The 115,094-nt window shown below is 41.8% G+C and carries 110 protein-coding genes, 1 tRNA gene, 1 other RNA gene, 19 pseudogenes and 1 riboswitch (2 of these 132 cut by a window edge); of the genes and pseudogenes, 78 read left to right on the top strand and 53 right to left on the bottom strand.

Features of this window, described 5'->3' with window-relative positions; translation table 11 throughout:
- The 9 genes from ACRWSG_RS06895 to ACRWSG_RS06855 form a co-directional block, all read left to right on the top strand.
- Positions 1-201: the final stretch of a MarC family protein gene (locus ACRWSG_RS06895; protein ID WP_138601917.1), read on the top strand. The gene continues 420 nt to the left of window position 1, outside the view; only the last 201 of its 621 coding nucleotides appear in the window; the start codon falls outside the window, past its left edge; its stop codon occupies positions 199-201.
- Between the two features lie 97 nt (positions 202-298).
- On the top strand, positions 299-778 hold the full coding sequence (locus ACRWSG_RS06890; protein ID WP_138601919.1) for a hypothetical protein: 480 nt from the start codon (positions 299-301) through the stop codon (positions 776-778).
- Between the two features lie 235 nt (positions 779-1,013).
- Positions 1,014-1,991 carry a tRNA dihydrouridine(20/20a) synthase DusA gene (dusA, locus tag ACRWSG_RS06885; RefSeq protein ID WP_082389307.1) on the top strand — a complete coding sequence of 326 codons (978 nt, stop codon included), beginning with the start codon at positions 1,014-1,016 and terminating at the stop codon, positions 1,989-1,991.
- A 249-nt stretch (positions 1,992-2,240) separates the two neighbouring features.
- Complete coding sequence (locus ACRWSG_RS06880) at positions 2,241-2,915, top strand: PspA/IM30 family protein (protein WP_054554144.1); 675 nt, start codon at positions 2,241-2,243, stop codon at positions 2,913-2,915.
- 10 nt (positions 2,916-2,925) lie between these two features.
- Positions 2,926-3,132 carry a PspC domain-containing protein gene (locus ACRWSG_RS06875; protein WP_054554145.1) on the top strand — a complete coding sequence of 69 codons (207 nt, stop codon included), beginning with the start codon at positions 2,926-2,928 and terminating at the stop codon, positions 3,130-3,132.
- Between the two features lie 9 nt (positions 3,133-3,141).
- Complete coding sequence (locus tag ACRWSG_RS06870) at positions 3,142-3,468, top strand: hypothetical protein (RefSeq protein ID WP_462165941.1); 327 nt, start codon at positions 3,142-3,144, stop codon at positions 3,466-3,468.
- 80 nt (positions 3,469-3,548) lie between these two features.
- Positions 3,549-4,055: a copper chaperone PCu(A)C gene (locus tag ACRWSG_RS06865; RefSeq protein ID WP_462165939.1), complete on the top strand. Its 507-nt coding sequence runs from the start codon at positions 3,549-3,551 to the stop codon at positions 4,053-4,055.
- Positions 4,056-4,063: 8 nt separating this feature from the next.
- Positions 4,064-5,050: a DUF2333 family protein gene (locus tag ACRWSG_RS06860; RefSeq protein ID WP_054554148.1), complete on the top strand. Its 987-nt coding sequence runs from the start codon at positions 4,064-4,066 to the stop codon at positions 5,048-5,050.
- A 4-nt stretch (positions 5,051-5,054) separates the two neighbouring features.
- Positions 5,055-5,822, top strand: a complete 768-nt coding sequence (locus tag ACRWSG_RS06855) for a TIGR04219 family outer membrane beta-barrel protein (RefSeq protein WP_138601926.1) — start codon at positions 5,055-5,057, stop codon at positions 5,820-5,822.
- 33 nt (positions 5,823-5,855) lie between these two features.
- On the opposite strand, the gene ACRWSG_RS06850 is transcribed toward ACRWSG_RS06855, so the two are convergent.
- Both ACRWSG_RS06850 and ACRWSG_RS06845 read right to left on the bottom strand, forming a co-directional pair.
- Positions 5,856-6,743: a TIGR03899 family protein gene (locus ACRWSG_RS06850; protein ID WP_187491001.1), complete on the bottom strand. Its 888-nt coding sequence runs from the start codon at positions 6,741-6,743 to the stop codon at positions 5,856-5,858.
- Entirely contained in the window at positions 6,712-7,290 is a 579-nt protein-coding gene (locus tag ACRWSG_RS06845) for an SRPBCC family protein (protein WP_187491002.1), read from the bottom strand. The genes ACRWSG_RS06850 and ACRWSG_RS06845 overlap by 32 nt, the downstream gene beginning before the upstream one ends.
- Positions 7,291-7,487: 197 nt before the next feature.
- On the opposite strand from ACRWSG_RS06845, the gene ACRWSG_RS06840 reads away from it, so the two are divergent.
- Positions 7,488-9,686: a bifunctional diguanylate cyclase/phosphodiesterase gene (locus tag ACRWSG_RS06840; protein ID WP_462165938.1), complete on the top strand. Its 2,199-nt coding sequence runs from the start codon at positions 7,488-7,490 to the stop codon at positions 9,684-9,686.
- Between the two features lie 121 nt (positions 9,687-9,807).
- Positions 9,808-11,985 carry a YgiQ family radical SAM protein gene (locus ACRWSG_RS06835; protein ID WP_462165937.1) on the top strand — a complete coding sequence of 726 codons (2,178 nt, stop codon included), beginning with the start codon at positions 9,808-9,810 and terminating at the stop codon, positions 11,983-11,985.
- Positions 11,986-12,062: 77 nt separating this feature from the next.
- Here ACRWSG_RS06835 and mgtE read toward each other — a convergent pair whose 3' ends face one another.
- The 12 genes and pseudogenes from mgtE to ACRWSG_RS06775 all read right to left on the bottom strand — a co-directional run bounded on the left by mgtE (position 12,063) and on the right by ACRWSG_RS06775 (position 21,416).
- Positions 12,063-13,421 carry a magnesium transporter gene (gene mgtE, locus ACRWSG_RS06830; RefSeq protein ID WP_054561109.1) on the bottom strand — a complete coding sequence of 453 codons (1,359 nt, stop codon included), beginning with the start codon at positions 13,419-13,421 and terminating at the stop codon, positions 12,063-12,065.
- 211 nt (positions 13,422-13,632) lie between these two features.
- Positions 13,633-13,905, bottom strand: a complete 273-nt coding sequence (locus tag ACRWSG_RS06825; protein ID WP_054554155.1) for an HPr family phosphocarrier protein — start codon at positions 13,903-13,905, stop codon at positions 13,633-13,635.
- Positions 13,906-13,918: 13 nt separating this feature from the next.
- Positions 13,919-14,761: pseudogene (rapZ, locus tag ACRWSG_RS06820) on the bottom strand (RNase adapter RapZ).
- Complete coding sequence (ptsN, locus tag ACRWSG_RS06815; RefSeq protein ID WP_054554157.1) at positions 14,762-15,214, bottom strand: PTS IIA-like nitrogen regulatory protein PtsN; 453 nt, start codon at positions 15,212-15,214, stop codon at positions 14,762-14,764. It abuts the pseudogene before it with no gap.
- A 3-nt stretch (positions 15,215-15,217) separates the two neighbouring features.
- Positions 15,218-15,505: a ribosome hibernation promoting factor gene (gene hpf / locus ACRWSG_RS06810; RefSeq protein ID WP_054554158.1), complete on the bottom strand. Its 288-nt coding sequence runs from the start codon at positions 15,503-15,505 to the stop codon at positions 15,218-15,220.
- 26 nt (positions 15,506-15,531) lie between these two features.
- Positions 15,532-17,027, bottom strand: a pseudogene (locus ACRWSG_RS06805) (RNA polymerase factor sigma-54).
- Positions 17,028-17,133: 106 nt separating this feature from the next.
- Entirely contained in the window at positions 17,134-17,859 is a 726-nt protein-coding gene (gene lptB / locus ACRWSG_RS06800; protein ID WP_054554160.1) for an LPS export ABC transporter ATP-binding protein, read from the bottom strand.
- On the bottom strand, positions 17,856-18,377 hold the full coding sequence (gene lptA / locus ACRWSG_RS06795; protein WP_462165935.1) for a lipopolysaccharide transport periplasmic protein LptA: 522 nt from the start codon (positions 18,375-18,377) through the stop codon (positions 17,856-17,858). Before lptA ends, lptB begins: the two co-directional genes overlap by 4 nt.
- Positions 18,367-18,921, bottom strand: coding sequence for an LPS export ABC transporter periplasmic protein LptC (gene lptC, locus ACRWSG_RS06790; RefSeq protein WP_054554162.1), 555 nt, complete (start codon positions 18,919-18,921; stop codon positions 18,367-18,369). Before lptC ends, lptA begins: the two co-directional genes overlap by 11 nt.
- Positions 18,918-19,469 carry a 3-deoxy-manno-octulosonate-8-phosphatase KdsC gene (gene kdsC, locus ACRWSG_RS06785; protein ID WP_235373532.1) on the bottom strand — a complete coding sequence of 184 codons (552 nt, stop codon included), beginning with the start codon at positions 19,467-19,469 and terminating at the stop codon, positions 18,918-18,920. The genes lptC and kdsC overlap by 4 nt, the downstream gene beginning before the upstream one ends.
- 3 nt (positions 19,470-19,472) lie before the next feature.
- Entirely contained in the window at positions 19,473-20,444 is a 972-nt protein-coding gene (locus ACRWSG_RS06780) for a KpsF/GutQ family sugar-phosphate isomerase (protein WP_462165934.1), read from the bottom strand.
- Between the two features lie 3 nt (positions 20,445-20,447).
- A complete protein-coding gene (locus ACRWSG_RS06775) occupies positions 20,448-21,416 on the bottom strand; it encodes a calcium/sodium antiporter (protein ID WP_138616432.1) in 969 nt (322 codons plus the stop codon).
- A gap of 248 nt (positions 21,417-21,664) precedes the next feature.
- Here ACRWSG_RS06775 and ACRWSG_RS06770 point away from each other — a divergent pair, with 248 nt between their 5' ends.
- The 7 genes and pseudogenes from ACRWSG_RS06770 (at position 21,665) to murA (ending at position 26,320) form a co-directional block, all read left to right on the top strand.
- On the top strand, positions 21,665-22,483 hold the full coding sequence (locus ACRWSG_RS06770) for an ATP-binding cassette domain-containing protein (RefSeq protein WP_462166907.1): 819 nt from the start codon (positions 21,665-21,667) through the stop codon (positions 22,481-22,483).
- The gene (mlaE, locus tag ACRWSG_RS06765) at positions 22,476-23,255 is read left to right on the top strand and encodes a lipid asymmetry maintenance ABC transporter permease subunit MlaE (RefSeq protein ID WP_054554167.1); all 780 of its coding nucleotides are present in this window, start codon (positions 22,476-22,478) and stop codon (positions 23,253-23,255) included. The genes ACRWSG_RS06770 and mlaE overlap by 8 nt, the downstream gene beginning before the upstream one ends.
- 13 nt (positions 23,256-23,268) lie before the next feature.
- Positions 23,269-23,817 carry an outer membrane lipid asymmetry maintenance protein MlaD gene (gene mlaD / locus ACRWSG_RS06760; protein ID WP_054554168.1) on the top strand — a complete coding sequence of 183 codons (549 nt, stop codon included), beginning with the start codon at positions 23,269-23,271 and terminating at the stop codon, positions 23,815-23,817.
- A 32-nt stretch (positions 23,818-23,849) separates the two neighbouring features.
- Positions 23,850-24,496 (top strand): annotated as a pseudogene (locus ACRWSG_RS06755) (MlaC/ttg2D family ABC transporter substrate-binding protein).
- Positions 24,489-24,782, top strand: coding sequence for an STAS domain-containing protein (locus tag ACRWSG_RS06750; RefSeq protein WP_054554170.1), 294 nt, complete (start codon positions 24,489-24,491; stop codon positions 24,780-24,782). The pseudogene ACRWSG_RS06755 and the gene ACRWSG_RS06750 overlap by 8 nt, the downstream one beginning before the upstream one ends.
- A gap of 5 nt (positions 24,783-24,787) precedes the next feature.
- Positions 24,788-25,045: a BolA family protein gene (locus tag ACRWSG_RS06745; RefSeq protein WP_054554171.1), complete on the top strand. Its 258-nt coding sequence runs from the start codon at positions 24,788-24,790 to the stop codon at positions 25,043-25,045.
- Positions 25,046-25,060: 15 nt separating this feature from the next.
- The gene (gene murA / locus ACRWSG_RS06740) at positions 25,061-26,320 is read left to right on the top strand and encodes a UDP-N-acetylglucosamine 1-carboxyvinyltransferase (protein WP_138602006.1); all 1,260 of its coding nucleotides are present in this window, start codon (positions 25,061-25,063) and stop codon (positions 26,318-26,320) included.
- A 67-nt stretch (positions 26,321-26,387) separates the two neighbouring features.
- Here murA and ACRWSG_RS06735 read toward each other — a convergent pair whose 3' ends face one another.
- From ACRWSG_RS06735 to ACRWSG_RS06725, 3 genes and pseudogenes are all read right to left on the bottom strand, one after another.
- Positions 26,388-27,470, bottom strand: a complete 1,083-nt coding sequence (locus ACRWSG_RS06735; RefSeq protein ID WP_166339581.1) for a trypsin-like peptidase domain-containing protein — start codon at positions 27,468-27,470, stop codon at positions 26,388-26,390.
- 98 nt (positions 27,471-27,568) lie between these two features.
- Positions 27,569-28,922: pseudogene (locus ACRWSG_RS06730) on the bottom strand (Do family serine endopeptidase).
- 123 nt (positions 28,923-29,045) lie between these two features.
- Positions 29,046-29,490: pseudogene (locus ACRWSG_RS06725) on the bottom strand (Z-ring associated ZapG family protein).
- Positions 29,491-29,668: 178 nt separating this feature from the next.
- Between ACRWSG_RS06725 and zapE the strand changes: the two are divergent.
- The 8 genes and pseudogenes from zapE to ACRWSG_RS06685 all read left to right on the top strand — a co-directional run bounded on the left by zapE (position 29,669) and on the right by ACRWSG_RS06685 (position 36,290).
- Positions 29,669-30,759, top strand: a pseudogene (gene zapE, locus ACRWSG_RS06720) (cell division protein ZapE).
- Between the two features lie 344 nt (positions 30,760-31,103).
- Positions 31,104-31,532: a 50S ribosomal protein L13 gene (gene rplM / locus ACRWSG_RS06715; protein WP_054554177.1), complete on the top strand. Its 429-nt coding sequence runs from the start codon at positions 31,104-31,106 to the stop codon at positions 31,530-31,532.
- Positions 31,533-31,540: 8 nt separating this feature from the next.
- Entirely contained in the window at positions 31,541-31,933 is a 393-nt protein-coding gene (gene rpsI / locus ACRWSG_RS06710; RefSeq protein ID WP_095209788.1) for a 30S ribosomal protein S9, read from the top strand.
- Between the two features lie 620 nt (positions 31,934-32,553).
- Positions 32,554-33,145: pseudogene (petA, locus tag ACRWSG_RS06705) on the top strand (ubiquinol-cytochrome c reductase iron-sulfur subunit).
- Positions 33,145-34,410 (top strand): cytochrome b, encoded by a 1,266-nt coding sequence (locus tag ACRWSG_RS06700; RefSeq protein WP_462165931.1) that lies wholly within the window; start codon positions 33,145-33,147, stop codon positions 34,408-34,410. Before petA ends, ACRWSG_RS06700 begins: the two are co-directional and overlap by 1 nt.
- Positions 34,407-35,144 carry a cytochrome c1 gene (locus tag ACRWSG_RS06695; RefSeq protein ID WP_054554180.1) on the top strand — a complete coding sequence of 246 codons (738 nt, stop codon included), beginning with the start codon at positions 34,407-34,409 and terminating at the stop codon, positions 35,142-35,144. Before ACRWSG_RS06700 ends, ACRWSG_RS06695 begins: the two co-directional genes overlap by 4 nt.
- A 79-nt stretch (positions 35,145-35,223) precedes the next feature.
- Positions 35,224-35,850, top strand: coding sequence for a stringent starvation protein SspA (sspA, locus tag ACRWSG_RS06690; protein WP_054554181.1), 627 nt, complete (start codon positions 35,224-35,226; stop codon positions 35,848-35,850).
- A complete protein-coding gene (locus tag ACRWSG_RS06685; protein WP_054554182.1) occupies positions 35,850-36,290 on the top strand; it encodes a ClpXP protease specificity-enhancing factor in 441 nt (146 codons plus the stop codon). Before sspA ends, ACRWSG_RS06685 begins: the two co-directional genes overlap by 1 nt.
- Before the next feature lie 65 nt (positions 36,291-36,355).
- On the opposite strand, the pseudogene dolP reads toward ACRWSG_RS06685, so the two are convergent.
- From dolP to ACRWSG_RS06665, 4 genes and pseudogenes are all read right to left on the bottom strand, one after another.
- A pseudogene (gene dolP / locus ACRWSG_RS06680) lies at positions 36,356-36,921 on the bottom strand (division/outer membrane stress-associated lipid-binding lipoprotein).
- Positions 36,921-37,508, bottom strand: a complete 588-nt coding sequence (locus ACRWSG_RS06675; RefSeq protein ID WP_138602022.1) for an SIS domain-containing protein — start codon at positions 37,506-37,508, stop codon at positions 36,921-36,923. Before ACRWSG_RS06675 ends, dolP begins: the two are co-directional and overlap by 1 nt.
- Positions 37,509-37,540: 32 nt before the next feature.
- Complete coding sequence (locus ACRWSG_RS06670) at positions 37,541-37,912, bottom strand: YraN family protein (RefSeq protein WP_462165930.1); 372 nt, start codon at positions 37,910-37,912, stop codon at positions 37,541-37,543.
- Positions 37,913-37,949: 37 nt separating this feature from the next.
- Positions 37,950-39,826, bottom strand: a pseudogene (locus tag ACRWSG_RS06665) (penicillin-binding protein activator).
- A gap of 61 nt (positions 39,827-39,887) precedes the next feature.
- On the opposite strand from ACRWSG_RS06665, the gene rsmI reads away from it, so the two are divergent.
- The 3 genes from rsmI to ACRWSG_RS06650 all read left to right on the top strand — a co-directional run bounded on the left by rsmI (position 39,888) and on the right by ACRWSG_RS06650 (position 42,032).
- Complete coding sequence (rsmI, locus tag ACRWSG_RS06660) at positions 39,888-40,745, top strand: 16S rRNA (cytidine(1402)-2'-O)-methyltransferase (protein ID WP_187491034.1); 858 nt, start codon at positions 39,888-39,890, stop codon at positions 40,743-40,745.
- Positions 40,746-40,787: 42 nt separating this feature from the next.
- Positions 40,788-41,152: RNase P RNA component class A (rnpB, locus tag ACRWSG_RS06655), an RNA gene on the top strand.
- A 358-nt stretch (positions 41,153-41,510) separates the two neighbouring features.
- A complete protein-coding gene (locus ACRWSG_RS06650; protein ID WP_054554188.1) occupies positions 41,511-42,032 on the top strand; it encodes a hypothetical protein in 522 nt (173 codons plus the stop codon).
- 42 nt (positions 42,033-42,074) lie between these two features.
- On the opposite strand, the gene slmA is transcribed toward ACRWSG_RS06650, so the two are convergent.
- Both slmA and coaBC read right to left on the bottom strand, forming a co-directional pair.
- Positions 42,075-42,662: a nucleoid occlusion factor SlmA gene (gene slmA, locus ACRWSG_RS06645; RefSeq protein WP_054554189.1), complete on the bottom strand. Its 588-nt coding sequence runs from the start codon at positions 42,660-42,662 to the stop codon at positions 42,075-42,077.
- 112 nt (positions 42,663-42,774) lie between these two features.
- Entirely contained in the window at positions 42,775-43,968 is a 1,194-nt protein-coding gene (gene coaBC, locus ACRWSG_RS06640; RefSeq protein ID WP_462165928.1) for a bifunctional phosphopantothenoylcysteine decarboxylase/phosphopantothenate--cysteine ligase CoaBC, read from the bottom strand.
- A gap of 144 nt (positions 43,969-44,112) precedes the next feature.
- Between coaBC and radC the strand changes: the two genes are divergently transcribed.
- From radC to alr, 17 genes and pseudogenes are all read left to right on the top strand, one after another.
- On the top strand, positions 44,113-44,787 hold the full coding sequence (radC, locus tag ACRWSG_RS06635; RefSeq protein ID WP_138601269.1) for a RadC family protein: 675 nt from the start codon (positions 44,113-44,115) through the stop codon (positions 44,785-44,787).
- A gap of 273 nt (positions 44,788-45,060) precedes the next feature.
- Entirely contained in the window at positions 45,061-45,297 is a 237-nt protein-coding gene (gene rpmB, locus ACRWSG_RS06630) for a 50S ribosomal protein L28 (RefSeq protein WP_036973115.1), read from the top strand.
- An 11-nt stretch (positions 45,298-45,308) separates the two neighbouring features.
- Entirely contained in the window at positions 45,309-45,464 is a 156-nt protein-coding gene (rpmG, locus tag ACRWSG_RS06625; protein WP_022946036.1) for a 50S ribosomal protein L33, read from the top strand.
- 227 nt (positions 45,465-45,691) lie between these two features.
- The gene (gene rpsF / locus ACRWSG_RS06620) at positions 45,692-46,033 is read left to right on the top strand and encodes a 30S ribosomal protein S6 (protein WP_036973113.1); all 342 of its coding nucleotides are present in this window, start codon (positions 45,692-45,694) and stop codon (positions 46,031-46,033) included.
- A gap of 67 nt (positions 46,034-46,100) precedes the next feature.
- Positions 46,101-46,403, top strand: a complete 303-nt coding sequence (gene priB / locus ACRWSG_RS06615) for a primosomal replication protein N (protein ID WP_036973732.1) — start codon at positions 46,101-46,103, stop codon at positions 46,401-46,403.
- 12 nt (positions 46,404-46,415) lie between these two features.
- Entirely contained in the window at positions 46,416-46,643 is a 228-nt protein-coding gene (rpsR, locus tag ACRWSG_RS06610) for a 30S ribosomal protein S18 (protein WP_002962753.1), read from the top strand.
- A 35-nt stretch (positions 46,644-46,678) separates the two neighbouring features.
- Positions 46,679-47,131, top strand: coding sequence for a 50S ribosomal protein L9 (gene rplI, locus ACRWSG_RS06605; RefSeq protein ID WP_054554192.1), 453 nt, complete (start codon positions 46,679-46,681; stop codon positions 47,129-47,131).
- Between the two features lie 303 nt (positions 47,132-47,434).
- Positions 47,435-47,866, top strand: a complete 432-nt coding sequence (locus ACRWSG_RS06600; protein ID WP_327077894.1) for a type IV pilin protein — start codon at positions 47,435-47,437, stop codon at positions 47,864-47,866.
- Between the two features lie 5 nt (positions 47,867-47,871).
- The gene (locus ACRWSG_RS06595; protein ID WP_054554194.1) at positions 47,872-48,324 is read left to right on the top strand and encodes a GspH/FimT family pseudopilin; all 453 of its coding nucleotides are present in this window, start codon (positions 47,872-47,874) and stop codon (positions 48,322-48,324) included.
- Positions 48,321-48,722: a type IV pilus modification PilV family protein gene (locus ACRWSG_RS06590; RefSeq protein WP_054554195.1), complete on the top strand. Its 402-nt coding sequence runs from the start codon at positions 48,321-48,323 to the stop codon at positions 48,720-48,722. The genes ACRWSG_RS06595 and ACRWSG_RS06590 overlap by 4 nt, the downstream gene beginning before the upstream one ends.
- On the top strand, positions 48,719-49,243 hold the full coding sequence (locus ACRWSG_RS06585; RefSeq protein WP_063528379.1) for a prepilin-type N-terminal cleavage/methylation domain-containing protein: 525 nt from the start codon (positions 48,719-48,721) through the stop codon (positions 49,241-49,243). Before ACRWSG_RS06590 ends, ACRWSG_RS06585 begins: the two co-directional genes overlap by 4 nt.
- A complete protein-coding gene (locus tag ACRWSG_RS06580) occupies positions 49,236-50,984 on the top strand; it encodes a DUF7305 domain-containing protein (protein WP_462165927.1) in 1,749 nt (582 codons plus the stop codon). Before ACRWSG_RS06585 ends, ACRWSG_RS06580 begins: the two co-directional genes overlap by 8 nt.
- Positions 50,985-51,126: 142 nt before the next feature.
- Complete coding sequence (locus tag ACRWSG_RS06575) at positions 51,127-51,678, top strand: RNA polymerase sigma factor (protein ID WP_054554197.1); 552 nt, start codon at positions 51,127-51,129, stop codon at positions 51,676-51,678.
- A pseudogene (locus ACRWSG_RS06570) lies at positions 51,665-52,149 on the top strand (hypothetical protein). Before ACRWSG_RS06575 ends, ACRWSG_RS06570 begins: the two are co-directional and overlap by 14 nt.
- A gap of 11 nt (positions 52,150-52,160) precedes the next feature.
- Positions 52,161-53,102, top strand: coding sequence for a DUF4097 family beta strand repeat-containing protein (locus tag ACRWSG_RS06565; protein WP_462165926.1), 942 nt, complete (start codon positions 52,161-52,163; stop codon positions 53,100-53,102).
- Between the two features lie 292 nt (positions 53,103-53,394).
- Positions 53,395-54,773, top strand: a pseudogene (gene dnaB, locus ACRWSG_RS06560) (replicative DNA helicase).
- A pseudogene (alr, locus tag ACRWSG_RS06555) lies at positions 54,773-55,852 on the top strand (alanine racemase). Before dnaB ends, alr begins: the two co-directional pseudogenes overlap by 1 nt.
- A 5-nt stretch (positions 55,853-55,857) precedes the next feature.
- Here alr and ACRWSG_RS06550 read toward each other — a convergent pair.
- Positions 55,858-56,097, bottom strand: a complete 240-nt coding sequence (locus ACRWSG_RS06550) for a DUF2960 domain-containing protein (protein WP_054554201.1) — start codon at positions 56,095-56,097, stop codon at positions 55,858-55,860.
- Positions 56,098-56,212: 115 nt separating this feature from the next.
- Here ACRWSG_RS06550 and ACRWSG_RS06545 point away from each other — a divergent pair, with 115 nt between their 5' ends.
- Genes ACRWSG_RS06545 through ACRWSG_RS06535 form a run of 3 tightly spaced genes read left to right on the top strand, consistent with a single transcriptional unit; the run spans position 56,213 to position 57,921 of the window.
- Positions 56,213-56,470, top strand: a complete 258-nt coding sequence (locus tag ACRWSG_RS06545; protein ID WP_054563401.1) for a YkoF family thiamine/hydroxymethylpyrimidine-binding protein — start codon at positions 56,213-56,215, stop codon at positions 56,468-56,470.
- A gap of 20 nt (positions 56,471-56,490) precedes the next feature.
- Positions 56,491-57,114, top strand: a complete 624-nt coding sequence (pnuC, locus tag ACRWSG_RS06540) for a nicotinamide riboside transporter PnuC (protein ID WP_138616418.1) — start codon at positions 56,491-56,493, stop codon at positions 57,112-57,114.
- Positions 57,115-57,921, top strand: a complete 807-nt coding sequence (locus ACRWSG_RS06535; protein WP_339981795.1) for a phosphotransferase family protein — start codon at positions 57,115-57,117, stop codon at positions 57,919-57,921.
- On the opposite strand, the pseudogene ACRWSG_RS06530 reads toward ACRWSG_RS06535, so the two are convergent.
- Positions 57,918-58,101 (bottom strand): annotated as a pseudogene (locus ACRWSG_RS06530) (helix-turn-helix domain-containing protein). The gene ACRWSG_RS06535 and the pseudogene ACRWSG_RS06530 sit on opposite strands and share 4 nt — an antisense overlap.
- A 219-nt stretch (positions 58,102-58,320) precedes the next feature.
- On the opposite strand from ACRWSG_RS06530, the gene ACRWSG_RS06525 reads away from it, so the two are divergent.
- Both ACRWSG_RS06525 and ACRWSG_RS06520 read left to right on the top strand, forming a co-directional pair.
- Positions 58,321-58,395 (top strand) — tRNA-Arg (locus ACRWSG_RS06525).
- Positions 58,396-58,456: 61 nt separating this feature from the next.
- Positions 58,457-58,678, top strand: a complete 222-nt coding sequence (locus ACRWSG_RS06520) for a Rho-binding antiterminator (RefSeq protein WP_194442935.1) — start codon at positions 58,457-58,459, stop codon at positions 58,676-58,678.
- Here the strand turns inward: ACRWSG_RS06520 and zntB are convergent.
- The gene (gene zntB / locus ACRWSG_RS06515) at positions 58,673-59,644 is read right to left on the bottom strand and encodes a zinc transporter ZntB (protein ID WP_054554207.1); all 972 of its coding nucleotides are present in this window, start codon (positions 59,642-59,644) and stop codon (positions 58,673-58,675) included. The two genes, ACRWSG_RS06520 and zntB, sit on opposite strands and share 6 nt — an antisense overlap.
- A 160-nt stretch (positions 59,645-59,804) precedes the next feature.
- On the opposite strand from zntB, the gene ACRWSG_RS06510 reads away from it, so the two are divergent.
- From ACRWSG_RS06510 to ACRWSG_RS06500, 3 genes are read left to right on the top strand one after another with little or no spacing between them, the layout of a single operon-like run.
- Positions 59,805-60,227, top strand: a complete 423-nt coding sequence (locus ACRWSG_RS06510) for an ATP-dependent zinc protease family protein (RefSeq protein WP_054554208.1) — start codon at positions 59,805-59,807, stop codon at positions 60,225-60,227.
- 58 nt (positions 60,228-60,285) lie between these two features.
- Positions 60,286-61,191 (top strand): 30S ribosomal protein S6--L-glutamate ligase, encoded by a 906-nt coding sequence (gene rimK / locus ACRWSG_RS06505; protein ID WP_054554209.1) that lies wholly within the window; start codon positions 60,286-60,288, stop codon positions 61,189-61,191.
- 46 nt (positions 61,192-61,237) lie between these two features.
- Positions 61,238-62,296, top strand: coding sequence for a succinylglutamate desuccinylase/aspartoacylase family protein (locus ACRWSG_RS06500; RefSeq protein WP_138601134.1), 1,059 nt, complete (start codon positions 61,238-61,240; stop codon positions 62,294-62,296).
- A 342-nt stretch (positions 62,297-62,638) separates the two neighbouring features.
- Here ACRWSG_RS06500 and ACRWSG_RS06495 read toward each other — a convergent pair whose 3' ends face one another.
- The 4 genes from ACRWSG_RS06495 to recQ form a co-directional block, all read right to left on the bottom strand.
- Positions 62,639-63,199 carry a mechanosensitive ion channel domain-containing protein gene (locus ACRWSG_RS06495; RefSeq protein ID WP_095209703.1) on the bottom strand — a complete coding sequence of 187 codons (561 nt, stop codon included), beginning with the start codon at positions 63,197-63,199 and terminating at the stop codon, positions 62,639-62,641.
- 64 nt (positions 63,200-63,263) lie between these two features.
- The gene (locus ACRWSG_RS06490; protein ID WP_462165925.1) at positions 63,264-64,979 is read right to left on the bottom strand and encodes a BamA/TamA family outer membrane protein; all 1,716 of its coding nucleotides are present in this window, start codon (positions 64,977-64,979) and stop codon (positions 63,264-63,266) included.
- A gap of 67 nt (positions 64,980-65,046) precedes the next feature.
- Positions 65,047-65,343 carry a DUF3630 family protein gene (locus ACRWSG_RS06485; RefSeq protein ID WP_462165923.1) on the bottom strand — a complete coding sequence of 99 codons (297 nt, stop codon included), beginning with the start codon at positions 65,341-65,343 and terminating at the stop codon, positions 65,047-65,049.
- A 7-nt stretch (positions 65,344-65,350) separates the two neighbouring features.
- Positions 65,351-67,174, bottom strand: a complete 1,824-nt coding sequence (gene recQ / locus ACRWSG_RS06480) for a DNA helicase RecQ (protein ID WP_138601124.1) — start codon at positions 67,172-67,174, stop codon at positions 65,351-65,353.
- Between the two features lie 225 nt (positions 67,175-67,399).
- Here recQ and rarD point away from each other — a divergent pair, with 225 nt between their 5' ends.
- Positions 67,400-68,323: an EamA family transporter RarD gene (gene rarD / locus ACRWSG_RS06475; RefSeq protein WP_054554213.1), complete on the top strand. Its 924-nt coding sequence runs from the start codon at positions 67,400-67,402 to the stop codon at positions 68,321-68,323.
- Between the two features lie 2 nt (positions 68,324-68,325).
- On the opposite strand, the gene ACRWSG_RS06470 is transcribed toward rarD, so the two are convergent.
- Positions 68,326-69,561 carry a GGDEF domain-containing response regulator gene (locus ACRWSG_RS06470; protein WP_462165922.1) on the bottom strand — a complete coding sequence of 412 codons (1,236 nt, stop codon included), beginning with the start codon at positions 69,559-69,561 and terminating at the stop codon, positions 68,326-68,328.
- Between the two features lie 78 nt (positions 69,562-69,639).
- Complete coding sequence (locus tag ACRWSG_RS06465) at positions 69,640-70,014, bottom strand: MaoP family protein (RefSeq protein WP_138616409.1); 375 nt, start codon at positions 70,012-70,014, stop codon at positions 69,640-69,642.
- Positions 70,015-70,104: 90 nt separating this feature from the next.
- Here ACRWSG_RS06465 and ACRWSG_RS06460 point away from each other — a divergent pair, with 90 nt between their 5' ends.
- Both ACRWSG_RS06460 and ACRWSG_RS06455 read left to right on the top strand, forming a co-directional pair.
- A complete protein-coding gene (locus ACRWSG_RS06460; protein ID WP_054554216.1) occupies positions 70,105-70,959 on the top strand; it encodes a LysR family transcriptional regulator in 855 nt (284 codons plus the stop codon).
- 196 nt (positions 70,960-71,155) lie between these two features.
- Entirely contained in the window at positions 71,156-72,088 is a 933-nt protein-coding gene (locus ACRWSG_RS06455; protein WP_138601117.1) for a porin, read from the top strand.
- An 81-nt stretch (positions 72,089-72,169) separates the two neighbouring features.
- On the opposite strand, the gene recG is transcribed toward ACRWSG_RS06455, so the two are convergent.
- The 3 genes and pseudogenes from recG to asnC all read right to left on the bottom strand — a co-directional run bounded on the left by recG (position 72,170) and on the right by asnC (position 75,510).
- Positions 72,170-74,251: an ATP-dependent DNA helicase RecG gene (recG, locus tag ACRWSG_RS06450; protein WP_462165920.1), complete on the bottom strand. Its 2,082-nt coding sequence runs from the start codon at positions 74,249-74,251 to the stop codon at positions 72,170-72,172.
- Between the two features lie 39 nt (positions 74,252-74,290).
- A pseudogene (trmH, locus tag ACRWSG_RS06445) lies at positions 74,291-75,007 on the bottom strand (tRNA (guanosine(18)-2'-O)-methyltransferase TrmH).
- Between the two features lie 44 nt (positions 75,008-75,051).
- Positions 75,052-75,510 carry a transcriptional regulator AsnC gene (gene asnC / locus ACRWSG_RS06440; protein ID WP_054554220.1) on the bottom strand — a complete coding sequence of 153 codons (459 nt, stop codon included), beginning with the start codon at positions 75,508-75,510 and terminating at the stop codon, positions 75,052-75,054.
- A gap of 197 nt (positions 75,511-75,707) precedes the next feature.
- On the opposite strand from asnC, the gene asnA reads away from it, so the two are divergent.
- Positions 75,708-76,703: an aspartate--ammonia ligase gene (gene asnA, locus ACRWSG_RS06435; protein WP_166339519.1), complete on the top strand. Its 996-nt coding sequence runs from the start codon at positions 75,708-75,710 to the stop codon at positions 76,701-76,703.
- Between the two features lie 48 nt (positions 76,704-76,751).
- Here asnA and ACRWSG_RS06430 read toward each other — a convergent pair whose 3' ends face one another.
- The 10 genes and pseudogenes from ACRWSG_RS06430 to ACRWSG_RS06385 all read right to left on the bottom strand — a co-directional run bounded on the left by ACRWSG_RS06430 (position 76,752) and on the right by ACRWSG_RS06385 (position 89,874).
- Positions 76,752-78,359 carry a DUF342 domain-containing protein gene (locus ACRWSG_RS06430; RefSeq protein WP_462165918.1) on the bottom strand — a complete coding sequence of 536 codons (1,608 nt, stop codon included), beginning with the start codon at positions 78,357-78,359 and terminating at the stop codon, positions 76,752-76,754.
- A gap of 153 nt (positions 78,360-78,512) precedes the next feature.
- The gene (locus ACRWSG_RS06425) at positions 78,513-78,905 is read right to left on the bottom strand and encodes a RidA family protein (RefSeq protein WP_054554223.1); all 393 of its coding nucleotides are present in this window, start codon (positions 78,903-78,905) and stop codon (positions 78,513-78,515) included.
- A gap of 11 nt (positions 78,906-78,916) precedes the next feature.
- Positions 78,917-81,023, bottom strand: a pseudogene (spoT, locus tag ACRWSG_RS06420) (bifunctional GTP diphosphokinase/guanosine-3',5'-bis pyrophosphate 3'-pyrophosphohydrolase).
- A 130-nt stretch (positions 81,024-81,153) separates the two neighbouring features.
- Positions 81,154-81,429, bottom strand: coding sequence for a DNA-directed RNA polymerase subunit omega (rpoZ, locus tag ACRWSG_RS06415; RefSeq protein WP_054554225.1), 276 nt, complete (start codon positions 81,427-81,429; stop codon positions 81,154-81,156).
- A gap of 103 nt (positions 81,430-81,532) precedes the next feature.
- Entirely contained in the window at positions 81,533-82,153 is a 621-nt protein-coding gene (gene gmk / locus ACRWSG_RS06410) for a guanylate kinase (RefSeq protein WP_199529940.1), read from the bottom strand.
- A 183-nt stretch (positions 82,154-82,336) separates the two neighbouring features.
- Positions 82,337-83,119 carry a peptidylprolyl isomerase gene (locus tag ACRWSG_RS06405; RefSeq protein ID WP_199529941.1) on the bottom strand — a complete coding sequence of 261 codons (783 nt, stop codon included), beginning with the start codon at positions 83,117-83,119 and terminating at the stop codon, positions 82,337-82,339.
- 70 nt (positions 83,120-83,189) lie between these two features.
- A complete protein-coding gene (gene narI, locus ACRWSG_RS06400; protein WP_462165916.1) occupies positions 83,190-83,873 on the bottom strand; it encodes a respiratory nitrate reductase subunit gamma in 684 nt (227 codons plus the stop codon).
- Positions 83,874-83,882: 9 nt separating this feature from the next.
- A complete protein-coding gene (gene narJ, locus ACRWSG_RS06395) occupies positions 83,883-84,596 on the bottom strand; it encodes a nitrate reductase molybdenum cofactor assembly chaperone (RefSeq protein ID WP_199529942.1) in 714 nt (237 codons plus the stop codon).
- Between the two features lie 3 nt (positions 84,597-84,599).
- Positions 84,600-86,134: pseudogene (gene narH, locus ACRWSG_RS06390) on the bottom strand (nitrate reductase subunit beta).
- Between the two features lie 14 nt (positions 86,135-86,148).
- Positions 86,149-89,874, bottom strand: a pseudogene (locus ACRWSG_RS06385) (nitrate reductase subunit alpha).
- A 267-nt stretch (positions 89,875-90,141) separates the two neighbouring features.
- Here ACRWSG_RS06385 and ACRWSG_RS06380 point away from each other — a divergent pair.
- The 12 genes and pseudogenes from ACRWSG_RS06380 to ACRWSG_RS06325 all read left to right on the top strand — a co-directional run bounded on the left by ACRWSG_RS06380 (position 90,142) and on the right by ACRWSG_RS06325 (position 98,066).
- A complete protein-coding gene (locus ACRWSG_RS06380; RefSeq protein ID WP_462165915.1) occupies positions 90,142-90,426 on the top strand; it encodes a type IV pili methyl-accepting chemotaxis transducer N-terminal domain-containing protein in 285 nt (94 codons plus the stop codon).
- A gap of 76 nt (positions 90,427-90,502) precedes the next feature.
- A complete protein-coding gene (locus tag ACRWSG_RS06375; RefSeq protein WP_462165914.1) occupies positions 90,503-91,348 on the top strand; it encodes a HAMP domain-containing protein in 846 nt (281 codons plus the stop codon).
- Positions 91,305-91,964 carry a histidine kinase gene (locus tag ACRWSG_RS06370; RefSeq protein WP_462165913.1) on the top strand — a complete coding sequence of 220 codons (660 nt, stop codon included), beginning with the start codon at positions 91,305-91,307 and terminating at the stop codon, positions 91,962-91,964. Before ACRWSG_RS06375 ends, ACRWSG_RS06370 begins: the two co-directional genes overlap by 44 nt.
- A 110-nt stretch (positions 91,965-92,074) precedes the next feature.
- A riboswitch (molybdenum cofactor riboswitch) is annotated at positions 92,075-92,204 on the top strand.
- Entirely contained in the window at positions 92,192-93,163 is a 972-nt protein-coding gene (moaA, locus tag ACRWSG_RS06365) for a GTP 3',8-cyclase MoaA (RefSeq protein WP_199529959.1), read from the top strand. It overlaps the preceding riboswitch by 13 nt.
- Position 93,164: 1 nt before the next feature.
- Entirely contained in the window at positions 93,165-93,761 is a 597-nt protein-coding gene (mobA, locus tag ACRWSG_RS06360; protein ID WP_462165912.1) for a molybdenum cofactor guanylyltransferase, read from the top strand.
- A complete protein-coding gene (moaB, locus tag ACRWSG_RS06355) occupies positions 93,725-94,276 on the top strand; it encodes a molybdenum cofactor biosynthesis protein B (protein ID WP_166339501.1) in 552 nt (183 codons plus the stop codon). The genes mobA and moaB overlap by 37 nt, the downstream gene beginning before the upstream one ends.
- Positions 94,276-94,770: a cyclic pyranopterin monophosphate synthase MoaC gene (gene moaC, locus ACRWSG_RS06350; RefSeq protein ID WP_462165911.1), complete on the top strand. Its 495-nt coding sequence runs from the start codon at positions 94,276-94,278 to the stop codon at positions 94,768-94,770. The genes moaB and moaC overlap by 1 nt, the downstream gene beginning before the upstream one ends.
- Positions 94,763-95,008, top strand: coding sequence for a molybdopterin converting factor subunit 1 (gene moaD / locus ACRWSG_RS06345; protein ID WP_166339497.1), 246 nt, complete (start codon positions 94,763-94,765; stop codon positions 95,006-95,008). The genes moaC and moaD overlap by 8 nt, the downstream gene beginning before the upstream one ends.
- Before the next feature lie 2 nt (positions 95,009-95,010).
- Positions 95,011-95,461 (top strand): annotated as a pseudogene (locus ACRWSG_RS06340) (molybdenum cofactor biosynthesis protein MoaE).
- A gap of 1 nt (position 95,462) precedes the next feature.
- Positions 95,463-96,206 carry a molybdate ABC transporter substrate-binding protein gene (modA, locus tag ACRWSG_RS06335; RefSeq protein WP_462165910.1) on the top strand — a complete coding sequence of 248 codons (744 nt, stop codon included), beginning with the start codon at positions 95,463-95,465 and terminating at the stop codon, positions 96,204-96,206.
- Positions 96,203-96,913 (top strand): molybdate ABC transporter permease subunit, encoded by a 711-nt coding sequence (gene modB, locus ACRWSG_RS06330; RefSeq protein ID WP_462165909.1) that lies wholly within the window; start codon positions 96,203-96,205, stop codon positions 96,911-96,913. Before modA ends, modB begins: the two co-directional genes overlap by 4 nt.
- A complete protein-coding gene (locus ACRWSG_RS06325) occupies positions 96,906-98,066 on the top strand; it encodes an ATP-binding cassette domain-containing protein (RefSeq protein ID WP_462165907.1) in 1,161 nt (386 codons plus the stop codon). The genes modB and ACRWSG_RS06325 overlap by 8 nt, the downstream gene beginning before the upstream one ends.
- Here the strand turns inward: ACRWSG_RS06325 and ACRWSG_RS06320 are convergent.
- The 3 genes from ACRWSG_RS06320 to narL are packed head-to-tail and all read right to left on the bottom strand — an operon-like array spanning position 98,037 to position 100,250.
- Positions 98,037-98,321: a hypothetical protein gene (locus tag ACRWSG_RS06320; protein WP_244664404.1), complete on the bottom strand. Its 285-nt coding sequence runs from the start codon at positions 98,319-98,321 to the stop codon at positions 98,037-98,039. The genes ACRWSG_RS06325 and ACRWSG_RS06320 overlap by 30 nt on opposite strands.
- A 16-nt stretch (positions 98,322-98,337) precedes the next feature.
- A complete protein-coding gene (gene moeA / locus ACRWSG_RS06315) occupies positions 98,338-99,594 on the bottom strand; it encodes a molybdopterin molybdotransferase MoeA (protein ID WP_462165906.1) in 1,257 nt (418 codons plus the stop codon).
- A gap of 2 nt (positions 99,595-99,596) precedes the next feature.
- Complete coding sequence (narL, locus tag ACRWSG_RS06310) at positions 99,597-100,250, bottom strand: two-component system response regulator NarL (RefSeq protein WP_166339483.1); 654 nt, start codon at positions 100,248-100,250, stop codon at positions 99,597-99,599.
- 269 nt (positions 100,251-100,519) lie between these two features.
- On the opposite strand from narL, the gene ACRWSG_RS06305 reads away from it, so the two are divergent.
- Both ACRWSG_RS06305 and ACRWSG_RS06300 read left to right on the top strand, forming a co-directional pair.
- The gene (locus ACRWSG_RS06305) at positions 100,520-102,133 is read left to right on the top strand and encodes an MFS transporter (RefSeq protein WP_166339481.1); all 1,614 of its coding nucleotides are present in this window, start codon (positions 100,520-100,522) and stop codon (positions 102,131-102,133) included.
- 73 nt (positions 102,134-102,206) lie between these two features.
- A complete protein-coding gene (locus ACRWSG_RS06300) occupies positions 102,207-102,578 on the top strand; it encodes a ribonucleotide reductase subunit alpha (protein WP_199529954.1) in 372 nt (123 codons plus the stop codon).
- Between the two features lie 75 nt (positions 102,579-102,653).
- On the opposite strand, the gene ACRWSG_RS06295 is transcribed toward ACRWSG_RS06300, so the two are convergent.
- On the bottom strand, positions 102,654-104,291 hold the full coding sequence (locus ACRWSG_RS06295) for a protein kinase domain-containing protein (RefSeq protein ID WP_462165903.1): 1,638 nt from the start codon (positions 104,289-104,291) through the stop codon (positions 102,654-102,656).
- Between the two features lie 324 nt (positions 104,292-104,615).
- Between ACRWSG_RS06295 and ACRWSG_RS06290 the strand changes: the two genes are divergently transcribed.
- Entirely contained in the window at positions 104,616-105,884 is a 1,269-nt protein-coding gene (locus ACRWSG_RS06290; protein ID WP_462165902.1) for an MFS transporter, read from the top strand.
- A complete protein-coding gene (locus ACRWSG_RS06285) occupies positions 105,881-107,083 on the top strand; it encodes an NnrS family protein (RefSeq protein ID WP_462165901.1) in 1,203 nt (400 codons plus the stop codon). Before ACRWSG_RS06290 ends, ACRWSG_RS06285 begins: the two co-directional genes overlap by 4 nt.
- 21 nt (positions 107,084-107,104) lie before the next feature.
- Here the strand turns inward: ACRWSG_RS06285 and ACRWSG_RS06280 are convergent, their stop codons facing one another.
- Positions 107,105-107,851, bottom strand: a complete 747-nt coding sequence (locus ACRWSG_RS06280) for a HesA/MoeB/ThiF family protein (RefSeq protein WP_462165900.1) — start codon at positions 107,849-107,851, stop codon at positions 107,105-107,107.
- 204 nt (positions 107,852-108,055) lie between these two features.
- Here ACRWSG_RS06280 and ACRWSG_RS06275 point away from each other — a divergent pair, with 204 nt between their 5' ends.
- Complete coding sequence (locus tag ACRWSG_RS06275; protein ID WP_462165899.1) at positions 108,056-109,246, top strand: alginate export family protein; 1,191 nt, start codon at positions 108,056-108,058, stop codon at positions 109,244-109,246.
- A gap of 302 nt (positions 109,247-109,548) precedes the next feature.
- The gene (locus ACRWSG_RS06270) at positions 109,549-111,024 is read left to right on the top strand and encodes a NarK family nitrate/nitrite MFS transporter (protein WP_462165898.1); all 1,476 of its coding nucleotides are present in this window, start codon (positions 109,549-109,551) and stop codon (positions 111,022-111,024) included.
- 91 nt (positions 111,025-111,115) lie between these two features.
- Here the strand turns inward: ACRWSG_RS06270 and mog are convergent, their stop codons facing one another.
- The 3 genes and pseudogenes from mog to ACRWSG_RS06255 all read right to left on the bottom strand — a co-directional run bounded on the left by mog (position 111,116) and on the right by ACRWSG_RS06255 (position 113,601).
- Positions 111,116-111,643, bottom strand: coding sequence for a molybdopterin adenylyltransferase (gene mog, locus ACRWSG_RS06265; protein ID WP_166339465.1), 528 nt, complete (start codon positions 111,641-111,643; stop codon positions 111,116-111,118).
- Positions 111,644-111,820: 177 nt separating this feature from the next.
- Positions 111,821-112,438: a hemerythrin domain-containing protein gene (locus ACRWSG_RS06260; RefSeq protein ID WP_462165897.1), complete on the bottom strand. Its 618-nt coding sequence runs from the start codon at positions 112,436-112,438 to the stop codon at positions 111,821-111,823.
- 300 nt (positions 112,439-112,738) lie between these two features.
- Positions 112,739-113,601 (bottom strand): annotated as a pseudogene (locus ACRWSG_RS06255) (YicC/YloC family endoribonuclease).
- A gap of 181 nt (positions 113,602-113,782) precedes the next feature.
- Here ACRWSG_RS06255 and rph point away from each other — a divergent pair.
- Together rph and pyrE are read left to right on the top strand one after the other, a co-directional pair.
- A complete protein-coding gene (rph, locus tag ACRWSG_RS06250) occupies positions 113,783-114,496 on the top strand; it encodes a ribonuclease PH (protein ID WP_054554228.1) in 714 nt (237 codons plus the stop codon).
- Between the two features lie 22 nt (positions 114,497-114,518).
- Positions 114,519-115,094, top strand: partial view of an orotate phosphoribosyltransferase gene (gene pyrE, locus ACRWSG_RS06245; RefSeq protein WP_054554229.1) — the 5' portion only. It continues 69 nt past the right edge of the window; only the first 576 of its 645 coding nucleotides appear in the window; it begins with the start codon at positions 114,519-114,521; its stop codon lies beyond the right edge, outside the window.

The following is a 115,094-nucleotide window of genomic DNA, read 5'->3' as shown; positions in this document are numbered from 1 at the left end:
CTTATAACTTCCTCAATCATGCTTTTGGTATTAGTAATTGTGTTGGTTTTACTACTACTTGCTACGCATGTTCATAAGTTAATAGGCGATAGTGGCGCAAGTATCATTAGCCGGGTGATGGGTTTAATTCTATCATCAGTGGCGGTGACTAATATCTTAGGTGGTATTGCTCACTATTTTGGTTTAAGTGTCGTCGCGTAGTTTAATTTAAAGTGCATTTTCAGTGATTTAAATTTTGAATAATTGCCTTCTTTTATCTAACTTTAAAGAAGGCAATATAAATTTTAAGGAACAAAGAATGCTAATCAAAAACGTTGTTTTATCTGTCTTTCTGATTTTTAGTTTAGGTGCTTGCATGGAGCCGACCTATGATAGTGGTAAGCTAAAAGTCATCGAAGTAACAGACCATGATTTTAAAATTAATGGTGAAAGCGCCGTAACTGTAATTGTTGGTCATGCCAATGTGGCAGAATATAGCTTCTCACTTCGTAAAAGTGATTTAAAGAAAGGCACGCTCCTGCAGTCTGTGTCTGACAGTAATCCAAATGTCCGTGCTGATGGTACCTTCTTTAGCGAGTATTATGTGCAATCAAAAGATCATGACACGCGAGCATCAATTGAAATTGTAGAAATAGACCCCGTTGAGAAAATCGCACGAATTGCTGTTGGTGCTAAGCTAGTTAACCTGAAAAATGAGGATTACAAAGAGCTCGAAATTACTGTTTTAGAGCTTACGGGCCAAAATCTTGAACATCTTCTAAATGAAGTGAAGATGTAACCTTTCCATTTTTGCTTATTCTTCAAAGAAGTGAGATTGCAGTACACTTCTTCGTCTCTTTTCATCATCTGATCTTCGATTAAGCCATGCCGGGAGTTAGCTTCGGTGGTATAATGGCTGCAATTTTTCATTTCGGTGCATGCCTAAAGGTATGTGTCATCGCTATATTAAGCGTTAATCGTATTAGGTAATTTAAGTTGCAAGTAAATGCATTGATCTTTAAAGGGATCATGTTATGAGCACAACGACATTAAACCGCCGTTTTTCCGTGGCACCCATGTTAGATTGGACAGATCGTCACTGTCGAACCTTTCACCGTAAAATGACTAAGCATGCTGTGCTTTACACCGAGATGGTGACAACCGGCGCTATATTATTTGGTAAGGGCGATTACTTACATTTTAATGAGCATGAAGGCCCAGTGGCATTGCAACTTGGTGGCTCAGATCCTGAAGCGTTGGCTAAGTGTGCAAAGTTAGCAGCAGAGCGCGGTTATCATGAAGTAAATTTAAATGTTGGCTGTCCGTCTGACCGTGTGCAAAATGGTCGTTTTGGTGCTTGTTTAATGGCTGAGCCTAAACTGGTTGCTGACTGCGTTGCTGCAATGAAGGCCGAAGTGACTATTCCTGTTACAGTTAAAACGCGCATTGGTATTGATGAGCAAGACTCGTATGAGTTTTTATGTGCTTTAATTGAAGCGAGTCATGATGTTGGTTGCGATGACTTTATTATTCATGCGCGTAAAGCGTGGTTAAATGGCTTAAGCCCAAAAGAGAATCGTGAGATCCCACCTCTGGATTACCCGCGCGTTTATCAGTTGAAGAAAGATTATCCGCAACTGCACTTAAGCTTAAATGGTGGCGTGAAAACAATTGCTGATAGTGTGGCTCACCTTGATTATGTTGATGGCATCATGATTGGTCGTGAGGCGTATAGTAATCCGTTTATTTTGTCTGAGGTCGACGAAAATATTTATGGTGATGAAGCCTTTACGCTAAGTCGTCATCAGGTTGTACGCTCGATGTATGACTATATTGAAGATGAAATGAGCAAAGGCGCTAACTTTTGGCATATTGCTCGCCATATGTTGGGGATTTTCCAAGGCCAACCTGGTGCGCGTGGTTTCAGACGCCACCTTTCAGAAAAAGGCCATGGTAAAGCGGCCGATTTATCTGTTATGGATAAAGCTTTAAGTTTTGTCCCAGAAGCCTAATCACAAAGCCTATTAAAAATAGCCTATTTAAAAGCCACATTTTGTGGCTTTTTTTGATCCTAAAATTTAGTGAAAAAGTTAATTATTTAGTCAAATTAGTTATTTTTCATTCAGTCACTAGTCAGCCTGAATCTAAATTTAATTAATCTAACTTATTGTATATAAATAATAAATTTATTTTATTCGTTAGTTGGCACAAGAATTGGAATCTCCTAGTTGTATTAACCCAATAATCAACAGGAGAGTCACATGGGTGTATTAAATCGCGTAAATGACATTATTCAGGCAAACCTTTCTGCAGCATTAGACAAAGCTGAAGATCCTGAAAAGTTACTTAATCTACTCGTGCAAGAAATGCAGGATGCCCTGACTGAATGCCGTGCAACTGCTGCGACATTTTTAACGCAAGAAAAACAAATGAAACGTGAAATTGCAGCGAAACAAGCGAAAGTAGCAGACTGGCAAGCGAAAGCAGAAAAAGCGTTGAGTAAAGATCGTGATGATCTTGCCAAAGCAGCATTAGTTGAAAAGCAGCGTTTAACGACAGAAATCGAAGCACAACAAGCTGAAATGGATAAAGTGGCAGAGTCACTCGCTAAATTGACAGAAGATTGTCAGCGTTTACAAAACAAGCTTGCAGATGCAAAAGCCAAACAGCTGACTTACATGCAAAAAGAACGCGTTGTTACAGCACGCTTAAAAGTAAAAGAGCAGCTGCATAGCAGTAAAGTTGAAGATGCATTAGCACGTTTTGACTACTTAGAGCAGCGCGTTGAAAACATTGAGTCGCAAGTTGAAGCGTATGAACTTACACAAGGTGATGCTGCAAATTCAACAGCAGCACAAATCGCAGCCCTTGAGAAAGATGAAGCTATCGATAAAGAGCTTGCAGATTTAAAAGCAACGATGAAGCAGTCGGCTTAGGAGGTTAATGATGAATACTTATCACACATCGACACGTTGGTACCGTGATCTAAGTAACAAAAAGATCTCGGGTGTGTGTAGCGGACTCGCTGCGCGCTTGGGATTCCCGGTATGGTCAACACGCTTGGTCATGATCATATTACTTATTCAAATGCCGCTGTTAATCGGCGTGGGTTATTTAGTGGCTCATTGCACTTTACCAGTGAAAGGTTACTAGGAGTAGAGCATGAAAACGTTAGCTATCATTATTTTGGCAATGTTATTACTATGCACTGATGCAGTTTCATTTGTATCCTTTGACTCATGGCAATTACCATTGTCAATTGCTGACATGAGTTGGGCTGGGCTTGAGGTCATCGGTGCAATTGTTGCTGTGATTGCCGTTGTTGCAGGTGTGGCGCTATTTACCATTATCGTACTTGGTGCGGGTGTTGTTGCTCTGATTGGTGTTGTACTTGCGTTTTTGTTTGGCTCAGTAATGATTGCATGGCCACTTTTACTTATCGCGGCATTATGCTGGTTGATTGCCGATAACAAAAAATCGCCAGCTTAAGGTACGAATAAACTGCCTTAATACATAAAATATGCTAAATTTAGCGGGTAAGTTAATGTCTTAACAAGGATTAAAACATAATGAAACTGTGGCCCGCATTCTCTTTTCTTACCGCAAGCTTATTCTTTAGTACTTTTTCATCTGCCCATAGTGGTCATGACCACAGCGATGTTGCCGAAGTTACTGTAAGTAACGCGCAGGTACGTGAATTTTTACCAGCCAGTAAAGCAAGTGTTGCTTATTTGACCATTACTAACCCAAGTGAACACGCAACAGTGTTAACTAAAGCAGAGCTTGATGGTTTAGGTCGTGTTGAAATTCATCAACATACTCATGTTGATGGCATGGTGAAAATGGAACAGGTTTTATCATTAAAAATTGATGGTCACAGCAGTGTTGAATTTAAACCAGGTGGTTATCACTTAATGGTGTTTGAACCTGAAGAGCAGCTAAAAGCAGGGCAAGAGCGCAAACTCACGCTATATTTTAATGACGGCAATCGAGTTTTTACTCAAGCTAAAGTTGTGTCTTTACAAGAAATGTCTGAACAGGCATCACAAAAAAGTCAAGGGCACTCACATCACTAGGAGATATTATGTCTGAGCATAAAGGAAAAATAGCCAGTGCATTACTTATTATATTAATTATTTTTTACGCGATTGCTGTTTACTGGAGTAGTGAACCAGCTCGTATGGATGTTGTAAGTAAGGCTAAACAAGAAGCGCAGATGCGTGGTGAAAAGTTTGTAACAGGCTATACAACAACCACAACGTTGATCAATGTAGCAAGTACATTATTAAATAAGCCTGGCGGCTATTTATCTAACGATATGATGCCACCGAGCGTAATGATGGATAACATGCCTGCGTGGGAATATGGCGCGCTTGAAATGACCCGCGATTTAGTCTTGTCGATGCGTAAAGATTTCAGCCGTTCGCAGTCTCAATCAACTGAACACGAAGCGTTAAAAAAAGCACAACCGCAATTTAATATTAGCTCGGTAGCATGGGCATGGCCAAGTGCTGAAACTGAGTATCAAAAAGGCATTGATTTACTCGTTGTGTACCGCACTCAAATTGCCGATCAGAACGATCGTGATAGTCAATTTTATGCGCGTGCAGATAACTTACGTGGCTGGCTAAAAGAAGCAGAAAAACGTCTTGGCAGCTTGAGCCAGCGTTTAAGTGCAAGTGTTGGTCAAGATCGTTTGAATACAGATTTAGCAGGTGATACCGCGGCTCATCAAGCAACTTATGCTCCTTTACAGAACCAAGTGAAAACATCTTGGTGGCAAATTGATGATGTGTTTTATGAATCGCGTGGTGCAACGTGGGCATTACTACACTTTTTGCAAGCGGTTGAATATGATTTTGCCGATGTCTTAGAAAAGAAAAACGCTCGTGTTAGTCTGCAACAAATTATTCGTGAATTAGAGGCTACGCAAGAAACAGTGTGGAGCCCAATGATCTTAAATGGCAGTGGCTTTGGCTTTGTAGCTAACCACTCACTGGTCATGGCGAATTATATTTCTCGAGCCAATGCGGCTCTAATTGAACTTAGCGAACTTTTAGCGCAAGGATAAAATGATGAAAAAGTACTGTTTAGCAGCTGCCCTTTCAATGGCCTGTTTAGCTCCAACAGCACAAGCTGATACATTATTAGGTTTATACCTAGGTGTTGATGGTTGGCAATCAGATAACAGTGGTAGTTTTGCTCAAGATGGAAATCTACAAAGCTTTAAATTTGATGATGAAACGTTCACGAGCTACTACGCAGCACTTGAGCACCCAGTGCCGTTAATACCAAACATTAAACTAAAATACACTGAACTTGAGTTAAATGGTGATACAACACTTGATGAAACGTTTAGTTTTGGTGGTTCTGATTACGTTGTAGGCACACAAGTAGGCACTGTGAGTGATTTATCGCATGTCGACTACATTCTATACTACGAAATCTTTGATAATGATTTGGTTTCAATTGATTTAGGTGTAAATGCTAAACAATTTGATGGTGAAATTGTTGTGACTGGTACATCTCAAGAAGGTGGCCAAAACACGACTGAGCGTGTTGATTTTTCTGGTTTCGTACCTTTAGTGTATGGCCGTGCTGAAGTTGGTTTACCATTAACGGGTTTAAGCGTTTTCTTTGAAGGTAGCCTACTGGCTATCGACGATAGTAAAGTCCAAGATTACCAAGCGGGTATTGCATACGCTTTACTTGATAACTTAGCAATCGATATGGATATTAAAGCGGGTTACCGCTCAATGACATTAGAACTTGATGATATTGATGATATCTACACAGATTTAGATGCATCGGGCCCGTTTGCAGGTATTCAAGTTCATTTCTAATCGAATCTTTTGATTTATTTTTAGCTGGCGGCTTTACTTTAAAGCTTGCCAGCTAACTTCAAATTCATCTTCTAATGATGTTGCCAGTATTTGCTTATAAGCTTTGTTTATTGGTGATGCGATTAGCTTTCTTAACTCGTCACCAGTCTGGGTAAATTTATAGTAACTGAGTACTAAGTCATTACTTTTTGCTTTTAAAATCAAGCGTTGATTCATAAAGCTCAGTATTAGTTCTTGACCAGCTTTTAAAACCGCCGATTCGATTTCTTTTCGATACAGTAAGTTAATATCCATTAGGGTCAGAATGTCAGGAAAACTAACAGGGGTTTTTCCTAAGTTAAATGACACCTTATTACCTTTTCTAAGTAAATCAAACAGAGAGGGTTTCTTGTAAAAGCCGAGTAAAATTAAGTGGCTGTTGTCTTTTTCGTTGAATCCACACAATGATGTACAGCGCTGAAGAGCATCTGCTTCACGTTGAGTCATGTGTTTAAGAGTTTGTAGGCTTTTAATCGAAAAGGTGCCTGGCGATACTGTTTCACCTGCTAAAATTTTTGCCCACAGCTTTTGCATTGAGGAATTAGCTGTGTCTTCACATAAACTTATAAATCGCTCTATCCAATCAAAATCGGGCTGTTGTTGACCCGTGACATCCGGGCAAAACGCCATAGCCATCGCCATGATGGTTTCAATATTTTCTTGGCGTTTAATAAATTGAATTTCTTGGCGAGTGTGGGCGCGCTCCAATAAGCTTGCTTGCGCTTTAATCTGATAGGCTAGTTGCTGCTGACCTTGTGCTGAGTAGCTATCATCGCTCGCATGGTTAATCTTAGCCGATGATGCCTTATGAATCGGGTAGCCAAGTTGATTTTCTATAATATTAGCAAGATTAACTCTCGCTTGAGCCGCTTTCACTGTCATTGGGAGCAATAGCCTTGTTTGTTGTTGCTAACTGCGCATGGGTTTTGATGTTATTGAGCGCCAGTTTCACTGTGTTGTTGAGAATATACTGGCTTAATAATGCAAGGTAGCCACCAATGATAGGAGTATTTACTTCACCTTGTAACGAGCACTCAATATTTATTTCATTACCAGCACCTGTAAATAGGATCGTTCCTTGGGCTATATGCTCTTTATTAAATAAAATATTAAAAGTAAGTTGTTCATTATTCTGTTGTGTTATTGTCATTTCGCCATCGCCGAAGCGGCTTTGCCAAAATTGGTGTGCCCCAACGCCTTGGCTTGGCTCTAAAACCGTAAACTTGATGCTGGGATCTACGCTTTTCCATGGTTGCCATTTATGCCATTGATTAAAGTCACCGACTAGTTTCGCTATTTCTGAGCTGCTAGCAGTGACCTGTATTGATTTATGAACCGTATAGCGTTGAGAAAGTAATAGCCCAACGACAAGCATAACTAGCGCACTGAGAAATAGGGCTTTTAGAGTTAAAATAAAAAATTTTATCATTTTACCTCGGGCAATAGTTTTATATCTTTCATAACATTATACGTAACCTAGGCTATAATTTATCTGATATGACTATAATTTATCTGATATGACTATATATGTTCTGATAAATGTATCATAGTTAAGTGACTGAGAGAATTTTATGCATCACTGTAAAATGTTGGTATTTTTACTAGGGTTGCTCTAAGGAATTATTAATGGCATCAGAAAGTAACGACTTTTTGTTTAGTGACCAAGATGAGGAGCAGCTTGTTGAAGAGACTGTCTCTGAGTTTTGGGACGTATTAATAGTCGACGACGATCCTGAGATACATTCAGTGACTAAGTTAGCGCTTTCTGGCGTTGAGTTCTGGGATAAAGGCTTACGATTCCACCACGCCTATTCAGGTTCAGAAGCGCTCGAATTACTTAAAAGTAACCATTCCATTTCGGTAATTTTACTTGATGTGGTTATGGAATCAGATGATGCTGTGCGTTTGCAAGTTGTAAAGCAGGTGCGAGAGTGCCTCAATAATCACAATGTGCGGATTATTTTACGTACCGGTCAACCAGGCTATGCACCTGAAGAAAAAGTGATCCGTGAATACGATATCAACGACTACAAAACAAAAACAGAACTTACTCGTAGTAAACTTATCACAGCCCTAGTAACAGCAATTCGCTCTTATGAACAAGTTTGTCAGCTCGAATTTCAAAGCCGTGCTTTAAATAATATTTTGTATGCATCTAAGGCAATTCTTGGTTTTACTGATATTAAAGCGTTTTCGATGGCGGTTATTAAACAGCTTTCGATTATTTTAGATTGCGAACCACAAGGGCTATTGTGCGGCTCAATTGAAGATGACAATCAGGTTTATGTGCTAGGTGGCTGCGCTGAATACAATGAGTTTATAGGTCAAGGCATTGAACAACTTGATGACGGCCGTATTATCATGCAAGTCAATAACTGCCTAGCCCAAGGTGAACATCAGCATACAGATGTAGACAGTACGTATTTATTAAAAAGCAAAAACCGCCAAGCAGCTATTTACCTTGAAACTGAGCACACGCCAAGTCCTTCACAACTGCAATTTGCAGAGATATTCTTAACGAACGTCAGTGTAGGTCTTGATAATGTTCGATTATTCAACCGTTTACGTGATGCAGCTTATAAAGATGTATTAACTGGTTTATCGAATCGTAACGATTTCATGAATAAGGTGGAGCGCTACTACCAGCCGGGCAAAAATGACTTTGTCTTTTTATTAATTGATGTTTCGCAATTCTCTGATATCAACAATGGCTTAGGGCAAGAAATCGGTAATTTATTACTAAATGCAATTGTTGATAGGCTACAACAAGAATACCCTAATGCAGAGCTTATCTCGCGCATTGGTGCAGATGTTTTCGGTTTGTTGTTGGCTGCTGATAAATGCGATATTGAGTTACTTCGTGAGCATTTAAGTTTACCATTTAATGCTGGCGAGCATATTTTGCCAATCAACTTTAACATTGGCTTATGTTATCAAGGTGACTTTCAGCAAGCAGGGATCGAGACTTTAAAACTAGGTTACATTGCTTTAAACCAAGCTAAAAAACAATCTGCTGAAACGGTGGTGACTTATACCCCAGACATGGAAGAGAAAATGGCTTGGCGTTTAGGGATCATTAGACAGCTTCGTCAAGACTTCGAACAACGTAAATTAGAGGTTTGGTTTCAGCCGCAACTTGATTTAAATACTCTAGAAATCATAGGTTGTGAAGCGCTACTGCGTTGGCCATCAGGTAATGGTCAGTATATTTCACCAGCGATTTTCGTTCCGATGGCTGAAGATGCTGGTTTAATTGTTGATATAGGGCAATGGGTGCTAGAGCAAGCATGTATGCAGCAAAAGCGCCTTGAAGCAATGGGCTTTGCAATCAGTATTGCCGTAAATGTTTCAGTACCGCAGTTTAAAGTTAAAGGCTATGCTCAACAAGTAAAAGACACGCTTATTAAATACGATGTAAAACCGCAGTTTATTGAACTCGAAGTGACCGAAAGCGTGGTTATGGATGAGCTAGCTAATGTGATCACCACATTAAAAGAACTTAAAGAGTTTGGTATTGAGATTGCAATTGATGACTTTGGTACTGGCTTCTCGTCGTTAAGCTATTTGCAAAAACTACCATTAGACAGACTAAAAATTGATCGCGACTTTATCAAAGATTTACCTGGTCAAGATTGTCAGGCGATTGCTGCGTTAATTATTTCTCTTGGCGCAAGGTTAGGCTTAAAAACCATTGCAGAAGGGGTTGAAACACAAGCGCAAGCAGATTATTTAGCTCAGCTTGGCTGTGATGAAGTGCAAGGCTTCATGTACGCTAAGCCTATGCCAGAAAAAGAGTTAATTACTTACCTGCAAGCTAAGCAATAGCCAGTTCCAGTCAGTGCATACAAATTAAACAGCGCCCTCCCATGTGAAGGGCGTTTTGTTTTCTATAATAATCTATAAGACTGAGGTATAATTCGCCCCTTTTGTTAGCAGAGTACACTTTATGAGCGCATTAAAAGCCGAGCGAGGCCTGTTTTCTTACCCTAAGTATTGGGCTGAATGCTATGGCACGGCGCCATTTTTACCAACCACTCGTGCAGAAATGGACGCGTTAGGCTGGGATAGCTGTGACGTGATCATTGTCAGTGGTGATGCGTATGTAGATCACCCAAGTTTCGGTATGGCTGTGATAGGGCGTATGCTTGAGTCACAGGGTTTTCGTGTGGGTATAATTGCACAACCTGATTGGAACTCAAAAGATGCCTTTATGGCGTTAGGTAAGCCTAACTTATTCTTTGGTGTTACAGCGGGTAATATGGACTCGATGATCAACCGTTATACTGCTGAAAAGCGTATGCGTCATGATGATGCTTATACGCCGGGTAACATAGGCGGTAAACGTCCTGACCGTGCGGTAGTTGTATACAGCCAACGCTGTCGCGAAGCTTATAAAGATGTGCCGTTGATCATTGGTGGTATTGAGGCGAGTTTACGCCGTATTGCTCATTATGATTATTGGCAAGAAAAAGTACGCCGTAGTGTATTGTTTGATGCTAAAGCTGACATTTTAATTTACGGTAACGCTGAGCGCCCACTTGTTGAAGTTGCCCACCGTATTGCTGCGGGTGAGTCGGTTGAGACAATTCAAGATATTCGTGGTACTGCGGTTATTCGTAAAGAACCATTACCGGGTTGGCGCGGTAGTGATTCAACTGCAATTGATAAAATCGGTAAGATTGATCCAATTCCAAACCCGTATGGCGCAGATGATGTGGGTTGTAGTAAGTCTGAATTTAAGCAAGCGGGGATCGATTTAAGTGCCGAGGCGGCTAAACCAATCACGATTCAGCCTGCTCGCCCTAAGCCATGGGAAAAGACCTACGTTAAGCTGCCTGCGTATGAGCAAGTAAGTGTGAATAAACCGCTTTATGCTCACGCCTCGCGTATTTTGCACCAAGAAACAAACCCAGGTTGTGCGCGTGCGTTATTTCAACGCCATGGCGACCGCTCTATTTGGGTAAATCCGCCTGCATTTCCGCTTGAAACTGAAGAAATGGATGGCGTATTTGGTTTGCCATATCAGCGTATTCCGCACCCAAGCTACGGCGATGAAAAAATCCCAGCTTATGAAATGATTAAAACCTCGGTGAACATCATGCGAGGCTGCTTTGGTGGTTGTTCTTTCTGTTCAATAACAGAACATGAAGGACGTATTATTCAAAGCCGTTCTGAGCAATCAATTATTGATGAAATTGAGCAAATTCGTGACAGAGTACCGGGCTTCACTGGGGTTATTTCTGACTTAGGCGGACCGACCGCGAATATGTATAAGTTGCGCTGTAAGAGCAAAAAGGCAGAGAGCACGTGTCGTCGTTTATCATGTGTTTATCCTGATATCTGTAAGCACATGGACACGGATCACACCCCAACGATTGAGCTTTATAAAAAAGCTCGAGATGTAAAAGGTGTGAAGAAAATCTTGATCGCGTCTGGCGTACGTTATGACTTAGCCGTAGAAGACCCTCGCTACGTAAAAGAGTTGGTTACCCATCACGTAGGCGGGTACTTAAAAATTGCGCCTGAGCACACTGAAGATGGTCCATTATCTAAGATGATGAAGCCGGGCATGGGAGCTTACGATAAGTTTAAAGAGCTATTTGATAAATACTCAAAAGAAGCGGGTAAAAAGCAGTATTTGATCCCGTATTTTATTTCTGCTCACCCAGGAACGAAAGACGAAGACATGGTGAATATGGCGCTATGGTTAAAGGCTCATGACTTTAAGCTTGATCAAGTACAAAACTTTTATCCATCGCCGATGACCAATGCAACCACAATTTATCACACTGAGATGAACTCGCTGCGCAATATTAAGAACAATACTGAGCAAGTGCCTGTTCCAAAAGGCGCACGCCAGCGTCGCTTACACAAAGCGATTTTACGATACCACGATCCTGCTGGTTGGCCGATGATCCGTGAAGCACTAAGAAAAATGGGCAAAGCGAATTTAATTGGTAAAGGGCCGAATTGTTTGGTTCCTGAAGAAGGTCGAAACGAGAAAACTGCTAAAGGTAAGGGCGGTAAAGGCCGTGCAGCTCTGACTCGTCATACCGGTTTTAGCCAGTTTAAAAAGGCCAATACCAAACCTAGAGTAGGTAAAAATAAGCAGCGTGCAAAGTAAAAGATATAAATACGGCCCATAAAGGGCCGTTTTTATTTATACCAATTTGCTTAATTAAGTATTATTGTGAATTGGTATCAGATCAATAGCCAGGTTGCGGTGCCTAAAAAGGCAAAGATACCGACAATATCCGTTACTGTTGTCAGTACCACACTGCCGGCGAGGGCAGGGTCAATTTTCATTTTCTTAAGAATTAATGGAATGCTTGCACCTGCAATACCTGCGGCAACAAGGTTCATAAACATTGCAAAGGCCAGCACTGCGCCGAGCTTAAAGTCCCATTGCCATAGGGCAACCACACCAGCAATTAATATCGACCAAATAATACCATTCAGTGCGCCAATCGCCAGCTCTTTGAGTAATAAGAAGCGTTGGTTGGTTTGGTTGATATGGCCAACCGCTATACCACGAATAACCAGGGTTAAGGTTTGGCTACCTGCAACGCCACCCATTGAAGGTACGATACCATTGAGTACCGCTAAAATAGGTAAGATTGCTAAGGTGTTTTCGAAAAAGCTTGCCACAATTGCTGCTAGCAATGCGGTTAATAAGTTAACCCCAAGCCAAATAGAGCGACGCTGCGAGCTTTTGAGTACTGGCGCAAAGGTATCTTCTTCGTCGTCAAGACCAGCAAGGCTTAGCATGCTGTGTTCAGCATCTTCACGGATTACGTCAACGATATCATCGATGGTAATACGACCAAGCAAGTGAGCGTTATCATCTACAACAGGGGCTGAAATCCAGTTGTGACGCTCGAACAGTTGCGCTACATCACTTTCATCCATAGAGATTAGGATTGACTCACAGTCTTCATCCATTAAATCACGAACAATTTTATCTGAAGGACTGGTCAGCAATGTAGTTAATGAAAGCGCGCCTAAAAAGCAGTTATGCTTATCAACTACATATAAGTCATCGGTACCCTCTGGTAGCTCACCTCGTAAGCGTAAATAGCGCAGTACAACATCGAGAGTAACGTCAGGACGAATGGTTACCGTATCGCTGTTCATCAGGGCACCGGCTGAGCGCTCTTGATAAGAAAGCGCTTGAGTTGCCCTTTCTCTATCTTGCGAGTCCATCGCGCTAACAACGTCTTGATATACGGTATCAGGAAGACTACGTAAAACCTCACCTAAGTCATCGTCGTCCATATCTTCTGTAGCAGCAGCAATGTGCTCAGGCTCCATCTGGGCAATAATGCCAAGACGTACATCTTCAGAGAGTTCTTCTAGAACATCACCACGGACATCTGGGTCAACCAGCTGCCAAAGCATACGACGAATTTTATGGGGAGAAGACTCAAGTAAAAGGGCTGTATCACAAGGTGCCGTTTTGGCTAACATGCCGCGCACTTGAACAAATTGACCACTATTGAGTGACTTGGTCACTTGTTTGAGTTGTTGTAGTGGGTAATCTTGTTCAAAGGCTTCTGGCATTGGCGTCCTTACAACTGAAAAAAGTTTAAATAGGCTATGCAAATACAGCATAGTTGCTTTGTAGTGTATTTGCAGAGATATCGTCGCACTGCGATAAATTTATTAAGAGTTTTGTAATTTAGAAAAGCGAGCGATATAAAAGTAGGATATTTAAAGGGAATTTTAAATATCCGAAGTAAGTTTACCGTAAACCTTGAAGTCTTAGCAAATGCTATTCTTGCTCGTGAAAGCGTTGCGCAATTAATTCGCCGATTGCCGTTAATGCAGCGTCAGCGTCAGGACCTTCGCATACAACACGAACCTCTTTTCCTTGACTACTTTCAAGGAGCATTAACGCTAACACGCTGTCGCCTTCAGCTTCTTTCTCATCTTGAAAAAGTGTAATTTTGGCATCAAATTGCAGTGCTAGTTGCGCTAAAACAGTCGCAGCGCGAGCATGTAAGCCAAGTTTGTTTTGAATTAAAAAGGTATCTTCAGCGTGCATTGTTGGTGCCTAGTTAGATATCTTGTTCGCGGTGGCGAATTTTTACATTAGCATGAGTTTTAGAAAAGCTTTCACCAATTGTTTGCGCTAAGTAAACAGAACGGTGTTATCCTGTACAACCAATTGCAATGGTTAGGTAACTGCGGTTGTTGCGCTCTAGATGTGGCAACCAAGTCTGTACAAAGGTTTGAATCTGCCAAGTGAATTTTTGCACTATGCTGTGGCTAGCTAAATAATCCCTGACAGGCTGATCGAGGCCGGTTAGTGGCTTTAAATCAGGCTCCCAGTGTGGGTTCGGTAAAAAGCGTGCATCAAAAACGTAGTCAGCTTCTTTTGGAATGCCATGCTTAAAACCAAACGACATAAACGTAATAATCAGTTTTTTATCTTTCTTACCTAAAATCTTTTCACGAATTGATTCTGCTAACTGATGAACACTCAAATCAGTGGTATCAATCATAAAGTCAGCGCGGGTGATCAGCACATCAAGCAAGATTTTTTCTTGTTTAATGGCAAGATCAAGCGGTAAAGAATCAATCGATAATGGATGCAAACGGCGAGTTTCAGAAAAACGCTTAATTAGGGTTTGATCATCACTATCTAGGTAGAATAGTGTTGGGTTTGCAAAACCTGGCAGGTACTCAAGAATATCATTAAACTCTTGCTGCTCTTTCGGTAAGTTACGTACGTCGATACTGACGGCAATTTTGTCATAATTATCAGAAACACTTCGCACGAGCGAAGGCAGTAGGTTGACAGGAATATTATCAACACAATAGTAGCCTAAGTCTTCAAGAACTCGTAAAGCGACCGATTTCCCCGAGCCTGAGCGACCGCTGATAATTATTAATTCCATTTATGCCTCTGATGCAATTACTTGAAATAGTTGCTGATCGCTTGTAGCACTTCGCAACTGTTTACAAAAATCTTTATCTTTAAGTCTATCAGCAATTGTTGACAAGGTCTTCAAGTGCAACTGGCAATCGCCATCTGGTACGATGAGTGCCACAAAAATATCAACGGGACGATTGTCTATCGCATCAAAATTGATGGGAGATTCACTGACAATAATAAATGCATGAGGTTCATCAGCACCACTCATTCGACCGTGGGGAATAGCTATTCCTCGGCCGATACCTGTACTACCTAACTTTTCCCTGTTCAGAAAAGCATCTAGGATATCTTGTTGAGATAAATGAGGAAACTGCTGGTGAGCTAACTCGCTAATATACTCAAGAATTCTTTTTTTGCTATTAAAAAGGACCGCAGCTTTGCTGCAGTCCTGATTAGTAAGTGAACTAAGTTTCATAATTTAATGTCGAGCTAATTTCTCTTTATGCTTAATGACTTGGCGATCAAGTTTATCGATCAATGAGTCAATTGCTGCGTACATATCTTGATGTTCTGTAGAAGCGAACAACTCGCCTCCGTTTACATGTAAAGTTGCTTCTGCTTTTTGGCTTAATTTTTCTACATCTAAAATGACATGAACATTATTAATATGATCAAAATGCCTTTCTAGTTTTGCGAACTTAGTGTTTACATAGTCTCTTAATGAATCAGTGACTTCTACGTGACGACCAGTTAAATTTAGTTGCATAAGCATTTTCCTTCTATGTAAAACGTCTAAATCAGACTTTTACGCTGATTAGACGGAGGTATTGCTAGAGACTCACGATATTTTGCAATTGTACGTCTAGCTACTTTAATTCCTTGCTCAGCCAATATATCTGCAATTTTGCTATCACTCAATGGTTTAACCGAGTTTTCTGCAGCAACTAACTTCTTGATTAAAGCGCGAATTGCTGTAGAAGAACACTCACCACCATTTTCGGTGCTGACATGGCTTGAGAAGAAATATTTCAACTCAAAAATTCCCCTTGGGGTATGCATATATTTTTGTGTTGTAACCCGAGAAATCGTCGATTCATGCATTTCGACCATTTCAGCGACATCGTTTAGCACCATTGGCTTCATTGCTTCTGGGCCATGTTCAAAGAAAGCTTGCTGTTGTTGCACGATACAGTTGGTCACTTTTAGTAAAGTATCGTTACGGCTTTCTAAGCTCTTAATAAACCACTTTGCTTCTTGTAAGTGAGAACGAATAAATTGGCTGTCGCTACTTGATTTAACAGAGCGAGACATCGCTGCATATTGGCTATTCACTCTAATTTTTGGCATACAATCTGGGTTTAACTCGACTACCCAGCGGCCTTTCACTTTTTTCACTGATACATCGGGTATGACGTACTCAGATTCTTCGCGTACTATGCTATCCGCAGGCTTAGGATTTAAGCTGTGAATGAGCGTCATCACTTCTTTAAGCTCGTTTTCTTTAAGCTTAGTCTTTTTCATTAAAGTGCGATAGTCGCGACTTGCTAATAATTCGATATGCTCAGATAAAACCATTTTAGTTTCAGCTAAATATGGCGTATTGGCATCGAATTGACGAAGTTGTATACACAGGCACTCTTGTAAACTTCGCGCGCCGATACCAACTGGATCGAATAACTGTATTCTTTTTAAGACAGCTTCAACTTCATCGAGTTCGATTTCTTCTTCATCATTATTTTGATTAAAGCTTTCGACAATATCTTCGCAGCTAACCGTTAAAATACCTGAGTCATCGATAGCTTCAACGATGGCAACGGCAATCGCTTCATCGGTAGGACTAAATGGTGTGAGCTGTAGTTGCCACATTAAATATTCTTGCAGTGTTTCTGTTGAAGCACCTTGGTAAATAGACTCGTCTTCAGGCATTATCCAGACGATGTTGATGGGGCGGCACTCATGTACTCATCCCACGTAACATCCATAGCTAAGTCATCGCTAACCGTATCCTTACTCAGAGCATCACTGCTTTCTTGCTCGAATTCGCTAGGTGCTTCGTCGGCAGACGCGCTGACTTGTACATCGTCAGACTCCGCTTTTTGCTCATTCTTACCGATGCTTTCTTCGTTGTAATCCGCTTCTTCCACTTCAAGCAGAGGATTACTATCAAGCGCTTCTTGAATTTCTTGCTGGAGATCCAATGTACTGAGCTGCAACAAGCGAATGGCTTGTTGCAGTTGTGGAGTCATTGTAAGTTGCTGGCCCATGCGCAGCTGTAATGATTGCCTCATGTATCCCTAACAATCCTTTTTAAGTTATCGGTAACGGTGAAGACACTGTTATCGATTTATTGTCATTGTATAAGTCTAGCAGATGCTCTAGTCGGTGGCGTAATGGTTACAGCCTGAATTGCTCGCCTAGATAAACATCACGTACAGTTTGGTCAGCTAATACGTGCTCAGGTGTCCCTGATGCAATTAGCTCCCCATGAGAAACAATGTAGGCTTTTTCACAAACATCAAGGGTTTCTCGAACATTATGGTCAGTAATAAGTACACCAATACCACGATTTTTTAGGTGCTCAATAATTTTCTTTATATCTAACACTGAAATAGGATCAACACCAGCAAAAGGCTCATCTAAAAGGATAAATTTAGGATTAGCGGCTAATGCACGTGCAATTTCAACGCGGCGTCGTTCACCACCTGACAGTGCCATACCTTGGCTATCGCGAATATGTTGAATGCTAAATTCATCTAATAAGTTGTTAAGCGTCTCTTCGCGCGTTGTTTTGTTAAGATCTTTGCGGGTCTCTAATATGGCCATCAAGTTTTGGTAAACTGTTAATTTTCGAAAAATAGACGACTCTTGTGGTAGATAACCAATACCTAAGCGCGCACGGCTGTGCATTGGCAAAAGCGTGATATCGTTATCATCGATGCTTATTTTTCCTTTGTCGCTTGGTACGAGGCCTACAATCATATAGAAGGTCGTTGTTTTACCTGCACCATTTGGCCCTAACAAGCCAACAATACTGCCCGCTTCAACTTCAAGGCCGACATTTTTAACCACTTGGCGGCCTTTGTAGCTTTTAGCTAAAAGCTCTGCTTTTAATGTGCTCATGGTTGGCGTTTATCGTCTTTTTTATTTTCTACAGGCACTAAAATAGTGTGTACACGATCTGTTGAGTTTTCGTCTTTTTCTGCGCTGATCAGCTGTTGAGCCATATCATAGGTAATGCTTTTTGCCGTTACTTTTTGACCCGCTTGAGTGACTTCAGCTTCGCCATTGAGTGTTAAGAAGCGTTTCGCAACATCATAACGAACTTCTTCGGCGCTGGCGCTCATCACGGTGCCATCAGCTTGCTTTTCTTCGAAGTAAGCTGGTTTGCCTGTAGCGATAATTAATTCGACTGTACCTTCGGTGTCACCGCCATGTGCCTCAAGTCGCTCTGCTGTAATGCGACGATCACCATGCACGATCTCTACGTTACCTTCGAATATGCCAACGCCATCTTTTAGTTTACCGACTTGGCGATCTGAGCTAATGCTAATTTGAGCGCCTGTTTGCTCGGCAGCTGCGCCCGAAAAGGCAATCAATAAGCTTGGGATCAGGAGTAATTTCTTCAGTTTATTGGTCATAGTATATGGTTCGTGTATGGTTAGTTAACTCAACAATTTCGGCTTTTAAATCGGCTTTTAAGCCTTTACCGGTAATTTTTAAATTCGGTCCTGTTAGTGTTACAGGTTGCTTTGAAAACATCGTCATTTTATCAATGTCGACATTAATATTTTCTGCTTTTATATCTTCGATCATACCGTTATGGGTTAAGTTTTTAGCAACTACATCCCCTTCAAAAATCAGCTGATCATTTTCGTATAAAGTAGCTTCTTTGGCTCTTACTTGCCAAACTTGCTGATCGCTATAAATAGTAAAAATAGGTTGTTCAAAAAAGGTAAACCCTAATTGTTGATACAACTCCATTTTTGCAGCTGCCACTTTATGACTAATTTTACCTTGCTCGTCATAAGCTGTTTGCTTTAGAGCAACGGCAGTGTAATCAGGCGTTGCGATGATCTCGTCTTCACTAGTTATTGTATCAGTTGACTGGTTAAAGTACGGGTACCATAACCACACCATGCAACAGACAAAAACAATACTCAGTAAAATACGGGCTATATTCATGCGCTGGTTCCATCGCTAGTTAACGGCTTGCCGTTTTCTAACATCAGTAAATCAGTTAATTCACGCACGGCTCCAAAGCCACCCGGTAATAATGTGGTGTAATGAGCCAGCTTCTTGATAAGCGGGTGTGCATCGTTTACTGCGACAGCAAAGCCAACTTTTTCCATAACTGGTAAGTCTGGACCATCATCACCAATATAGGCAATCTGTTCATCTGTCAGCCCCAGTTTATCCTTTAACTCTTGATAAGCAATCAGCTTATCTTCTTGTCCCTGATAAATGTGCTGAACTGTTAGGCTAGTCATTCGCTGCTGAACTATTTGTGAATGGCGGCCAGTAATCACTGCCACTTCAAAGCCACTATTAGTGAGTGCTTTAATACCAAAACCATCTTTAGTATTGAATGCTTTAAGCTCTTCGCCATTATTACCCAAATAAATTCGACCATCAGAAAAAACACCATCAATATCACAGATTAATAGTTTTATTTTTTGAGCACGCTGACTCACATCAGGGCTCAGGGGCTGGTATAGTTCGGCGAATGTCATTGCTTAGAGAACTCCTGCTTTTAATAAGTCTTGCATATTAAGGGCACCAATTGGTGTGTTGCTTTGATCCACCACAATTAAACCATTAATACGTTTATGCTCCATAATATTTAAAGCTTCAGCCGCAAGCATGTCAGGGCGAGCCGTTGTGCATGAACGGGTCATCACTTGGCTAATTGCCGTGTTATGGATATCGATGCGCTGTTCTAAAATACGGCGTAAGTCACCATCAGTGAATAACCCGGCTAACTTTTCATCTGCACCAATCACTGCGGTCATACCAATACCCTTGGCTGACATTTCAATCAATGCATCTTTGATGCTTTGGGTTTCGCTAACGATTGGCGTTGCGTCGCCTGCGTGCATCACATCATCTAATGTAAGTAATAAACGTTTACCTAAGCTGCCACCAGGGTGCGAAAGTGCAAAATCGTCGGCAGTAAAACCTCGGGTTTCTAGTAGCGCAACCGCCATTGCATCGCCCATAACCAAGGTTGCAGTGGTGCTTGCCGTTGGGGCAAGGCCTAACGGACACGCTTCTTGGCTAACTTTGATGCACACATGAACATCAGACAGTTTTGCCATTGTTGAGTCTGGGTTACCTGTTAATGAAATCATTTTTGCGCCAATGCGCTTAATAACAGGGATAATACTGAGTACTTCGCTGGTCTCACCTGAATTTGAAATACACATCACCACATCGTCGCGGGTGATCATTCCTAAATCACCGTGGCTAGCTTCGCCAGGATGAACAAAAAATGCCGGAGTGCCAGTACTTGCAAGGGTTGCAGCAATTTTATTACCTACATGGCCAGACTTGCCCATACCAATCACAATAATACGACCTGTACATTGGAACATTAATTGGCAAGCATTATCGAAATCTTGATTTATATATTGCTCAATTTCTTGTAAAGCTTGTGCTTCAATTTCGAGTACGCGCTTACCCTGCGCGATAAAGCTAGGTTGTGTCATTAATTATCCTACTTGGCTGAAAATATAGCCCTGATATGCAATAAATGCGACTAACAGTAAGCCACCTTCTACTCTATTGATACGACGAGCACCTTTAAAGTTCAATGACATGGCAATCAATACAACGGTTGCTGCAATCATGATAAGTGCATCGCGGTTTGCCGCAGAAGGGTCAATAATTGATGGGTTGATAATACCCGCAAGTGGTAATACGGCGAGTAAATTGAAAATGTTTGAGCCAACGATATTACCAAGCGCTAAATCGTCTTCGTTTTTTAATACCCCTGCAATACAGGCTGCCAGCTCTGGTAAGCTGGTGCCAATAGCAATTATGGTTAAGCCTATTACAAGGTCTGATAGACCAAAATATTTTGCGATATCAACGGCTGATTCAACTAAAAAGTGTGAACTGACTGGTAATAAAATCATACCGATGATTAACCAGAATATGGCTGATTTAGTGCTGACATCGTTCGGAACGTCTTCACACGCTTCGCTGACAAATGGGTCATCTTGGTTTTTAGCACGCAGAGACACAATAACTAAGCCACCAATGAACACCGCAAAGGCAATCATCAATGCAATGCCTTCAGCGAACGAAAAATAGTTATCTGAGAACACATACCAAGCGGCTACTGAGATTAACAGTACCAGCGGCATTTCGCGTTTGAGTGTCATTGAAGATACTGAAAGAGGGCGCAGTAAAGCTGTGACACCAAGTACAAGTAAGATGTTAGTAATGTTAGAGCCGACCGCATTACCTACCGCAGTATCTGTTTTACCGGCAAGTGCCGCTGATGCAGATACCATCATTTCAGGGGCTGATGAGCCCATAGCAACAACGGTTAAACCAATGATTAGGGTGGGGATCCCCATATTTTTTGCCAGTGCAGCCGCCCCATAAACAAACCGATCAGCACTCCAGACGAGTGCAGCAAAGCCAATAATTAAAATGACAAAAGAAGTCACCATTGTGATACGCCAACATTACTTATACAGATGACTGCAAATAGTAACAAAAGCGAGCCTGAAAGTATAAGTAAAAGAATGGGCTGGCAAGCATAAAGCGTGCTTGGTAAGGAAACTAAATTTCAGGTGTCGTTAAGCTCTTTACAGCTAGCTTTAGAATTTATTGATAGAAAATATTACAAAATTTTACGATTTGTTTTTTCCATCTTGACTAAAAAACCCTTAAAATGGCAAAACTAGTGAAAAACGTTATGGAGAGCGACTTGTCGCAATCAATAGTAGAAATCAAGGATGTAACCTTTTCACGGGGCGATAGAATCATATATAAAAATATGAGTTTTAACATTCCGAAAGGCAAGATTACCGCTATCATGGGACCGAGCGGCATTGGTAAAACCACCATGTTACGCTTAATTGGCGGTCAGCTGAAGCCTGACTCTGGTGACATTTTATTTGAAGGCAAAAGCATTCCTAGCATGACTCGCAAGGAACTTTACGCCGCCCGTACCAAAATGAGCATGCTGTTTCAAAGCGGCGCTTTATTTACCGATATGTCAGTGCTTGACAATATCGCCTTTCCTTTGCGCGAACATACTCAGCTTAGCGAAGATTTAATCCGCCTTGTTGTTTTAATGAAATTACAAGCTGTTGGTCTGCGTGGTGCACAAGATTTAATGCCGTCTGAGCTTTCGGGTGGTATGGCTCGTCGTGCTGCTTTAGCGCGTTCAATTGCCCTTGATCCAGAACTTATCATGTATGATGAGCCTTTTGCTGGTCAAGATCCTATTTCCATGGGTGTGCTTGTTAAACTTATTAAGTCATTGAATGAGGTTTTAGGTTTATCATCACTGATCGTAACTCATGATGTAACAGAAGTTATGAGTATTGCCGACCACGTGATCATCATTGCTGATCAAGGAGTGATAGGCGAAGGGTCACCTGAGCAAATGCAAAACCATGAATCTGAGCTTGTGCAACAGTTCTTAAATGGTTTATCGGATGGCCCTGTGCCATTCCATTTCCCAGCTCCTGTGTATGATGATGAATTACTAGGAGTGCATAATGCTTGATCTATTCCAGAAGTTAGGTCACAAAACGCTAGGGCGCTTTGCCGCGCTTGGTCGTTCTACTCAAATGCTGTTTGGTGCACTCGTTAATGTGCCAAACTTTAAAAAAGGCACACCTTTACTTGTTCGCCAATTATATATGGTGGGCTCGCAATCTCTTTTGATCATCATGGTGTCAGGCCTATTTATCGGTATGGTGCTCGCTCTGCAAGGTTACACCGTATTAGTAGGCTATGGTGCTGAAGATAGCTTAGGACCCTTAGTGGCATTGAGCTTGTTACGTGAGTTAGGCCCTGTAGTAACAGCATTACTTTTTGCTGGTCGCGCGGGTAGTGCGCTTACTGCTGAAATTGGGTTAATGAAAGCGACTGAACAATTATCAAGTTTAGAAATGATGGCGATCGATCCACTTAAACGCATTATTGCACCGCGTTTTTGGGCTGGTTTTATCAGTATGCCATTGCTTGCACTAATATTTTCTGCGGTTGCTATTATCGGCGCTCATTTAGTGGGTGTTGATTGGCTTGGTGTTGACTCAGGAAGCTTCTGGTCAATCATGCAAGCGCAAGTGTCGTTTCAACAAGATATTGTGAACGGCATGATTAAGAGTTTTGTATTCGCCATGATTGTGACTTGGATTGCACTTTACAAAGGCTATGACTGTGTTCCTACATCTGAGGGGATCAGTAAGGCCACAACAGAAACCGTTGTGCACTCGTCATTGGCAGTATTAGGTTTTGACTTTATTTTAACAGCGGTAATGTTTACCAGCTAATTAGGGTATTAAGATGAATTCACGGAAATTAGAAATATTAGTTGGCTTTTTTGTAGCCCTTGGTATCGCTGCATTTGCATTATTAGCATTTAAAGTTGCGAATGCTGGCATTAGTGGGAGTGGTGAAACTTACCAACTTAACGCAAAGTTTGAGAATATTGGTTCTTTAAAAGCAAGAGCGCCTATCAAAGTTGGTGGTGTGGTTGTTGGTCGAGTTGAATCTATTTTTATCCATCCAAAAGAGTTTGTGCCGGTGGTTAATATGGCGATTGATGCTAATTACTTATGTAAGTTTTCAGACACCACATCAATCTCTATTTTAACGTCAGGTATTTTAGGTGAACAGTATTTAGGTATTAACCCTGTTATTGCCCCAGAATCTGCTGAGCAGCGTTGTATGGGCAATGAAGTGACAGTTAATGAACAAGATGCTGGCTTAGATGAGCTGTTTGGTGTTGAAAGTAAGGCTCTTGCCAATGGTGACTACATTACCGACACAAAATCAGCATTAGTTTTAGAAGAATTGATAGGTCAGTTCTTATTCAACCAAGGAAGTGAATAATTATGTTTAAGAAGTTTTTAGTATGTTTGGGCATGCTGTTGACGTTAAATGTCAATGCAGCTGATGCAAATATTGATTTAAAAGATCCTTATAAAATGGTGCGTAAAGTATCTGATCATACGTTTGCGCGTATTTCTAAAGATCAGCCTCTAATTGCGAAAGATAAAGAGCATTTACGCGTTATCGTTGAAGAAGAGCTGATGCCTTACATAGACTACAAATATGCTGCACTGCGCGTATTAGGTAATCATGTATCAAAGGTGCGCGCTATCGAAGATAAAGAAGAAAAAGCGAAAGCAATTAAAGAGTTGCAGCGCTTTATTGATGTATTTCAAAAATATTTAATCGCCACTTACGCTGGCGTGTTTACACAGTACACTAATCAAAGCGTTGAGTTCGCACCTGCGCAGCCTTTCAAGGTCAAGATGTCGTAGTAGTGAAAACAAAAATTGTTGAGCCGGGTAAGCCAGATATTAAAATCGATTTTAAGGTACGCGAGGATCGTGATGGTGATTGGCGAGCCTATGACATGATTGCGGAAGGTATTAGCTTATTAGATGCTAAACAAAGTGAATTACAAGGTATTTTACGCCAACAAGGTATAGAATATGTGAGTGATTTATTGGAGCAGAAGAGCCAGTTGCCAGTTCAGTTCAGAGGTGAAGGTGGCAATGAGTAAAGTCGAGATTACTCAACTTGAAGAGAACCAGTTTCGAGTCAGTGGCGAACTGACTCGAAATTCAATTGGTCGTGAACGGCTTCTGAACGTTAAGCCAGATACTAAGCATAAAACATGGTATTTTGACCTTTCTGGGCTTTCTAGGGTTGACACGGCGGGCTTAGCTTGGTTAATTCACTCTTTCGCAGAATTAAAGCAGCAAGGCATTCACCTTGAACTGCAAAATAGCCCTGAGCAATTGCAAAACTTAATGCAGTTGGGTCAGGTCACAAACTTATTTGAGTGAGATTTATGGAAACGAGCCAAGTCGAAACGTTATTACGCGACGAATTAAAACTAGATGAAGTGATTGTTAAAGCAAATGGTAGCCACTACGAAGTGATTGCTGTTGGTGAGTGTTTTGATGGTTTATCTCGCGTGAAGAAGCAACAGTTGGTTTATGCTCCGTTAATGTCAACAATCTCAGACGGTACAATCCACGCTGTATCTATCAAAGCGTTCACACCGACTGAATGGAAACGCGAACAAAAATTTATTTTACCTCAATAGTCGCAGGGCCTCCTAATGGATCAATTTGTTATTCAAGGTGGCACCTCGCTGGCAGGTGAAGTCACTATTTCTGGCGCTAAAAATGCCGCTCTTCCAATTCTTTTTGCTGCGCTTTTAGGGCAGGGCAAAAGTACCTTTAGTAATGTTCCTCGTTTACGCGATATCGGCACCACAGAAGCCTTGTTAAAAACGCTGGGTGCAAATGTCGAATGGCAGCAAGACAAACTAATCATTGATGGTGCGACGGTTGATAAAACGCTTGCACCGTACGAGCTGGTAAAGCAAATGCGTGCCTCTGTGCTTGCATTAGGCCCTTTAGTTGCCCGTTTTGGTCAAGCGCAAGTATCACTGCCAGGTGGTTGTGCGATTGGTGCCCGCCCAGTTGATATCCATATTCAAGGCCTCGAGCGCATGGGCGCTATCATCAAGGTTGAAAATGGTTATATCAACGCTAAGGTTGATGGTCGCTTAAAAGGTGCTGAAATCTTTATGGAGATGGTCAGTGTTGGCGCAACAGAAAACTTACTAATGGCAGCAACGCTGGCTGATGGTAAAACTGTACTTGAAAATGCCGCTCGCGAACCTGAAATTACCGATCTTGCTAATTGCTTAATTGCGATGGGTGCGAAGATCAGCGGTGCAGGCACTAGCCGTATCGAAATTGAAGGGGTTGAGTCACTATCGGGTTGTGAGTACAGCATTCTTCCTGATCGCATTGAAACAGGTACCTTCTTGGTTGCGGCGGCAATGGCTGGCGGTGAAGTGCTTTGTAAAAATACAGACCACCATAGTCTTGATCCTGTGATTGAAAAACTACGCGCTACCAATGCCTTGGTTGAAGTCACTGATAACAGCATTTATCTTGATATGCGTGGCCGCGAATTAAAAGCAGTTAATATTAAGACTATGCCACACCCGGGTTTCCCTACCGATATGCAAGCGCAGTTTACAGCTTTAAATGTGGTAGCGAAAGGCAGTGCAACCATCACAGAAACGATTTTTGAAAACCGTTTTATGCACGTACCAGAGTTACAGCGTATGGGCGCAAACATTCGCTTAGAAGGTAATACGGCAATTTGTGGGGATACAGAAAGCCTATCAGGCGCGCAAGTGATGGCAACTGATTTACGTGCTTCAGCGAGCCTTATTTTGACAGGGATTGTTGCTCAAGGTGAGACTATTGTTGACCGCATCTATCACGTAGACCGTGGTTATCAACGCATTGAAGATAAGCTGAGTGCGCTAGGTGCTAATATCAAGCGCCGTTCAAGCTAATCGCTAAGACTTCCAAAAAAGGCCTAACACTTGTTAGGCCTTTTTTGTATCTGTATTACCTAAGTAACTACTGCTCGTCTTCGAGTTCTGCAACAGTCACCATTACTTTTAAGATTTTGCCATTGCGATATACTTCAAACTCAAGTTCTTTTCCTGGCTCTGTATTGGCCAGTTTCTCGAGCACTTGTTGTGGGTTTGCTACTGCAATACCGCCAATTTTAACTACAATATCTGTTTCTCTAATACCTGCTTTCCAGGCTGGGCCAAATGGATCAAGTTGAGAAATACGCATACCTGCAACAGGCGTAAAGTTATCGCTAACATCTTTACCTGTACTATCAATGCCGGTGCCACTAAAGCCTAAATAGCCACGTACGACACGGCCATGCTTTATTAGTTTATCCATCACATCTTTGGCAATCGAGTAAGGCACCGCAAAGAAAATACCCTGAATATCGAGATTTTCATGAGTTTTAAATTGTGCCGAGGTAATACCGACTAAGTCACCTCTTGAATTGACTAACGCGCCACCTGAGTTGCCCACGTTAATCGCAGCATCCATCTGTAATAGGCTGCTGTAAGGGCTATCGATTAAGTTTTGTTTACCCGTCGCACTGATAATACCTTGGGTAATGGTTTGACCTAAGTTAAGCGGGTTACCTATCGCTAAAACAACATCACCTACACGTGGTTTAAATTTATCGTTCACTGGAATCTTTGGTAAATGCTCAGCGCTGATCTTTAACAGTGCTAAATCTGTTTGAGTATCAAAACCAATCACTTGTACATCATAAAAACGACGGCCATCAGCGAGTGTAACAATAATGAGATCGGCATTTTTGATTACATGGTAGTTAGTCAAGATATAGCCGTCTTGGGTCATGATCACACCAGAGCCAAGAGCTTGAACGGTGTTTTGACGTTTATAGCGCGGTTGATTGGAAATGCTTTCTGAAAAAATAGTAACAACCGACGGCGCTGCTTTTTGTACTGCATCAGCAAAGCTCATATGTTCAGAGGATATCGCTGCAGGTAAATTCATATCTGGTAACAGTGTGCTACGAAGGCTTGGGCTAAATAAAACCACTAAAAAGGCAATGCCTAAACCAGTGAAAAGCGGTGGAAGGATAAATTTTAAAAGTTTCAGCACAGTATTCTTATTATCAGTGAGCAATCCCTTAATGATGGCACAAAAAAAATAACAGCGGCAAGCACCGCTGTTATTTTTTCATGATTTATCAACTAGGTTTACTGAATAAGTACGAAAATAAGCTCTCTACCTCGTTTAACACCTAGTACGATGTTACCTTTGGTATTTTCAATGATTCTTATTCATGTCGCGGATTGTTTCAACGCGTTGACGGTTCACTTGCATGATCACATCACCTTCTTCAAGGCCGACACGAGCAGCTGGAGAACGCGCTTGTACGCCGGTTACTTCAACACCCTTACCATCACTCTTCTGGGTATTTTCTAATGTCGCTCCTTGGAAAGCTGGGTGCGTTTCTTCGCCAGCAGCAGTCGTTGCTGATGCACCATCTAATGTGACATTAACGGTTTTGATTTTGCCATCTCGGTAAATGCCCAGTTTTACTTTTTTGCCTTCGCCAAGGGTAGCAATTTTACTGCGTAATTCATGGAAACCACTAATTTCAGTACCATCAACGCTAATGATTACATCACCCGCTTTGATACCCGCTTTACTTGCTGCTGTATCATCCATTACTTGCATAACGTAAGCGCCTTGTTTTACGTCTAGCTGTTGTGCTTTAGCGAGGCCTGCATCAAGTGGTCGACCTGAAATACCCAGCGAGCCACGACGCACTTCACCGTGTTCGATGATCTGGTCAACAAGGTTTTTCATCATGGTAGATGGAATGGCAAAACCAATCCCCACATTACCACCTGATGCACCTAAGATAGCAGTGTTGATACCAATCAGTTCACCATTAAGGTTCACTAAAGCGCCGCCTGAGTTGCCTTGGTTGATAGCTGCATCGGTTTGAATAAAGTCTTCATAGCCCTCTATATTTAAACCGCTACGGCCAAGGGCACTGACGATACCTGATGTTACTGTGTGACTTAGACCAAATGGATTACCAATGGCAACAGCAAAATCACCTACACGTAACTGATCTGAATCGGCAATTTTAAGCGCTGTTAAGTCTTCAGCATCAATTTGCAGCAAGGCAATATCTGACTCTTTATCACTACCAATTTTGGTCGCGTCATATTCGCGGCCATCTTCTAAGGTCACCACCATTTTTTCGGCATCTTCGATAACATGGTTATTAGTAACCACGTACCCTTCGTCTGCATCAATGATCACACCTGAGCCTAGGCCACTAAATTCACGCTTTTGACTGCCACCACGAGGAACACCAAAAAAGTCATCAAAAGGAGTCGCACGGCGGCGAACTTCTTTAGAGCCTGACACTTGAATACTCACCACACCCGGTGTGATTTGCTCAAGCATAGGTGCGAGGGTTGGCAATTGTTGACCATTTACAGCAACAGGAAGTTTTGCCATTGAAATTGCAGGGCTTAATAATAAGCTAGAAGATAAAATAGCAGCACTGATAACAGATAATTTCATTTTCATAGTCTGGGTTTACTCCACTTCAGAGATAAAGCAAAAACTAAAAAGGGCTGCATAAGCAGCCCTTTTCTTGGTTTAGATATAAAGCTGTTATATCTAATGACTATGGGGTCAAAAAAAAGTTCATCAAGAGGCTTTAGAATGTTCTGAAACTTTCTCTGAACCAGTGAACAAGCCCGTTTCGCCAACAACATAGTCAGCAGGCTGAGCTTCAGCACTTGAACGATTGCCTCTGCGGTCTTGTAATGAGTTTTGTAATTGCTCAGTCGTTTCTTTAGAAAAGAACGGCTCATTTGGGTGCTGTTTTTTATCAGCAAGTAGTAGTTTATTTGTCTCTTCTACATGGTTTAGTAGCTGGTCGTAGTTATCTTTCATTTTAGATACTAGCTTACCTGTGCTCGCTAGATGATCAAGCTACATCTTGACGATATTGTTCAAGCGCATTGTTAGCTTGCTCGACTTGTTGTTCTAGTTCGTCTTGCTTAAATTGTTTTTTGGTTACAAAAGCACCAATGAAGAATGCTGAAATTGCAACGATGATTAGAATACCTATCCAGGTAATTGTGCCCATAAATCTACCCCTTTGGGAAAAAATAACAAAAACAAATGCTTTAAAAACATTTATAGTCCAATCATTATTAAAATATGCTTAATTTGATTGTGAAATCATACTGCGGGCTAATATACCCTGAGATACGATGCGTGTTAATATACTGTGCAAATTTAACTGTGTTTTATTGTAACGACCTATGACTCCTTGGCAGAAATACCAACAAGATTTACAACGTGAAGACTTTGTACATGATGCAGCGCAAGAAAATGCAGTGCGCCATTTGCAAAGACTCTATGATGACCTAACGGCAGACAAACCGGCATCGCGAAGGGGTGGTTTGCCAAACTATTCTCTAAAGATAGCACGCCAAGTATAAAAGGGCTGTATTTTTGGGGCGGAGTAGGTAGAGGTAAGACCTATTTAGTTGATACGTTCTACGAAGCTTTACCTACTGATCGTAAGATGCGTGTGCACTTTCACCGTTTTATGCATCGCGTGCATGATGAGCTGAAAAAGTTAAAAAATACCAGTAATCCATTAAATGTGGTTGCAGATATCTTTAAATCAGAAACAGATATTATCTGTTTTGATGAATTTTTTGTGCAAGATATCACTGATGCAATGCTGCTAGGTGGTTTGATGGAAGCCTTATTTGAGCGCGGCATTGTGCTGGTAGCTACGTCAAACATCGTGCCTGATGAGCTGTATCGAAACGGTTTGCAGCGTGCACGTTTCTTACCAGCAATTGAGTTGGTAAAAGCCAACACCGAAATTGTTAATGTAGACTCGGGGGTTGATTATCGCTTACGTACCCTTGAGCAAGCCGAAATTTTCCATAGTCCGCTTGATAAGCAAGCTGATGATAATTTATTTGAATACTTCGATAAGTTGTCACCTGAGCCGGGTGTGCTCGATAAAGAAATTGAAATTGAAGGGCGGATGATCAAAACCCGTAAAGTGTCTGACTGTATTGCTATGTTTGAGTTTAGTGAACTATGCGAAACAGCCCGCAGCCAAGTTGATTACATGGAAATAAGCCGACTTTATAACACGGTGATTTTGTCGAACGTAAAAGCTCTTGGGCAAGCCAATGATGATGCCGCACGTCGTTTTATCGCGTTAGTGGATGAATTCTACGAGCGTCATGTAACGCTGATTATCTCTGCTGAAAAGCCAATAACCGAGCTATATAGCGAAGGTAACTTAAATTTTGAATTTAAGCGCTGTATTAGCCGACTACAAGAAATGCAATCGTTAGAGTACTTAGCAAAAGAGCATCTAGCTTAGTGAGCTGTCAGCTTTCAGCCGTCAGTTATTAGCCGAACGGTGTTGAATGTAAGGCGCGCCAAGCAAGCGTGACGCCTACGATTGATGTAGGCGTGAAATTTATTTCGCGCGCACTTAGCTGATAGCCGATTTTCTCGAATAAAAAACAACCATCATATAGCAATGTGGTTCAAGTGCTGGTATACTCCCGCGTCTGCCACGTTGCGTTCTATTGCCAGATATTAGTTTAGCCTCTAATTGATGGCTCAAAGTCTTAAACTCGAAGGGGTTAAAGCATTCAACTTAGAGCGGTAATTAATAATAATTACCTGTGGTTTTAATTAAAAAACATTGGATTTTAATAAATGAAAACGTTTGTTGCTAAGCCAGAAACAGTAAAACGTGACTGGTACGTAGTTGACGCTGAAGGTAAAACTTTAGGTCGCATCGCTACTGAAATCGCTCGTCGCCTACGCGGTAAGCATAAAGCTGAATACACTCCTCACGTAGATACTGGTGATTACATCATCGTTATCAACGCTGAGAAAGTTACTGTTACTGGTAATAAAGCAAAAGACAAAATGTACCACGCACACACTGGTTTCCCAGGTGGTCTTAAGTCTACTACTTTCGACAAGCTTCAAGCTGCAAAGCCTGAAATGATCATCGAAAAAGCTGTTAAAGGCATGTTGCCACGTGGTCCTTTAGGCCGCGCAATGTACCGTAAACTTAAAGTTTACTCAGGTACTGAGCACAACCATGCTGCACAACAGCCTCAGGTTCTAGACATTTAAGGAGCACTATCATGGCAAATCAATACTACGGTACAGGTCGTCGTAAAAGTTCAAGTGCTCGCGTATTCTTACGCCCAGGCACTGGTAACATCGTAATCAACAAGCGCTCTCTAGAAGAGTACTTCGGTCGTGAGACTGCTCGCATGGTTGTTCGTCAAGCATTAGAGCACGTAGAAATGACTGAAAAGTTTGACCTACACATCACTGTTTCAGGTGGTGGTACAACTGGTCAAGCTGGTGCTATCCGTCACGGTATCACTCGTGCACTTATGGAGTTTGACGAGTCTCTACGTCCTACACTTCGTAAAGCAGGTTTCGTTACACGTGATGCACGTAAAGTTGAGCGTAAGAAAGTGGGTCTTAAGAAAGCACGTAAGCGTCCACAATTCTCAAAACGTTAATATTTACGTTTATCAGAATACCAAAAACCCAGCTCCGGCTGGGTTTTTTGTTTTTGGAGCTGTCAGCTTTCAGACGTCAGTTTTTAGCAGATCGAGAGGGGGTTCCATTATTTATGCTTTTAAACAACAATAGCTTTACATTCATTTCTCGGGTTTTAAGCTTTTGATAGCTGAAGTACAAAAAACTACCTTTTTTCGTTCGATATTTAACCGCTGTTAATAATTAGTGCGTATTACAGTAAAAAAACTTCAAGATTTAGCAAAATTAGCTTAAATCCATCAGTTAATTGATGAAATTTTTTGCTACAATTGGGGGGCAAGTAATGTGAGTGAGTTCAACAACAGCTAATGCAGAATTCTGTTTCCTCTTAGTGAGGTTGATCTTGGTCAGTATATTGTTTTTTTATATGCGTTATCATAACCAGCGGCTTCATACTCGAGCTAACCTAAATTAATAATTCATTAAATAGGGTTTATTCGAGCATGAGACTGTGAATAACCTTGTTTTAATCAAGGGTTTTAATTATGATCGCGTCTATTTTGAAATTTCTAAAAATTAACCTGCTGTAACTGATGTTCTCAATATGGCAAGTGTTGGGAATCATAGTGGAGATAAGTGGATGAGCAATGCGCCTGTAGACAATGGTTCGACGTCGCTTTTTAACCATAGCTACCTCTGTTGTTGGTGGTGTTGGTGCGGCTGGGGCTGCTGTTCCTTTTATTGCGTCTTGGAATCCAAGTGAGCGAGCTAAATCTGCGGGTGCGCCTGTAGAAGTAGATATCAGCAAGCTTGAGCCAGGACAATTAATACGTGTTGAGTGGCGAGGAAAACCTGTTTGGGTTATTAATCGTACACCAAGAATGCTTGAACAGATGAAAGAACATGAAGGTCAACTTCGTGATCCTGCGTCTGAAGAGCCTCAACAACCTGAATCATCAACCAATGAATATCGTTCGCAACGTCCTGAGATCTTCGTTGCTGTTGGTATTTGTACGCACTTAGGTTGTTCTCCTAGCTTCCTACAAGGTGGCTTTGGTGAGAAAGTAGAGGGCACAGATGACGGTTTCTTCTGTCCGTGTCACGGTTCTAAATTTGATATGGCTGGTCGTGTATTCCAATCTGTACCTGCACCATTAAATCTAGAAATTCCTCCGTATACCTTCCTTGATGACACGACTATTCTAGTCGGTGAAGAAAAAGGAGTGGCGTAATGTTTGGTAAAATTATTGGTTGGATTGACGATTGTATTCCAATGACACGTGTTTGGAACATGCATATTGCACAGTATCCAGCACCAAAAAACTTTAACTTCTGGTACTTCTTTGGCTCTCTAGCCATGTTAGTACTTGTTAACCAAATCGTAACTGGTATCTGGTTAACAATGAACTTCGTACCATCTGCTGAAGGTGCTTTCGCATCGGTAGAATACATCATGCGTGATGTTGAATACGGTTGGTTACTTCGTTACCTTCACTCAACAGGTGCATCAGCGTTCTTTATCGTTGTATACCTGCACATGTTCCGTGGCATGATTTACGGTTCTTACCAAAAACCACGTGAATTACTGTGGTTATTCGGTATGTTCATCTTCTTAGCGCTTATGGCTGAAGCTTTCATGGGTTACTTACTTCCTTGGGGACAAATGTCTTTCTGGGGTGCACAGGTAATCATTTCACTATTCGGTGCGATTCCGGTTATTGGTGATGATTTAACGCTTTGGATCCGTGGTGACTACGTAATTTCTGGTGCTACGCTTAACCGCTTCTTTGCACTACACGTAATTGCATTACCTTTAGTAATCGTTATCTTAGTATTCTTACACATTGTTGCACTACACGAAGTGGGTTCAAACAACCCAGATGGTGTTGAGATTAAGCGTAAGAAAGGCACTGTAGCTGAAGAAGATAAGCCTAAATTCAAATTCCACGAGTATTACACCAACAAGAAAGACATTGTTGATGCAATCCCGTTCCATCCTTACTATACAGTAAAAGATATTGTGGGTGTGGTTGGTTTCTTAATCTTATTCTGTTGGGTTGTATTCTTTATGCCTGCGATGAATGGTTTCTTCTTAGAAGCGCCAAACTTCGAAGCAGCTAACCCGCTGAAAACACCAGAGCACATTTTCCCAGTTTGGTACTTTACGCCATTCTACGCAATCCTACGTGCAATCCCTAACAAGTTAATGGGTGTTGTGGCGATGGGTGCATCTATCGTAGTGCTTGCGTTACTACCTTGGATTGACCGTGGTTCGGTTCGCTCTATTCGTTATCGTTGTGGCTTACACAAGTTAAACATCGCACAATTCGTAGTAACTTTCGTTATCTTGGGTTGGGTTGGTGCTACACCACAAACTGATTTCAAAACGCTGTTATCACAAATCACGACTGTGACATACTTCATGTTCTTCGTATTGTTATTTGTTTACAGCAAGAATGAGAAAACTAAGCCATTACCAACGAGGTTGACGAAATGATGAAAAAGCTAATTATCGGTTTATTCGCATTGTTGCCATCGTTGACAATGGCAGCAGGTCCTTCGGTTCCTTTAATGGATGCGAACATTGACCTTAAAGATAACGCATCTTTACAGCGCGGTGCTAAATTGTTCATGAACTACTGTCTTGGTTGTCACCAAATGCAGTATCAACGTTATGAGCGTACGTTCCGCGATATCGGTATTCCTACTGAGATTGGTCAAGAGCAACTAATTTTTGATGGCTCAAAAGTAGGTAGCCACATCAAAAATGCGATTGATAAAGATGACGCAGCTAAATGGTTTGGCGCAGCGCCACCGGATCTTACGCTTGTAGCGCGAGTTCGTGGTACTGACTGGATCTATACTTACCTGAAGTCATTCTATAAAGATGAATCTCGTCCGTTTGGCGTAAACAACGTTGTTTTCCCATCGGTAGGTATGCCACACGTTCTTCAAGAACTACAAGGCTTACCAACACCAATCACTGAAGAAGTGGAAGAACATGGTCACACTGTGACTAAAGTTGTTGGCGTTGAGACAGATGGTTCTGGTGAAATGAGTGTTGACGAGTACGATCGTGCTGCTCGTGACTTAACTAACTTCTTAGCTTACGTTGGCGAGCCGTCACGTTTAGAGTCAGAAGCGTTAGGTCTAAAGGTAATTGGTTTCCTAGTGATTCTATTTATCTTGGCATTCATGCTGAAGAAAGAATACTGGAGAGATGTTCACTAATCCTGGGCATTTTGAAAGGTAGTTTTGTGATAGGGGCTTAAGCCCCTATTGCTGTTTTTGTAATATAATGGAGGTAGGCATGGCCGTAGCTGCCAATAAGCGCCCTGTAATGACCCTGTTTTCTGGTGCTAACTGTATGTATAGCCATCAAGTACGTATCGTACTTGCTGAAAAAGGTGTAAGTGTTGACATTCACCTGGCTGAAAAGGATAACCTGCCAGAAGCACTTCATGAGATTAACCCTTACGGTACAGTACCAACACTGATCGATCGTGAGCTTGGTTTATATCAGGCAAACATCATCATGGAATACCTTGATGAACGTTTCCCTCATCCTCCACTAATGCCAGTTTATCCGGTTATGCGTGGCCGTAGTCGTCTGATGATGCATCGTATCGACACGGATTGGTATAGCCTAGCTAACAAAATCACTAGCGGTAGCAGCGAAGCTGCGCAAGCACGTAAAGAGCTTACAGAGGCGTTACTTGCTATTGCACCAATCTTCTCTGAAGCACCTTACTTCATGAGTGAAGAGTTCAGCCTAGTTGATTGTTACTTAGCACCACTACTTTGGCGTTTACCTGAGCTTGGCATTGAGCTTAATGGTGCAGGCGCGAAAGAGCTTAAAGAATACATGTTGCGTTTATTTGAGCGTGAATCATTCCAAGCTTCACTAACTGAAGCAGAGCGTGAGATCCGTTTATAATGACGCCTAATCGTCCTTATTTACTACGCGCTTTCTTTGATTGGATTGTTGATAATCAGTGCACACCACACTTAGTGGTTAACGCTGATTTTCCTGCTGTACAAGTACCAACACAGTTTGTGCAAGACGGTCAGATCGTTTTGAACATTAGCCCATCAGCGGTAACACAATTTGCAATGGACAACCAACAGCTGAGCTTTAATGCGCGCTTTGGTGGCCAACCAATGCAAGTGTACGTACCTATGGGTGCTGTGCTCGCAATTTATGCACGTGAGAATGGTGAAGGGACTGTATTTACTGCAGAAGAATTCATCGAGGACGAAGACGATTTTGCTCCGGTATTAGAAAGTGTTGAAACACCTGACGATATTACGCCAGATGATGAACCACCTGCTAAACCAGAGAAGAAAAAAGGTGCTCACTTACGAGTGATTAAGTAACCTTAGTCAGACAAAAGAAAACCCGCTATTAAGCGGGTTTTTTATTATTAATTAACTGTTTAGCATTACAGGTATTCAAACACTTTAATAACACGTTCAACGCCTGATACGTTACGTGCTACATCAACCGCCAAATTCGCTTCAGAATCGCTCACTAAGCCCATTAAAAAGACTTCGCCATTCTCTGTAACTACTTTGATGTTATTGCTGCTGATGCTTTCTGTGGTGAGCAATTGCGTTTTCACTTTAGAAGTTAACCAAGAGTCGTGCGTTTGCGTACTCATACCAATATTTGAACCAATGCGAATTTGGTTGTGGATTTTGCGAATGCCATCAACGCCTTCAATAGCGCGTTGTGCTTCGTCTTTCATTTCTGCGTTAGCAACTTGTTAATCATAAGCACAATACCATTGACGCTGATAACGTTTACGTTGGCAAATTTATGTAGTCGCTCATTTTCGCTAATAGCGATAGAGCTTTTAATTTCGATGTTGTTATCGTCGATTTGTGAACCGATTGTGCGGCGATCATTCGCGGCAGTTACAGCGCCCGCTGTACCGGCGACAACGGCAGCTGCACAGCCTTGCAGCAATAAAACGGTACTAATAACAATTAAAGACTGTTTAAACATTAATTTTCTTCCTGTGGGAATAAGGTTAAATCGATAAGTTCACTGAGGCAGTGCAAATTCACTAAATGCGACTCAACGATACGGCTTGGGCGCTTTGATGGCACACGAATTTCAACGTCATTTGGGCCAAGTAAGCCAACTAATTCACCACCGTCATCACCAACAAGCACAATCACTTTCATATCACGAGTCAGTGCCGCTTCAACTGCTGAGATAATTTGCTTTTCATTACCATTAACTGCAATTGCTAATAAAAGGTCGCCTTGCTGAGCAAATGCACGAATTTGTCGTGCAAAGGTTTCGTGCTCATCGTTATTGGCTGCTGCGCCTAAGTTAACTTGATCTTGTGCAAGCGCAACTGCGGGTAGGCAAGGGCGCTCGGTTTCATAAAAGTTAATTAATAGCCCTGCCATGTGCTGTGCCAACATATGACAGCTAGGAGTGCCACAACATAGCAGCTTATTGCCGTTAATGAGGCTTTGTGCAATGGTGAATGCTGCTGATTCAAGTGCGCTTGGCAGTACTTCACCTGCCGCTATTTGAACTTGAATATTTTCAGTAAAGATTTTTTTTATCGTTTCTTGCATAACCTACCAAATTAAGCCGACGCCAAACGGCGTTAGTAAACATTTTTAAACCAGTTTAGGGTGCTGTTAAGCTCACCTGTTATAGCGACATAATCTATCCGCATAGACTGGTTTGAGATTTTTTTCTCGGCAAGATAATGGCTAATCGTGCGCCTTAATCGTTGCTGCTTTTGTTTGCTGAGCGCATAGTTTGCGCCACCACGCAAGGCGTTTATTCTAAATTTTACTTCTACAAATACCAGCGTTTGCCCGTCACGCATTATTAGGTCTAGCTCACCGTATTTACATAAGTAATTGCGTTCAATGGCTTTTAAACCATGTTTTATTAAATATTGTTCAGCCTGTTTTTCGTAATACAGGCCTTTTTCGCGGCTATTTTGCCATAATTGCTTAAACCAAGACATAGCTTCATCCTTGAGCTATTACTACGTTTTAAAAAGATTATTCAGCAGCGTTAATTCCAAAGGCAGATTGCATAAATAATGGAATTGGTTGCTCAGTCGCTAAATCAACCGCAATAATTTGTTTATTCTTGTACTGTGCCCAATCTAAAGTGCGCGTAACATAGCCATTGCTGGCAATGCTCAGTTGACCACTGATACCACTAAAGCGTTTACCTTGCACCATGCTTAATTGCTTCACATCACCTAGCATACTGGCTGCATCGAATGCCATGGCAAATAAGCGCTGGCTTATATCTGCGTTTTCTGGCCATAAACTTTCGTATTGCTGGCGTAAATTGTGTTGTTGAATTTGACCATCAAGCATCCAAGGTAGTTCCGTAAAATAAAGGCCATCTAAATCGCCTTTGTCGGTTCTATCGATTTGCTTACTGTGGCTTTTTGAGCTGGCATAAAGCGGAATACGCTCAGCAAAAGTACTTACGTTTACGTCTAAATAGGGCTTGATTAAACGCGTTTCAGTAGCATCACCTAAAATATAAATCACATCAATATCGCTGCGCGAGCGAGTTTCACTTTCAACTTCTTGCTTGAATAACGATTTGGCAACTTTAATACGCTCTTTGCTTTGGTCTACTTCAAGTAAGCCAGTGATTGTTTTTGGCATGTCGTCTTTACCAGAGTAAAGCCCAATTTGAGGTTTAACTTCGCTGTAGCGTTGCCACTGCGTATTGAAGTATTCAACTAGGCGTTGGCCGTTACTATTATTTGGCGCTAGCAGCATCGGCTTTTGATAGCCCGCTGTTAAAAATCGCTCCAGTGCTTGCTGAACTTCATGTTCAGGACTTAAAGCAAAGAAAAAGTGCTGCTGTGAAATTCGCTCACCATCAAAGGTGTTTAAATGCATCACTGGGTAATCAACTAGTGTTTGAGCGTTGGTTAGCTTTTCGATATTAGTTTTTAATAAAGGACGATAACAAAATCAGCATTAAATTCGCTGAGTTTAAGTGTAATTTCAGCGGCTGATAGCGACTCATCAATAAATAATGTTTGTTCTAATGATTTTCCATCTAAGGCAGCAAGCACACCTGCTTTTAGTGCATCACCTAATCGCTCATTGGCGCCTGATTGAGGGAGTAGTACTGCGAGGCGGTTTACATTTAAAGGTTCAATTTGTACTAGCTCTGTTACCTTTTTAGGCAGCACCTCAGCTGCTGGGTGACCCGGGTAGCGACGCAGCCAGTTGTTCATTGCTTGATGAAGCTCAACAGGCGCACCTAAATACACTTGATGATAAAGCGCTAAATTGACCCAACCTTGTTGCACCACAGAGCCACGATTAAAACGCTCAAGTGCGTACGATGAAAGCTGGGTTAGGCTTTGCCATAAATCTTTGTTTAGATTGGCAACGATAAAATTGTTTTCGCTGCTAAGTGTTGATGCTTTAAAAAAGAAAGGCATTGCCCGTTTTGGCATACCTTGCGATGCATAAACGCGCGCAGTTAAATATTGGTGCCATGCTTGATGTTCAGGCTGGCTTAACTGTGGCTCGAGCTGCTGTAACTGAGCTAAAGCTAAATCACTTTTGCCTTGATGCTCTTGTGCAAGAGCAATGTAAAGTTTGTTTTGAATTTGGTCTACACTTGGGGTCGCTTCTAGTTCAAGGCAGACTTTTTCTAGTAGTGCCCAGCGCTCCTCACTGATAGCCGCATCACGCGCAGTGTATAAAAGCTGTATTTTATCTGCGCCTTGACGATTTAGCGCTGCTTGGTACATAGATTGTGCGTCGGTTAGCTGTGATAGGGCAATACTCGATTGATCCGATTGATTTTCTGCACTATTTCGAGGTTTTTCGGTTGTGCTACAAGCCGATAACCCTGACAATACAATTAATAGACTAACAAGTTTAAGTCGCACAATGATTTCCCGATACGTTAACGCGATTTGCTTATATTACTGACTGACGCAGGAGACCTCAATGTTAAATGAGGACAATTCAGATAAAATCGGCACTCTTTACATTGTTGCCACGCCTATTGGTAACTTTGATGACATCAGCCAGCGTGCCATCCAAACCCTATCTGAGGTTGACTTAATAGCCGCTGAAGATACTCGTCACACAGGAAAGTTGTTAAGCCATTTTAATATCAAAGCAAAAACCTTTGCTTTACATGACCATAATGAGAAACAAAAAGCGCAACAAATTGTAGATTGGTTAGAGCAAGGAATGAATATTGCGCTGGTATCTGACGCCGGCACGCCACTTATTAGCGACCCAGGTTATGCGGTGGTTAATTTATGCCGTGAACAAGGCGCGCACGTCACGCCGGTGCCGGGGGCATGTGCTGCAATTACCGCGGTGTGTTGTTCTGGTTTACCAACAGATCGTTTTCAGTTTATTGGTTTTACACCTGCAAAGAGTAAAGCAAGGCAGAGCTTTTTTATCGAAGCGGTAAACTCAGGTATTACTAGCATCCTGTATGAAAGTACCCACCGTATAATGGCGAGCCTTGATGATTTAGAAGCAGCTCTCGGTGCAGAGCAGCCAGTAGTGTTTGCCAAAGAACTTACCAAAACTTTCGAAACTTTTTTCAATGGCACAGTTGCCGAGCTAAAACAGTTCTTAACGGATGATCCCACTAAGCAGCGTGGTGAAATCGTACTGATGCTACCGGGTAAAGCAAAGCAAAGTGACGATATTCCAGAAGATGCGCGCCGCATGCTAGGTTTACTCGAAGCCGAAATGCCACTGAAAAAAGCCTGTGGTGTTGTGGCTGAGTATTTTGGTTTGAAGAAAAACGCACTTTATAAAGCAATTATTGACGAAAAAGGCTAATTCTTTACTGCATAGACGTGCGCGCTCAGGTATACTGCGCGCCGAGTCAGCCGAGATAATCGCTGCCTGCAACGAAAATGCGCAGGGGGAGGAAAGTCCGGGCTCCACAGGGCAGGGTGCCAGCTAACGGCTGGGGGGCGCGAGCCTACGACAAGTGCAGCAGAGAGGAGACCGCCAACTTCGGTTGGTAAGGGTGAAAGGGTGCGGTAAGAGCGCACCGGGCCACTGGTAACAGTTGGTTGCAAGGTAAACTCCACCCGGAGCAAGACCAAATAGGGTTCTATCATTTTAAATAATGAACGCGTGACCACGTGAGAACCGGGTAGGTTGCTTGAGCCATAGAGCAATTTATGGCCTAGACGAATGATTATCCACGACAGAACCCGGCTTACTGGCTGACTCACCAAATTACATAAAAAGCCTCGCAGCAATGCGGGGCTTTTTACTTTCTAAAAGAAAACCCACTCCGCGCATACAAAACAGCGGCTTATTGGCTGACTCACCAAATCATATTAAAGCCCGTAGTGAATGCTACGGGCTTTTTTCTTTCTATATCTTTACGTAATTAAGAAAAACCACTCCGCTCAACATTCAAAATGAATCATCATTCTTTGCTCTTTAATCTCGATTACCCCTTTAAGTTGTTTAACCATTCTCTGCAATCTAGGAATATTTCTTAGGCTTACTAAGAAAGTCACTCATTATCATAACGGCTTGTTCTTCATATCCTTTAAGTCTGATTTACTTTTGCTTAAAGGATTGAAAGTGAGTGTTATTGAGGGTAGTACTAAGGAATTTGGCAATACGACTATTCTACTTCATAGCTTGGGTTCTTCTTGTTATAGAATCGAATGGTATAGCCGGATGACGGGCGCATCGACGAGTTTAGCGAGACTCACGCAAGGCAAGTACGTTGTTATTCGTAAATGGGCGCAAGTTAAAAATATGGCCGATGTTTCGAGTGAATTTAGTAGTCGAAATAGTGCGTTGATACACTTTTTAAATAACGTTGATATTGTTAAATCCCATGATGACTGGATCAGTGCCGCTAAGCAGCATTGTCTAAATTTGTTTGTTGAAAATGAAGGGCTAAAACCAGTTACTAAAGCGAGTTTCCCTAAACCGAGGTTGCAAGGAGCAATAGGAAAAGAAGTTGTTGTGAAATCGAAATTGGGTGAAAGGGAAATTGCTCAGGGCTTACTATTGCAGCTTGTTGGTAACCAGGCCGAAATTCAATTAACTAACTCAAAAAAGAAATATTTTTCAAATCAAGTGTATATAAGGTAGGTATTAAGCTGGTAGTTTAACTACCAGCTAATAAAGCTTGAACTACAACCAAATCTTTTGTAACTCTGGCCATTGCTTTTCAAATTGTGCACTGGGTTTTGCTTTAAAGTCGCTGCGCACGAATTGGTTCATCTTACCTTCTACATAGGCGAGTAAGAAGTTGGCTAGGGTGCTTTCGTCTGACTGGAATGCTTTACCTTCGCGCAGTTTGCGTTCGCGTAGCACTTGCTTGAACTGAGTTTCTAGCTTTTCAAATAAGCCTTGTACACGTTCACGTAAACGCTCTTGTTCACCTTGTAAGGCATCACCGGTCAAAATGCGGGTAATGCCCGGGTTTTTCTCGGCGAAGGCTAACAATAACAGCAAAATATTGTAGACACGTGTTTGGCTTTCTTTCTCATTTTCTAAAATGAGGTTAATGCGTGATAACAGGGTATCTTCAATAAACTCGATTAGGCCCTCAAACATCCGTGCTTTACTCGGAAAATGACGATATAACGCAGCTTCAGACACACCTACCTCGGCCGCGAGCTTTGCGGTGGTGATACGTTGACCTGGGCTGGTTTCTAACATTTGTGCGAGTGCTTGCAGAATCTGCTCTTTGCGATTACTTCTTTTTGTCGCAGGCATGACCATTCCTTTCTTATAATTTATTACTTGCGCTGTTGGGAGTCAGACAAGCCATTTTTTGTGCAAATGAGTGGCTTATGTTAATGTTTTATTCAGTTTCTTTCCAGCATTTTTACAAACGCTTGGCAAGCTCAGTCATTACGCTCATGGCTAAATCTTTTTTACTTCCCATTGCTAAATCTAGCTGCTCATTGTGCCAGAAGAGTGTTAAAGCATTATGATCAGAATTAAAGCCAAGGCCTTCTTTTGATACGTCATTTGCGCAGATCATATCGAGATTTTTGTTCTTTAACTTACCTTTTGCATAGCTTGCAACATCTTGAGTTTCTGCCGCAAAGCCAACGGTATAAGGGCGGTTTTCGCTAAGTGCTGCGACATTAGCGATGACATCTGGGTTCTTAACTAAAGTAAGGGTTAGTTCATCGCCTTGCTTTTTCATCTTTTGCTCATGAATTGCAGCTGCACGGTAATCAGCCACTGCTGCACAGCCGATAAAAGCATCCGATTGCGCGGCCAGTTCCATTGAGGCGGTAAGTAATTGCTCAGCACTTTCTATATTAGTAAGCAGGGCATTAGCAGGTGCTTTAATTGTTACGGGGCCTGAAATCAGATTTACCTTTGCACCTAGCGCAAGTGCAGCTTCTGCAAGGGCATAACCCATTTTGCCTGAGCTGTGGTTAGAGATATAACGAACCGGGTCGAGGGCTTCTCGGGTTGGTCCTGCAGTAATCGTGATGGTTTTGCCTGCAAGTAATGGCTCTACTTCAGGTTGTGTACAAAGCGCGACTAACTCATGAGGCTCTAACATGCGTCCTGCGCCTACATCACCACAGGCTTGCTCGCCTTTACCTGGGCCCCAAATAGCCACGCCACGCTCGTTAAGTATGGCAAGGTTTGCTTGTGTAGCAGGGTGGGCATACATTTGTTGATTCATGGCAGGTGCAACCGCCACTTTTGCAGGGGTAGCCAGTAGTAGGGTCGTCAGTAAGTCATCTGCAATACCCATGGCCATTTTGGCTAAAATATTACTGGTTGCAGGGGCGACTAAAATAAGGTCTGCCCATTTGGCAAATTCGATATGACCCATTGCGGCTTCTGCTGCTGGGTCGAGTAATGAATCAGAAACAATCTCACCGCTTACCGCTTGCATAGTTAAAGGAGTAATAAAGTGTTTTGCTGAGTCGGTCATGACGACTTTTACTTCACAGCCTTGATCTTTTAAACGGCGAACAAGTTCTGCGCATTTATAGGCTGCAATACCACCACTCATACCTAACAGGATTTTTTTATTTACTGATTTTGTCATTACGTGAAATTTAACCTTTGTCGATATGGGCTAACGATAGCAAATCTTTACCGATAGCATGAAGTTTTCTTTTCTACAGACAGGAAAAAACTAAATTTTATAGTACAGTTTAATATATGGAATAGTTGTTTTAAGGATGAAGCAATGCCATTAACCGATTTACCTTTATCAGCAAGGCCGCGGGAGAAGTTACTTGCCCAAGGTGCCAAAGCACTCTCAGATGCAGAGTTATTAGCAATATTCCTACGAACCGGTGTGCCGGGCATGAATGCCATTGAACTGGCTGAGCATCTGCTCGATATTAATAGTACGCTGCATGACTTATTTAATGCATCTGAACAAGAGTTTTGCGCTCAAAAGGGTTTAGGGGCTGCTAAGTATGTGCAGCTTCAAGCAGTGCTTGAATTAAGCCGGCGCTATATGCTTGAGCAATGTAAGCGCGAGGCGTTATTTACTTCGCCACAAGCCGTGTATGACTATTTAACTATTCAGTTACGTGGCTTACAGCAGGAAGTATTTATGGTGCTGTACTTAGATAGTCAAAACCAGTTGATTAAAGACGAAGTACTTTTTTATGGCACTATTAATGCCGCGTCTGTGTACCCCCGTGAAGTGGTTAAAGCAGCGCTGCGTAATAATGCGGCGGCACTAATACTTGCTCATAACCACCCAAGTGGGGTGGCGGAGCCTAGTCAGGCCGATAAATTGATCACCACTAAATTGCAGCAAGCTTTAGCCTTAGTCGATATAAATGTGCTGGATCACATCATAGTGGGTGGTGAAAATTGTGTTTCGTTTGCCGAAAGAGGGCTTATATAGAGCCAACTGTATTAGAGAGTGTGTTAAAAATGAGCAGTTTAGGGCGATTTTAGAAATTAGTTTAATTTAAATGCAGTTTTTACTTTCCCTAAGGGCATTCGATCTTTATAATTAGCCGCTATCAAATTTACACATGAGCTGATTGGATAAGATCTGTTACTTGATCTTTGCCTGTATAAGCTGTATAAAGAGCGCCCTTCGATTTATCCCGGGGCACAAATACTGGCCTAAGGGAAAATTAAGCTCGAGCGAAGTTATTGGAGATATATAGACATGTCTAAAGTATGTCAAGTTACAGGTAAGCGTCCAGCGGTTGGTAATCACCGTTCACACGCGAGAAACGCGACTAAACGTCGTTTCCTACCTAACCTACAAACTCACCGTTTTTGGGTTGAAAGTGAAAAACGTTTTGTAACACTACGCACTACTACTAAAGGTATGCGTATTATCGATAAAAAAGGCATCGACGCGGTTCTTACAGAAATCCGTGCTCGTGGCGAAAAAGTTTAAGGAACTGAATCATGCGCGATAAGATCCGTTTAGTTTCAACTGCTGGTACTGGTTTTTTCTACACTACCGACAAGAACAAGCGTAACATGCCTGAAAAAATGGAAATCAAAAAATACGATCCTAAAGCTCGTAAACACGTGATTTTCAAAGAAGCTAAAATCAAGTAATTTTAGTTTTCAGAATTCAAAAACCCAGCCTCGGCTGGGTTTTTTGTTTTTAGCGTTTAGAAAATCTTAATAGAGCACAATAATCTAGCTTGGCTTGCTGTTTTATCTTGCTTAATTATCAATCTAAGCGTAAAATGCGCGCTCATTTCGGCTTATTAAATTTAATTCCTTGCCTTAAACCGACTGGCCGAAACGGTAGAAGGCTCTATTAACCGTAAGGAATATCCATGCGTCATTACGAAATCGTATTCATGGTTCACCCTGATCAGAGTGAGCAAGTACCTGGTATGATCGAACGTTATACTGGTTCTATCACTGAAGCTGGTGGTACTATCCACCGTCTTGAAGACTGGGGCCGTCGTCAATTGGCTTACCCAATCGACAAGCTTCACAAAGCTCATTATGTTCTTATGAACGTTGAAGCACCTACTGAAGTAATCAGCGAGCTAGAAACTACTTTCCGCTACAACGATGCAGTGCTTCGTAACTTAGTTATGCGTACTAAAGACGCTGTAACTGAAGCATCTCCTCTTGCGAAAGAAGAGAAGAAAGAAGCACCAGCTGCTTAATCGTTTTGAGTTCAAGCATGGCGCTTGCAGTTGAGACAAAAAGATGAGCCAACCGCTTAATCCTTATATGAATCAGCTGACACTATCTGGGGTTGTTTGTAAAACACCTAAATATAGTCAAAGCCCTGCTGGTATACCGCATTGTATTTTTGTTCTTGAACATAAATCGATGCAAGTTGAAGCAGACCTTAACCGTAATAGTTATGTCAGGCTTCAAGTTGTTGCCAGCGGCACGCCAATGCAACAACAAACTCAACAATTGCACGTTGGGCAACAAGTGCAAGTGACGGGGTTTTTAAATCGTCACGAAGGCCGAAACGGCTTAAGCCAATTGGTCTTGCATGCTCAACATATAGAAAGAATTTTTTGAGGAATTTTACTCATGGCACGTTATTTCAGACGTCGTAAGTTCTGCCGCTTCAAAGCGGAAGGCGTACAACAAATCGATTATAAAGATCTAGCTACTCTTAGAAACTATGTTACAGAAAGTGGCAAAATCGTACCTAGCCGTATCACAGGTACTAGCGCTAAATATCAGCGTCAGCTAGCAACTGCTATCAAGCGTGCTCGCTACTTAGCCCTTCTTCCATACACTGACTTACATAAGTAAGCAGCGGATTAACAGTTTTTAAAAGGTGTAGAGACATGCAAGTTATTCTACTAGACAAGATCGCAAACCTAGGTGGTTTAGGTGACCAGGTTGTAGTTAAATCTGGCTTCGCACGTAACTTCCTTTTCCCACAAGGTAAGGCAGTTCCTGCAACTAAAGCTAACATCGAAACTTTCGAAGCACGTCGTGCTGATTTAGAAGCTAAGATCGCTGAAGATCTAGCTGCTGCTCAAGCTCGCGCTGACAAGTTAGAAGCATTAGCTGAAGTTACACTAGTTTCTAAAGCTGGTGACGAAGGCAAGTTATTCGGTTCTATCGGTACTCGCGACATCGCTGAAGCTATTTCAGCTGTTGGCGTTGAAGTTGCTAAATCAGAAGTTCGTTTACCTCTAGGTACTATCCGTGAGACTGGCGAATTTGACGTAGCAATCGCAGTACACTCAGACGTATCGGCTACTATCAAAGTAATCGTTATCGCTGAAGCTTAATAGCAATATTAAGTAAAAAAAGCCGCACTTAGGTGCGGCTTTTTTGTGCCTGAAATTTATAAATTGTAGCATTTTGTACCGCTATTGCTTCTTCAGTTGCCATCCAATAGTATTGGTTTCTATATTTTAAACATACAAATACTAATCCTATATTATTACCTATTTTAAGAACATACGTTCTTTTTTCTTAATTTCTTTGTTCTTATTAGTATAATCGAATGAGTAAAAGTGAATTGGTTAAAATTGACACTGACAACGCTGTCATTTATATTGTGCTGGTTAAAAAGTATTAAGGGGTTAAGGTTGAGAAGTGCATTAGTATCACATGGAATGGGCAAACAAACAGGCTTTACACTAGTTGAAATTCTTATCGTGATCGCTATTTTAGGGATTCTGTATAGCGTAGCACTGCCAGCTTACACTGAGCACATGCAACGTAGTCGCCGTGCAGATATTCAACAAGAGTTACTGCAATACAGCGCCAGTCTTGAACGAATTTATTCACGAAATGGCGGCTACCCCAATGCATTTGCAACTCAAAATACTGACTATTACAACCTTACTTACACAGCAACAGATAAAGTATCAGGTGCTGTAAGCGATTTTAAAAATCGTGGCTACAGTTTAAAAGCCGCTCCTAAATCGGGTTCGGCGCAAGCGAGTGATCGCTGTGGTGACTTAACCGTTAAACATGATGGTAGTTATAGCGCTTCATTTAGTGATTGCTGGGAGTAACACAATTGCGTCGAATTGCAGGGTTTACCTTAATTGAGTTAATGGTTGTGCTGAGTGTTATTGGCATTATGGCAGCCCTTGCTTTCCCGTCTTTTAGTCAGCAAATTTTGCAAGATCGCGTCGTAACTACTGCAAATCAATTAAATAGTGCTTATAAATTTGCACGCAGTGAAGCGGTCAAACGCGACAAACCTATTAACCTAGTTGTTAGTAATAATAGTTGGCAAGTGACCCTCAACGAGGGCGGCGTAGACACGGTTTTAAAAGAATTTTCGGTCACAAAAAGCGGCGTTGCCGTCAATTTAGTCGCATTGGCCATTAGTGCCAGTGGCGAAGTTGATAAACAAGCTGAAATTTTAGTGAAAGATGAGCACACAAATACCACTGATTACGTGATGTGTGTGCTTAAAAGTGGCCAAAACTGGTTAGTAGAAAATTCACAGCGAGGATGTGCATGAATAAGCAGGCAGGCTTTTCATTATTAGAAGTGATGATTTCAGTGGTGATCGCTGGCATCGCATTATTAGGCTTGGCGGCAGCGCAGCTAAAATCGCTGCAATATGCAACCAATAGTTTTGATTACACTGTGTCACTTATTCAAGGGCAAAACACCATTGAGCGTTTGTGGCCGCGTATTTGTGAAATTCAAAAAACCAATACCGCACTTTTTCAAGACGCGATATTTAGAGCTTCGCTCGCGCCACAAGTGAGTGATTATCAGCTGACGATCCCAGCTACTTACAGTGATGACATGCAAATTAATGTGGCTTGGGTTGATAAACGCATGACAGACAATGCAGAAAATCAAATTAGTCTAAATGCCAGTTTTCCTGATTTAACGGCGGTGTGCTCATGAATAAACGCGTTCAGGGTTTTACCTTAGTTGAACTGATGGTGGCATTGGCAGCTGGCGCTTTTTTATTAGCGGGAGTGAGCTTGTCTTACTCGGCGATTAAAAGCACCATTGAGGTGAGTAAAGAGCTTGAAAACGCTCAAGAAGTGATTCGCTATACCAGTAAAGTATTCAACCGCAGCATAAAGCAAACACAACTAACACCCACCATCAGTGCAGATAAAAGCACAATTACTATTACTCAGCCAAGTGGTGTCATTGCCTGTGATGGCTCTGCGACAACTGCGCAGGTGGTTGAAGTATATAGCTTAAATGGTAGCAACTTAATGTGTTCACTCGATGGTGCTGCCTCAGAGCGATTACTGACAGGAATCGAAGCTTTGTCATTTGATATCGCCGGTGAGCTTGTCACAGTCACTGTAAAGCCAAATGATTTACCAGCTCAGTTCGGTAATGGTATTAACATTGATATTGCTTTAACTAATGCAATATTAGTCAAAGCATACGGAGCTGGCAGTGTATAACAAGCAAAATGGTTTTACCCTAATTACAGTGTTGATCTTGACCAGTATGGCTAGCATAGTGGTGCTTAGTTCGCTACGTGAAAACGTTGTTCAAGAACGTTTAAGTGGCAACTTTCAAAAGAAATTAAACAGCCGCTTAATGGCTGAAAAAGGTGTGTTTGAACAAGCTAAGTTACTGCAACAAACCTTGAATGATGAAGGTGTATTAGCGGTTGAAGATTTGATCAGTAAAACCAGTAACGCATCGGGCTCTGGTGTTATTGCTGATGATGCCATTTTTAATGCCAGTTTAAGTCAAAACGCTGCTGGTGAGCTTGAAATTGCAAGCTTGGGGCAACGATTTGATGGTGACGCGCAAAGTAACTTAGTCGCCCGTTTTGCAGTACAAGGCGCGAAAGGTAGTTCTGTTTTCACTAATGCGATGGTGGGCTGTAAGGGAGTCGATTTATCGGGCAGTGGTAGTATCGACAGCTATGATTCGAGTAAAGGCACCTACGAAGAAACAAAGTCGAATGATGGTGATGTTTCAACCATTGCTGGTGATTCAGATGTAGTGCTATCGGGTCACTCACCGATAAAGGGCGATGTAAAAGCGACCGGAGTTATTTACTTAAATGGCTCATCACCAATTATTGGTAATATCCATTCGAACTCCGGTGTTTATATCTCTCCTGGCAGTGGTTTACGTGTAGACGGTAATGTCTATACCCGTGGTTATTATACCCATCGTGGCGGGACTATTTCGGGGGTTGTGCGAGCCAATGGTGATGCAAAAATGCAGTGGTCAACATTCATCACGAATAGCCAAGGCGAAGCGTTGGATATTATGTATGGCGGTTCAGGCGATTTTAAAGATACCAGCAATAACCAGCAAGATGGTGTGCATTATAGTGATCGTAAATTTAACGTGAACCCGAATGTTGAACCGGTAACTGTAGCCGATCCAGCTGCACCTGATTATGACCCTACAAATCCAGATACCAGTTGCGACCCGTTAATTTTGCCAGAGAAAATGACAGGCATCACAGACCAAGTAAGCAGTTACAGCTCTATTTCGATTGGTCCTACGCAACAATTTAAGCTTAATACTGAAAAGGGCTATTTTAGTCGCGGTGGTAGCCAAGTTATTATGCCAAGCCTTGCTGATGTTTTCTTGTTTAACTCTAAAGCACAGAACCAAGCTAATGGTAGCAATAGCAAAGAGTATATTTTTGCTCTTGATAGACTCAAAATGACCAGTGACGGCAAAATGGAAGTTTCTGGTGGTGATGTTATTTTACTGATTGATGGTGACTTTTCGATGGCAGGGGATACCAGCCTAACAATCAAAAAAGACAGTAGCTTAACAGTGTTATTAACCGGAAAAGTCAATATTGGTGCAGGCGCAAAAGTCATTACTGAGCAAGAAGGATTAACTACTAGTGGTCATCCGTCGTTATCATTCTACTCATCATTTAATGGTGTAAATGGCGTGCAATTTAGCGGTGCTGCGAATTTATATGCGGCTATTTATGCCCCTTTGACAACGGTGAAGCTATCGGGAAGTGGTGAGCTGTTTGGTAGTGTACGTGGCTCTACAATTACCGCAACAGGGGGCAGTGGTGCTCACTATGATGCGGGTTTATTACAAGTACAAAATGGCGGCACGCCTGCTTCTTCGGCACGTATCGTATTTTTAGGTTGGAGCTACAAAACCGCAGAAACAACTGAAGAAGAAAGCGAAGCATCACCTGCCGAATAACGCAAATCCCCAAATAAAATTGTGTAAGCTCAATTATTTGTAGCTTACACAAAAAAATTTAATTTCATTTAAACCTTTTGAATCCCTCCTTACGTCTAATACACTAAATTCACAACAATAATCATAAAGGACAACATCCAGGATGTTGATAGATGCAGAACAAGCGTTCGCCCAGCAAAGTGAGCATGCCTTGATAGAGCGCGTAAAAAGCGGTGATCAAGCAGCCTATGCAACACTTTATGAGTTGCATGTGAAGCGGGTTTATAGCCTATGTTTGCGATTGCTTGCAGACAAAGAGCACGCCGAAGATGCAACACAAGAAGTGTTTGTACAGTTGTGGCACAAAATCGCGAACTTTGATGGACGCTCACAATTTTCGACTTGGTTACACAGTGTTACTAGCAATATTGCGATTAGCTACATTCGCAAACATAAAAGCTGGTTTCAAAAAGTAGTGAGTTTTGAACAAAGCGGTATGGATGAGCAAAGCGCAGCAGATTGCGACGGCTTTAACGGCCTTGACAAATTAGTACTGAGACTACCTGAGCGAGCACGTATGGTGTTTGTACTTCATGCAATTGAAGGCTATCGCCATGAAGAGATAGCAAGCATGCTTGATATGGCAGTCGGTTCAAGTAAATCGCAATTTCACCGTGCAAGGCAGTTATTAAAAGAGTGGTATGAAAATGAGTAAGCCAGAATTTGAACAATTTTTAAATGACTCGCTTAACCATAAGCAAGATATTAGCCCAGACAAAGATTCTGGCCCGGTGTTGAGCGAGCAATTGCAACAGGGCAACCAGAGCAAACTGAGAAGCCAAACCATGGCTGGAATAAACTCGCTGCAGTTGCCGCTTGTTGTATTGCCGCACTATTGACCGTACAGCTTTTTGTTGGCCAAGGTGAGCCAAATAGCATGATGGCAATGAGCGATTATTTTACTAAGCAAAAGCAAGGCTTGTTGGTGCAGTATCAAAATCAACCTGCGTTAACCGATAACTGGCAGCAGCAACTAAAAGAGTTAGAAGAAGCCGAAAGTGCCATAAAGCAAGCACTTGAGAATGAACCTGAAAACCCAGCTTTATTACAAATGCTGTCGCAGGTTTATCAGCAACAACTGGACTTAATTAACAAGGTGCATGCACCGAAGTGGCAAACGATTTAGGAGTGACAATTATGAAATTACTAGCCTTAACTTTAGGATTACTGCCACTGATGGCAATGGCAGGACAAACCATTAATGAACAAATTGATGTACCTGCAAATAAACGCATTTTTATTGAAAACCAACGTGGTGATGTACGCATTGAAGGGTGGGATAAACCACAACTTAAAATCGAAGGTGAGCTTGACGATAAAGCACAAGGCTATCGTTTAGAGGTTGAAGGCAGCCGTGTTGAATTTATCGTAAAAATGCCGCGTAACTTAGGTGGCTGGAATAGTGGTGACGGTTCTCGTTTAACCATTTACATGCCAAAAAGCAGTGAGCTTGAATTTGCTGGGGTGAATGTCACAGTTAGTGCTAAAGAGCTTGAAGCGGGCGCAGAGATTGATACCGTCAACGGTGATATCACAGTGCAAGATATTCGCGGCAACATGAGCTTTGAAACGGTCAATGGCGATGTAAATGCCCACGACTTAAACGGTGATATTCGCTTTGAAACCGTTAATGGTGAAATTAACGATAAAAACTCACAAGGTGCTTTACGCTTTACCGCGGTGAATGGCGACATTAAGTCAAAAACCAAAGCACAAGATGTGCGTCTTGAAAACGTAAACGGTGATATCGACTTTGCTTTTGATGCAATTAAAAAACTGCGCATCAATACTGTAAATGGTGAAGCAGAAGTACACATCAATAAGCTGCTAGCAGATGCCAATATTCGTTTTGAATCAGTCAGTGGTGATGCCGAGTTTTACTTCCCTGCAGATGTATCGGCAAAGTTTGAAATTGAAGCTCATGCTAACGGCAAAATCGTTAATGAGCTAAGCGATGACAAAGCAACGAAGGCGAAATACGGCCCATCTAGCGACTTAGAATTTAGTATTAACGGTGGGGGTGCTGATATCGAAATGGATACCATTAGCGGACGCATTGAACTTCGTAAACAGAAATAACGATTGCAGTTCACTCAATTACAATATTTCACTCAATTACAATAAAGCGGGAAGACTTCCCGCTCATACCAATCGTGTTAAGTTGTTGGTCTTAAATAGCGACAGATAAATGAAGTGATAACAAGGCAGAAATTTTGACATGTAGTTACTCTACTTTAGACATTTCTAACGCAGTTAGCGCTTTATTTAGCACGCTAGAATGACCAAATATTTAAGTCGATTGGTATTAACTATTTGCACAGCCTTAGCAAGTAGATAGAATAGAGCCATTCAATTTTAGTTTTGTGATGTTATGGCCAAACCAGATAAGCAAGTCGATACGTTAAAAGTCCCTCCCCATTCAATTGAAGCTGAGCAATCTGTTTTAGGTGGTTTAATGCTTGATAATCAAGCGTTTGACCGTGTTGCTGAGTTAGTGGTTGCGCAGGATTTTTATACCCGCACCCATAAGCTCATTTTTGAAGCAATGGTGAATCTTGCTGAAGGGGGTGATCCAATCGATTTGATCACTATTTCTGAGAGCTTAGAGAAAAACAATCAGTTAAGTAGTGTTGGTGGTTTTGCCTACCTTGCTGAAATTGCCAAGAACACGCCAAGTGCGGCGAACATTGATGCTTACGCGAATATCGTACGAGAGCGTGCTGTTATTCGTGAAATGATTGGTGTTGCAAACGAGATTGCAGAAGCTGGCTTTAGCCCCGAGGGGCGTACTAGTCATGACCTGCTCGATTTTGCTGAAAGTAAAGTATTCAAAATTGCTGAGCAGCGTAGTAAAAGCACTGAAGGCCCACAAAACTTACACAGTATCTTAGAAAAAACCGTTGATAAGATTGAAGAGCTTTATCAGTCGCCACAAGATGGTGTGACGGGTGTAAGTACCGGCTATACCGATCTGGATAAAATGACGGCGGGTATGCAGCCTTCTGACCTTATCATTGTGGCGGCACGTCCATCGATGGGTAAAACAACCTTTGCGATGAACTTAGCCGAACACGCCGCTATGACCCAAGACAAGCCTGTACTTATTTACTCATTAGAGATGCCTTCAGAGCAAATCATGATGAGGATGCTAGCATCGCTAGGTCGTATTAACCAAACTAAGGTGCGTACCGGCCAGCTAGATGATGACGATTGGGCGCGCCTGTCGTCAACCATGGGCTTGTTGATGGAAAAAGGTAAGATGTATGTTGATGATGCATCGGAATAACACCAACAGATGTGCGTTCACGTGCACGTCGTATTGCCCGTGACCATGGCGGTATTAGTATGATCATGGTCGATTACTTGCAGCTAATGCGTGTGCCAAGCTTGTCGGATAACCGTACCTTAGAGATCGCTGAAATCTCTCGTTCATTAAAGGCACTGGCAAAAGAGCTGCAGTGTCCGGTTATTGCACTATCGCAGCTTAACCGTACCCTAGAGCAACGTGCCGATAAACGCCCAATCAACTCCGACTTACGTGAATCAGGCTCAATCGAGCAGGATGCCGACTTAATCATGTTTATTTACCGTGATGAAGTGTATAACGAAGACAGTGCAGAAAAAGGCGTGGCCGAAATCATCATAGGTAAGCAACGTAACGGTCCAATCGGTAAAGTACGTTTAACCTTCCAAGGTCAATTCTCGCGTTTTGATAACTACGCGGGTCCAGCTATGGACGACGAATACTAATGCGCTTAGCCATTGCCGAAATCAACCTAAAAGCACTTGCTCATAATTTAGCGCAAGTGAAGCGCTTTGCGCCTGGTTGCAAAGTAATGGCGGTGCTTAAAGCCAATGCTTATGGCCATGGCTTAGTTAAAATTGCTCAATACTTAAATGATGCGGATGCATTTGCGGTTGCGCGAATAGACGAAGCGTTAGCGCTACGTGCAGGTGGACTGACAAAACCGATTGTATTGCTTGAAGGTTTTTTTCATAAAGATGATTTACCTATCTTGCTTGCCAATAACTTTCAAACCATTATTCATGATGAAAATCAGCTCGCAACGCTTGAAAAAACAAGCCTTGATGCACCAATTGCATGCTGGTTAAAGGTGAATACGGGGATGCATCGACTGGGTATTGCACCATCGCAATTTGAGTCCTTCTATAGTCGCTTAAAAGCAAGCCCGAATGCCCGTGATGACATTAAGTTAATGACCCATTTCTCGTGCGCCGATGACATTAATGATGAAAAGACCGCTCAGCAAATTGCCTTATTTGATTCACTGGCAGATGGCAAAAGTGAGCAGCATTGCCTTGCAAACTCTGCTGGTATTATTGCTTAACCAAAAGGTCATGGTGAGTGGGTGCGTCCTGGCTTGATGCTTTATGGCGTATCGCCAATGCTTAATGGTGTAGGGCAGCAGCACGGACTGGAGCCTGTTATGCGTTTGACTACGCGAGTTATCGCGATACGCGATGTCGATGCCGATCAGTGTGTTGGCTATGGCGGACGCTGGCATAGCGATAAACCGACTAAGCTTGCGGTGGTTGCGATGGGCTATGGGGATGGTTATCCACGCCATGCCGAGCAGGGCACACCTGTGGTTATCAAATCACAACGCTATGGTATTGTTGGCAGTGTGGCGATGGACATGATCACGGTGGATATTGGTGATAACCGCGACAACATAAAAGTGGGTGATGAGGTGATCATGTGGGGGCCAGAGCTTCCCGTTGAAGAGATTGCCCAGTGCGCAACAACTATTCCTTACGAATTACTCTGTAATATCACCCCACGAGTCAGCTACGAGTATCAAGAGTAACTTTGTTACTCTTTAATAAAATACACGTCACTGAAACCCATTCGTGCGAATTCTTGGTCACGAAAGTTACGTACCGCCGCAGAGCCTTTTGAAGTCATTTCGACCTGTTGTTCCATCTTTAAGTAATTAGTTAAATCAATGCCTTCAGCCGCTGCGATCGCATGGTACATATCGCGGTATTTATCTTTTGCAAAATTGATTTCGCGAGGCTGGTTTTTAAATTTGTAAGTGATGCGGCGTGCCATAATGAATCCTCAATGTTTATCGGGGCTGATTTTACACTAAAAAATAACTATAGCCATGACTTGTTAGTACAAGCGGGTTACAATGCAATACTTTTTAAAGACTCGGTAACTCATAATGAAACTTTCAGTAGAGATCAGTAAGTACCCACTACATCAAGACTACATTCCGTTTATCAAAGGTTTTATTGACCGTGTAAACAGTTATGAAGGGCTTAAAGTGATCACCAACACCCTATCTACTCAGATTTTTGGTGACTATGATTTAGTGATGTCTGTACTTAATACTGAAATCAAACGTTCTTATGAAGAGTTTGGTAAAGCTATTTTCGTCTGTAAATTCTTACATGGTGACTTGTCGCCTAGCGAAGACTAAAGCCAACAGTAGCGCGTGTTATGGAATTTTTAAACGAAACCTTCTCAGGCTTTACTGCCATGTCGCATTGGGAATATATTGCCGTTGCTTTATCGGTGGCGTATTTGCTGTTAGCGATTAAAGAAAGCTTATGGTGTTGGCCTGCCGCGTTTGTAAGCACCTTTATTTATACCGTAATGTACTGGAATGGCGCACTGTTGATGGAGTCGCTCCTGAATTTTTACTACATGTATATGGCGGTATATGGTTGGGTCGTTTGGCGCAGGGGCATGGACAATAAAGATCATCTGCCCATTATTTCATGGTCGTTAAAGCGCCACGCGGTGATTTTGCTTGCCACCTCACTGGCCTCAGTTGCCATTGGTTTTGTGATGACCAATTACACTCACGCTGATTTTGCTTATCTAGACAGCTTTACCACCTGTTTTGCGGTGGTAACAACCTACCTTGTTGCCAAGAAGGTGCTGGAAAACTGGTTGTACTGGATTGTAATTGATGCAGCATCTATGTATCTGTACTTTGAAAAAGGGTATTACCCAACCTTAGTACTTTTCGTGTTTTACACCATTATGGCCGCATGGGGCTTTAAAACTTGGTATGAAGAATACGAGCAGCATCAGGCTAAGCCGCTTGCACAGCTATAGATGAAAACTGAGCAACAAATTCACGCGCTTTTTACGCGCTTCAACTCACGTTTAGTTATCACCTCAATCAGTCCACTGGTTGAGGGGTTAAGCAATGATAACTACCTAGTAAAAACAGCAAGCCAAGATTTTTTGGTTAAGCACTATCGCGACCACTGGCCGGCGATTGGCCTTGCGGCGCAAGCGCATTTTGCAAAGCAAAGCTGCTGCCCAGCCCCACTTTGGTTAGAACAAGCAACCGACACGGCTATTTTCGAATACGTGGCAGGCAGCATTGCCAGCGGTGAATTTTGTAGTAGCTTATTGCCCGACTTAGTTAATTTACACCGTTACCCTGTGCTAACCGAGCCGATGAATATTGCTTATGAAATTAACTTCTACCAGCAAACAGCGCGATACCAGCAACACGCAGAGCTAATTAAGCAGTCACTGGCTTATATTGATAGTGCACCTAAAGACATGGGTTTTTGTCATAATGATTTAGTGAAAGAAAATATCATTGTGAATGAGACGGGTATGTTTTTAATCGACTTTGAATATGCCAAAAGCAACGATGTTTACTTTGACTTAGCTGCGCTGGTGGTGAGCTTTGCGTTAAATGATGAGCAGCAACTGGCGTTACTTAAACATTACCAAGCGTTAGTGTGCGAACATCACGAGTTTTACTTATCAGTTGAAAAGCTCGCGGCATTTCATGCGCTGTTTTTACTTTTATGTATTTGTTGGTATGAACAACGTGGTGCGATGGATAAAGTGGCGCCACTGCTAACACAGCTTAACCACTTCATAGAAAAAGCTAAAAATTAAAGACCGCCAATTCGCTCAGCAAGTTCTTTATATTTTTTTACATCTTCTTGTTCAAACAAAGGCTCCCCTTTGTCATCTTGTGATTTCGAGAATCAGTAAATGTTCGCGAGCAAGGCGCTTTACGCGTTCAACTTTTACACCCAAAAATTCCGCGACTTGCTCTGTAGACATTAAACTCATGATCAAATTCCCCTTACATGGCAATACTGCCACCTTGTTATTAATTTTATTAAGTATACGTTAATACCTTGGTTCTGCACGAAAGTGAAGTGTTTTAATGCAAATTGCTGAATTTGTGTGCATATAAAGGCCTTGATGCTAGCATTTAGCGCAAGATGCCATTATCATTGCCGGGTTGTCATGCTGATATCGCGAGTCAGTATTGATAACGACAAATGTGCTCTCGTGGTGAAATGGATATCACGTGGCCCTCCGGAGGCTAAGTTGCAGGTTCGATCCCTGCCGAGAGCGCCATTTGCTCTTCACTTTAATATCTTCTAAGCTCGATTTATTCCTTCAGCAGTCTCAAAAGCCAATGACTTATCAACCCATCGCCTGTGGCGACTACGATAAATATGAATTATGGTGCATGCATAACTCTTTATTACGCATTACCTTAGAATCTGGTGAGCAGTTAGAAGGTAAGGCAAAGACCTTGAAGATACTCAACTCCGGTGGCGAGCACCTGATTTTGGCAACAAAAAAAGGCGAACATGCCGTCCGCCTTGATTTAATTAAAAAGGTTGTCGAGCTATAGCCATTTTTTATTTTTAAAGTAAATGCCAATCCCAACGGTTAGCACCACCAAGAAAATAATAAACAAGCTAAATGCGTAAGGGCTTTCAGTGCCCGGAATACCGCCTACGTTTACACCTAATAAGCCTGTTAAGAAGCCAAGTGGTAAAAACAATGCAGCAACCACCGACATCACATACATGCGCTGATTTAGTTGCTCAGATACTTGGCTAGTAATTGCTTGTTGAATAATTTGCGCGCGTTCAATTGAGCTATCTAGCTCTTCTAAATAACGGATCAACATATTAGTTGTTTCGTTTAAGCGTGCCTTATCGTCTTCATCTAACCACTTATACTTGTTGTTTAACAAAGTAATAAGTGCTTCTTTTTGTGGCCGTAGATAACGTTTTAACGCGATTGTCTGGCGGCGAATTTGTGCTAATGATTGATGATCAAAGCCTTTGTTTGGTTCATCAATTTCATCTTCAAATCCATCGAGTGTGTCATCTAAATTGTCGATAACAGCTTGCATACGCGAGGTTAGGTTTTGCGCTAATTGGCACACTAACTCAGAAATTGTGCAAGGACCATTGCTGCCATCGAACGATTCAACAATATCTTGCACCGATAATAAACGGCGCTTACGTGTTGTGACCACAATGTTTTCGTTAATAAACAAGCGTAGCGAGACCATGTCTTCTGGACTTTGCGCTGGGTTTAAGTTAACTCCACGTAAAAACAGCATATTACCATTAGTGACTTTACTTAAACGCGGGCGTGTTTCATCGGCAATCAGCGACTCAAGTTCGTAATCAGTTAATAAATTACTTTGCTCAAGCCATTCAACGGCTTCAGCTTGACTGTAGTCCATGTGCACCCAAAGTTTTCCGTGTTCGGGTTGCCAATTTTGCAGCTCAGTACTATTTTCAATAGCACGTGCACCGCCTTGTTCGTCTAAGATTAAGACATGAAGTAACCCATTGATCATATTGAACTCTCGTTTTACAAATAGTGCGATATAGTTGAGTATATACATTAGTATAGTCAAGACTATATTAATGAAATCGATTTATCGAGGGGATAAATATATTTCGTTGGTGTTTCTAGCTCTGTAGCGTATAAGACACTTTTTTATAGAGGGCACATTAATGAGCGCAAAAATTATTGTTGGCTGGCGAGAATGGCTTGGCCTGCCTGAACTGGGAATAGAAAAAATCAAAGCAAAAGTTGATACCGGAGCAAGAACTTCATGTATTCATGCTTTTGACATTGAGGAATTTTCAGAAAATGGCGAAGCATGGGTGAAATTTACTACCCATCCTCTACAAGACGATGTAGAAACAACGGTAGAGTGTCGCGCCAAAGTAGTTGAGCGTAAGTATGTGACCAGTTCAAGCGGTCAGCGTGAGCTACGCTACTTTATTGAAACAAAATTAGTCGCAGGAACCCAAAGCTGGCCTGTAAGGGTGACTTTAAGTAACCGTTCAACAATGAAGTTTAGAATGTTGTTAGGGCGTACAGCAATGGAAAATCGCATAGTCGTTGATCCGGCTTTATCTCATTTATTATAGGAAAAGGACTTATCACACGTTGTTACGTGTATGAGTTTATCAGTTAAGGTTTTTAACTATGAAACTTGGTATTTTATCTCGCAACCAAAATTTATATTCAACACGTCGCTTAATTGAAGCTGCAGAGCAACGTGGTCACGAAGTGAAAGTAATTGATGCACTTCGTTGTTATATGAACATCAATTCAGAGCAGCCTGAAATCCATTACCGCGGTGAAAATTTAAAAGATTTTGACGCTATCGTACCGCGTATTGGTTCATCAGTGACCTTTTATGGCTGTGCGGTATTACGTCAGTTTGAAATGATGGGGGTATTCCCTGTCAATGAATCAGTGGCGATCACTCGCTCGCGCGATAAGTTACGTTCATTACAGCTACTTTCACGTAAAGGTGTGGGTATGCCAGTAACAGGCTTTGCAAGTAAACCTGATGATGTAAAAGATTTATTAAGCATGGTGGGTGGCACACCAGTGGTTATTAAGCTACTTGAAGGTACCCAAGGTATTGGTGTGGTATTAGCTGAAACACGTAAAGCTGCAGAAAGTGTAATTGAAGCGTTTATGGGCTTAAAAGCCAATATTATGGTGCAAGAGTACATCAAAGAAGCGGGCGGTGCGGACATTCGCTGTTTTGTATTAGGCGATAAAGTAATTGCTGCGATGAAGCGTCAAGCGCAAGAAGGTGAATTCCGCTCTAATTTACACCGAGGTGGTAGTGCGACATTGGTTCGTATTACTCCAGAAGAAAGAAGAACAGCGGTTGCAGCTGCTAAAGCGATGGGTTTAAACGTAGCGGGTGTTGATTTACTTCGCTCTGCACGTGGTCCATTGGTGATGGAGGTTAACTCATCACCTGGTCTTGAAGGTATTGAAGTTGCAACCGGCAAAGACATTGCAGGCATGATTGTTGAGTTTATTGAAAAAACAGCGGCATCAAAAAGAACTGCAACGCGTGGTAAAGGTTAAGCCTTTACCCATAGGAAAATAAGCGCTCTATTAAAAGGAAAAGTGCGTGGCTAAGGTTAAGAAAAATACACCGTTTTCAATTTTAGGCGATACGGTTGGTGTTGGCGAACGTAAAACATTTGCGATTGAAGCTGCCAAGCTTTACACCCACTCGCCGTTAAATATTCCAATTGAAGTCGTCAATGGTGTGCAGCAAGGGCCTGTATTAATGGTATGTGCTGCAATTCACGGTGATGAGCTCAATGGTGTTGAGGTTGTTAGGCAGTTGCTTGCTAAAATCGATCCAGAGCAATTGCGCGGTACTATTATTGCGGTACCGATTGTGAATGTGTTTGGCTTTATTCACAAGTCACGCTATTTACCAGACCGCCGTGACATGAACCGCAGTTTTCCGGGCTCAACACGAGGCTCGTTAGCAGGGCGAATGGCGAATGCGTTTTTTACTCAGGTGGCAATGCATTGTACGCATATTATTGATTTGCACACAGGTGCAATTCACCGAACTAACTTGCCACAAATTCGTGCCAATTTGAGCGACCCTGCAACGGCGGCTATGGCAAAAGCGTTTGGTACTCCAGCGGTGATTGACGCGTCACTTCGTAATGGCTCATTGCGCAGTGAAGCGGCCAATTTAGGAATACCCGTTATTACCTATGAAGCCGGCGAAGCGCTACGCTTTGACCCAATAGCCATTGCAGCTGGTGTGCAAGGTGTTGACTATGTCATGCGCCATTTAAAAATGGTGCGTGGCAAGCGTGCTAAAAAGCTACCAGAGCCGATTATTGCAAGCTCGACGAGTTGGGTACGCGCTGAAGTTGACGGTATTGTTCGTGCACAAGTGTCACTCGGTGAGCGAGTAATGAAAGGGCAGGTTCTAGCTTATATTAGCAGCCCTCTTGGTGATGCTGAGCTTGAGTTACTAGCGCCGCGCAGCGGTATTGTCATTGGTCAACAAACCATGCCGCTGGTAAACGAGGGGGATGCCGTATTCCATCTTGCTTACTTTGCTCACGCAAACAGCTTAGTTGAACAACAGCTCGAAAACTTTATTGATGAAATAAGTGATATTGAAGACGAGTTAAAAACCGCAGAATTAAATAACTAATACCCTATTCTGTAATTCAAAAAGCCAAACTACCTGTTTGGCTTTTTTGTATCCGCCTGCCCCCATCTAATACTTGACCTTAGAGCAAGTACAAGGTTTATAGTTTTTTTACTTACTTAATTGTCGTAAGAATGACTAAAGGATCAAAGATGAAAATTTTTCTATTTTATACAGGCTTATGCACGCTTGCTATTTCACTTACGCACGGCTTTTTTACTGAGCAAAGTGTTGTTCACATTGTGTTATTTCACCCTTTAGTCATTTTATTTAGTTTTATATTAATCGCCTATGGAAGCAGAAAAAAAACACCTCTTTAGCAAGCATCTCGTTAACTTTAAGTCGTTACTTTTTTGGACCTAAAATACGTTTTATGGTTGGCGCTTTGGTTGCCGTAGGTGGGTTTTTTAGGACCATCACAGGGCGGGTAACAAAGATGTTGTTTGGGTAAATCACTTTGTGACCATCAACGTGTTCAAGTACCACGTTCATTAGTCCCATTTCGATAATGCGGCCTTCTAAGAAGTTTGCACCATCAATTACTCTCACCCAAAAGCCAACGCGGCAGTCGTTTTGAATAAACATCAACAAGAAGGCTGTTAGGTTACTTAGTAACGACCAGGCTGCAAAAAGCGCGACACCTAGCATGGCAAAAATGGATGAGCCAAGTACTAGTAAGCCGCGTAGCTCTATACCCCAAAAAACCAATACTAAACACAGCATGACAATGGCAAGAATGATATTGAGCAACAGCTCAGCACGGTATTCACGATGCGGATCAGCTTTGCCTTTAATTGCTTTTAACAGCAGTTTTTTGGTGGTTTTACGAAGCAGCGGGTAAAGCAAAACCGCGATAACAGTCACGATTAAATGATATTGCTCGTTAAAGAATTCGACGAAGTCCAAAAGGGTTCCTAAGTTAATACTTTACGTTTCGATTTTAGCTTTTTAGCTAAACAATAACACTACTTTAAAAGGTATTTTTAACCGTTACTAGCCACTGCACAGAGTCGATATCATCATCTTGTTTGTTAATTGGTGCGGCAATATCTAGGTGAATTACCGTACCGGCATTGGCACGGCTTGGCGCTAAGCGAAGGCCCACTCCCACATTTTGCAGCACGTTACCGTTATCGCCATTATCTTTGTTGTTATACCAAGCTCTACCAATATCATAAAACGCGGCACCACCCACTTTAAACAATTGCAGTAAGTCATATTCCCAGTAGTAGCGCTTCTCTAAAGTCACTAAAAAGCTGCGGTCGCCAACTTGGTAGTCAAGCGGGTATCCACGCAAACCATTCTCCCCACCAATCGTGAGTTGCTTATCAGCAGTGAGATTTTCTGCATATTGTAGGCGGGCTTTGGCATACCAGCTTTGTCTTAGTGTGGTATTGAGGTAATACTGTAACTGCGTGCTGGCAAACAGGTTTTCGACGTCATCGGTTTCTTCATTCCAGTAGCCATCTAGGTCTGCTTTAAAGCGCCACAATTGGTTGTCTCCAGAGTAATGCGCCTTTGATAAAGATAACGAATAAATAGTACGGCTGGCATCGTCGCTAAAGTCTTTACTCGAATAACCGAGTAAAGCGCGGATATTCCAACCGAGGTTTAAATCTTCTGTTCGGTAGATGCTATCGAAATTTCTAACCTTAACGTAGTGATCTTCAAACCATTGACCACTAACGTAAGGGTAACTCAGCGTTCTATCTTCAGCGATAGGTAAATTCGTTAATGATATGGCCTTGAAAGTATCCTTACGATTTTCTACCCCGAGTTTGATACGCTGAGTCCAGCTATTGCCAAGTTGTGATGAGTGACCAAAGTAAGCACGGTTTAATATGGTCTTTTGCTCAAATTCGCTAACTACATCACCACGGTAGTAAAGAGATTCTCTGCGCTGGTCAGAGTAACTTGTAACACCGTAACTGTAGGGCGTATCGATTGAGAAAAACGGGTAGCTGACATCGAGGTAATGACGTTTACCGTCATCATTGTCTGAGTATTCTAAACGGCCTTGATAACGGCTAGAGAATATATGTGGATCGTCATACACAAATAGGTAACCAGTGCGATCAGCATCACGGGTGCGACTAAACGACACACGTTTACCCCAGCCTAAAAAGTTTGACTCGCGAAAGCCAATACTCGACTCATTCTCACCGCCGCTACGGCTAAAGCTTATTTCTGGTAATAAAGTCCACAGATCGCGCGTAATTACTTTTACATGGACGTTGCCATCACAATCGAGCTTTGCGTTGATACGTGCATCATATAAATAGCCTTGTTTACGCAGTAACCGCTCTGACTCTAGTAATTTACGTGGATTGTAAACATCACCTTCTTCGAACAATAAAACGCTGTGTATTACTTCTGGCTCAGTCGTCATGTGAGCGCGATTGGCAAACCGGAATAAAAAATTATTTTCTTCTTCTAGCTCAGTGTTAAAGACGTTTAGCTGTTCAAGTTCAATGGCGACTATTTTACGGTTATTAGCAGCATCGGGAAGTGGATTATCTGCATCGAGTTGGCGGCGTAAGTTATTATCTTGCGATTTAAGCGTGCGCTGGTTTTGACAATAATTATTATCGTCAGTGAATTGCTGTTCTGCATGAACATTGGCTGCTATGCAGATTGGTAATAGTGTTATTAGCCTAGCAACAAAGTGCGACTGCTTAAATCCCATTTACACCCTTAGTTGAGTATGTCCTGTGCAACTACTACATACTAAGCGTGGAAAAAAGTCTAGCTTATTATTGTAATTGCATGACTAAATATTGATAAAGTTGCGGTAAAACTGCACTAACATCAATGCCTTCAGCATTAATCCAAATACTTTCACTGTAATGTTCAAAGTTTAGATTAAAACTATGATCTGTAAAGTGAAAGCGTAATTGATGACGATCAGCGCCAGCATCAAAGTCGGCGGTTGTTATTGCTGGAGCGTGTAAGAAAAGGGTTGCCCAAAGTTCAAAGTCTTCGTCGTGTGGAAGCTCACTTGACGTTATGAGAATGATTTCATGCTCAGCATCATAGCTTAGTTCAGTCATAGCAGTCCTAATTAGCGGCAAGATAGTCGCGAATGGTATTTAAAAACGGTTCGCCGTACTTATTGAGCTTAGTGAAACCAACACCTGATACCTTCAAAAACTCACTGTCATTGGTTGGCATGAGCTGCGCCATTTCAGCGAGAGTTTTATCATTGAATACCACATAAGGTGGTACATCATCAGCATCTGCCAACTCTTTACGTAAGGCACGTAATTTTGCAAACAGCTTTTTATCGTAATTAAACTGAGCAAGTTTATCTTGGTAAACGTGCTTAGCTTGTAGGCGAGGTTCAGCAAGTTGCAGTGCATACTCACTTTTAAGCACCGCACGGGCGGCTTCGGTTAAGCGTAATGAAGAGCCTTGGGTAATATCTTGGCTTAATAACCCTTGATGGATAAGCTGCCTTAAAATACTTAGCCAGAACTCCACACTATGCTCTTTTCCTATGCCATAGGTGCTTAGCTGGTGGTGATTGTTATCACGAATACGGCTAGTGTTTGCGCCGCGCAGTAACTCAACAATATAGCCAATACCAAAACGTTGTTCTGCACGATACACACACGAGAGAGCTTGTTGTGCGACAAGTGTGCCATCAAAGCTAGTCGGTGGGTTTAAGCAAATATCACAGTTACCACAGGTTTCGCGCTTATATTCACTAAAGTAATTTAGCAAAATTTGTCTGCGGCATGTTTGTGCTTCGGCAAAGCTGGCCATAGCATTAAAGCGTTGCTCTTCAACACGACGCCGTTGCTCGTCTTCAATATCTTCAAAAAAGCGGCGTACGCGACCAATATCGGCCGGATCAAAATACATTATCGCTTCTGCAGCCAGACCATCACGACCTGCACGACCGGTCTCTTGGTAGTAAGCCTCAATGCTTTTTGGAATATCGTAATGCACCACAAAACGTACGTTTGGTTTATTAATCCCCATGCCAAAGGCAACGGTCGCAACCACAATTTGAATATCGTCACGGGCAAAGCCCGATTGCACAAATTGGCGTTGTTCATTGCTCATACCTGCATGGTAGGCGGCGGCATTAAACCCTGCGTCAGCAAGTTTTTCGGCTACATCATCAACCCGTTTTCGGCTGGTGCAATAAATAATGCCGCTTTGATTTTGCTGCTCTTTTAAATATCGAAGCAGCTGTACCATAGGTTTGAATTTTTCTTCTATGGTGTAACGAATGTTAGGTCTATCGAAGCTACCAGTGTGCACGTAAGGGTGGTTAAGCTGAAGCTGTTCAATAATATCGTAACGAGTTGCTTTATCTGCCGTTGCTGTAAGGGCCATCATGGGCACGTGCATAAAGCGTTGCTTTAACTCGTTGAGCCGACAGTAATGCGGCCTAAAGTCATGCCCCCAATGCGACACACAGTGAGCTTCATCAATAGCAAAAAGTGCGAGTTTAAGATGACTCAAGCGCTCTAAAAATTCGTGTTGTAATACTTTTTCTGGTGCAACATATAACAGCTTAATTTGGCCGTAGTGTAATTGTTGATAGACAGCTTGTTGCTCTTCAAAAGGCAGGCTGTTATTGATGTAGGCCGCTTGCACGCCGAGCGCTCTTAGTTGGGCAACTTGGTCTTGCATCAAGGATATAAGCGGCGAGATAACCACAGTAACACCATCAAGGATCAAAGCGGGTACTTGATAGCATAATGATTTGCCTCCACCCGTTGGTAGAAGTACAAGCGAGTCTTGGCCGTCTAGCGCTGCGGCTATAATCGCTTCTTGGCCATCACGAAAGTCCTTGTAACCAAACACTTGTTTGAGTACGGCTTGTGGTGATCGAACGGGTGTGTTGGACATTGCGGTATTGGTATTCATCGCCGAGCATTTTAGTGGTTTTTTATAGCGATGTCTTTAGCAATATACCCAAACTATCTCAAAATGCAGAATTCAGCGTTTCACAGGAGCTTAATGTCACGGCGTTACTTTGCAACAATGGCAGTCCCTTTTAAGAAGTAAATACATGGGCTTATTTAGCGTGTTTTGGTTGCGTCACTGTTTAGGGGGCGTAAAATAGCGCTTTTAAACTATAAAGCCAAACTTATGCCTACCAACATTGAGCAGCGAAAAGGTGTCATTTTCGCTTGTTTAGCCTTTTTTATGTGGGGTCTTGCACCCATTTATTTTAAATTTCTTCAGCAGGTTTCTGCTTTTGAGATCTTAATGCACCGTGTTATTTGGTCGGTGTTATTTTTACTTCTTATTATTGCAGCTCGTCATCAATGGCAGCGTATTCGAATTGTGCTTGGGCAACCTAAATTACTTTTGATGTTGGTAATAACAGCAAGTTTACTTGGCTTTAACTGGGGGTTATTTATTTGGGCGGTGAACAATAATCACATGCTCGATGCTAGTTTAGGTTATTACATCAACCCACTACTAAATGTGTTGCTTGGTATGTTGTTTTTAGGTGAGCGGCTGCGCAAATGGCAAGGCGTTGCTGTAGGCCTCGCGCTTTGTGGTGTGCTGCTTCAATTAGTGAGCTTTGGATCATTTCCTGTGGTTGCTTTTTCGCTAGCTGGCTCGTTTGCTATTTATGGTCTTTTACGCAAAAAGCTGCCGATTGAATCATTACCAGGGTTATTGCTCGAAGCACTTATTTTATTACCTGTTGCACTTATTTACTGGTGGTTTATGGCGCCTTCGCCAAGCTCTGATTTAACTGCAAATGATTGGCATATTAACGTGTTACTGATAAGTGCAGGAGTGGTGACAACTTTACCACTGTTGTGTTTTACCGGTGCAGCAAAACGCCTTCAGTACAGCACATTAGGCTTTTTTCAGTACATAGGTCCAAGTTTAATGTTTATGCTTGCCGTGGCTTTTTATGGTGAGGTATTTGATGCTGAGCGTGTGGTGACCTTTGCCTGTATTTGGAGCGCTTTGGCGTTATTCAGTTGGGATTCGTACCGCCAAAGTCGTAAGCAACGCAAAGCGAAATTAGAGGCAGTGACTAAGCCTGTATAGGCTTAGCTTATTAGCTTGTTGCGCCCAGACTCTTTTGCTTGATAAAGCTTTAGATCGGCCTGTTTTATTAGTTCATCTAAACTATAAATAGGCCCATTATGAAAACCAATCGACAGCGTAAACTTGATACGGTCTTTGCTAAATTCAGGGCTGTGCTTTTCAACAAATAAGCGGAATTTTTCTAAACGCTGTAACGATTCATGTCGGTCTTGATCAGCAAAATATACTGCAAACTCTTCACCACCAAAGCGGCCAACTAAATTATTTTTAAAATACTTTGCCATACATTGCGATAAGCCCTTAAGCACTTCATCACCGGCATCATGACCATAGTTATCGTTTATTGATTTAAAGTGGTCAATATCGATCATAGCTAAAGATACAGAGTTTTCTGCCAGTTTTGCAGCTTTGAGGTGGCTGTTTGCTTCACCAAAGAAATAGCGGCGATTAGGCAGCTTAGTGAGGTAATCAGTGTTTGCCTGTAAACGAATCGTTTTAATGTTTTCAAGCATGTCGACGTTTTGACTTAGCCGGCAATAGAATTCTTCATTATTAAATGGCTTGCGAAGGTAATCGTCTGCACCTGATTTTAAAAAGCGCGTTGATAAGTGCAGAGTATCGAGTGCAGAAATGCCGATTATGGCTTTTTCATCATTGGAATATAAACGACGAATTTCAACACAAAGCTCATCCCCATTCATGTTTGGCATTTCGTTATCGGTAATGATCACCGATATTTTTGGGTTTTCAGCCAGTACTTTTAAAGCGTCGACACCATCAACAGCTTCAATGGTTTGGTATTTGTGACGAGTTAATAAGTTACAAATGTGGTGGCGAGTTGCCGCTGAATCATCAACGACAAGAACTTGCACTTGTTCATTACGAGGCAAGCGAGCGAGTTGTTTTTCCAGATACTGATAAGCTTGTTTATTTTCTTTAGTAATGTAGTCAATTATTGGGTGCTTTTCGACAATATTACGCGTTGTCTCATCTAGGTTTCCCGTCATGACAATTGTGGGAATATCAGAGGCGATAGTAAAAGGAATTGCTTCGCCTTTTGGTGCATCAGGTAGAATAAAGTCTACTACCGAGCAAAAATAAGAGTGCTCTTCAACTAACTTTTTTGCTTCAGCCAACGAGGCTGCAATATCGGCTTCATAACCAACTTTTTGCGCGATATGCTTTTGCACTCGCGCAATCGTTGGCGTATCTTCAATTATTAATATTCTTCTAGTCACGGTTTGCCTTGTTATAACTTTTTGGCGAAGCAATAGTTACTACAAGTTTTAACCTTAAAAGCCTAAAAAAGCAAATCGTTATAAGCTGTCTGACTCAGAATAATATTCAACGCTTTGTGTTGTTGGGTTTGCAATACGGGAACGTCCAAACAATGTATGAAATTTCGTTTTGCAAGTGGTTTGCTTTAGGTATTTGACCCAAGCACGTTCAATTGCATTGGTCGCGTCAAGATTGCCGGTGACAACTTGTACAAATTGAGTTTGAAATTCATTTTGTGGTTCTAGGGTTTTGTTGTATAAACCCTTTAGAACAACACCATGCTGCTCGAGAATGTCGGCTTCTAGCAAAGTGAAGTGACCACTACGACCAAAACCGCGTGGGAAATTTTGATCATCATAGAATTGACGTTGGCTTGCAAATGCCTGACGAAGTGATGAAATGTCATTGCTCATGGCTTTATCCTCATGCCCTAATTTCTTGCTGGAGTATGGATCAAGTTGTCGATTTTATTAAACAAATTATTTTTATCGTAAGGGTAAAAAATGGATATCGATTTATTGAAGACTTTTGTTGAAGTGGTCCGTACGCGCCATTTCGGTAAGGCAGCTGAAAATTTATATATTACACAGTCTGCGGTGAGTTTTCGGATCCGACAATTAGAGCAAGGTTTAGGCGTTAACTTATTTATTCGCCAACGTAACAACATACAGTTAACGGCGCCTGGTGAGCGATTACTGCCACATGCACAAATGATCATTACGGGTATGCAGCGCGCAAAAGTTGATGTGGCACTTGCAGATAATATGCATAAGCAAATTAGCTTAGCAGGAACACCTAATATTTGGGATGCATTTTTACAGTTTGGTATTACTAATATTGTTTCTGCTATGCCGGGTGTGTCGTTAGTTGCTGAAGTCAAAGCACAACAAGAGAGTACTCGCTTATTACTGGAACGTACTCTAGATTTAGCTGTGTTGTTCGATCCCCCTAAAGTAGATGAACTGGTTGTACAGCGAATTTGTGAGTTACCTATTATTCCTGTGAGTGCTTTTGAAACAGCAAATAGTGAAAACTTTTTCGATAATCAATATGTCTATGTTGATTGGGGTACCACCTTTTCTTTATGGCATGCTCGTGAGTTTAACGGCCACGCCCCTCCATATTTTAGAACCAGTACGGGCCGTATTGCGCTTGATTTAATTTTGAAGTGCGGCGGCAGTGCCTTTATTCCTCAGTTATTAGTTGAAGAGCAGCTTAAATCTGGTGAGCTTTATCATGTTGAAGATGTTGCGCATACATCGCGTGATGTGTTTGTTGCTTACCACAGAGACAACGAGCAAACCCCTCTGTTAGAGAAGTTAGTCACTTTATTAACTGAGCTACAAATAAAAGCTTAAAATTAATTTAATTTAGCTTTCATAAAAATTTAATTTTACAACAGTGAGTTACGTTTTTATTTCAAAATTAATAACATTTTATGAAGCTAAATTGACGCTTTTATTTCAATTGTCATCTTTCTGTCATTTTTTACTGTCACACTGCGCGCATTGAAACACAACATGTGTTTTTTGTTGCGATTATTGAGGAAACGACATGAAATTTGCAAAGTCTAGCTTATTCCTAGCTTTATTTGGTGGTTTATCTTTTTCTGCACTAGCTGATGTAGATGTATATGGTAAAGCAAACGTGACTGTTCAATCATCAGATGATGGCGAAGGGTCTTTCACTGAAATTAAAAGCAATAACTCACGTTTTGGCTTAAAAGGTTCAGAAAAAATTTCTGAAGGCTTAGAAGCGGTTTATAAATTTGAGTTTGGTGTAGACGTATCTGACGCTGATTCAAAAGGCGACAATGACGATAACATCACTGCGCGTAATCAATACGTGGGTGTGAAAGGTAGCTTTGGTCAAGTTGTTATCGGTCGTAACGATACAGCAATGAAGCAATCTCAAGGTAAAGTTGATTTATTCAATGACCTTGAAGGCGATATCAAGAACGTATTTAAAGGCGAAAACCGTTTAGGCGACACGATTTCTTATGCTTCTAAAGACTTCAGTGGCTTCAAAGTATTAGCAACTTATGTAGCTGAAGATGATGTAGACGCTGATAACGGTTACTCTGTAGCGTTAACTTACGGCGATGCAAAACTTAAAGAAAGCAAACTTTATGCATCAGTTGCAGCTGACAGCGAAGTAAAAGGTTACGACATTGTTCGTGCAACAGTACAAGGTAAATTAGGTGACTTCAAACTAGGTGCTATGTACCAAACACAAGAAAAAGTGGATGGTAGCGCAGAAGCTGATGGTTACTTAGTAAATGCTGCTTACCAAATGAATAGCAACACATTCAAAGTACAGTACCAAGTAATTGACTTTGATGAAGGCGATAAGAAAACAGCTATTTCTGCAGGTGTTGATCACAAGCTAAACAAAAACACCAAAGTATTTGGTTTCTACTCAACGTTTGATACAGACAATCAAGTTGACCAAGACTACTTAGGTGTTGGTATTGAATACAAGTTCTAAGTGAACACTCCCTTACTTGTGAGCCCAGCTAATTAGCTGGGCTTTTTTTTGTTGAACAACAAAATTATACTGAAGTTAGCTTTAAGCTTGTGCGTAGTTTGATTTGCCTGCAAGCCAGCGTTGAATCAATTTATCGGTAAGTTCTGGGTAGTCATTCAATATTTTGAAAGCGATGGGTCTGACATGATTAAGTGTTTGTTTATCGCGGTTTAGGTCGGCGATTTTGAATTCAGCTAAGCCTGTTTGTTTGGTACCAAGTACTTCACCTGGGCCACGGATTTCGAGATCTCGCTCAGCAATCACAAAGCCATCATTACTTTCACGCAGCACACCTAAGCGTTTTTGCGCTGTAGCTGATAATGGCGCATGATAAAGTAAAACACAGTGTGATGCCGTAGCCCCACGACCAACACGGCCGCGTAGCTGGTGGAGTTGTGCAAGTCCTAACCGTTCAGGGTTTTCAATAATAATAAGACTCGCATTAGGCACATCAACACCCACTTCAATCACGGTTGTGGCAACCAGTACATGAATATTACCTGCTTTAAACTCACTCATAATGGCTTGCTTTTCGGCGGCTTTCATCCGGCCATGCACCAAGCCAACGTTTAGCTCTGGCAGTGCTGCTTTTAATTGCTCGGCGCTATCCTCGGCGGCTTGGCATTGCAGCACTTCAGATTCATCAATCAGGGTGCAAACCCAATACACTTGACGACCTTGCTCTGAGCATGCTGTTCTCACACGTTGAATGATTTCGTCTCGGCGTGCATCTGGAATCGCCACCGTTGTGATAGGCGTTCTACCGGGTGGTAACTCATCAATCACTGAGGTTTCTAAGTCAGCGTAGGCTGTCATTGCTAAGGTTCGCGGGATAGGGGTTGCAGTCATAACTAATTGGTGTGGGTAGCAATCACCAAAGCGACCTTTTTCACGCAGTGATAAACGCTGATGAACACCAAAGCGGTGTTGCTCATCTATGATAATTAAAACGAGATTATTAAACTCAACCTGTTCTTGGAATAATGCATGGGTGCCAACAATCATTTGTGCTTCCCCAGAGGCGATTTTTTCCAAAGTCGCTGTGCGCTCTTTACCCTTACTTTTGCCTCCTAACCAGGCAACTTCAACACCGAGTTGATTAAACCATTGGCTAAAGTTGATGCCATGTTGCTCTGATAAAATCTCTGTTGGTGCCATTAGCGCTACTTGATAGCCTTCGCTGATAGCACTGAGTGCACTGAGCGCTGCGACTAAGGTTTTACCAGAGCCGACATCGCCTTGTACTAGGCGCATCATCGGAAACGGGTGTTGTAAGTCACCTTTGATTTCTGCCACCACACGACTTTGCGCGTTGGTTGGGCTAAAGGCTAAATTAGCTAAAAACTGTTGCTCAAGTTGGTTATGAGGCTTTAAAGCAACCGCTTTTACCGTTTGCCCTTTTTGGCGCAGCTTTAAAAGGCTTAAGTTTTGCGCAAGCAACTCTTCAAACACTAGCCGTTGCTGAGCAGGATGCATACCCTGTTCAAGAGCAGTTAAATCAACATCGTTTTGTGGGCGATGTAAGGTCATTAGAGCATCGGCTAAACGCATTCCGGTTGGCTGAAACTGTTCTGGCAGTAACTCTTCGACAGGGTATTTAGTTAATAGTGCAAGTGCTTGATCGCTTAGTGCACGAATAGATAACTGTTTTAGCCCTTCGGTAACAGGATAAACCGGCGTAAGCGTGGTGTTCGTTGGTTGCTCAGAAAGGGTATCCGATAAGCTGTATTCCGGATGTGTCATTTCAAAGCCAACACGACCACGGCGGATCTCACCAAAGCAGCGAATGATTTTACCTGTACCTAAGGCATTTTTTTGAGCCGCGCTAAAGTTAAAAAACCTGAGCGTTAAACGGACCGTGCCATCATTTACTTGGCAAACCAGCATGCGTCTTTTACCAAAGGTAATTTGGCTGGTTTCAATAGTGGCTTCAACACTAACATGGCTATGCGGTTGGAGTTCGCAAATTGGGTGAATGCGGGTGCGGTCTTCATAGCGGTGAGGTAAATGAAACAGCATGTCTTGCACCGTATGAATATTTAGCTTAGCAAGGCGCTCGGCCATTTTTGGGCCGACGCCTTTTAATTCTGTAATTGGGTATAACGCTAAGCTAGGATGACTCAAAGGTGACTCAAATTATTAATTAGTAGACTGTTTTTCAGTTTACTTGCACTCGTTAGTGGCTTCAAGCGGTTGCGTGTGTTTTAAAATGTTCCAGAACGTTTCATCAGCAACAATTTCACCATTTTCATCCAGCTCAGGGTACGGCAGCTCTTTTTCGCGGCATTGTTCAGCAATGATAGGGTGACAGCCTTCAAACAAAATACGATGCTTAACTTTCGCATCAAGCATATCGCGGTTATAAAGACCTGCTTCTTCACGTTGGCGCTGTGCTTCAAATAAAATAAGTGCCGCTGCAACAGATACATTAAGAGATTGCACCATTCCTTGCATTGGGATGATGATGTTTTTATCAGCATGAGCGAGGGCACGCGGCGAAATACCATCACGTTCTTGACCAACAATAACAGCTGTCGGTTTGGTGTAATCAATTTCACGAAAGTCGACTGCGTCGTCGCTGAGGTGAGTTGCTAAAATTTGTACATCAGGATTTTGCGCACGCATCATGGCTACGGCTTCATCGATATTGCGATGCAAGTGAGTTTCGAGCCAGTTTTTACTACCACCTGAAGTATTGTTAGTTAACCATTTTTGATTCTCTGGTCATACAGCATGAACATGATGGCAGCCTGTCGCGTCAGCTGTGCGGGCAATGGCCGATAAATTATGATGCTTATGTACTTCTTCTAAACAAACCGTTAGGTCCGTTTGGCGGCGGTCTAACACGCGCTTAACACGCTCAAAGCGAGTTGTATCCATAGTTGTGTGCTCGTTGACGGATTCTAATTGGCGCTGATTATACCCTAGGGAACAACAGCACGGCTAATTGGGTTTTGTAATGAGATCAGCGTTTCTGTTGATTGAATAGCTTCGATGGCTTGTATTTTGTTAATTAACACATCTTGTAGATGATCAATTGAGCGTGCCATCACTTTGATAAATATACTGTAATTACCCGTGGTGTAATAGGCTTCTACGACTTCTTCTAGCTCTTTTAAATGCAGTAACGTTTGTGGGTAATCACGGGCATTGTTGAGGTTAATACCAATAAAACAGCAAACATCGTAACCAAGCTGTTTGGCATCAATACTGACTTGGGTGCCTGTAATAATTCCCGCTTGTTTCATCTTTTCGACTCGAACATGAATAGTTCCGGCACTTACTGCAAAGCGTTTAGCAAGTTCTGCATACGCTGTTCGCGCATTTTCCATTAACGCGTTAAGGATGTTTTTATCGAGATTATCGATTTGATAATTTTCCATGGTATTTATTAGTGTTAATTGTTGAATCAGTAAAATTTATAGCATTATTTTTATGAAAATTTCAATGTTAAGTTCTTTTTATTGCGGGTTATTGAAAATTATCTTTGTTTAGTTGAGGATTGTTTTAACAGGGGGGGCCAAGCAGCGGGCTTCTCTAATCAAGCAAGTAACAATAACTGGGAATGAGGCCAATTATTATGAGTTCACACTACCTGCAGCAACAGCAGCAAATTAGTAAAGTAAAACAGTTTTTTTCAAGCCAATTAGAACAACAATTAGGATTAGTTGAGGTACAAGCGCCGATCTTGGCAAAAGTAGGCGATGGTATTCAAGATAACTTAAGCGGTACTGAAAATGCTGTATCGGTAGCAGTGAAAACAATTCCGGGTAGCCAATTTGAAGTCGTGCACTCTTTAGCTAAATGGAAACGCAAAACCTTGGCTGATTACGATTTTTCGGTAGGTGAGGGGCTCTATACGCATATGAAGGCGCTTCGCCCAGATGAAGAATCTTTAAGCCCAATTCACTCGGTGTATGTTGACCAATGGGATTGGGAAAAAGTAATTTGCGAGAGTACTGAGCGCACCTTAGACAAGCTAAAAGAAACCGTAACATCACTTTATCAGGCTATTAAAGCAACCGAACGCTTTGTATCAAGCGAGTTTGATTTAACGCCATTTTTGCCAGAGCAAATCACCTTTGTACACAGTGAACAGTTACGTCAGATGTATCCTGACTTTACTGCAAAACAACGTGAAAAAGCGGTAGCACAAGAATACGGTGCGGTATTTTTAATTGGTATAGGCGGCACACTTGCCGATGGCAAAATTCATGACGTACGAGCACCGGATTATGACGATTGGTCAACCCAAACCTGCAGTAAATTTGCAGGCTTAAACGGTGATATTTTAGTTTGGAACCCGGTGCTAGAAGATGCCTTTGAAATCTCTTCAATGGGCATTCGTGTAAGTCCTGATGCATTAGCTACTCAATTAGCGATTACAGGCGACCAAGCTCGTTTAGAGTTTGATTGGCATAAACAGCTACTTGCGAAGCAGTTCCCGCAAACAATTGGTGGTGGGATTGGTCAATCACGACTCGCTATGTTGCTGTTACAAAAACAGCATATCGGGCAAGTACAAGTTGGTGTTTGGCCTGAACAGCTAAAACAGCAAGTGGAAGGAATTCTCTAAGTTAAGATTAATGACCCTGGTAAAAAGAGGCTTAAAGCCTCTTTTTTATTAACTGGTTTTAAACTCCACCTCAACCTTGTTCTCTTCAAGCTTAACCTTGCAAGGGGGGTACTTACGGTTTGTACGTAGCACTTTTTCAAAAATATGTATTTCTACCCCTGAGTGCAATGTTTTGTTAACGACTAATTGCGCATCTTCAAGTAAATCATGCAAATGATGCTCTAAACTTGATAGTTTTTTCTCAAGCATTTCAGCTTGCTCGCAATAGTGCATTTGTGTGGCCCCTATTTTGGCCAGAAGAGTTTTTTTCTTTTCTGCATCTTTTACTAAATCCGCTTTTTCGATAGCCGCTTGTAAGGTATCAAGTTGCGAATCTGTTTGTGCTAAATCTTTGAAGCATTGGTCTGTTTGTGCTGTTACATCAGCACCTGAAGCCGCTAAGTTAATCACCATCTTCGCGCCTGATTCATTGCCAATTTCGCCAGCAATAACTATTTGAGCATCTAAAATTTCACCGCCAAATAGTTTTCCTTGGGGGTTATCTTCTTGGCCGACTTGCAACAATTTAGTGGCTTTCATTACACAATGGCTGGCTTGTCGGTCGATGAGGATATTGTTTGCTTCAAGGTAGCTGTATTGACCATGTGATAAGTGAATGTCGCCTTGGCTGATGATATTACATGATAACTTTTTATCTTCGAGTTGGTGGCCAATTACGCCTTGTTTTATGGTGATATCACCAGCTGCAGATAAATGACCAGACTCTACAGTGCCCATAACTGTTATATCGCCTTTGGCATTAATACGCATTCCCGGCTCAACATTATGAGTTACAATGACGCTACCTTCAAAATCTACATGGCCGGTTTTTACGTTGACATCGGCAATGGTAAAAATATCATCAACACGCATGCCATTCGCGATATCTACTGGAACACCTGCAATGGCTGAAATAAGTTCAAGCGGATTATTTTTAGATATTTCGGTACCTTCACCAGCAACTAGAGTATTACTTTCACCAGGCTTGGCTGGTAATACATCACCGGTAACAGTAAAGCCTTCTTTACCCGGAGTCGCAGGGATTTGCTTGATAAGTAATACGCCGGGTTCGACACTGGCAAGCTTGCCAAAATCACGCATATCGACAGTACCATCTTCACGCAATTTGGGTTTTTTTAAGCGATCTTTGAGCGTTTCAACTTGAGAAACTAGTTTTGATGGTTGGCGGCCATCGATAGGTAAGCGACCTTTTGCTAGCACGCCTTTAGCGACTTCTCCTGCTGGTAACTCAAACTGTTGTTGTAATAGCTGTTCCAAGAAAGCTTGTTTGTACCCGCGAGCAACGCCCGCTCTGATAAGCTCCTTTTTAGCTTCATCAAGCGTCATAACTTTGCCGCCTTCAGCAAGAGTAAGTTCGCCTGTAGCAAGCATTTTATCATCGCTTAGGGTTACAACTAGGCTCGCATCATGTTTAGAGGCAACAACAAGCATGCGCTCGTTAGAGTCACTTTTGAAGAATTTATTGATAGCTTCATGATCCACTCTGCATTCGCAAAATGGTGACTTTTCTAATGCTTCGATAATAAACGCAGCACTAGGAGGCGAGTTTTCATGAACATCTAATAAAACGTTGCCGTTGTGAGCGAGCTTAAACACGTGGAGATCCTTTTTTACTACATTAGCTAAAGGTTTTATTTGTTATAACAACAGAGTGCTAGAGATTTGCTAATGAGTCAAGAATTTCGGGTGAGGGAAGTAATAACTTTTTCTAAAAAAGTGCCAGCAACTTTGTGTTGCTGGCAGGGCTAATTAGTTTGTTGAAGGTAGCTCCATGATACCGTCAATCTCAACTTGCACACCTTTTGGTAACGCACGTACGCCAATTGCAGCACGTGCAGGGTATGGCTGCTTAAAGTACTGACTCATTACTTCGTTGACAATCGCAAAGTTAGATAAGTCAGTTAGAAAGATATTTACTTTCACCATGTCTTGAATTTGGCCGCCGGCAGCTTGGCAAACAGCTGTTAGGTTTTTGAATACTTGGTGAGTTTGCTCAGTGAAGTCTTCAGAGATCACTTCCATTGTTTCTGGTACAAGTGGAATTTGACCTGATAAATAAACAGCCGTGCCTACTTTAACTGCTTGGCTGTAAGTACCGATAGCTGCAGGCGCATTATCAGTAGAAATAAAAGATTTGTTCATGATTATCCTTGTTACTTTTTACGATAGACTCTTTGCACATCAGGCATAACGCGAATGCGGCGCATAATGTTAGCAACATGAACGCGGTTTTTAACCGTGATGCCTAAATCTATCATGTATAAATTACTTTCTTTTTCGTCAGTCGCTATTTCAACAATGTTGGCTTGGGTTGAGGCAACAACATTGGTTAATTTAGCCAGTGCACCTTGGTGATTAATAATCTCAATACGAAGGGCTGCAATATATTCTTTCTCTGGGTTATCGTCCCATTTTACAACTAAGTATTTTGAGCGCTCTTTTTTCCCAACCACGAATGTTTTTACATTCTTGGCGGTGAACAGTAAGGCCTTTACCTTGGCTGATATAAGCTGTAATAGCATCACCTGGGACTGGTCGGCAGCATTTAGAGTAATTAACTAACATGCCTTCAGTACCTATGATGGTCGCTTTTGCTTTTTGTGCTAGATCGTCTAGGTCGTCTGCATCAACTTGCATCAAGCGTTTTGCAATAAGCACGCTCATTAGATTGCCTGAGCCTATTTCGACTAATAGCTCAAGTACGGTATTTAGTTCATGCTCTTGAAGTACACGGCGAATGTTTTCATCTGGAATATCATCCAGTTTGGTTTCACCAAGTGCTGAGTCTAGTAAACGTCGACCGAGCAGCATGGCTTCTTCATGCTGTTGGCTCTTAAGGTAATTGCGAATACCTAAACGTGCTTTACCTGTTACAACAAAGTTTAACCAAGTTGCATTAGGGTGCGCTCCAGAGCTGGTGATGATTTCGACCGTTTGCCCTGTATCAAGCGCTTTGCTGAGTGGGTGAGGTTTACGGTTAACGCGTGCTCCCACACAGGTATTACCTACATCAGTATGAACTGCATAAGCAAAGTCGACTGCTGTCGCACCCATTGGTAGCTCAACGATACGGTCATCTGGCGTGAAAACATAAATCTCTTCAGGGAATAGCTCTGTTTTAACGTTTTCAACAAACTCAAAAGACGAACCAGCGCTTTGCTGAAGTTCCAGTAAGCTTTGCATCCATTGGCGAGCACGTTGTTGTGCTGTGTGGCCTGCATTATCACCGGCTTTTTTATACATCCAGTGAGCAGCGACCCCTTTATCTGCCATATGATCCATATCGTGGGTACGAATTTGAATCTCAACAGGAATACCATGAGGGCCAACTAATGAGGTATGAAGCGACTGATAGCCGTTAGTTTTTGGTACAGCAATATAATCTTTAAAGCGAGTTTCGATTGGCTTGTAAAGGTTATGCGCAACACCTAATACGCGATAACAGGTATCCATATTATCAACATTGATACGAAACGCGTAGATATCCATCACTTCGTTAAACGAAAGCTCTTTATTAAGCATTTTTTTGTAAATGCTATAAAGGTGTTTTTCGCGGCCAGATATAGTTGCTTCGATGCCAGACTCTTCTAAACGCGCTTCAATTTCAGTTTTAATATTACTGATAACTTCTTTACGGTTACCACGTGCTTTGACCACTTCTGATCTTAATGCGCGATGGCGCATCGGGTATAACGCTTGAAAGCCTAAATCTTCTAATTCATTTTTAATATCGTGAATACCAAGGCGGTTCGCAATTGGTGCGTAAATCTCTAGGGTTTCACGGGCAATGCGACGGCGTTTGTCAGGGCGCAGTGCGCCTAAAGTACGCATGTTGTGAGTACGGTCAGCCAATTTAATTAAGATCACGCGAATATCTTGCGTCATCGCCATGATCATTTTGCGGTAGTTTTCGGCTTGGAATTCTTTTTTATCTTTAAAGCTGAGTTTATCTAGCTTACTCACCCCTTCAACAAGCTCGGCAACGGTGTCGCCAAAAATTTCAGCTAAGTCTTGTTGGCTAAAGTCAGTGTCTTCAATCACGTCATGCATCAGGGCAGCCATAAGCGTTTCGTGGTCTAAGTGCATGCCGGCAAGTATTTGTGTCACTTCGACAGGGTGGGTGATATAAGGCTCGCCACTTGAGCGTGTTTGGCCTTCGTGGGCTTCGCGAGCGACCACGTATGCTTTTTGTACCAGCTCAATATCAGCAGGTGGTAAGTATTCGGATATTTTCTTTTTGAGGCCTTCGAATAGATACAAAGTCACACTCCAATGCGCAAATGAAGTAAATCGGTAACGGTATGAATAGAATATACGATGAAAAGAAGGGCTTGCCAACGGCTAGTGTAGAAATACTAGCCGTATAGCTAAATCAAAGCGGGGAGCTTGATTACTGGTTGCCACCTACGATAGCAGCCACAGCAGCCATTTCTGCTGCTTCTTGATGTTGTTGTTCTTCACGATCAATTAAGTCCATAGAAGAGCTATCTACTAACCCTTTCTCAATTTCACGTAAAGCAATAACCGTTGGTTTGTCATTTTCAGCATCAACGAGTGGATCTTTACCACCAACCGCGATTTGGCGGGCACGACGAGCCGCAACTAAAATTAAGTCAAAACGATTACCAATTGCATCTACTGCATCTTCAACAGTTACGCGAGCCATCTTAGCACTCCAAATAAATTCTTAAGCAAAGGCGTAGTTTACTGTACCAAGTTAAATTCGCCAATAGCTTGTGGTTAATTTTTATCTTATTCTTAAAAAAGTATTACTTAAGTAAGTTCTCTAATAACGCCTGATGGCGCACAGCTTGGCTTTTTAACGATAAACGTTTAGCCATAACGATCGTTTCGATTTCTGTAAGCGCAGTATCAAAGTCATCATTAACAACAACATAATCATACTCATTATAGTGTGATGTTTCTGATTGTGCTTTTGCCATTCTTCCTGCGATCACCTCAGCAGAGTCTTGACCACGGTTATTTAAGCGCGATTCAAGTTCTTCTTTTGATGGTGGAAGAATAAAGATAGTCTCAACATCATCAACTAATTTGCGGATTTGCTGAGCACCTTGCCAATCGATATCTAAAAATACGTCAATACCTGCTTCAAGTTGGCTTTCGATTGCTTGCTTAGACGTACCATAGTAGTTATCAAACACTTGCGCCCATTCAAAAAAGTCATTTTTCTCAATTAGCGCTTTGAACTCATCCACAGAAACAAAGTGATAGTGCACACCGTTTTCTTCACCCGGACGAGGTGAGCGAGTGGTGTGCGAAACCGATACTTTCATATCGCTGTGTTTCTTTAGTAAAGCACCAATTAAGCTTGATTTACCAGCCCCCGATGGAGCTGACAAGATAAATAAATTTCCGCGAGTTTGCGCCATGATCTGTCTCTATACAAAATAAATAGGCCTGCGGGAGCGCTACTCCAGCAAGCCTTTACAATGTAGTACAGTGTACTGTATTTGACCTGTTTAGCTCAAGCTTGCTAGTTGAAATCGGTTTCTTGTTCTAACTCATTGTTAGCTTGCGACCATGGACTTTCAACTCGCCTTATGTCTTTAAAGCTATTGTACTAAAGGGCTACTGCTGACATTAAAATCAAACCCTTCGATTTTTGCATCAGCAATTAGTAATTGGATATATTGCGCGATGGCTTTACGTTCTACTTTTTTATTTAAGTAGTTTTGAATGCGTAACTTGACGGCTTCATAAGGCAGTTGTTTACCATCTTCTTTAAAATCAACATAGACAATATGATAGCCAAAACGGGTTTCGATTGGGTAGTTGATCAACCCTTCATCAGCACTAAACACGGGGCGCTCGAATTCACTAACTGTTTGCCCTTTAGAGAGTTGCCCTAGTTGCCCGCCTAATGTGGCTGAGTCGCATTTGGAATGTAATTTTGCAAGTTCACTAAAGTCGGCGCCTTGCACTAAGGTTGCAATAATGTGCTCTGCGAGTGTGAATGCTGTTGCGCGTGCGTGTTCATCTTCGTGTGGCGCTGCTAATAAAATATGGCGTGCTGCAATCAATGGTGGGGTGGTGAACTTTGCTTTATTTTGATTATAGTAATGTTTGCACTCTTGTTCGGTTGCAGTCGGAATGAATACTTCTTTTTTGATTAACTGGTTTAAGAGATCATTTTGCTGCTGCTCTGATAAAGTACTTGAACCATTGTTAACATGATCCGTTAATTTTAAACGCGACGCGCGTTGTTGTAATAACTCCCCAATGATTAAACTTTCAGCAGCATTGACCATTGCTGCTCGGTGGTCATTTGCTGGGTGGTACTGCATTTCATGCAGAATATCGGATTCGCTGATAGTATGATTATTGACTGTGATCATGGTCACCTCTGCACTGGATATTGCTTAAAAGAAGGCTGCCAACTAAAAGAGTTAATTGGCAGCTAAGATATTAAGATTTGCTACGAACAACTTGGTAACTACGAGATAGATACTGAATTGGTACGCTGGCAATGTGCACTAAACGGCTAAATGGGAAGACTAAAAATAAGCTCATTCCTAAAAATACGTGAAGCTTATAAATCCAGTGCACTTGTGCTATTGCCGCAGCGGCTTCTGCACCGTCTAAGGTGACAATATTTTGCGCCCAGCTCATTAGCAGTAGCATTTCTGCACCGTCTAAATGACCTGCAGAGACAAAAATTGAAAGTAACCCTAAAATCAATTGCACATAAAGTAGCAGTAATACGGCAATATCCATTTTGCTGCTCGTTGCTCTGATCCGTGGGTTGGTTAAGCGGCGTTTAATTAAGATTGTTAAACCATAAAAACACAGTAGGCCAAATACCCCTCCAAACGCCATTGCAATTAATTGTTTATGGCTGGCTTCAATCCCAACCACATGCCATACCTCTGCGGGTGTCAGTAAGCCAACAAAGTGACCCAATAACACCATGATGACACCAATATGAAAAGCACGGCTACCTCGTTTTAGCTTTTTGCTTTCTAGTAATTGGCTTGATCCGGTTTTCCATGTGTATTGTTCTCTGTCATAACGAATGATTGAGGCAATAATGAATACCGCTAAAGTAATGTATGGATAAATTCCAAAAAGTAACGTATTTAAATAACTCATGATATACCCCTAACTGGCCTGTTGATTAAAGTCAGTCCAAGAAACTGGAACATATTGATCTTTGCGTTGTGTCTCAAGTGGTCGATTAACCGAACTAGGGCAGTTTGTTGCATCTTGAGCGCCAAACGTGACGGCTTCTTCTTCCCACTCTTTATCAATTGCTTGCTTTGTATCGTCTCGCTTTTCTTCATTGATTTGTGCTCTGAGTGCATCTAAATCTATGTTACTTTGGGCAATATCAAGTAAGCTTGAAAAAACAACGGCATAGTTACTTTCTCGTTTTTCGAGTCGGCACATAAGTAAAGCAAGGATATGCTCAACCTCAGATAACCACTCTCGAGCATTCTCGCTCCCTTGTGTTGCTAAGAACTCCAAAAATAGCGGGATGTAGTCAGGTAATTCGTTGAGGTTTAGCTCAAGCCCTGCTTGTTTATATTGTTCAATTAAATCGACCATGGCCTGACCACGGTCACGGCTTTCGCCGTGAACGTGTTCAAAAAGCCACAAACCTAGCGCGCGACCACGCTCAAACAGGCCATCGTACTGTGCTTGCCAATCCATTAAGTCGCCTTGGCATTGCTGTTGAATAAATGCTGTGAGTGCTGTTTTATTGTCATCATTTAATGAGCTTTGATTAACAATCTTGATTAACTCAGCTTCGGCTTCAACCAACGACTGTGTAGGGTAATCAAGTAAATGAGAGAGTACGCTTAATACTTGCATCGTTTACTCCTTTATTTCTACAGGAATGATTTGCTTAACGGTTTGTATTTTTCCGCCAAACAGATTCACACCATTGTTGCCGTCACTACAGCCGTTACCAAAACTAAAGCCACAGCCATTTTTCATATCATAGGCATCTGCTGCATAAGATTTATGGCTTGATGGGATCACAAAACGATCTTCATAGTTAGCAATTGCCATGTAGCGATACATTTGTTCAACTTGCTCGGCGGTTAAGCCTGCTTGTTTAAGAACTTCAATATCTTCAACGCCTTCAACCTGTTGTGAACGCTTAAACGCTCGCATTGCAATCATGCGTTCAAGTGCCCTAATAACAGGCTTTTCATCGCCTGCGGTAAGTAGGTTAGCTAAGTAACGCATCGGAATTCGCAGCGATTTAAGGTCTGGGATCACGCCACTCATACCAACATGACCTGCTTCAACCGCTGTTTGAATTGGTGACAGTGGTGGGATATACCACACCATAGGTAATGTTCTGTATTCAGGGTGTAGAGGCAGTGCAACTTTCCAGTCCATTGCCATTTTATAAACTGGTGACTGACGTGCCGCTTCTAGCCAAGTTTCAGGGATCCCTTCTTTGCGCGCAGCTTCGATAACCTCAGGGTCATTTGGATCTAAGAACATGCTGAGCTGAGCTGGGTAGAGATCTTGCTCGTTCGGTACGCTGGCGACTTCTTCAATGCGATCAGCATCGTATAAAAGAACACCTAAGTAGCGAATACGATTACACAGGTTTCAGAGCAGACAGTTGGTTGACCCGCTTCAATACGTGGGAAGCAGAAAATACATTTTTCTGATTTACCTGACTTCCAGTTGTAATAGATTTTTTTGTACGGGCAGCCTGAAACACACATTCGCCAACCACGACATTTGTCTTGGTCAATCAATACAATGCCATCTTCTTCACGTTTATAAATTGCGCCCGAAGGACAGCTCGCTACACACGCTGGATTGATGCAGTGCTCACAAAGACGTGGCAAGTACATCATGAAGGTTTTTTCAAATTGGCCGTAAATATCTTTTTGAACAACATCATCGAAGTTCTTGTCTTTTTTACGCTCAGAGAACTCAGTGCCTAAGATCTCTTCCCAGTTTGGTCCCCAATTGATTTTTTCCATGCGTTGACCGGTGATCAATGAGCGTGGACGAGCCACCGGTTGATGTTTGCTATCAGGTGCGTTGTGCAGGTGCTGATAGTCAAAATCAAACGGCTCGTAGTAATCATCAATCTCAGGTAAATCTGGATTTGAAAAAATATTGGCTAATAAACGGCGTTTATTACCTTGGCGTGGCTCTAACGTACCATTTTTATTGCGTTTCCAGCCGCCATGCCATTTTTCTTGGTTTTCCCATTCTTTTGGATAACCAATACCTGGTTTACTTTCAACGTTATTAAACCAAGCGTATTCAACACCTTCGCGGCTAGTCCACACATTTTTACAGGTGATCGAGCAGGTATGACAGCCGATACATTTGTCTAAATTTAAGACCATGCCTATTTGTGCACGTACTTTCATAATTCTATCCTCGGCTACTCGTTATCTAACCAATCAACTTTGTCCATCTTGCGGACAATTACAAACTCATCACGGTTACATCCTACGGTGCCGTAGTAGTTAAAGCCGTAAGCTTGTTGCGCGTAACCACCAATCATGTGTGTTGGCTTCATGACTGCACGGGTTACCGAATTGTGTATACCACCGCGTGTACCAGAGACTTCTGAGCCAGGGGTGTTTACGATACGTTCTTGTGCGTGATACATCATGCTCATACCTTGCGGTACACGTTGTGAAACAACAGCACGTGCGGCAATTGCGCCGTTTACGTTAAACACTTCTATCCAGTCGTTATCTTTGATATCGCCTTCTTTTGCGTCAACTTCACTGATCCACACTATTGGACCGCCTCGACTCAGGGTGAGCATTAACAAGTTGTCAGAGTAGGTTGAGTGGATACCCCATTTTTGGTGTGGTGTGATCCAGTTGAGTGTTAACTCTTTATTGCCATTTGGTTTTTTGCCAAGTAAAGGTTGTGTTGTCTTTAAGTTGACCGGCGGTTTGTAAGACACCATGGTTTCACCAAAATCACGCATCCATTGGTGATCTTGATAGAACTGCTGGCGGCCTGTTACTGTGCGCCAAGGAATTAATTCGTGCACATTGGTATAACCTGCGTTGTAAGACACATGTTCGTCTTCTAACCCTGACCAGGTTGGTGAACTGATGATCTTACGCGGCTGAGCTTGGATATCTCTAAAGCGGATTTTTTCTTCCTCTTTAGGTTTTGCTAAGTGAGTGTGGTCTCGACCTGTAAACTCACCCAGTGCTGACCATGCTTTTACAGCTACATGACCATTTGTTTCTGGAGCAAGGCTTAAGATGACTTCAGCAGCATCAATTGCGGTCTCAATTTTTGGACGCCCTTTATGCGGTCCGTCTTCTGTGTGGGTGTAGTTAAGCTCTCCTAAGAAATTAACTTCTGTTTGAGTGTTCCAGTTAATGCCTTTACCGCCGTTACCGAGTTTGTCCATTAATGACCGAGTGAGGTAAAACGGTTGTAGGTGTTAGGGTAGTCGCGCTCAACAACTAACATATTAGGCGCAGTAACCCCAGGGATAAGAATCGCATTCATCTTTCCACCACATTGCAACGCCATCAGGTTGAGCAAGCTCTCCCGGAGTGTCATGCATTAGCGGTAATGTAACGAGATCATTTTCAACCCCTAAGTGGCCTTCACATAAGGCAGAGAATTTTTTCGCAATTCCTTTGAAAATATCCCAATCAGAGCGAGACTCCCACACCGGATCAATGGCTTTTGAAAGCGGATGAATAAACGGGTGCATATCTGATGTATTCATATCGTCTTTTTCGTACCACGTTGCTGTTGGTAAAACGATGTCTGAATACAAGCAAGTGGTTGACATACGAAAATCAAGTGTAACCCATAAGTCGACCTTGCCTTCTGGCGCGTTGTCGTGCCAAACAACATCTTCAGGTTTTTTATCACCACTTTCACCAAGATCTTTACCTTGCAGGCCATGTTTGGTGCCTAAGAAGTGACGCAGCATGTACTCATGTCCTTTACCCGATGAACCTAGTAAGTTTGAACGCCAAACAAACATATTGTGTGGGAAGTTTTGTGGGTTATCAGGGTCTTCACAGGCAAATTTTAAATCACCTGATTTTAGCTGCTGAACCGCGTAATCTTTAGGTGATAGTCCTGCTTTTTCGGCATCTTTACATAACTGTAATGGGTTCATCCCTAATTGTGGTGCAGATGGTAGCCATCCCATACGCTCTGCACGGGTGTTGTAATCGATGATTGAGGCTGACCATTTTTCTTTATCTGCTAGGGGTGATAGCACTTCGGTCATTTCTAGTTTTTCGTAGCGCCATTGATCTGAATGATTGTAGAAAAATGAAGTACCGTTCATTTGGCGTGGCGGACGTTGCCAGTCTAAACCAAATGCTAATGGTAACCAGCCACATTGTGGACGTAGTTTTTCTTGCCCTACATAGTGAGCCCAGCCGCCACCAGATTGACCCACACAGCCGCACAGCATTAGCATGTTGATAAGGCCACGGTAGTTCATATCCATGTTGTACCAGTGATTTAAGCCAGCGCCCACAATGACCATACTGCGGCCTTTTGTTTTGTCTGCATTGTCGGCAAATTCACGAGCAATTTGGATAACATGGTCGGCATTCACACCGGTGATTTTTTCTTGCCAGCCCGGCGTGTAAGGCACATCATCGTGAAAATCTTTTGCAACGTTAGGATCGTCTAAGCCGTTATCTACACCATAGTGTGCAATCATTAAGTCAAAAACTGTCGCAACAAGCGCTTCACTGCCATCACTGAGGGTAACGGTTTTAACTGGCACTTTACGGACTTGGATTTCATCATGCTCAGTGTGTTGGAAATAACCCAGTTCGTGAGCTTGCGCGCCAAAGTAAGGGAATAACACAGACTCAGTGCTATCAGTATGTTCTTTAAGGCTTAGCGCAAGTTTAAGGTCATCCCCTGTTTTACCGTCGCGCTGTTCAATATTCCACTTGCCTTTTTCGCCCCAGCGGTAACCAATTGCACCTGTAGGTGAAACCAACTGACCGCTTGTTTCATCAAAGCCAATGGTTTTCCATTTTGGATTGTTATCTTGCCCTAAGTTATCGGCTAAGTCGGCAGCGCGTAAGAAAGCGCCTTGCGTATAGCCTTTATCTGATTTATCAAGCTTAACGAGCATTGGCATATCGGTATAACGACGTACATAGTCTGTAAAATACGCGCTTGGCTTGTCGATATGGAATTCTTTTAAGATCACATGGCCAAAAGCCATAGCAAGTGCTGCATCTGTGCCTTGCTTAGGTGCTAGCCACATATCAGACAATTTAGAACACTCTGAATAGTCAGAGGTGATTACGACGGTTTTGGTGCCTTTATAGCGCACTTCGGTAAAGAAGTGAGCATCAGGTGTTCGTGTTTGTGGCACATTGGAACCCCATGCGATGATATAATTTGAGTTATACCAGTCTGCAGATTCAGGAACGTCAGTTTGCTCGCCCCAAATCTGTGGTGATGCAGGTGGTAGGTCACAATACCAATCATAGAAACTTAAACAGTTTCCACCAATCAAAGATAAGTAACGAGAACCCGCAGCGTAGCTAACCATACTCATTGCAGGGATAGGTGAAAATCCCATGATGCGATCTGGCCCATATTTTTTGGCGGTGTAGACATTTGAAGCTGCAATGATCTCATTTACTTCATCCCATTTTGCACGAACAAAGCCACCTAAACCGCGTTTTGACTTGTAGCTTTTCGCTTTTTCAGGATTAGTAACAATTGACTCCCAAGCAAGTACCGGATCTGAGTGTGCTTGCTTTGCTTCACGCCAAAGTTTTAATAACACTTGTCTTACTTTAGGGTATTTTAGGCGGTTAGCGCTGTAGATATACCAAGAGTAACTTGCACCACGAGGACAACCGCGTGGCTCATGATTAGGTAAATCAGGGCGAGTACGTGGATAGTCTGTCTGCTGAGTCTCCCAGGTGACTAATCCGTCTTTAACATATATTTTCCAGCTACATGACCCTGTGCAGTTTACACCATGTGTAGAACGTACAATTTTATCATGTTGCCAACGACGGCGATAACCGTCTTCCCAATCGCGATTTTCATCAGTTGTGACACCGTGACCACCTGCAAAACTCTGCTTGTTAGTCTTGAAAAAGCGCATTTTATTCAAGAAATGGCTCATTTACTTATTCTCCTATCCTGCTCAATTTTAGTGCGCTACCCATAGGCACTTCGACTAGCAGACAGCTACATTGCGAAACTTAATATAGTGCTTCGGCTGTACAGTACATTGATGTAGGTCACTATCTCAATATGATGTAAGTTAATGAAAATAATAAAGATACCCACAAATAGGTAGTGTCATTTTCACGTGTTTATGGTGAAAATAGTGGCCTTGGTATCATTCAAGCGTTATGGTTTTATAAAAGTGAAAGGGTGAGAATTTATTGTGGGTATTCGACTCAAAGAACTAAAAAGTACGTTCAATGGCTCGGTGATGATTTACATCAAGGGCTCCTTAGTCGGGATTATTAGTTTAGCAATATGCACGTTATTCTCGTCGTATTGGATCACTGAGTTAGCTGATTTGGATGCGCGCGCCATTAACTTAAGTGGCTCGTTGCGTATGGAGTCATATCAGCTTGGTATGCTGAGATTAGAACAGCAGCAGGAGCAGTTAGCCGTACAAATCAAATTGTTTGAGGATAAACTTCAAGAATCCAATATTTATTAAGCTACAAGATGATCCTCACTTATCGCCCTTGTGGCAGTCACTAGTAACGCATTGGCACCAAAATCTAAAACCCACCTTGCAAACAGGCTCAATTGAAGACAAGGCTCATTTACATCAGCAGGTAATTTTACTGGCAGGGTATGCAGACAAGTTTGTATCAGAGGTGCAAGTTCAGGCCGAGAATAAAATACGATTACTTCGTTCGATACAACTTGCTGCATTGTTTATTACTTTATTAGTGGGAATTTTTACTTTGCATTTGATCAGTCTCAGAGTTGAGAAACCAATGGCTGAACTAACCCATGCGGCCTATGCAATTGGCAAAGGAAACTTTACATACCACGTAAACCTCAAAGGAGATGATGAACTTGCGTTATTAGGAGCAACGCTAAACCACACATGTAATGCAATCGCATCAATGTATGGGCAGTTAGAGCGGCGAGTGAAAGAACAAACCAAAGAGCTTGAGTTGAATAATCAAGCCTTATCTTTTTTGTTCAAAACAGTGCGTATGTTGTTAGAAACACCACAAGAAAAGCTCAACTTTCAACAAACGTTTGATGAGTTAGCAGAGTTGATAGAAGTTGAAGATATTGAGCTTTGCTTGATGACGGCAAGTGGCGATAGACCCTATAGCCAAATCAAGCCAAGCACTGATGAACATCCATTTTGTGCCAACCAAGATTGTGGTCAATGCACAGGAAATGGGGCGTTTATTTTAGTTGACCAACCAACTGTAACGCGCTTTCCATTACTGTATGGAAGTCGCAACTACGGTGTTATTGTTTTACGTGGCTCAGAAAAATTTAGCTCAGATTCTTGGCAAGTACAATTGGTTCAGTCTGTTGCTGATCAGGTCGCACTGTCGTTAAATTTACATGATCAGCAAGAATCAGTCTCGAAGAATTGCACTTTTACATGAGCGCACAGTGATTGCTAGAGAGTTACACGACTCACTAGCGCAAGCACTCTCCTATTTGAAAATCCAAGTAACTCGTTTAACCAAAACGCAAGAAAAAGAAAAATATGAACTGCAACAGCCCATTATTGATGAATTAAAAACAGGATTAGATGCGGCATACCGACAGTTGCGGGAGTTGTTAACCACTTTCCGCTTAAAAATGGTGGGAGAAGGACTTGAAGCGGCGCTAGAAAAAACCATAGAGCAACTGGCAGATCAGAGCAATATGCAGTTTCATCTAAACTTTAAGATAAGTGAAGTGCCCTTATCACCGATGGAAGAAATCCATTTATTACAAATAGCCCGAGAAGCAAGCCAAAATTGTGTACATCACAGTCAAGGAAATAATGCTTGGATCAGTCTTACTCTAGGGGCTGATAAGCATGTTGAGTTGTTGGTTAAAGATGATGGTATAGGTCTTAGCAACAGTCGAGATAAGCTTAACCATTATGGTATGGCTATTATGCAAGAAAGAGCAAAGCACTTACACGGCGAGTTATTTGTTGAAGACAGCAAACCCGGTGGCGCTGAAGTGAAATTGGTATTTCGCCCTGTGGGAGGAACTCAGAATTATTGAATATTGATTTGTAATTTTTATATTAATAAAAATATACCTTTACCACCTTTGGGGTAGGTTCAACCACCCCCTCTTTTGTATAGTGTTTTTTTTGCTGACTCTCTAAGCTTAAACCAGTTTAACGCTGAAGTACTTCCACCTAAACTTTCTGAGCATGGTGGCTGTACCGTGGTTTACCACCGGGTTTATAGAGAAATGTATAGGCCTCCCGATTTGGAAAGGCTGTGATGTTGCAAGATAGTTTTAATAGAAAATTTAGTTATTTACGCTTGTCAGTTACTGAAGTATGTAACTTTAAGTGTAATTACTGTTTACCAGATGGCTATCAGTGTGATTCACGCCCTAAAACACTTAATGTTGAGCAGTTGCGAATTTTAGTGGCTGCATTTGCTAAAGCAGGCACTGAAAAAATTCGCCTAACAGGCGGCGAGCCAACATTAAGACGTGACCTACCAGAAATCATCGCTATGTGCCGACAAACATCGGGCATACATACCGTTGCCTTGACCACCAATGGCTATCGTTTACTCGACAAACTTCCTCGTCTTGTAGACAGCGGTTTAACTAACTTAAACCTCAGTGCCGATAGTTTAAACCCGCATACTTTCGCACAAATCACAGGCAGTAATAGCCTTAAAGAGGTGTTAGCGTGTGTTGATAAAGCACTTACGTTGGGTATAAAAAAAGTAAAATTAAATGCTGTTTTGCTCAAGCAATATAATGGCAGGGAATTGCAGCAATTTCTTAACTATATCAAAGATAAAGCCGTTAGTTTTCGATTTATTGAACTGATGCAAACCGGTGATAATCAAGCTTATTTTAGCGAGCAGCATGTACGTGGTGAAACCTTAAAACAGCAGCTATTAACATCGGGTTGGCGTGTATTAGCAAAAGAGCCAAACGCTGGCCCCGCAGAAGAATTTTACCATCCAAATTATGCCGGTACGATTGGACTCATAATGCCTTACAGTAAAGATTTTTGTGCCAGTTGTAATCGGCTCAGAGTATCCGCTGACGGTAAGTTACATTTATGTTTATTTGGCGAAGCCAATGATGATTTGATGCCTTGGATTGCAAACCAAGATATTGAAGGCTTAAAACTGCACTTATCAAGCAGTGTTCTTAGCAAGTGGCAAGGACATCAATTGCACAACGGCAATGCTGGACTGACTAAACAGCTGGCAATGTTAGGGGGCTAAAATGTTATTAGGTATTGTGCTTGCTGGTGACCAGTCGCGACGTATGGGGACAGATAAAGCAATGCTCACCGTAAAAGGAAAAACACAATTGCAGCGAGCAACTGATTGTTTAGTTAATGCGGGTTGTGAGCAAATAGCAATTAGCCGTAACGAAGTAGGATTTGTTACTGATCAGTTTTTACAGCAAGGGCCTTTGGCGGGGATCCAAGCCTGTTTAGCTGCTTACCAGTGCCACGAAGCGGTTGTGATCCCTGTAGATATGCCTTTAATTGAGTCACGCAGCATTGCAGCTCTTATTCAGTTTGGCAGAACGCAGGGGCATTCGTGTTATTTCGAATCCAGTGCATTACCTTGCTACCTATCTGATTTAGAAGTTGCTAAAGCGCAATGTATGCAGCGTTTACAACATGGAAAACGCTCAATAAATGGTTTTTTACAGGCGATAGCAGCTAAGCCATTAAGGTTTAAGCAAAACAACTTAGCTAAATATGAGTTACTTAATTCTAATACACCGCAGCAATGGCAGTTGGCGCAACATTTAATGATAAATAAGGAGCGAGCATGGGACGGGCAACATCACAGTCATTTATCCCGCTAAATATTGTTTTATTAACCGTAAGTAATACGCGCTCAATAGAACAAGACACTGCGGGAAAGTTACTCGTAAAGCTCATTGTTGAAAGCGGGCATCGTATACAAGAGCGAGTGATCAGCAAAGCTAATCTATATCAAGTACGTGCTCAGGTTGCAAATTGGATAGCGAGCGAGAGTGTACAAGTGGTGTTAATTGCTGGTGGCACAGGCCTGACTCGTGATGACATTACCCCGCGAGCCATTGAAGGACTATTCGATAAACAAATCAATGGTTTTGGTGAGCTGTTTAGACATGTTTCGTATCAGCAAATAGGCACTTCAACACTACAATCAAATGCGTTGGCAGGGATGGCAAATGGTACTTTAGTGGTTGCCATGCCGGGTAGCCCAAAGGCGTGTGAAACTGCTTGGCAGCATATTTTAGTTGAACAATTAGATAGCCGTCATGGCCCCTGTAATTTTGTTGCACAATTAAAGCAGGTGAGTGCAACGCAATGTGGATCGCGAGGTGAAGGCTAATGCAGTTAACGCATATTGATGAAACCGGCCAAGCTGCAATGGTTGATGTGGCAAATAAAGCAGTCACAATCAGAGAAGCTAAAGCGCAGGCTATTGTAAAAATGCAGGCCAATACCTTGGCACTGATTTGTCAAAATCAACTTAAAAAAGGCGATGTGTTAGCGGTTGCCAGAATTGCAGGCATTCAAGCAGCTAAAAAAACAGCTGATTTAATTCCTCTTTGCCATCCTTTGGCATTAAGCAAAGTGGCGGTTGAGTTTAATGTCGATGAACTCAACTCAACGATTCAAATTAATAGTTATTGTAAGTTAGCGGGACAAACTGGCGTAGAAATGGAGGCGTTAACCGCCGTATCAGTTGCATCATTAACAATGATTGATATGTGTAAAGCGGTTGATCAAGCAATGACGGTTGATTCGTTATGTGTGACATACAAAACGGGTGACCAGCGAGGAACTTATCAGCGAAGCAACGAGGAGCTAGTAAATGAATAAGGTGTTATTTTTTGCCCAATTAAGGGAGCGTCTAGGTTGCGACACTCTGGTTGTTGATGCAGCTGGCTTATCTGTTCAGGCGTTAAAGCAGCAACTTGCCCAAAAAAGCCCACAATGGCACGACTGGCTGCTTAATAAAGATGTACTTGTTGCTGTTAATCAAGAATTGGTAGATGAGCAAACACACATTGAGCTACAGGATGAAATAGCTATGTTCCCACCGGTAACCGGAGGATAATAATGATCCGCGTTCAAGAGCAAGATTTTGATTTAGGGGAAGAATACCAAGCTTTGGTAGCTGATGACAGCACATCTGGAGCAGTGGTGTTGTTTGTAGGGCGCGTACGGGATTTAAATCAAGGCCATAAAGTCCATGATTTATACCTTGAGCATTATCCGGCCATGACAACAAAGTATTTACAGCAGCTTGAAAACCAAGCACTAGAATTATGGCCGATAGAAAAAGTAACCCTTATTCATCGAGTAGGGAAGTTGTCTTTACAAGAATCAAATAGTACTTGTGGCAGTGTCGAGCGCGCATCGAGAAGCAGCATTTGAAGCTGCCGAGTACCTGATGGATTTATTAAAAACCAATGCCCCATTTTGGAAAAAAGAACACATTGAAGGAGAGCAAACTCGTTGGGTTGAAGCAAACCATAAAGACACGATCGCAGCAGCACAGTGGGGCTAAAATGCGTCAATTTTTTAAGCATGGATATTTTGTTTTACTGTTAGTCAGTGTACTTGTAATTAAAACAGCAAGGGCCGATAACTCAAGCGCACAATTAACCATAGCCTGCTCAGCAAATTTTAGTGCCACAATGGAGCAGTTAACTGCGTTATTTATTGCAGCCTATGATCAGCCCATTGCAATTAAAGTATCAACGGCTTCTTCGGGAACATTGGCGACGCAAATTATGCATGGTGCGCCATTTGATTTGTTTTTTTCTGCTGATAAAGCTTACCCCGCACGCCTGAATAAACAAGGAATAGGTATCGAAACAGCTCAATACGCTGCGGGTGTATTAGTTTTGTATGCAAATAAGCAAAATGTAACTCTCGAACAATTAACAAGCAATGCCCGCAATTTAACGCTGGCCATTGCAAACCCTAAATATGCGCCTTACGGAAAAGCGGCAATTCAGGCGCTTGAGCAACTACAATTTAAACCAAAGCGTCTTATAAGAGGTAACTCGGTGCTACATGCTTTTCAATATGTTGACAGTGGTCATGCTGATTTGGGTTTTGTTGCGAAAAGCGTATTGTGGCCACAGCAGCAAGCTAAAGCGATTGAAATTCCACAAAGCTGGTATGAGCCTATCACGCAAGATGTACTACTGCTCTCAACATCAAGCCATGCCCGTGCTTTTTTTGAGTTTATGCAAAGCAAGCCTGCTCATACTTTAATTCAAAAAATGGGTTATAAATTGCCATGAGTGAAGGCGATTTACAGGCGATTTATTTAACCCTTAAGCTCGCTTCGTTAACAACCTTAAGCTTGCTTGTGATCTGCGTACCGTGTGCGTATTGGTTGGCGCGCAGTCGGCATGGCGTAAAGCCTTTAATCGAAACGCTCGTGACCTTACCGTTAGTCTTGCCGCCAACAGTGATTGGTTATTATTTTTTAGTTCTTTTTTCTCCTAATCAAGGGCTTGGGCTTTGGTTGAATGAAGTGTTAGGTGTGCAATTGGTGTTTAGCTTTTCAGGTATTTTTTTAGCATCAATAATCTATAGTTTACCTTTTACATTTAGGCCGTTACAAAGTGCTTTTGAGCAATTGCCCACTGATTTATATCAGGCCGGTTCATTGCTCGGCTTTTCACCTGTAAAGCAGTTTTTTTTAATTTTATTACCGACTATCAAGCCAACATTATTAACAGCAGCAACATTGAGCTTTGCCCACACGATTGGTGAGTTTGGAGTAATATTAATGATTGGTGGTAATATTCCTGGGGAAACACAGGTTGTATCGCTCGCTATTTTTGATCATGTAGAAAGTTTAGATTTACAAGCAGCAGACTCATTAGCAGGGCTAATGCTGGTTTTTTCGTTTGTGACGGTTTTTGTTTGTCAGTGGTGGCAACGACAAAGTACTCAAATGAATGAACTAGCTAGCACGGCTTTGCGAGGTCAATGTGACTGACGTAGCGTTCAAAGACACTGTGGCTGATTTTAATATCACCATTGAGCAACCTGTTAAGCAGCATTTGATTTGCTCTCTAGAAAGTCAACACATTGCGGTTTTGCTGGCTCCAAGCGGTGCAGGCAAAACAAGTTTATTTAATGCCATAGCAGGTTTATCTCAGTGCTTGGGAAATATTCAAGTGGCGGCTGAGCCGCAAGAACGTTTACCCACCTATCAGCGCCATATTGCTTATGTGACCCAATCTGCTTTGCCATTTAGCGGTATCACTGTGGCTAAACTCATTAAGTTAGTTACTCAGCAGCAAGCGACCCCTTTTGATGTGAGCTGGGCTATTGAACCATTAGGATTAAGCGATAAATTAACAACCCCGTGCCAGCAATTAAGCGGTGGTCAAAAACAGCGTGTTGCATTGTTGCTAGCCATGCTAAAAGGAGCACCTTTGTTACTTTTGGATGAAGTGCTTTGTGGCTTAGATCAAACTAGCAAACGTCATTGTATTGCGGTTATTCGTCATTATTTAAAATTAGCTAATGCAGCAGCCTTAGTTGCGTGTCATCAGTTTGAAGACATATTAGCACTCGCAGACTCAACACTTTTACAGTTAAAGCAAGGTGATAATCAAGTTTGGCAAGCTTACCCCGTCGAAAGTGGTTTGCGTCATTATCAGCAAGCCGGCTTATCCTCAGAGCAGCAACAAGCGGTTAAGGCTGTGCGTTCAGCCAGTGAGTTTGTATCTACCTTTAGTGCCACAGTTATTGCGCATCATTATGAGTTAGGGTTAAGTGAGTATCAGGTGGGGCAGCAGCGCTGCTTTACGCGATTAAATGCTCATCATACAGAGCTGCAAACCGTTTCACTTATGCTCAGGGCTAACCGTGTTGGTCTTGCAAAAAATGCCCTTTGCCAAAGTAGTTTTGTGAATCAATTAAAAGTACAGATTGAACACATCAAAGAGGTGAGCTGGCAAGGTGAAAAGGGCACATTAATCTCTGTAAGATTACCAACTCATGCAGGGGCGCATTTGATCAATGTGTGGATCACGCAATTATCTTATATCCAACTGCAGCCTCAATTATCACAAACGTGGTATTTAATTGGTAAAGCAGATGCAATGCATTGCTCAGGGCGATACGAGATTGTTTCTGACTAATCCGCGTCTGACATTTTTACATAGTTTTGCAAAGCGAGATATTTCATCAAAGTGAGGGATGGTGCCAATGCTCAGTTGGTGCTCCCAGTAACATAGCTCAGTATCAACAAGTTCCATAAGCTTTTTGGGACAACCTACGCAGGAGTTATTAGGGCCGCAAAAAAAGGTATCGGGCTCGTACAGAGGCAGCTCATCTTTAACTTGCGCGATGAGCTGGTACATAGCAGTGACACGATCTGGTTTTTTTGCGTTCATTATGCTGCTTAAAAAACTAATTAAGTGCGATATCAAATGGTTGAAAAGCAACAATATCGCCACTTTGCCACTGTGATTGGTTTGCATCAAGAATAAGATAACCCGTGCTTTTGCTAAAGGTGCTTAAAAACCCGGAACCTTGTCCTTTAAGTGGCGTAATGACTGTGCCTGCTTCTGTATGCGATAAGGTCGCTCGCATAAACTCTGTTCTTCCCGTTTTTTTACTAACGGCGCTCGCTAAGGGTAAACGTAAGTTTGGTGTTGCTGTGATTGATTCACCGGCCATTTTTCTGAGCGCAGGTAAGGCGAGTTGATGCAAGGTGACTAAGCTTGAAACTGGGTTGCCCGGTAAGCCCATAAAACGCTTTGCAAACATGTGAACGTTTTTCTTTTTAAAATGGCCATAAGCAAAGGGTTTACCAGGTTTAATTGCGACTTTCCAAAATTGCATGCTGCCAAGTTGAGTTAACACCGCTTTGGTGTGATCTGCCTCACCAACTGATACACCACCTGATGAAATAACCACATCAGCACTTTCAATCGCTTGCTCAAAGGCTGCTTTTAGCGCATTTGGGTCATCATTAATAATGCCGAAGTCCAGCACCTCAAACCCTAAGTTATTTAATAAACATGCAGAGCTATAGCGATTGCTGTCAAAAATTCCCTCATTAGCACGTTGGCAACCAGGCTCAAATATTTCATCGCCAGTAGATAAAATAGCGACTTTTAGTGGCTTGTATACGTTAACACTTGCAATGCCTAATGATGCTAACATGCCAATGTCTGCTGCTTTTAGACGATGACCTTTGGTAAAAATTGTCTCGCCTTTTGTGATGTCTTCACCTTGGTAGCGCACATTTTGCGCTTTTTTTGAGGGGCTACTAAAAGTGATAAAATCGCCATCAACAGTATTGTTCACAATCGCTTGCTCTTGCATAACAACAGTATCAAAGCCTTCAGGAATAGGGGCGCCTGTCATGATGCGAATGCAACCACCTTGTTGCCATTGCCCGCTATACGCATTACCAGCAAAGGCTGTGCCTAGTAGCTTAAATTTAGAATAAACACTGAGATCGTTAAATTTAAATGCGTAGCCGTCCATCGCTGAGTTGTTATAACTAGGTACATTGATATCAGCAATAATGGGCTCGGCAATAATTCGTTGATGTGCGAGTTTTAACGGCACCGTTTCGCTTTCGACACAGGGGGTATTGTCATCAATAAGTGCTTGGCGAGCCTCTTCAAAAGGTAAAAATAAAGCGGACTGCGACATTATTATGATCCTTTTTGTTGATTGATCATCCACACTGCAGCTTCAACACGCGAGCGCAAATCTAATTTTTTTAGTAGATGTTTTACATGTACTTTTACAGTGCCATCTGAAATATCGAGTTCTCGTGCAATGAGTTTATTTGATAACCCTTTGGCAATGAGTTTTAAAATTTCAAACTCACGGCTAGTTAGCGTATTAATAAGATTCGCTTTTTGTGATACATCAGGTTTGCGAATGGCTTGAGCGAGTATGTCGGTGAGTTTTTCACTTAGCACCATTTTACCAACCGCAGCTTGTTTCATTTTTTCAAGAATTTCTTCAGGATCCATATCTTTTAATAGGTAGCCATCTGCACCGTAGCTAATTGCAGTTAATACATCTTCATCGTTATCTGACACGGTAAGCATAATTATTCTCGCAGTAACATCCTGTAGGCGCATGGCTTTGAGTGTTTCAAGGCCATCCATTCCTTGCATATTAAGATCAAGAATAATTAGGTCAGGATCGTGTTCTACTGCTAAGGCAAGCCCTTCTTTGCCATTGGAGGCTTCTGCGATGATCGTAAGTTCATCTTCAAGTTCAATGAGTTGCCTTAACCCTTTGCGTAATAAAGGGTGGTCGTCAATTAATAAAACGGTAGATTCTGAAACACTCATGCTTGACTCAATTTTTCACTTAGCTTGGAAACGGTTGCAATTATCTTAGCGTGGAACAAGTTAGGGTTCATCTAAAACAATAAAGCTACTCCCAATAACCTATCAGCCTTATTAATTATTTATTTAAAAACAGGTTGTTAGGGTTTTTTATACCCATTTATAGGTAGTAGTTAGTAGTGCTTGTTTTAATTCTGTTACCCATCTATGTGAATTGTACTGCCTTGATATTATGACCATAGTGGCCGTATCTAATAAATAAGGAGCGGCAAATGGCTGATCTAATAAGGTGGGAGCCCGAAAATGAAGGGTTTTGGGAATCCCAAGGCAAAAAAATAGCGCAAAGAAACCTGTGGATTTCGATACCAAGTTTGCTTTGTGGTTTCGCAGTTTGGTTATATTGGGGCATTTTAACAGTACAGATGATGAATGCCGGATTCGCATTCACGGCGGATGAGTTATTTACGCTCACGGCGATTGCCGGGTTGTCTGGTGCAACACTACGGATCCCGAGTAGTTTCTTTATTCGCTTTTGCGGTGGTCGAAATACTATTTTCTTTACGACTGCACTGTTGATGATACCTGCATTTTTTACAGGGTTAGCATTGCAAGACCCTACAACCCCTTTATGGCAGTATCAATTGCTAGCCTTACTCTCTGGTTTTGGTGGCGGTAACTTTGCCTCTTCAATGTCAAATATCAGTTTCTTTTTCCCTAAAAAACAACAAGGTTTGGCGCTTGGCCTTAATGCAGGTTTAGGAAACTTTGGTGTCACGACAATGCAAATCCTCATCCCGTTATTTATGACTTATGGAGTATTTGGTGCATTAGGTGGCGATCCAATAACCTTGGTTAGTCCATCGGGTAGCTTAATTGGTAAAATCCCTGCTGGCTCAGATACATGGATACAAAATGGTGGCTATTTATGGTTATTGATTTTGCTTCCTTTATTTTTTGCTTCATGGTTTGGAATGAATAACATTCGAACTCCAGAGGTATCGCCTAATCTAGGTAGCCCGATAAGCGCTTTTGCTATGATTTCGGTGATGCTGTTAATTGGCTTAGCAACCGCGGCGGCAGGGCTTTGGTTAATGCTGCCCGAATCAGCCAATGGTTCAGGTTTAGGCGTACCTAAAGAGTTGGTTTTGGTGTTAGTGGTGACTGTGACTGTGTTTGCGTTGAAAATGTTGCCAGGAGCAATCGGTGAGAGCTTATCAAAGCAGTACCAAATATTTAAAAATAAACACACATGGGTGATGAGTATTATTTACACCATGACTTTTGGTTCATTCATTGGTTTTGCCGCGGCATTCCCGCTTGCTATTAAAGTGATTTTTGGTTTTCAGCATATTGAAGTGGCTGGTGTTATGACCCACGACACAGTAAATCCTAATGGCCCAAGTGCATTAATGTTTGCGTGGATGGCGCCATTTATTGGTGCGTTAATTCGCCCAGTTGGCGGTTGGATTGCCGATAAACTGGGTGGTGCGCTGGTAACACAAGTGTGCTCAGTCGTGATGGTGATTTCATCGCTAGGCGCTGCTTATTACATGAAAGCTGCTTATCAATCAGCGACGCCAGAAGAGTACTTTGTGCCATTCTTTGTTTTGTTTTTAGTGTTGTTTGCTGCAACAGGTATTGGTAATGGTTCAACTTTCCGTACCATTGCAATGGTATTTCCAAAAGAGCAAGCCGGGCCTGTTTTAGGGTGGACATCTGCAGTGGCTGCATATGGTTCATTCTATATCCCAATGGTATTAGGTCAGCAAATTAAAGCAACGACACCAGAGGTGGCACTGATTGGCTTTGCTGCATTTTATGGTGTGTGTGTAATTATTAACTATTGGTTTTATTTAAGAAAAAATGGGGAGTTCTATAACCCTTAATTCTCTCCACTTCTAGAGCCATTAGTCTTTTGGTTTTTGGCTCTTTTTCTTACCTAAAAGTCAGAGGAATACAATGAGTAAGTTTCAAGAGTTACTATCAATGGCTCGCTATCAGCCAGAACAAGTTAAATTATTAATGCTATTTACCAAGGCAAATGTTGAAAACTCACATAATGATGTAAATAAAGGGGTAATTGAGCCGGTGATGTGCGTTGATAAATTGCCAGATGAATTACTTGATTATGAAACCCTGTGCCGTGAAGCCGATGCCATTAATAAAGACTGGGATTTAGTGTTTATTACCAGTATTGCGGCGAGCGTGGAAGCAAGTTTGATTGACAAAAGTATGAAATCAATGGTGAGCGATGTGCAGACGGGGCAAAATACAGCCATGTATGTTGTACTCGACAGAGAAGATAATTTAGTTGAATTAGTGGGTGCTTAGTTTTTACTGAATAAGTACATCATTAATAACAAAGTAATGAACCAAAACCCGCTAACTATCTTCCAAAAAACCAAGCTACTGACCTTTAGGTTCAGGGCTTGGTTTTAAAAAAATTGGGTTAGGGGTGGTGAGATCATTAAGCAAACCCTCAACAGTTTCATAGCGCTCGGTTAAATCAAAACTGACGCCTTTTTGTAGTGCTTTATCAAACCAAACTGGGATTATAGGGTTGTGAGTTGAGGCACTTTGATAACGTAACTTGTCGTAGTCACTCATGCTTGTGCATTGCTCTACACGCTCGCTATAGGGGAGGTGTTTGGTGAACAATTCGTAGCAAATGGTGGCGAGGCTGTAAATATCGCCTTGTACGGCGCTATTTTTACCAACAAGGTAGTTTGGATCTGAATAACTTGCTGTTCCAAGTGCGCCAAGGTGTTCTATTGGGCGGTAGAGTTCTGCGACACCAGCAACAAAAACCGAACCAAAATCAACAAGTTTCACCTCATCATTGGCCAGTATCATAATATTACCCGGTTTTAGATCTTGATGAATAGCATCATTGCTATGAAAGGCTTCAAGCGCTTGTGCAACTTGTTTTACAATGGCAATGGCTCGCTTGGGCTTGAGTGGGTAATTGTTTTCCAGCCAAGTATCTAAGCTTTCACCATTTAACCACTCCATCAGGTAATAGAGGGCGCTACGAGGACGTGTGTGCTGAATAATTTTTACAACATGGGGTGAGTCAATACGACTGCCAATCCACTGCTCTTTAATGAATCTGTCGATGTAGTGATTATCATCTTCAAAATTAGCCGACGGTGTTTTCATGGCAAAGCGTTCACCGGTCTCACAGTCTTCAACTAAATAAAGTTGACTGCGGGGGGAAGAAAAGAGCTCTTCTATTATTTTATAGCCATCTAGTTTCATGCCGGCATTAAGCTCAGGCGGAAAAGGTAATTTGGTTAGCTCTTCGGTAAAGTCACTTTCATCTTGATGGGGTAGCTCATTAATTTTTACCACTACACAACTAATGTTATCGTCACTACCTTGCTCTAATGCCAATTCAGTTAAACGCTCTGACATTGATGCTGTACTACTTTGATGCATTAATGTTTGGATCAGTTGCTGCGTCGATAGAAAATCGTGGATGCCATCACTGCTTAGTAGGTAGATGTCACCTTGTTGTAACTCGACGCTGCAGTAGTCAATGTGTAGGTTGTTATCCATTCCCATGGCACGTGATAAAAATGATTTTCCTTGCCCTAAATGAGTTGTGTGATCTGTGGTAAGTTGCTCGAATATTGCATCTCTTAAGCGATACACTCGGCTGTCGCCAACGTGAAATATATGCCCATGAATTCCTTTAATAACCAAGCTACTAAAGGTTGATAAATAGCCTTTGTTATCATGCACAAACTCATGACTTTTTCTAAAAAGGCGTAAGTTTATTGCCGATAAAACCTGCTCCCCGCTGCGACTGACCGACCAAGTATCAGGGGTTTTAAAATATTCACTTAAAAAGCGTTTGACTGCGGTTTCGCTTGCTTCTTTACCAGCCTCAGCTGAACTCACTCCATCTGCAACACAAAAGGCGCACCCTTTTACATACTTAAGGTATTCATCTTTAGGAACTAAAAAGCCTGCATAGTCTTCATTTATTTCTTTAATGCCACTTGAGGACTTAAATCCAGCATCGATGTGTGTACTTAACATGGCGAGTTATCATTGCTCAGAAGTTACGTAAATAGTGCAAGAAAAGCTGCCCATTGTTCAATATTGAAATAACCATTTTTGCTTAAAGTAAGATTTATGTTATTTGTTCTGGGTATAAAAATACCCAATAAGTGGTAGTTGAGAATTTAAGTTAAATTGTTGATTTTGTTTGTTTTTGTTTTGTTTGTTGTTGCTCTTGTTTTGGTAAAACATAAAAACCGATGCATTGTAGGTAGAAGGGCATACATTACAGCCGCTTTAGGTAAAATTAGGTTTTAACGCACAGTGCGAAACGTCGTTTTGCAACTAGCTAAGGGGGGAGGGATGCAAGAGTTGGAAAGAAATCGGGCTTTAGTGCTAGCGACTCTAGCATTTGCAGCCAACTTTTCAGTTTGGACTCTGTATGCAGCAATCGTTCTGCCGATAGCATCAATGTGGCATTTAAGTGTGACTGAAATTGGTGTACTGCTGGCAGCACCTATGTTGACGGGCGCCATTTTACGTATCCCTGTTGGCTTATTGGTTGACTGCATGTCTGCAAAGCTATTGTTTGTTTTGCAAATGTTACTTTGCATACCTGCTTTGTTACTGCTCTATGTTGCTTCAAATTACAATTATTTATTAATGATTGGTCTGTGGATTGGCATTAGTGGTTGTTCATTTACTATCGGCATTCGTTATGTCTGTGACTTCTTTCCTCGAAAACAGCAAGGTACTGCGATGGGAGTGTTCGGTGTTGGTAATTCTGGTGCTGCAATTACACTCGTATTTGCTCCTTGGTTGATCGAAAACTATGGCTGGCAGTGGGTTGGTCCTGCGTATGCATTAGGGTTGGCTATTATTGCTGTCATGTTTTGGCTATTAGCGCCCAGGCAGCCTGTACTCTCTGAACAGATTTATCAACCGCCGCAACGTTGGCAGCAATTACTAAAAAATCATCATATATGGCGTTTGGGGTTGTACTATTACTTTGTTTTTGGCTCTTTTTTAGCGCTGCTATTGTGGTTACCTTATTATTATATGCAGGCGTATCAACTCTCTTTAACCCAAGCGATGGCCTTTACTTTGTTTTTTGTCGCCACTTCATCGGTGATCAGAGCATTAGGAGGATGGTTTGCTGATAAATACGGTGGGCGTAGTGTTAACTGGAGTGTTTTTTGGGTCTGCTTAGTTTGCTTATTCTTTTTAAGTTACCCCCCAACCACTATGGCAATTCACGGTGTTGAGCAAGATGTGGATTTAACTATTTCAGTTAATGTTTGGGTGTTTACGGCACTGCTTTTTATTATCGGTCTTGCGCAGGGTTTCGGTCGAGCGAGTGTGTTTAAGATGATCCATGAACATTACCCGCAACAAATGGGCGCAGTGGGCGGGATTGTGGCAGCTGTTGGTGCGTTAGGAGGCTTTACTTTACCCATACTCTTTAGTTATGCCGTTGATTTTGTAGGCTTCTATAGTGCCAGCTTCATGATGCTTTATGGTGTATTAGCGGCTTGTATGATGGTGATGTACTTCGCATTGAAAGCGCAACGATACCAACGTAGGTTAAAAGAGGCATCAAGTTATAATTTTTTAGAAGATGATGATCTATGAAACAAGCAACTTCGGATGAAAAAGTAAAACCAATGCCGGTGTTATTGAGACTTGCATTTCGACCTTTATTTTTATTTGGTGGTGCGTTTAGCTGTGTGGCGTTGGTATTATGGGGGCTTGCATTGAGCGGCCAATACTCATTTACTCCTTACGGAAATATCTTATTTTGGCACAGCCACGAAATGATTTTTGGTTTTGTCTCTGCGATTGTTGTTGGTTTTTTATTAACCGCGGTGCAAAACTGGACATCTATCCCCAGTATCAAAGGTAAAAAGTTAGCTGTTTTAGTAGGAGTATGGCTGCTAGCAAGAGTGTTAATGCTAATGAGTTTTACACCGCAATGGTTAATGCTCGCGATTGATGTATTGTTTTTACCTTTAGCCGGGTACTGGCTCGCAAAACCAATAATTGCTGTTGGACAAACCCGTAATTTGTTTTTTGTTCCAATTATTGTATTACTCAGCGCCGCTAATTTATTTATGCATTTGGGTGTGATTTTAAAAATACCTGCTCTTTACTCTCATGGGTTTATGTCGGCAATATGGTTAATTACATTGCTCATGAGCTTGCTAGGCGGGCGTGTGATCCCATTTTTTACAGCCAACGCCACAAAGACGCCTAAGCCAGAGCCTTTAGTTTGGCTTGAAATAATGAGCTTAGGGAGCACCTTGTTTATTTGTGTGTTGTTTTTTGTTGGCGCAATTTATTATATTCCAGCAACTTTCATAGGTATTTTAATGGTATTTTGTGCCGTTGCTCATGTGATACGTGCGTGGCGTTGGCATTTTAGCTTAACATTAAATACGCCACTCTTATGGAGTTTGCATGTTGCTTACTGGTTCATTCCAGTTGGGGTTTTTCTAATTGGTTTATCCTACTTATCTAATTTAGTGACTGTGTCTACGGCATTTCATGCTTTAACGGTGGGCGCAATGGGAAACATGATCCTCAGTATGATGGCTCGTGTCAGCCTTGGGCATACAGGGCGACAACTCATCGTTCGCCATTCAATTATTATTGCATTTGCATTAATTTTGATAGCAGCCATAGTAAGGGTATTTGGTGCCTTGCTGATTAACGACTTTAGCCATTATTTTATTTTTGCATCAGTCATTGCTTGGTGTTTAGCCTATGGTGTATTTGTATTAGTCTATTTTCCTATTTTGACTAAACCAAGAGCAGATGGTCGCCCAGGTTAATCGCAGTATCACACGTGTTATTTATGTTCTGTACTGGCATATTTTGCAATGTGTGTGTTTTGCTATTTTAAATGTCTTAAAAGTAAGTGTTTGTGCATCGTATAGCGTTAATGCTACTTGGTCTGGGTTTAAACCTAGCAGGCTTTTTATTGCTTCTGTTGCTTGTAATGTGCCGATTGTCCCAACAACCGGTGAAAGAACACCTGCTTCCATGCAACTTAGGTTAGGTTCTGTAAATAAACGCGCAACGCACTCATAACAAGGGTCATTGTTACGCATTGGAAAGTGTATTATTTGCCCTTCCATGCGAATAGCCGAGCCTGAAATTAATGGTGTTTGATGTTGCCAGCATAGTTTGTTTATTAATAAGCGAGTGGTTAAATTATCACTGCAATCAATTACGACATCGGCATTTTCTATACAGTGCTCGTGTTGCTTCTTAAAGTGTGTAGCATGAATATCAATCTGATTTTGCGTATTGATTAAAGCCAATGCTTTTTTGGCTGACTCGACTTTGTTTATGCCAACCGAATGTTCTGGGTGGAGTATCTGCCTTTGCAGGTTCGTTACATCAACCGTATCGCCATCAAAAACCGTTATTTTCCCAATTCCCGATGCTGCTAGATAAGGCAAAGCAGCACATCCAAGTCCGCCTGCACCAATCACAAGAACATGACTGCTCATAAGCTTTTCTTGCCCTTCTTCTTGCACATGCGGTAATAAAATGTGGCGGCAGTAACGCATCGTGTTGGTTTGGTCTAGCTGCATAGTTTTACCCGTCTTGTTTTTAGATATTCGGTTAAGGTGATCTGAGTAATCTAGCCTACACCAACGGGAGAGTCGATGTTATACCTCTTTGTGGGTGAGTGTTGGGTTTTATTGGTAACGCAATGATTTTATTGATTTAAGTCAAGTTTTGAAAGGCGGCCTGCTCGTAGGCTACTAGCAATTATATAGATAGCAGGTAGTGATATGAAAACACAAATCGCAATTATAGCAGCGGTGGTTACCTTAAGTGTGTCGTGGCAAGTTCATGCGGATACAGTCGATAATTTACAAAACATGCTAGCAAATGGTGAAGCGCACGGGATGTTTCGTTACCGCTTTGAAAATGTTGATCAACAAGGTGTCGCTGAGCAGGCAAATGCATCGACCTTGTTAACACGTTTAAATTATACATCGGCTACGCTCAAAGGTGTGCAAGCGCTAATAGAGTTTGACAATGTATCTGTTATTGGTAGTGAAAATTATAACAGTACAATAAATGGCTATGTTGATCATGCTGTTGTGGCTGATCCTAAAGGGACTGAGCTGAATCAAGCTAGCTTAAAATATAGCAATGATCAGTTGGAGTTTATTGCGGGTCGACAACGTATTAATTTAGATGATCAGCGTTTTGTTGGTGGTGTTGCATGGCGTCAGAATGAACAAACATTTGATGGCTATCGGATTGTTTATAAACCGAATTCAGCACTCAAGCTTGATTATAGCTACGTATATAATGTTAATCGTATTTTTGGTGAAGATAGCCCTTCGGGAGATTTGCATGGCAAATTACACTTTGCCAATGCTGCTTATCAGTTTAATAAGCAATTAACTTTAACAGGCTTTGCGTATCTGTTTGATTTTGACTCAGCTTCAGCATTATCGAGCCAAACACTTGGCATACGAGCAAAGGGAGCGATTACTGACTCATTAACATATACCTTAAGCTATGCGCGTCAAAGGGATTATGCCGACAATGCTGCGTCCTATGATGCAGACTACTTACTTGCTGAGCTACAAGGTCGCTTAGCGTCTGTTAATTGGACGGTGGGCTATGAAGTGTTAGGTGCAGACAATGGTGTTAGCTTTAGCACGCCATTAGCAACAGCTCATAAATTCCAAGGTTTTGCAGATAAGTTTTTAGCAACACCGACAGAAGGCATTGAAGATTTATACCTAGGTGTAAGCGCAAAAATATCGGGTGTAAAACTTGCTGCGATCTACCATAGTTATCAAAGTAATGAGCAAAGCATTGATTATGGTGATGAAATTAACCTATCTGCTGCTTATGCTTTTGCAAAGCATGCCAATGTCTTACTAAAGTATGCAAATTATCAAGCTGATGATTATGCCACTGATACTGACAAAGTGTGGTTAATGCTGACATATAAGTATTAACCTGAAATTTGAACTTCCGCGATCAGAGCCTCTTAGGGGGCTTTTTTCTTTTTAACCTACCAAAGAAATCATAATCACAGAGCTATTACTTTTAATCTTGCTTTTTTCCGACAGGGTATTTGTTTATCTCTTTGTGAGTAGTGTTGCTTAGCACGCTTGTGCTTACACGTAATATGACGTTTACCAAAGTAGGTAAGTCAAAATTGTGCCTTCCCATCAGCTTGTTATTGCTTGATATACATCAATATTTTTCAGCTATAGGCTATCCAAAATAAGGCTAAATGAAGTTATTGGAGAGTACTATGGCAGGTAAAAAGTTTACGATTTTTTCCTTTACTGGAAAAATGAAAGTGCTGCACCTTAGTTGGATGGCATTTTTTATTACGTTTATGGTGTGGTTTAATTTTGCCCCGCTATTACAGGCAGTCAAAACCTCGCTTGGATTAACCACAGAACAAGTGAGGACCTTACTGATATTAAACGTTGCATTAACGATCCCCGCTCGGGTCATTATTGGTATGCTAACAGATAAGTATGGCCCTCGGCTTATTTATTCGAGCCTATTAGTTGTGTGTTCTATTCCGTGTTTTATGTTTGCCTTTGCTGATAGCTTTTTACAAGCTGCTATTGCTCGATTTCTACTTGGGTTTATAGGTGCAGGTTTTGTGATTGGCATCCGCATGGTTTCAGAATGGTTTCCACATCATGAGCTAGGTACCGCAGAAGGTATATATGGGGGCTGGGGTAATTTCGGTTCAGCAGCTGCTGCATTTACTTTACCGACCATTGCATTGTTAGTCGGGGGCGATGATGGCTGGCGTTATGCAATAGGCATTACCGGGTTATTGAGCTTGGTTTTTGGTTTTATTTATTATGCCAATGTGACCAATACACCAAAAGGGTCTACTTACTTTAGACCAAAGAACTTGGGGGCTATGGAAGTTACCTCTAAAGGTGATTTTTTCTTACTTTTAATCATGAAAATTCCAATGTATGCCGCGCTTGCATTATTAACATGGAAATTGTCACCTAATGGTGTCGGCATGCTTGAAGCAAATGTGGTTAATATCACTTATGGTGCTCTAGTGTTACTTTATTTATTTGAAGTTAAAAAGGTCTGGAGTGTAAATAAGGGGGTATTTGAGCAAGAAGTGCCTGAGTTGCATCGCTATAGTTTTAAGCAGGTTGCAGTGTTAGATATTTTGTATTTTACTAACTTTGGTTCAGAGCTTGCGGTTGTGTCTATGTTGCCATTATTTTTTGCAGATACATTCTCGCTCGATCCTGTGATGGCAGGCATGGTTGCTGGCGCTTACGCATTTATGAATTTAATGTCGCGCCCAGCTGGAGGCTGGATCTCTGATAAATTTGGTCGTAAAACAACGTTACTAATTTTAACGGCAGGCCTAGCAGCCGGTTACTTTTTAATGGGAATGGTCGATGCACAGTGGCCGCTGTGGTTAGCTGTAGTAACAGCTATGGCATGTTCTTTCTTTGTACAATCTGGCGAAGGTGCCGTATTTGCAGTTGTACCATTAATTAAACGCCGTTTAACCGGCCAGATTGCGGGAATGACTGGTGCTTACGGTAATGTAGGGGCTGTAACATTTTTAACTGTGTTATCCTTCGTTGATTATGCAACCTTCTTTTATGTTATTGCTGGAACCGCGATGATTGGTTTTGTTACCTTATTCTTTATGGATGAGCCAAGAGGGCAAATTGCAGAAGTGCGTGAAGATGGTACGGTTGAGCTAATTGACGTATCAAATAAGGGGTAATTAAACCCTATAACAATAAACCAGCACATTGTGCTGGTTTATTGTCTTTAGTGGCCCAAGCAATAAACTTAAGGCTTTGCGTTACGGGTTGCTATTTTGATTTTGGCCTAAAGACTTGAATAACGTCTTCGTTACAGGTGATGTAGGGACCTTCAAGTAAATCGATACAATAAGGAACAGCGGGGAAAACAGCATCTAAACATTGGCGAATTGCTTTTGGTTTGCCAGGTAAATTGATAATGAGTGAATTTCCCCGTATCCCAGCTGTCTGCCTGGATAAAATAGCGGTAGGTACATACTTTAAACTTTCTTGACGCATTAACTCACCAAATCCTGGCATCATTTTATCACATACAGCTTCTGTCGCTTCTGGCGTAACATCTCGCTTAGCAGGCCCAGTTCCACCTGTAGTAATGATAAGCGCGCAATTTTGCTCAGCTAGTTCGCACAATGCTCGCTCTATGAGTGGTTGCTCATCTTCAACAAGTTTATTGCATGCTTGCCAAGGGGAGTTTATATAATCGTTTAAAGTATCTTTAATAGCGGGGCCTGATAAATCGTCATATTGACCTCTGCTAGCGCGATCGCTCACCGTTAAAATACCTATTTTGGCTATCATTGCTTTCCCTTATTTATTTTGATGTGTGTTGAGTCTAGCAAAGCTGTTCGTTGAGTTAACTCCTCCTTAGTGGGTAGATGTTAACAGCTGAGTACTTTAATAATACAACTCTACAAAGTCATCATTGAATAGGGCCTATTTAGTAGCATGTCTTAATTAAGCACACGACTTCTTGATTTATTGTTTAAATAAAACATTATTTTCTAAATGTATGTGTTCTTTAAGATCTAGATATAGCTCTTTAATTTGCAAATACAATAATTGCCAATCATTATCTGCTTCTATAGGTGGAGTAAAATTATTGGTAAGCTCGACGAGTGTGTCTAAGGCTTGTGCATGAGTTTGATGTTCAGCTTCCATCACAGAAATAGGCCCTGAGGGATAAAACCCTTTCATAATCATAGGGAATAAAATAGCTTCCTCTTTCATCATATGTTCTTCAAGTTCATAACGCATCTGTGATAGATGAGACTCTAAATGTTGTGGAAAAAGTTCTTTAAAAGAGCTTTTCTCTTGAACTACTTTACACATGTGGAGTAATTGGCGGAATTGTATTCTGTGCTTTTCATGAAAGTTATCAATGATATGCGCAACCAATTTTATTGGCGATTGAGTTTGCCAATTAAAGTGAGATTTACTTTCTGCTTGCTCTAAATTTGTGAGTTTAAAAAGAAAAGCTGCTTTATCTATTTTGGCATTGGCCAGTGCTACTTTGAGTTGCTGTTTTCCATTTAAGAAAAAATCTAGATTGTAATCATTGAAAAGAATCGGTAGCACCAGGGACTGTGCAGGCAATATCGCTTAGAGTTTGAGTTTGAACAGACATTTCAATCCTTTGTAAAAGTAGTGAGTAGTCCTTTTAATCTAGAGTATGTTTTATACTAAATATATTCCTCCTAATAGATAGAGTTAGACTAACCTTTTATGAGTAATTTAAGACTTAAAAGTGCGCTGATAATTATTTTTAAGTTGAGCTTATTTTAATTTTGTCTGGCTCACAATTTCGCAGATGGATTTTTGAAGGGGTCGGGAAAATTTGGAGATAAAATAAAGCCCTATGTAAATAGGGCTTTGCTGGAAGTTTGACTACTAATCTTACTCAATATTCTGAATTTGTTCGCGCATTTGCTCGATTAACACTTTTAGTTCTACCGCAGCGTTTGTGATGTCACTGTTGATAGACTTTGATGCTAATGTGTTTGCTTCACGGTTAAACTCTTGCATCATAAAGTCTAGGCGTCGGCCACATGCGCCGCCTTTAGTTAAGATTTTTTTGGTTTCTTTAACATGCGACTTTAAGCGGTCAAGTTCTTCAGCAACATCTTGCTTTTGTGCAAGGTAAATAAGCTCTTGCTCAAGGCGAGACTCATCGATGTCTGTTTTTAGTTCTTCTAGCTTTTGGTTTAGTTTTTCGCGCTGCCATTTAGCGATTTCTGGTAAGTGGCCTTCAACAATAGTTACTTGCTCTAAAATAGCATCAAGGCGAGTTGCTATCATTTCTTGTAAGTTTGCGCCTTCATCGCCGCGAGCTTGTTTAAAATCTTCAATCACTTCATCGAAGCCTGCAATTAGCGCAGTGTTTACGCTATCCATGTCGAGCTCTTCGGCTTCCATAACGCCAGACGCCAACGTAAAATATCAACTGGGTTGATGTCACCATTGCTTTGGTTTTGCACCCATTGTGCGCTTTTAATTAATTGCTCAGCGAGTGATTCGTTAATCGTTAACTCACCAACATGCGCTGGATTTGCAGCAAACTTTAAGAAAACTTCAACCTTACCGCGTTGTAAATGTTTACGTAAACGCTCACGAATAACCGGTTCCATGCCACGAAATTGCTCAGGTGCGCGGATAAAAGTTTCAAGGTAACGTTGGTTTACTGAACGAATTTCCCAAGTGCCAGTGCCCCATTCGCCTTTAATTTCGCGGCGCGCATAAGCTGTCATGCTGTGGATCATGGATGATTTCCTAGTGTTATTAAATTTACAAAGTTGACTGATTATACCGAATCAGCTTTTAACCTCTAGCGTAAATTTTCTGAAATGTGCTTTTCTGATGCAGTTAATTATGTAAATGAACATGGCATCTAGCACCACATCGACTTATAATGTGGCAAATTCAGAATTAAGGGGATCGTTAATGCGTCCAAGCGAAAGAACACCTAACCAAATTAGACCGGTTACATTCACACGTAATTACACTATGCATGCTGAAGGTTCAGTATTAGTAGAGTTTGGAAATACTAAAGTTTTGTGTACAGCAACTGTTGAAGCTGGTGTACCACGCTTTATGAAAGGCCAAGGTAAAGGTTGGGTTACGGCTGAATACGGTATGTTACCTCGTTCAACACATACTCGTAATGGCCGTGAAGCATCGCGCGGTAAGCAGGGCGGTCGTACTATGGAAATTCAACGCTTAATCGCACGTGCACTTCGTGCTGCGGTTGACTTAAAGGCGTTAGGTGAAAACACCATTACTATCGATTGTGATGTAATTCAAGCAGATGGCGGTACACGTACGGCATCAATCAGTGGTGCATGTGTTGCATTAGTTGATGCGCTTACTTACATGCGTAGTAAAGGTATGATCAATTCAAACCCACTTAAGCATATGATTGCGGCAATTTCAGTTGGTGTATATAAAGGTCAACCAATTAGTGACCTTGAGTACCTAGAAGATTCTGAAGCCGAAACAGATATGAACGTGATCTTGACCGAAACTGGCAAAATCATCGAAATCCAAGGCACAGCTGAAGGCGAACCTTTCTCATTCGACGAACTTGATGAGCTACTTACATTAGCTAAACATTCAATTCGTGAAATTATCGACGTTCAAAAGCAAGCATTAGCTTAATAAATAAGTAGGTTTATTAGTTATGAAAGATTATCAAAAAGAGTTTATTGAATTCGCACTTGAAAAGCAGGTGCTTAAATTTGGTGAGTTTACTTTAAAGTCTGGCCGCACTAGTCCTTACTTTTTCAATGCTGGTTTATTTAATACCGGTCGTGACCTTGCACGCTTGGGTCGCTTTTACGCTGCAGCACTTGAAGATGCGGGCATTGATTACGATGTATTATTCGGCCCTGCTTATAAAGGTATTCCAATCGCAACAACGACAGCGGTTGCTTTAGCAGATCATCACGACAAAGATGTACCTTACTGTTTTAACCGTAAAGAGAAAAAAGCACACGGTGAAGGTGGTACATTAGTAGGTTCTGAACTTAAAGGTAAGATCATGTTAGTCGATGACGTGATCACTGCAGGTACAGCTATTCGTGAGTCTATGGAAATCATTGCAGATAATGGTGCAGACTTAAGTGGTGTTTTAATTGCACTTGACCGCCAAGAGAAAGGTAAAGCTGAGTTATCTGCTATTCAAGAAGTCGAGCGTGACTTTGGCACTAAAGTTATCTCTATTGTAAAACTAGCTGACTTAATTAGTTACCTAGAA

It is taken from the genome of Pseudoalteromonas sp. GB43 (assembly GCF_054923805.1).
Note: the sequence above shows the minus strand (reverse complement) of the source record. Positions and strands in the feature narration are given on the sequence as shown.

Excerpts from the sequence above, each read along its gene's own strand:
- ACRWSG_RS06545 (WP_054563401.1), top strand. The coding sequence starts at position 56,213 with ATGAAACTTTCAGTAGAGATCAGTAAGTACCCACTACATCAAGACTAC.
- ptsN (WP_054554157.1), bottom strand. The coding sequence starts at position 15,214 with ATGAAACTTAGTTCACTTACTAATCAGGACTGCAGCAAAGCTGCGGTC.
- ACRWSG_RS06405 (WP_199529941.1), bottom strand. The coding sequence starts at position 83,119 with ATGATCACAGTCAATAATCATACTATCAGCGAATCCGATATTCTGCAT.
- lptA (WP_462165935.1), bottom strand. The coding sequence starts at position 18,377 with ATGACCAATAAACTGAAGAAATTACTCCTGATCCCAAGCTTATTGATT.
- ACRWSG_RS06285 (WP_462165901.1), top strand. The coding sequence starts at position 105,881 with ATGAAACAAGCAACTTCGGATGAAAAAGTAAAACCAATGCCGGTGTTA.
- ACRWSG_RS06850 (WP_187491001.1), bottom strand. The coding sequence starts at position 6,743 with ATGACAGTGAAAGCGGCTCAAGCGAGAGTTAATCTTGCTAATATTATA.
- ACRWSG_RS06890 (WP_138601919.1), top strand. The coding sequence starts at position 299 with ATGCTAATCAAAAACGTTGTTTTATCTGTCTTTCTGATTTTTAGTTTA.
- ACRWSG_RS06675 (WP_138602022.1), bottom strand. The coding sequence starts at position 37,508 with ATGCAAGAAACGATAAAAAAAATCTTTACTGAAAATATTCAAGTTCAA.
- rpoZ (WP_054554225.1), bottom strand. The coding sequence starts at position 81,429 with ATGGCTCGCGTAACTGTTGAAGATGCAGTAGATGCAATTGGTAATCGT.
- ACRWSG_RS06275 (WP_462165899.1), top strand. The coding sequence starts at position 108,056 with ATGAAAACACAAATCGCAATTATAGCAGCGGTGGTTACCTTAAGTGTG.
- mobA (WP_462165912.1), top strand. The coding sequence starts at position 93,165 with ATGTTATTAGGTATTGTGCTTGCTGGTGACCAGTCGCGACGTATGGGG.
- asnA (WP_166339519.1), top strand. The coding sequence starts at position 75,708 with ATGAGTTCACACTACCTGCAGCAACAGCAGCAAATTAGTAAAGTAAAA.
- ACRWSG_RS06865 (WP_462165939.1), top strand. The coding sequence starts at position 3,549 with ATGAAACTGTGGCCCGCATTCTCTTTTCTTACCGCAAGCTTATTCTTT.
- lptC (WP_054554162.1), bottom strand. The coding sequence starts at position 18,921 with ATGAATATAGCCCGTATTTTACTGAGTATTGTTTTTGTCTGTTGCATG.
- ACRWSG_RS06770 (WP_462166907.1), top strand. The coding sequence starts at position 21,665 with ATGGAGAGCGACTTGTCGCAATCAATAGTAGAAATCAAGGATGTAACC.
- ACRWSG_RS06780 (WP_462165934.1), bottom strand. The coding sequence starts at position 20,444 with ATGACACAACCTAGCTTTATCGCGCAGGGTAAGCGCGTACTCGAAATT.
- mog (WP_166339465.1), bottom strand. The coding sequence starts at position 111,643 with ATGATAGCCAAAATAGGTATTTTAACGGTGAGCGATCGCGCTAGCAGA.
- ACRWSG_RS06575 (WP_054554197.1), top strand. The coding sequence starts at position 51,127 with ATGTTGATAGATGCAGAACAAGCGTTCGCCCAGCAAAGTGAGCATGCC.
- ACRWSG_RS06280 (WP_462165900.1), bottom strand. The coding sequence starts at position 107,851 with ATGCAGCTAGACCAAACCAACACGATGCGTTACTGCCGCCACATTTTA.
- ACRWSG_RS06775 (WP_138616432.1), bottom strand. The coding sequence starts at position 21,416 with ATGGTGACTTCTTTTGTCATTTTAATTATTGGCTTTGCTGCACTCGTC.
- recQ (WP_138601124.1), bottom strand. The coding sequence starts at position 67,174 with ATGAATACCAATACCGCAATGTCCAACACACCCGTTCGATCACCACAA.
- ACRWSG_RS06425 (WP_054554223.1), bottom strand. The coding sequence starts at position 78,905 with ATGAACAAATCTTTTATTTCTACTGATAATGCGCCTGCAGCTATCGGT.
- rpmG (WP_022946036.1), top strand. The coding sequence starts at position 45,309 with ATGCGCGATAAGATCCGTTTAGTTTCAACTGCTGGTACTGGTTTTTTC.
- ACRWSG_RS06510 (WP_054554208.1), top strand. The coding sequence starts at position 59,805 with ATGAGCGCAAAAATTATTGTTGGCTGGCGAGAATGGCTTGGCCTGCCT.
- hpf (WP_054554158.1), bottom strand. The coding sequence starts at position 15,505 with ATGCAACTAAATTTAACTGGTCGTCACGTAGAAGTCACTGATTCATTA.
- ACRWSG_RS06490 (WP_462165925.1), bottom strand. The coding sequence starts at position 64,979 with ATGGGATTTAAGCAGTCGCACTTTGTTGCTAGGCTAATAACACTATTA.
- moaC (WP_462165911.1), top strand. The coding sequence starts at position 94,276 with ATGCAGTTAACGCATATTGATGAAACCGGCCAAGCTGCAATGGTTGAT.
- rpmB (WP_036973115.1), top strand. The coding sequence starts at position 45,061 with ATGTCTAAAGTATGTCAAGTTACAGGTAAGCGTCCAGCGGTTGGTAAT.
- gmk (WP_199529940.1), bottom strand. The coding sequence starts at position 82,153 with ATGGCGCAAACTCGCGGAAATTTATTTATCTTGTCAGCTCCATCGGGG.
- ACRWSG_RS06875 (WP_054554145.1), top strand. The coding sequence starts at position 2,926 with ATGAATACTTATCACACATCGACACGTTGGTACCGTGATCTAAGTAAC.
- mgtE (WP_054561109.1), bottom strand. The coding sequence starts at position 13,421 with ATGCCAGAAGCCTTTGAACAAGATTACCCACTACAACAACTCAAACAA.
- rph (WP_054554228.1), top strand. The coding sequence starts at position 113,783 with ATGCGTCCAAGCGAAAGAACACCTAACCAAATTAGACCGGTTACATTC.
- pnuC (WP_138616418.1), top strand. The coding sequence starts at position 56,491 with ATGGAATTTTTAAACGAAACCTTCTCAGGCTTTACTGCCATGTCGCAT.
- ACRWSG_RS06290 (WP_462165902.1), top strand. The coding sequence starts at position 104,616 with ATGCAAGAGTTGGAAAGAAATCGGGCTTTAGTGCTAGCGACTCTAGCA.
- ACRWSG_RS06750 (WP_054554170.1), top strand. The coding sequence starts at position 24,489 with ATGAGTAAAGTCGAGATTACTCAACTTGAAGAGAACCAGTTTCGAGTC.
- ACRWSG_RS06670 (WP_462165930.1), bottom strand. The coding sequence starts at position 37,912 with ATGTCTTGGTTTAAGCAATTATGGCAAAATAGCCGCGAAAAAGGCCTG.
- kdsC (WP_235373532.1), bottom strand. The coding sequence starts at position 19,469 with ATGACATTCGCCGAACTATACCAGCCCCTGAGCCCTGATGTGAGTCAG.
- ACRWSG_RS06825 (WP_054554155.1), bottom strand. The coding sequence starts at position 13,905 with ATGCACGCTGAAGATACCTTTTTAATTCAAAACAAACTTGGCTTACAT.
- ACRWSG_RS06840 (WP_462165938.1), top strand. The coding sequence starts at position 7,488 with ATGGCATCAGAAAGTAACGACTTTTTGTTTAGTGACCAAGATGAGGAG.
- ACRWSG_RS06835 (WP_462165937.1), top strand. The coding sequence starts at position 9,808 with ATGAGCGCATTAAAAGCCGAGCGAGGCCTGTTTTCTTACCCTAAGTAT.
- ACRWSG_RS06270 (WP_462165898.1), top strand. The coding sequence starts at position 109,549 with ATGGCAGGTAAAAAGTTTACGATTTTTTCCTTTACTGGAAAAATGAAA.
- priB (WP_036973732.1), top strand. The coding sequence starts at position 46,101 with ATGAATCAGCTGACACTATCTGGGGTTGTTTGTAAAACACCTAAATAT.
- rplI (WP_054554192.1), top strand. The coding sequence starts at position 46,679 with ATGCAAGTTATTCTACTAGACAAGATCGCAAACCTAGGTGGTTTAGGT.
- ACRWSG_RS06590 (WP_054554195.1), top strand. The coding sequence starts at position 48,321 with ATGAATAAGCAGGCAGGCTTTTCATTATTAGAAGTGATGATTTCAGTG.
- ACRWSG_RS06485 (WP_462165923.1), bottom strand. The coding sequence starts at position 65,343 with ATGACTGAACTAAGCTATGATGCTGAGCATGAAATCATTCTCATAACG.
- ACRWSG_RS06585 (WP_063528379.1), top strand. The coding sequence starts at position 48,719 with ATGAATAAACGCGTTCAGGGTTTTACCTTAGTTGAACTGATGGTGGCA.
- asnC (WP_054554220.1), bottom strand. The coding sequence starts at position 75,510 with ATGGAAAATTATCAAATCGATAATCTCGATAAAAACATCCTTAACGCG.
- ACRWSG_RS06845 (WP_187491002.1), bottom strand. The coding sequence starts at position 7,290 with ATGATAAAATTTTTTATTTTAACTCTAAAAGCCCTATTTCTCAGTGCG.
- radC (WP_138601269.1), top strand. The coding sequence starts at position 44,113 with ATGCCATTAACCGATTTACCTTTATCAGCAAGGCCGCGGGAGAAGTTA.
- moeA (WP_462165906.1), bottom strand. The coding sequence starts at position 99,594 with ATGTCGCAGTCCGCTTTATTTTTACCTTTTGAAGAGGCTCGCCAAGCA.
- ACRWSG_RS06535 (WP_339981795.1), top strand. The coding sequence starts at position 57,115 with ATGAAAACTGAGCAACAAATTCACGCGCTTTTTACGCGCTTCAACTCA.
- moaB (WP_166339501.1), top strand. The coding sequence starts at position 93,725 with ATGGGACGGGCAACATCACAGTCATTTATCCCGCTAAATATTGTTTTA.
- ACRWSG_RS06370 (WP_462165913.1), top strand. The coding sequence starts at position 91,305 with ATGATCAGCAAGAATCAGTCTCGAAGAATTGCACTTTTACATGAGCGC.
- moaA (WP_199529959.1), top strand. The coding sequence starts at position 92,192 with ATGTTGCAAGATAGTTTTAATAGAAAATTTAGTTATTTACGCTTGTCA.
- ACRWSG_RS06695 (WP_054554180.1), top strand. The coding sequence starts at position 34,407 with ATGATGAAAAAGCTAATTATCGGTTTATTCGCATTGTTGCCATCGTTG.
- ACRWSG_RS06300 (WP_199529954.1), top strand. The coding sequence starts at position 102,207 with ATGAGTAAGTTTCAAGAGTTACTATCAATGGCTCGCTATCAGCCAGAA.
- ACRWSG_RS06880 (WP_054554144.1), top strand. The coding sequence starts at position 2,241 with ATGGGTGTATTAAATCGCGTAAATGACATTATTCAGGCAAACCTTTCT.
- modA (WP_462165910.1), top strand. The coding sequence starts at position 95,463 with ATGCGTCAATTTTTTAAGCATGGATATTTTGTTTTACTGTTAGTCAGT.
- dusA (WP_082389307.1), top strand. The coding sequence starts at position 1,014 with ATGAGCACAACGACATTAAACCGCCGTTTTTCCGTGGCACCCATGTTA.
- rimK (WP_054554209.1), top strand. The coding sequence starts at position 60,286 with ATGAAACTTGGTATTTTATCTCGCAACCAAAATTTATATTCAACACGT.
- moaD (WP_166339497.1), top strand. The coding sequence starts at position 94,763 with ATGAATAAGGTGTTATTTTTTGCCCAATTAAGGGAGCGTCTAGGTTGC.
- ACRWSG_RS06305 (WP_166339481.1), top strand. The coding sequence starts at position 100,520 with ATGGCTGATCTAATAAGGTGGGAGCCCGAAAATGAAGGGTTTTGGGAA.
- murA (WP_138602006.1), top strand. The coding sequence starts at position 25,061 with ATGGATCAATTTGTTATTCAAGGTGGCACCTCGCTGGCAGGTGAAGTC.
- rsmI (WP_187491034.1), top strand. The coding sequence starts at position 39,888 with ATGTTAAATGAGGACAATTCAGATAAAATCGGCACTCTTTACATTGTT.
- ACRWSG_RS06565 (WP_462165926.1), top strand. The coding sequence starts at position 52,161 with ATGAAATTACTAGCCTTAACTTTAGGATTACTGCCACTGATGGCAATG.
- narJ (WP_199529942.1), bottom strand. The coding sequence starts at position 84,596 with ATGCAAGTATTAAGCGTACTCTCTCATTTACTTGATTACCCTACACAG.
- mlaD (WP_054554168.1), top strand. The coding sequence starts at position 23,269 with ATGAATTCACGGAAATTAGAAATATTAGTTGGCTTTTTTGTAGCCCTT.
- rpsF (WP_036973113.1), top strand. The coding sequence starts at position 45,692 with ATGCGTCATTACGAAATCGTATTCATGGTTCACCCTGATCAGAGTGAG.
- ACRWSG_RS06685 (WP_054554182.1), top strand. The coding sequence starts at position 35,850 with ATGACGCCTAATCGTCCTTATTTACTACGCGCTTTCTTTGATTGGATT.
- ACRWSG_RS06855 (WP_138601926.1), top strand. The coding sequence starts at position 5,055 with ATGAAAAAGTACTGTTTAGCAGCTGCCCTTTCAATGGCCTGTTTAGCT.
- narI (WP_462165916.1), bottom strand. The coding sequence starts at position 83,873 with ATGAGTTATTTAAATACGTTACTTTTTGGAATTTATCCATACATTACT.
- ACRWSG_RS06745 (WP_054554171.1), top strand. The coding sequence starts at position 24,788 with ATGGAAACGAGCCAAGTCGAAACGTTATTACGCGACGAATTAAAACTA.
- rpsR (WP_002962753.1), top strand. The coding sequence starts at position 46,416 with ATGGCACGTTATTTCAGACGTCGTAAGTTCTGCCGCTTCAAAGCGGAA.
- ACRWSG_RS06295 (WP_462165903.1), bottom strand. The coding sequence starts at position 104,291 with ATGTTAAGTACACACATCGATGCTGGATTTAAGTCCTCAAGTGGCATT.
- ACRWSG_RS06455 (WP_138601117.1), top strand. The coding sequence starts at position 71,156 with ATGAAATTTGCAAAGTCTAGCTTATTCCTAGCTTTATTTGGTGGTTTA.
- ACRWSG_RS06870 (WP_462165941.1), top strand. The coding sequence starts at position 3,142 with ATGAAAACGTTAGCTATCATTATTTTGGCAATGTTATTACTATGCACT.
- sspA (WP_054554181.1), top strand. The coding sequence starts at position 35,224 with ATGGCCGTAGCTGCCAATAAGCGCCCTGTAATGACCCTGTTTTCTGGT.
- ACRWSG_RS06320 (WP_244664404.1), bottom strand. The coding sequence starts at position 98,321 with ATGAACGCAAAAAAACCAGATCGTGTCACTGCTATGTACCAGCTCATC.
- ACRWSG_RS06550 (WP_054554201.1), bottom strand. The coding sequence starts at position 56,097 with ATGGCACGCCGCATCACTTACAAATTTAAAAACCAGCCTCGCGAAATC.
- ACRWSG_RS06520 (WP_194442935.1), top strand. The coding sequence starts at position 58,457 with ATGACTTATCAACCCATCGCCTGTGGCGACTACGATAAATATGAATTA.
- lptB (WP_054554160.1), bottom strand. The coding sequence starts at position 17,859 with ATGAGCACATTAAAAGCAGAGCTTTTAGCTAAAAGCTACAAAGGCCGC.
- ACRWSG_RS06860 (WP_054554148.1), top strand. The coding sequence starts at position 4,064 with ATGTCTGAGCATAAAGGAAAAATAGCCAGTGCATTACTTATTATATTA.
- ACRWSG_RS06465 (WP_138616409.1), bottom strand. The coding sequence starts at position 70,014 with ATGAGCAATGACATTTCATCACTTCGTCAGGCATTTGCAAGCCAACGT.
- modB (WP_462165909.1), top strand. The coding sequence starts at position 96,203 with ATGAGTGAAGGCGATTTACAGGCGATTTATTTAACCCTTAAGCTCGCT.
- narL (WP_166339483.1), bottom strand. The coding sequence starts at position 100,250 with ATGAGTGTTTCAGAATCTACCGTTTTATTAATTGACGACCACCCTTTA.
- mlaE (WP_054554167.1), top strand. The coding sequence starts at position 22,476 with ATGCTTGATCTATTCCAGAAGTTAGGTCACAAAACGCTAGGGCGCTTT.
- rplM (WP_054554177.1), top strand. The coding sequence starts at position 31,104 with ATGAAAACGTTTGTTGCTAAGCCAGAAACAGTAAAACGTGACTGGTAC.
- slmA (WP_054554189.1), bottom strand. The coding sequence starts at position 42,662 with ATGCCTGCGACAAAAAGAAGTAATCGCAAAGAGCAGATTCTGCAAGCA.
- ACRWSG_RS06700 (WP_462165931.1), top strand. The coding sequence starts at position 33,145 with ATGTTTGGTAAAATTATTGGTTGGATTGACGATTGTATTCCAATGACA.
- zntB (WP_054554207.1), bottom strand. The coding sequence starts at position 59,644 with ATGATCAATGGGTTACTTCATGTCTTAATCTTAGACGAACAAGGCGGT.
- ACRWSG_RS06460 (WP_054554216.1), top strand. The coding sequence starts at position 70,105 with ATGGATATCGATTTATTGAAGACTTTTGTTGAAGTGGTCCGTACGCGC.
- coaBC (WP_462165928.1), bottom strand. The coding sequence starts at position 43,968 with ATGACAAAATCAGTAAATAAAAAAATCCTGTTAGGTATGAGTGGTGGT.
- rarD (WP_054554213.1), top strand. The coding sequence starts at position 67,400 with ATGCCTACCAACATTGAGCAGCGAAAAGGTGTCATTTTCGCTTGTTTA.